The sequence below is a fragment of the Lawsonibacter sp. LCP25S3_E2 genome, from assembly GCF_052117285.1.
GTDB lineage: Bacteria > Bacillota > Clostridia > Oscillospirales > Oscillospiraceae > Lawsonibacter.
On sequence record NZ_JBQKJL010000008.1, the window covers coordinates 57,672 to 157,670 of the forward strand.

Below are 99,999 nucleotides of genomic sequence, written 5' to 3' on the forward strand. Positions count from 1 at the left end.
AGGGAGAGACTCTGGATGCCGGAGGCGGCCATATCATGCCGGGGTTTATCGATGCCCATTGCCATCTGGGCATGTTTGGAGATGCTCTGGGCTTTGAGGGAGACGATGGCAATGAGGCCACAGATCCCTGTACCCCCCATCTTCGGGCCATTGATGGAGTAAATCCCCTGGACCGCTGTTTTGAGGAGGCTCGGGCGGCGGGGGTGACCACCGTTCTCACCGGCCCTGGTTCCGCCAACCCCATCTCCGGCCAATTTGCGGCTATTAAGACCACGGGCAAATGGGTGGATGCCATGGTGGTGAAGGCTCCCATTGCCATGAAGCTGGCGCTTGGGGAGAATCCCAAAAGTGTCTACAATGAGCGCCACGAGACCCCGGTCACCCGTATGGCCACCGCTGCCATTATCCGGGAGAACCTGCGCAAAGCCCTGGAATACGGGGAGAAGCTGGAGCGGGCGGAGGCGGACGAAGAGGAAGAAAAGCCCGATTATGACGCTAAGCTGGAGGCTTTGCTGCCTGTGGTGCGGGGGGAGCTGCCCGTCCATATTCATGCCCACCGGGCTGACGACATTGCTACCGGGGTGCGCATTGCCAAAGAGTTTGGGCTGAAATGCGTCATTGTCCACGGTACTGAGGCCCATCGTATCCCGGAGCTTTTGGAACAGGAGGGGGTGCCGGTCATCACCGGTCCCTGCCTGGGAGACCGCTCCAAACCGGAGCTGGCCAATATGACCATCGAGAGCCCGGCGGTGCTTACCCTCCAGGGGGTGAAGGTAGCCATCTGTACGGACCACCCGGAGGTGCCTATTCAGCATCTGCCCCTGTGCGCGGCAATGGCGGTGAAGGGCGGCATGCTGCCCGAGGCGGCCCTGGCGGCCATTACCATCAACCCCGCCCAGATCGCCGGCATTGACCACCAGATGGGTTCCCTCACGCCGGGGAAGGACGCAGATATTGTCATTACCACCGGCCATCCTATCAACCTTCTGAGTCGGGTGCGGGCGGTCTTCATCGGCGGCATCCGGGTGAAGGGTTAAGCGCGTATATATTTAGAAAAAATTAACAAAAAGCTATGGCTTTTTTGTGCGTTTGTGGTATAATAAGATAACGGTGGGAGGGAACTCCCTCTCCGCTGGAGAGGGAGCGCCCTCCCACTTCTATACCTGCCCCTCTGGGGCGAAAGGAGCGGAAAGTATGAAATTCGTATTTACGGACAAAAAGGTGAACCTGCCTGATGCCATTCACAAGTATGCAGAGAAAAAGGTAGGAAAGCTGGACCGTTTTTTTAAGGAGGATGCCACCGCAGCCATCACATTCAGCATTGAAAAGGAGCGGAATAATAAGGTAGAAATTACCATCCGCTCCAACGGTACCATTTTCCGGGTATCTGAGAGCACCTCCGATATGCACGCCTCCATCGATGCCGCGGTGACCACACTGGAGCGGCAGATCCGTAAGAACAAGACCCGCCTGGAGAAGCGGCTGCGCCAGGGTGCCTTTGAGCGGGCCCTGGACGTGAGTGAGATCTCCACCTTTGCCCCCGATGAGCCCGAGGAAGGGGAGTACCGCATTGTCCGCAGCAAGACCTTCCCCATCAAGCCCATGACACGGGACGAGGCCATCTTGCAGATGAATCTGCTGGGCCACAGCTTCTTTGCCTTCCGGGACGAGGAGTCTGACGGCACCTTTGCCGTGGTGTACCGCCGCTACGACGGGGACTATGGCCTGATTGAAGACGGACAGTAAAAGATAAAAAATGCCCCCGGCGCCTTCGCGCGCCGGGGGCATTTTTGTAATTTACCAAATAGTTCAGTCCTCGCCCTCCAGAAAATAGGAGGCCTCCATGTCGGCAGTGGCCAGGGCAAAAGCCAGGGGATATTTTTGAAAGGCCTGGCCAACGGTACGGTTGTCCTCGGTGCCGGAAAAGCCCATGTGCCAACGGATGGCCATGGCCTCCTCCCGTGTGAGACGGATATAACCGTTGGCGATGTACACGCTCTTTTCTCCGTGGCCGTAGGGAAGGGGATCGTCAAAGGTGTAGGTGGGCACCTTTTCCCACTGGCCGGTGGCCTCATTTTTCACGTTGCGGGTACCCCGTTTGTAGCAGCCGATTTTGCAAAGGTCATGGAGCAGAGCGACAATGGCGATGGACTCGTCACTGTACTCCAGCCCGTAGAGTTCCTGTACCCGTTCCCGCTGGAGATAATCCACCAGACAGTGGTACACATTGAGACTGTGCTCACACAGCCCGCCTTCGTAGGCCCCGTGATACCGGGCAGAGGCGGGAGCGGTAAAGAAGTCGCTTTTGTTTTCCAGAAAATCCAGCAGCTTGTCTGCTCCGTCCCGGATGATGTGGGATTTGAAAATTTCAATAAATTCTTCCTTGCAGGACATGCCCTTCCTCCTAAAAATCCGCGCCAGGGCGGGAGATTTTGTGAGACGATTGTACCACAGGGGACGAGAAAAAGCCAGTCGGGATTTTCTTTCTCACATGGGGAGAAGGGTGCTGAGCAGGGAAAATAATTCACCGAAAGCCTTGACAAACGGCCCTGAACCTAGCTACAATTTTAATAGTATGGACCCTTGTGGGAAGTCTTGGAAATATGGAATGAGGAGTGTGTATCATGCGGATTTATGTGACCGAAGATTATAATGCCATGAGCCACCGGGTGGCCAGCATTTTGGCTGCTCAGGTCATGCTGAAGCCTGATTGTGTGCTGGGTCTGGCGACCGGTTCTACCCCTGTTGGTGCCTATAAGCAGCTGGTGGAGTGGTACAAGAAGGGGGACCTGGACTTCTCTCAGGTCCGTTCCATTAACTTGGATGAGTATGTGGGCTTGGCTCCCACCCATGACCAGAGCTACCGCTATTTTATGCAGTCCAACCTCTTTGACCATGTAAATATTGTACCCGACAATACCAATGTGCCTTACGGCTTGGCTGAGAATGCCGCGGAGGAGTGCCGCCGGTATAACGAGGTCATCCATACCCTGGGTCCCATTGATCTGCAGCTGCTGGGCATGGGCCACAACGGCCACATCGGCTTTAACGAGCCTGCCGACGCTTTTGAGCTGGAGACCCATGTGGTCGATCTGACCGATACCACCATCCAGGCCAACGCCCGCTTCTTTGCCTCCGCCGACGAGGTGCCCCGTCAGGCCATGACCATGGGCATCCAGACTATCATGCAGGCCAAGAAGGTCCTGGTGGCCGTCAGCGGTAAGGACAAGGCCGAGATCGTAAAGAAGGCCTTCACCGGCCCTGTCACGCCCCATGTGCCCGCTTCTATCCTTCAGATGCACCCGGATGTGATCCTGGTGGGCGACAAGGCCGCTCTCAGCCTGCTGTAAGCAGAGAGAAATTCCGAGGGCCGCGGTCAAGTGACCGCGGCCCTTTTTGGTGAGGAGGAGAAGCCATGGAGCTCTATTTTGCCCCGATGGAGGGGGTGACCGGCCCTCAATTCCGGCGGGCCCACTACAATTATTTTTCCGGAGTGGACCAATACTACCTCCCCTTTATCAGTCCCACCCAGGACCATGTGTTTACCCCCAGGGAACTGCGCAATGTGGGGCCCCAGGCCAATGAGGGGATTCCCGTGGTGCCCCAGCTTCTCACGAAACGCGCGGAGGACTTTATTTGGGCGGTCAAAGAGCTGGGGAAGATGGGCTATCGGGAGGTGAATTGGAACCTGGGCTGTCCCTCCGGCACCGTGGTGGCGAAGGGAAAGGGAGCCGGGATGTTGGCGGATCTTCGGGCTTTGGATGAATTTTTCGAGACGGTCTTTTCTGCCGACCTGGGCGGGGTGGCGATTTCCGTGAAAACCCGCCTGGGGCTGGAGTCTCCGGAGGAGTTTCCCGCTCTGGCGGAGGTTTTTGCCCGGTATCCGATTTCCTTGCTGATCCTCCATCCCCGGATACGGGAGGATTATTATAAGGTTCCGGTACGGGAGGAAGAGTTTGTAAAAGCGCTGCCCCTCATTGGCTGTCCCCTGTGCTATAATGGCGGACTGGTGAATGCGGAGGGCTGTGCCAGGGCGGCAGAGAAGTTTCCCAAGCTCCGGGGCCTGATGATGGGGCAGGGGCTGATTGCCGACCCGGCTCTGGCTCGAAAGGCGCGGGGAGGCCCTCCGGCGTCACGGGAAGAGCTGCAGGTGTTTCACGATGCCCTTTACCAGGGCTATCTGCGGGATTTTGCCAGTGAGAAAAACGCTGTTTTTCATATGAAGGAGTTGTGGAGCTACTTTTTCCGCCTTTTTGAGGGGGGAGAAAAGCTCTTTAAGCAGATTAAAAAAGCCCAGAACGGCTCCAGTTACGAAAGCGCTGTGAATCAGATTTTCCGTACGCTCCCCCTGCGGGAAGAGGCGGATTGGAGCCGGTAAGCGGTAAAGAAGGAATCTAAAAAGGGAAAGCCAAAAGGCTTTCCCTTTCTTTTGTGTCAATGAACGGTTTAAAGTCCCAGCAGCTTTCGGGCGTTGCCCCCCAGGATAGCCTCCAGCTCCCAGGGCTCCAGCGGCAGGGCGCGCAGCCGTTTGAGAGCCTGCGCCTGGTCATCCCAGGGGCTGTCAGTGCCGAACAGGACCCGTTCAGCGCCAAACTTGTGTACCATGCCTACGAACTGCTTTTCTTCCATCAGGGGCAGCTCCTCAGGGCGATAGTACCCATCGTCCAACGGGGCGATGGCGCCCAGGGCGTAGGAGGTATCGATAAAGACCTGGGTGTCCCAGAGAAGCTCCTCCACCTGATCCCACTGCCGCCACCCCCCCATATGGGCCAGAACCAGCTTGACCGGCCCTACCTGACGGATAGCCCGCAGAACCATGGCGGGGGAACAGTTGTCTTTTCCGGGGAAGCCCACATCCAGCCCTGCGTGGGAGAGGACCATCAGGCCTAACTCTCCGCACCGGTCTAAAATCCGCAGGTAGCGAATGTCGTCAAAATCAACCCCCTGGTACTCCGGGTGAAGCTTGATTCCTTTCAAACCCAGGGAGGCAATGCGGCTGAGCTCCTCCTTCCAGCCGTCAAAGTCGGGGTGAATACAGCCCAGAGAATAGATCCCAGTCTCTGGCCCCTGGTCGTTCATCCGGGCGGAGGAGTCGTTCACATGGGGAACCTGGCGGGGATTGGTGGCCACGGGGAGCACCAGGCAGGCATCCACTCCGGCACGGGCCATAGAGGCCATCAGTCCGGGGGCAGAACCGTCGGAAAAAGAGCGGGTGTGGGAGATCTGCTCCAGCTTTTCCACGGTAGAAGCGGCGATTTTTTCAGGAAATACATGGGTGTGAATATCAATGATCATGGATGGAATGCTCCTTTGTTTTGGAAGGGAAAACCTGTGGTATTTTGTTCAGGATACCACAGGTTTTCGATTTTGAAAAGTCTCTTAATTGGGGTCCCCCAAAGCCTGGCTCTGCCGGACCAGCACCTTCTGGTCAAAGCAGGAGAAGGTCTCCTCCACCATTTGGGCGTTTGGCTTGGGGGTGAAGAGGGATACCACCGGGACAAGAATGAGACCGGCCACCATACAGAAGGCACCTGCGTTAATGGGGGACCGGAGAACGGCGGGGAAGAGGGTGTTGAGGCCGATATTGGCCAGCATGACCACCGCGGAAAATAGGAAACTGGCCCAGCAGGCGGCCTTGGTGGCCTTTTTCCAGTAGAGACCGAAGAGAAAGGGGGCCAGGAAGGCACCGGCCAGCGCCCCCCAGCTGACGCCCATGAGTTGGGCAATGAAGGTGACGTTGGACTTGTACTGAACGATCGCCAGTACCACGGAAATGGCGATGAATACCACAATGAGACAGCGCATGACAAAGACCTGACGCTTCTGATCCATGTCCTTCACGATGTGGTCCTTTAAAAGGTCCAGAGTCAGCGTAGAGCTGGAGGTGAGCACCAGAGAGGACAGGGTGGACATAGAGGCGGACAGGACCAAAATGACCACCACGGCCAGCAGAATGTCGGGCAGGCCCGAAAGCATGGTGGGCACCACGGAGTCGTAGCCGTTGGCGGCAATGTCCACCTGGTCGCTGAACAGCCGCCCAAAGCCTCCCAGGAAGTAGCAGCCACCGGCGACCACCGCCGCGAAAAGGGTGGAAATGACTGTGCCGGTGTCAATGGCCTTCTCGCTTTTGATGGCGTAGAACTTCTGGGTCATTTGAGGCAGTCCCCAGGTGCCCAGGGAGGTAAGGATGACCACGCCCAGCAGATTCAGAGGGTCAGGACCGAAGAAAGAGGCAAAGACACCCGGCACATCGGAGACAGCCGGATCACGGACCTGAGCCAACCCCTCCAGGGCAGAGAGAAAGCCTCCCTGACTATTGAGTACGGCGGCAATGACGGCGATAATGCCCACGATCATGATGATGCCCTGAATAAAATCATTGATGGCGGTGGCCATGTAGCCCCCGGCGATGACGTAGATGCCGGTGAGCACCGCCATCACAATGACGCAGATGGAGTAGTCAATGTGAAAGGCCATACCGAACAGACGGCTAAGGCCATTGTAGAGGCTGGCAGTGTAGGGAATGAGAAAAATAAAGATGATCACGGAGGCGGCAATTTTCAGAGACGGACTGCCAAAGCGTTTCCCAAAAAATTCCGGCATGGTGGCGCTGTCCAGATGCTGGGTCATGATCCGGGTCCGGCGGCCCAGCACGACCCAGGCCAGCAGAGAACCCAGAAGAGCATTGCCGATCCCTGCCCAGGTGGCGGCAATGCCATATTTCCAACCAAACTGGCCGGCATAGCCCACAAAAACCACGGCGGAGAAGTAGGAGGTCCCGTAGGCGAAGGCGGTGAGCCATGGACCCACGGACCGTCCGCCCAGGACAAAGCCGTTCACATCGGTGGCGTTCTTGCGGCAATAGAGGCCAATCCCAACCATGACCGCGAAGAACACCAGAAGCATACCCAGTTTGATACCCATATCGTTCATTCCTCTCATGCAACTTGCTTCGTTGCTTTGTACCGTTGAAGTGTAACGCATAAAAGTAAAAAAGTCAAGAGCAAACTATACAAAAAAGGAGGGCCCGGAAAAAAGAAATCGTGTGACCACGCCAAAGGCGGGGCCACACGATGAATCAGCGAGGCATAGAAAAGGAAGGGATTACATGGCGTCCTCATCAATGATCTGTGCCTTGATGAGGTTGGTGGAACCGCTCTTACCCAGAGGCACACCGGCGGTGATGACCACGGTGTCCCCGCTTTTCACCAGCCCTTCTTTCAAAGCCACTTCCGCGGACAGGGAGAAGATCCGGTCGGTGGAGGTGACCTCTCCGGTGAGGAAGGGAATGACGCCCCAGGAGATGTTCAGCTGGCGGCGGACCTTCTCGTTCATGGTGAGGGCGGCAACCGGACAGGCGGGGCGGAAGCGGCAGATCATCCGGGCGGTACGGCCGGAGTTGGTGGCGGCCAGAATGGCCTTGGCGTCCAGGTCCATGGCGGTAAGGCAGCAGGTGTGGGTGATGGCGTCGTTGATGTTGCTGGCGGGGACCACACGCTGCTTCTGGAACTGACGCCAGTAGTGGATGGAGTGCTCTGCCTCCTGCACAATGCCGGCCATGGCGCTCAGAGCCTCTACGGGATACTTGCCTCCGGCGGTCTCACCGGAGAGCATGACGCAGCTGGTGCCGTCAAAGACGGCATTGGCCACGTCGGACACTTCGGCCCGAGTGGGACGGGGGTTTCGCATCATGGAGTCCAGCATCTGGGTGGCGGTGATGACAGGCTTGCCTGCCTGGAGGCCCTTGCGGATGATTTTCTTTTGAAGAATGGGGACACGGGCGGCGGGAATCTCTACGCCCAAGTCACCGCGGGCCACCATGATGGCGTCGGCAGCAGAGAGGATCTCGTCGATGTTGTCTACGCCCTCCTGGTTTTCGATTTTGGCGATGATTTTTACCTCGTCCCCGCCGCACTCATGGAGCACCTGACGGACCGCCTCCACATCGGCGGCCCGGCGGACAAAGGAGGCGGCGATGAAATCAAAGTCATTCTCCACGCCAAAGCGAATGTCAGCCACATCCTTTTCCGTAAGGGCGGGCAGATGGATATGAACGCCGGGAATATTGATGGACTTGTTGGCAGACAGGGTGCCGCCGTTTTCCACGGTGCAGCGGATGTCCTGCCCCTGAATTTCTTCCACGCGCAGAGCCACCAGGCCGTCGTCAATCAGGACCTCCTGGCCCTTCTGAAGTTCCTGGTGGAGGTTGGCGTAGGTAACGGAGACATGAGACTGGTCTCCCACTTCGTCACGGGTGGTGAGCGTAAAGGTGTCCCCCGCCTCCAGTGAGATGGATTTTTCCCCAAAAGTCTTGATGCGGATCTCGGGGCCCTTGGTGTCCAGAATGGTGGCCACCGGGCGGCCCATGGCGTCCCGGACGGATTTCAACAGATTCAGCCGCTGCAGGTGCTCCGGGTGGCTGCCGTGGGAAAAGTTAAAGCGGGCCGCGTCCATGCCGGTGCGGATGAGGGTGCGGATCATGTCCTCATTGTCCACGGCGGGGCCCAGCGTGCAGATGATTTTTGTTTTCCGTTTTGAAAACATAGAAATTCCTCCTGTGGAAATTCAATTTTCAATTCTTTCGATACCACTATTATCATACAGGAAAGAGAGAAACTTGCATAGGGGATAATTCCATAAAAATACGGCTAAAATCCATCTGACATGCAGCAAAAAGTTATGTTCTGAAGCATAAACGGGAGTTGTTTGTAAAAAATGTTTTAAAATCTTAACCAAACACTAACATAAAAAATCCCGGCGAAGCACATGGCTTCGCCGGGAAATGGGGCTTATATCCCGATCAGCACATCTTGGCGCCGGCGGGGATCTTGTCGTCGATCATAAGCAGGTTGAGCTTCTCCTCACCCTTCTCGGTGTGGATGGCGGAAATGAGCATACCGCAGCTCTCCTGGCCCATCATCTTCCGGGGAGGAAGATTGACAATGGCCACCAGAGTCTTGCCCACCAGCTCCTCGGGCTTATAGTACTGGGCAATGCCGGAGAGGATCTGCCGGTCGGTGCCGGTGCCGTCATCCAGGGTAAACTTCAGAAGCTTGTTGGACTTCTTCACATTTTCGCAGGCCTTTACCTTCACAGCCCGGAAGTCAGACTTGCAGAAGGTGTCAAAATCAACCTGTTCAGTGAGCTGGGGCTCCAGCTCCAGGTCGGGCAGAGCGGCTTTCTTGGCGGCCTGGGCAGCCTCCTCCAACTGAGCCAGGGCCTTTTCCATGTCCACACGGGGGAAGAGGTTCTCCCCGCGCTGCACAGTGGCGGTGGAGGACAGGGAGCCGTATACGCCCGCGCTCTCCCAGGTGCGGCAGCCTTCGCAGGCGCCGATCTGATCCAGCACCTTGCCGGCAGAATCGGGGATGAAGGGAGTGAGGAGAATGCCGCACACCCGCAGAACTTCCAGCAGGTTATACATTACACGGGCCAGGCGGGGACCATTGGCCTCCATGTCCTTGGCCAGCACCCAGGGGGCGTTTTCATCAATATATTTGTTTGCACGGGAGATGACCTTGAAGATCTCACTCAGGGCGTTCTGGAAGGCAAACTTCTCCATCTGCTCCTCATAACGGGTGCGCAGGGAGGAGATAAGCTCCACCAGCTCGGCGTCCTTCTCGGCGTCCTCGGCCTGGTTGGCAGGCAGAGTGCCGTCAAAGTACTTGCCCACCATAGACACGGTGCGGGAGAGCAGGTTGCCCAGGTCGTTGGCCAGGTCTACATTGATGGTGTTGATGAGGGCCTCGTTGGAGAAGTTGCCGTCGGAGCCGAAGGGGAAGGTGCGCAGCAGGAAGAAGCGCAGGGCGTCCACGCCGAACATCTCCGCCAGGATATAGGGGTCTACCACGTTGCCCTTGGACTTGGACATCTTGCCGCCGTCCAGCAGCAGCCACCCGTGGCCAAACACCTTCTTGGGCAGGGGCATACCCATGCTCATGAGCATGGCGGGCCAGATGATGGAGTGGAAACGGACGATCTCCTTGCCCACAAAGTGCACATCAGCGGGCCAGAACTTCTCGTAGTCATCGTACTTGTCATTGAGGAAGCCCAGAGCAGTGGTGTAGTTAAAGAGGGCATCCACCCACACATAGACCACATGGCCCGGATCAAAGTCCACGGGCACGCCCCAGGTGAAGCTGGTGCGGGAGACGCACAGGTCCTCCAGGCCGGGCTTGATGAAGTTGTTCACCATCTCATTGACACGGGAACGGGGCTCCAGGAAGTCCGTATCCTCCAGCAGGCGCTGCACCTTGTCGGCGTACTTGCTCAGACGGAAGAAGTAGGCTTCCTCCTCCGCGTCCTGGACCTCCCGTCCGCAGTCAGGGCACTTGCCGTCCACCAGCTGGCTCTCGGTCCAGAAGGACTCGCAGGGCTTGCAGTATTTGCCTACATACTTGCCCTTGTAGATGTCCCCATTCTCATACATTTTCTTAAAAATCTTCTGGATGGCGGAGACGTGGTAATCATCGGTGGTGCGGATGAAGCGGTCGTTGGAGATGTTCATCAGCTTCCACAGGTCCAGTACCCCCCGCTCGCCGGTGACGATCTTGTCCACAAACTCCTTGGGGGTGACGCCGGCCTCCTTGGCCTTGTCCTCGATCTTCTGGCCGTGCTCGTCGGTGCCGGTCAAAAACAGTACGTCATAGCCGCATAGGCGCTTATACCGGGCCATGGCATCGGTGGCTACGGTGCAGTAGGTGTGGCCGATGTGCAGCTTATCGCTGGGGTAGTAGATGGGAGTGGTAATATAAAAACGCTTTTTTTCCATGGTGAGGAAACCTCCAATTCTATCATGATTGAGCCGAATCTTCTCTGTCTTCACAATCCTCCGCCCCAGAGGGCATTCGCTCCTCCCAGCCGGGGCCGACGCCCACCAGCAAAGCTCGGGCAAAGCCCAGGGCGGAGAGAACAAAGGCCAGCGTGAGCACACAGGTCCCCAGACTGAGACCGTCGGCCAGGGAGGTGAGCCCCAGCACCACGCCGCTCAGAGCAAAAAACAGACTCCTGCGGGGACGGGGGCGGTCAAAGAGAAAGCCAGCCACATAGTAGTGTCCCAGCATAAGAAACGCGGCTGCGGCCAGAGCAAACCCATACTTCATCAGTACCGGCTGCGTGCCATGCTCCAGATGGGTGGAGAAGAGCCAGAGAAGGCCTGCAAAGGCGGGCATGGGGGCCAGATACCCTAAAAAGTCGGGCAGCTCCCAACGATAGGCGCTGCGGCCCATGAGCAATACCCCAGCTCCCGCGGGAAGGCACAGCAGGGCGCACAGCAGCCGGGCTGCCGTGAGGGTAAACTGGGTGGGGTCACGGTCAAGGGCGGGGGTAGCCTGCCACAGCTGCAGCATCTGTGCACCCTCCATCAGATTGACCAGACCCGCTGCAAAAAACAGCAGACCCGCTGCGGCCCAAACGGTCATCTGGCCCGCTTCGGGGCTTCCAAAGGCGGGCAGAAAATCCTGGGGGACTTGTTTGGTTGTCTGTATTGCAAGCAAAAACAATAAAATCAGTACCGCGGTGAGTCCCAGCAGGGCGTAGGTAGCGGGGGCACCGTGGGTAAACAGTCCGGTTTCCGGATGGAAGGCGGCGCTTAGCTGCCATTTGCGCAGGGCAAAGCCGGCTGCCCCGCCTGCCAGGGCCAAACCGGGCAGGATCATATCTTTCCTCATGTATGGCATATCCCCTTAATAAAAGGAATCAGTACCCCTCATCATAAACCAAACGGGATAAAAAAGCAACAAAATTATCCTGTTTACAGCTTAGGACCGGAGCGGCCGAATTTGTCCTTCTTGCCAAACTGGAACCAAAGGGCCGCAATCAGCAAAATCAGCCCAACGATGGTGGCAATGGTACTGACGGCTGCCGAGAGCATTTGGTTCATATCCAGCAAGGAAATCACAGCCAGAAAGACCAGATCCACCAACAGCAGCGTGCGGGCGGTGGGGTCCATACGCTTGCGGGCCCGGTCCTTTTCGTCAGCAATGCGCTCCTGTTCCGCCTGGCGCTTGGCGTTGACCGTGGCGCTGTGCTTGCGCTTTTTATATTTCTTTTGGCTCATGGTTCGGTTTCTCCTTTCAAAATAACGGCTCCCCCCACCACAGTGTCCCCGTCGTAAAGCACGACGGTCTGACCGGGGGTGATTGCCCGCTGAGGCTGGTCAAAGGTGAGATGAATGGTGCTGGCACTGGTTTGCTCTACCGTACAGGGCTGCTCGGCCATACGGTAGCGGATTTTGGCCCGGAGCCGGACGGGGCCGGACAGCTGGGCGCAGGGGATGAGGTTGAGGTCTCCGGCGGTGAGAGAACGGGCAAAGAGACTCTCGTTGCCGGAGAGGACCACCGCGTTGTCTTTGGGGCGAATCTCCTTCACATAGAGACGGCCGTGGTTGGAGGAGACTCCAAGCCCCCGGCGCTGGCCCACGGTGTAGTCAATGATGCCTGTGTGCTGCCCCAGTAAGCTGCCCTCCTCGTCCACAAAGGGGCCGGCGGGGTACTGCTTCCCGGTGTGGGAACGGATAAAGGCCCCGTAGTCTCCGTCGGGGATGAAGCAGATATCCTGGCTGTCACTCTTGTGAGCGGTGACCAGACCCCGGCTGTGGGCGATGTCCCGGATCTCCTCTTTGGAGAGGCCCCCCAGCGGGAGCAGCGTCCGGGAGAGCTGGGCCTGGGTGAGGGTGGAGAGCACATAGCTCTGGTCCTTTTCCGGGCGGCTGGCTTTTTTGAGCAGATAGCGCCCGGAACCGGCGTCATATTCTACCCTGGCGTAGTGGCCGGTGGCCAGCTTCTCACATCCAAGCTCCAGCGCCCGGTCCAGCAGGGCGCCGAATTTGATGTGCCGGTTACAGGTGACGCAGGGGTTTGGGGTGCAGCCGGCTTCATAGGCGGCGGCAAAGGTGTCCATGACCTGGGTGCAAAAGCAGGGGGAGAGATCCACCATGTGGTGGGGAAAGCCCAGCTGCCGGGCCACGGCCTGGGCGTCCTCTCCGTCATGCCAGATATCTCCCGGCCTGGAAAAGAGCTTCATCGTCAGTCCCACCAGCCCATATCCCTGCTCCAAAAGAAGGCAGGCGGCTGCGGAACTGTCCACACCGCCGCTCATGGCGATGGCGAGTGTTTCTGGCATAGATACCTCCTGTGGGCAATTTGCTGAAATTCAAAAGGAAGTATATCATATTTTTCCCGGAGGAGCAACCGAAAGCCCGAGAAACCTGCAGCAGGCCGGGGAAAAAACGGGAAAAACATCACACTATATATTTTGTATTTCAGACGAAAAGTGATTATGTTAAGCACAAGATATAGTATGTATGGCGGTAGACAAAGGAAGGGGGGTGTGCTATAATGCCACCTGGACTTGTCCGCCGGGGCACCTGCCCCAGCGAAGAATACCCCTGTGAACCGGGAGAGGAGAACGACATGAAAGTCATTAAGAGAGACGGAACTGTGGTGGATTACGACCGCAGCAAAATCGTCACTGCCATTGAAAAGGCCAATGCCGAGGTCCCTGAAAAGGAGCGGCTGAGCCTGGAAGATATCCATGCCATTATTGACGGCATCGAGGCCATGAAGCGCCAGCGTATGTTGGTGGAGGACATTCAGGACCTGGTGGAGCAAGGGCTGGTGGAGCGCAACAAATTCCATCTGGCCAAGACCTATATTATCTACCGCTATACCCGTGCCCTGGTGCGCAAGCAGAACACCACCGATGATTCTATCCTTTCCCTGCTGCGCAATGAGAACCAGGAGCTGGCCGAGGAGAATTCCAATAAAAACACCATGATCGCCGCCACCCAGCGGGATTATATTGCCGGAGAGGTGAGCCGGGACCTGACCCGCCGTATCCTTCTGCCCGAGCATATCTCCAAGGCCCACGATGAAGGGGCTATCCACTTCCACGATGCCGACTACTTCATCCAGCCCATTTTCAACTGCTGCCTCATCAACATTGGGGACATGCTGGACAACGGCACCGTAATGAATGGAAAGCTCATTGAGAGCCCCAAGAGCTTCCAGGTGGCCTGCACCGTGGCCACCCAGATCATCGCCTGCGTGGCCTCCAACCAGTACGGCGGCCAGAGCGTGGACCTGCGCCACTTAGGTAAGTATCTGCGCCGGAGCAAGGAAAAATTCCGTAAGCACATTGCCTACGAGTGCGCCGGCCAGGTGGACGATGCCACTATAGAGCGCCTGGTGGACGACCGGCTGCGGGACGAGCTCAAAAGCGGTGTGCAGACCATCCAGTATCAGATCAATACCCTCATGACCACCAACGGCCAGTCCCCCTTTGTCACCCTGTTCCTGAACCTCCAGGAGGGTGATCCCTATCTGGAAGAGAACGCCATGATCGTGGAGGAGGTGCTGCGCCAGCGCCTGGAGGGCATCAAGAATGAGAAGGGCGTCTACATCACCCCTGCCTTCCCCAAGCTGGTCTATGTGCTGGATGAGCACAACTGCTTGAAGGGCGGCAAGTACGACTACATCACCGAGCTTGCCGTCAAGTGCTCCGCCAAGCGGATGTACCCCGACTACATCTCCGCCAAGAAGATGCGGGAAAACTATGAGGGGAATGTGTTCTCCCCCATGGGCTGCCGCTCCTTCCTGGCCCCCTGGAAGGACGAGAACGGAAACTACAAGTTCGAGGGCCGCTTCAACCAGGGTGTGGTCTCTCTGAATCTGCCCCAGATCGGCATTTTGTCCGGTGGGGACGAGGCGAAATTCTGGGAGATCCTGGAGCAGCGCCTGCAGCTTTGCTTCGAGGCCATCATGTGCCGCCACAATGCCCTGAAAAAGGTAAAGTCCGATTCCTCCCCCATCCACTGGCAGTACGGAGCCATTGCCCGCCTGCCCAAGGGAGCTTCCATCGAGCCGCTGCTTTACGGAGGCTATTCCTCCATTTCGCTGGGCTACATCGGCCTTTATGAGGTGACCAAGCTGGTCAAGGGTGTCAGCCACACCCAGCCCGGAGGCACTGAGTTTGCCCTGAAGGTGATGAACCGCCTGCGCAAGGCTTGCGATGACTGGAAGAAGGAGACCAACATCGGCTTTGCCCTCTATGGTACTCCGGCCGAGAGCCTGTGCTACCGCTTTGCCCGCATCGACAAGGAGCGCTTCGGCACCATCCCCGATGTCACCGACAAGGGCTACTACACCAACAGCTACCATGTGGATGTGCGGGAGCACATCGATGCCTTTGACAAGTTCACCTTTGAGAGCCAGTTCCAGAAGATCTCCACCGGCGGGTGCATCTCCTATGTGGAGATCCCCAACATGCGCCACAATCTGGAGGCTTTGAAGGATGTAGTCCGCTTCATTTACGACAACATCCAGTATGCCGAGTTCAACACCAAGAGCGATTACTGCCAGGTGTGCGGCTTTGACGGAGAGATCCTCATCAACGAGGATAACCAGTGGGAGTGCCCCGCCTGTCACAACACAGACCGGACGAAGATGAACGTGACCCGGCGCACCTGCGGCTATCTGGGAGAAAATTTCTGGAACGTGGGTAAGACTAAGGAGATCAAGGCACGGGTGCTGCACCTGTAAAACATCAGGAGTAAGATCATGAACTACGCCGACATCAAAAAAGTGGATGTGGCCAACGGACCCGGTGTGCGGGTGAGCCTGTTTGTCTCCGGTTGTACCCATCACTGCAAGGAGTGCTTCAACCCCGAGACCTGGGATTTCTCCTTTGGCTCCCCCTTTGGTCAGAAGCAGATCGAGAAGATTCTGAAGCTTTTGGACCGCAGCTATATCCGGGGCCTATCCCTGCTGGGGGGCGAGCCCTTTGAGCCGGAGAATCAGGCCGCGGTGTTGGAATTGGTGCGCCAGGTGCGGGCACAGCTGCCCCAGAAGGATATCTGGTGTTATTCTGGCTACCTCTTTGAGGCGCTGGCCGCCGGGAAGGTGGGGGAGCACAGCCGGGAGCTGCTGGAACAGTTGGACATCCTGGTGGACGGGCCCTTTGTGCTGGAGCAGAAGGACTTGGGCCTTCGGTTCCGGGGTTCCGCCAACCAGCGTATCATCAATGTACCCGCTTCCTTAAAGGCGGGGAATGTGCAGCTGTGGCAGGAAATTCAATAAGGAACAAAGACGGGGCGGCCCAGTTGGGCCGCCCCGTCTTTCCTTGTGTGATCTTGCGGATTATCCTACGAACTCCTTCACAAACTGGTCGATCTGCTGCCGGGCCTGGGTAAGGATGCCCTCCACATCTGCTCCGCGGATATCCAGATTTTCCGCCGTCAGGCAGTGGGTATTTGAAATTCCCACCATATTGGCCCAGGCCTTTAAGTAGTCATAGCCGAGATTTAAATTGCCGATGGGGCCGCCGGCGGTGGTGATGAATACCAGGTGACGGGCCTTGCACAGCCCTACCTGCTGCCCCTCCTTCGTGTAGCCGAAGGTGACTCCGATGGCGCTTGCCCACTCCAGATATACTTTCAAAGCGGCGGGGAATGTCAGGTCCCAGTAAGGAGCACCCACCAGGATCAAGTCCGCCTGTGCGGCTTCCAAGGCGGGCTGCAGCATGGGGTGATCCTTCTCATGGGAGGTGAGTGCGTCACGCTCCTGTGCCATAGGGCCGGTCAGGACCGGGAGAGAGGCGGTGGTGAGGTCCCGGTGCAGAACCTGGCACTGAGGATGCAGGGCAGTATACTGATCTAAAAATTCCCGGCAGAGCATTTTGGTGCGGGAGAGTTCACCCCGCATGCAGGCATCGACAAATAAAATCTGTTCCATACGATCACTCCTCATCTTTCATGGCCTCCTGGGCCTCACGGGCGGTTTTGACCAGATATTCCATGGCCTGGCCGGGCCAGCGGCCCACGGCAGTTTCGCCGGTGAGCATCAGGGAGGCGGCTCCGTCCAAAACGCCGTTATAAATGTCACATACTTCCGCACGGGTTGGGACAGGCCGCTGCTCCATGGACCAGAGCAGCTGGGTCACCAGACAGAAGGGCCGCCCCTGCTCCCGGCAGCGGCGGGCAATGTCCTTTTGTACCCTGGGCAGTTTCCACAGGGGCATGGAGTTGCCTAAATCACCACGGGCAATACAGATTTCGTCCGCCATGGCGATGATGCTGTCCAAATGCTCCACACCCTGCTGGCTTTCGATTTTAGCCATGATTTTCAAATGCTCCAATCCCATGTCTTTGAGCGTCTGGCGTAATACTTCCAGGTCATGGCGGCCACGGACAAAGGGCTGGAGGATATGGGTGACGCCAAATTCTCTGGCCAGGGCCAAATTGTCCAGATCGGCCTGAGTGAGGGTGGGGGCATCCATCTGGGCCCCCGGCAGGGACATGCTCTTTCGGCTGCGCAGAGCTCCTCCCCGGAGCACCTTGCACAGCAGGTTGCTGGAGCTGGCCTTGCGCACTTGGAGCAGAAGAGCGCTGTCGTCGATGGAGATTTCCTGTCCGGGCTTTGCGTGTTCCAGTACCGCCTTTGGAACGGGGATGCCGCCGTCGCCCATCAGAATGATATCGCCGGGCTTGAGGGGAATGGGGTTTGTAAGCTCACCGATGCGCAGCTCCGGGCCCTGCATGTCCAAAATCAGGTGGGCCTTTGGAAGGCCCGCGCGCTTTGCGGCGGGCCAAAAGCCGTCTTTCAGCAACGAGGTACACCGGGAGAGTGTAGTGTGGGACAAGTTCAACCGGGCGCCGGTCATGCCCGCCCGAAACATGTGATCCAGGACAGCGGGTTTGGTGCATGCGCTGCCCAGCGTGGCATAAAATTCCATTTCCTACCGCTCCTTGTTTTGAATTACCGTCTACATTATTATGCAGGGTAATTTATCGGAAGTCAATGAGGGAAGGGGATTGTCTTTTTTCAAGATTTCTTGTATAGTAGGGGCAAGAACAGGAGGGATGTCATGCGCGTCATGGCTGTTGATTATGGAGATGCCCATACTGGGGTGGCTCTGTCCGACCCAACCGGGCTGTTGGCGGGTACGGTCACTACCATTCACAGCCGAAAGGCTGAGGTGGTGCTGGAGGAGCTGTCCAAGCTGGTGAAGGAGTACCAGGTGGAGGAGCTGGTCATGGGCTTTCCCCGGAATATGGATGGCACCGAGGGCCCCCGTGCCCAGCTTTACCGGGAGTTTGCCGGGCAGCTGGAGGCGTGCACGGGGATGGCGGTGGTGCTGTGGGATGAGCGGCGCACCACCGTAGATGCCCACCGAATTCTCTTTGAGTCGGGGAAAAACGCCAAAAAACGAAAGAAGACTGTGGACGCGGTGGCGGCCAGCCTGATTTTAGAGGGGTACTTAAACGCGAAACGCCTGCGGGGCGAGAAAAGGGAAGGTTAAGGAGGAATCCATATGGAGATCAAAACTGTCTGGGCCGTCTATTTCAGTGGCACCGGAACGACGGAAAAGGTGGCCACCCATTTGGCGAAAGCCATTGCCCAGGGCTTGGGTGCGGAGTATCAGGCGCACAACTATACCCAGCCGGCCGGCCGGGCCAACGAGCTGAATTTCGGTCCGGAGGACCTGGTGGTGCTGGGTACCCCGGTGTACGCCGGACGGGTGCCCAACCTGCTGCTGCCCTTTGTTCAGAACAGCATCCACGGCCAGGGGACCCTGGCGGTTCCCGTGGTGCTCTATGGCAACCGGAATTTTGACGACGGTCTTATGGAGCTGCGCAATGTGATGGCGGGCAATGGCTTCTGCCCTGTTTCCGCCGCCGCCATTGTAGGTGAGCATTCCTTCTCCAAGATCCTGGGCGCTGGCCGCCCGGATGAGGCGGATATGGCTTTGGTGGATGAGCTGGCCCAAAAGACCGTTCAGAAGGTGAAGGAGCTCTCTCAGCTGCCTGAGGTCCCCGTTTCGGTGGAGGGCTGCGATCCCATCCGTCCCTACTACACCCCCAGGGACCGCCATGGCGAGCCCATCAAGGATTTTCTGAAGGCAAAGCCCGTCACCGACCCGGACAAGTGCGTCAAGTGCGGCCTGTGTGCCCGCCTGTGCCCCATGGGTTCCATTGATCCCAATGACGTGTCCAATGTGGTAGGCAAGTGCATCAAGTGCTGTGCCTGTGTGAAAAAGTGCCCCATGGGCGCCAAGTATTTCGACCACGAGGGCTATCTGTACCACCAGCATGAGCTGGAGGACCAGTATGCCGCCCGCCGGGCCGAGAGCAAGGTTTTCCTATAAACTCCCAAACATTCGTGCCCGCCGACCGTTTGGCCGGCGGGCATTTTTTGCTGCCTGGGAAAAACGCGTTTTCTTTCCGGGGCAACTATGATACAATAAGAAAAAATGGGGGAGAAGATCCCAAAGAAAAGTATGGTGATTGCATGATCCGCATTGGAAACCTGCCCCTGCCTCCCGGAGGAGATCTGGAGCAGCTTCGTAAGCGGGCGGCCCGAGCCCTTGGGGTGCGCCCTGGAGAACTGGGGGAGCTGGAAATCGTCCGGCAGTCCATTGATGCCCGGAATAAAAACGAGACGCATTACGTCTATACCGTGGAGCTGTCCATGGCCCAGGAGGAGCGGCTGGTTCGGAACGCGCCGGGAAAGAATATTACTCTGGTGGAGCGGCGGACCTATGCGTTCCCCGGTGTGGGAAGAACCTCCCCGATGCCTCCCGTGGTGGTGGGTATGGGACCGGCGGGGCTGTTTGCCGCCCTGTTTCTGGCCCGCAATGGGATCCCGTCCATCGTGTTGGAGCGGGGGAAGGATGTGGACGCCCGGACGGTGGATGTGGAGAAATTCTGGGCCGGGGGCGAGCTGGATGAGAGCTCCAATGTCCAGTTTGGAGAGGGCGGTGCCGGTACTTTCTCCGACGGAAAGCTGACCACCGGTACCCATGACCCCCGGATCGGGGCGGTGTTGGATACCCTGGTGGAGGCGGGAGCCCCCAAGGACGTGAAGTACTCCCACAAGCCTCACGTGGGCACGGATGTGCTGCGCCGGGTGGTAAAGACCATGCGGGAAGAACTTGTCTCCCTGGGGTGTGATGTCCGTTTTGGGCACAGGCTGGAGGGCTTGGTGCTGGAGGGGGACCAGGTGAAGGAAATTCACGTTATGGGGCCGGCGGGGGAATACCGGCTGGCCTGTGATGCCCTGGTGCTGGCCCCCGGCCATTCTGCACGGGATACCTTCCGCATGCTCCGGGATGCAGGAGTGCCCATGGAGAAGAAAAATTTTGCCATCGGGGTGCGTATTGAGCATGACCAGACGGCCATCAGCCGTCAGCAGTATGGCCAAGCTTTTGAATTGCTGCCTCCCTCGGACTATAAACTGGCCTGCCATCTGCCGGGAGGGCGCTCTGCCTTCACCTTCTGCGTCTGCCCCGGCGGTCAAGTGGTGGCCGCCGCCTCAGAGCAGGGCGGTGTGGTCACCAATGGCATGAGTTTGCGGGCACGGGACGGAAAGAATATCAACGGCGGACTATTGGTGGGCGTGGGCCCTGAGGATTTCCCTGGGGAGGATGTGCTGGCCGGTGTGAGCTTCCAGGAACAGTGGGAGCGCTCAGCGTTTCGCCTGGGCGGGGAAGATTACCGGGCCCCGGCCCAGCGGGTGGAGGACTTTCTTGCCCGGCGGCCCTCTGAGGGACCGGGAACCATTCTGCCCACCTACCGGCCGGGTGTGCGCTGGACACAGATGGACGATTGCCTGCCTCAGGCAGTGAGCGATACCCTGCGCCAGGCCTTACCCCTGATGGACCGTAAGCTTCACGGGTTTGCCGCCTGCGACGGCGTGCTGACCGGGGTGGAGACCCGCTCCTCCTCTCCGGTGCGGATTTTGCGGGGGGAGGATTTTCAGTCCGCTGTCCGGGGCCTCTATCCCTGCGGCGAGGGCGCGGGGTATGCCGGTGGTATCGTCAGCGCGGCGGTAGATGGAATCCGGGTGGCGGAAGCGGTGGCAAAAGGATAAGCCCTCGCCGGGGCCCCATCCTGGATGGGGCGGCCGCTAGGCCGTAAATTCAAGCGCAGCGAAGAATTTCCGCAGGGCGAATTTAGTTCGCCCGAGGATTTCAATTCCAATGGGTTCCCACAGGGCCTTACCCTGTGGGAAGGGCGCGGGGTATGCCGGTGGTATCGTCAGCGCGGCAGTGGATGGAATCCGGGTGGCGGAAGCGGTGGCAAAAGGATAACTATGAACTGCAGTAAAAGGACCGCCATAAGGCGGTCCTTTTACTGCATTAAATTAAAAATTTGTTAACGATGCAAAGAAGCTGTAGTAATTGTTTGCAGGCTATGATATGATGTAACAAATAAGCCGAGATGCTCCATCGTCGGAAAGAGAGGAGGGGATGATATGAGCATGACGGTGTTCTGGCTGGTCGCTTTTGTTGTCTTCGCCGTAGGTGAAGGAGTGACAGTGGGACTGGTGTCCGTGTGGTTTGCCATTGGGTCCCTGGGAGGCATGGCCACGGCGGCCCTTGGCGGAGGACTTTGGCTCCAGATCGGGGTTTTCCTGGTGCTGTCTGCGGTTAGCCTGCTGCTATTTAAGCCTCTGAGCAAAAAAATGTTTCAGAACAAAGTGGCGCGAACCAATGCCGACCGGGTGCTGGGAGAAACTGCTCTGGTTACCGAAACAGTAGACAATGCACAGGCGCGGGGGCAGGTTCGGGTGGATGGACAGATTTGGTCGGCCCGCTCTGCCCACGATGTGGTGATTCCAGAGGGAACCGAGGTGCGTGTGCTGCGTATTGAGGGCGTCAAGGTCATTGTGGAAACCAAACCATAAATGTGAGCTTGCAAATGAAGAAGAGAAGGAGAGTACGTTATGGATTATATCATTACTACTGTTGTTGTGGTCGTAGTAGCACTGATCCTCTTTGCCGTTCTGGCCAGCATCGTGCGCATTGTACCCCAGTCCCGTGCTTATGTCATTGAGTGGCTGGGTGCCTTCCGCACCGTATGGGGTGTGGGTGTCCACTTTAAGGTGCCCATTGTGGAGCGGGTGGCCAAAAACGTGTCCCTGAAGGAGCAGGTGGTGGATTTTCCGCCCCAGCCTGTGATCACCAAGGATAACGTGACCATGCAGATTGACACGGTGATCTACTTCCAGATCACAGACCCCAAGCTCTACACCTACGGGGTAGAAAACCCCATGTCCGCCATTGAGAACCTCACCGCCACTACCCTGCGTAACATCATCGGCGATTTGGAGCTGGACCAGTCCCTCACCAGCCGTGACCATATTAACAGCCAGATGCGTGCCATTCTGGACGAGGCCACGGACAGCTGGGGCATCAAGGTCAACCGGGTGGAGCTGAAGAACATCATGCCTCCCCGTGACATTCAGGAGTCTATGGAGAAGCAGATGCGGGCTGAGCGTGAGCGCCGTGAGGCCATCCTCCAGGCCGAGGGCCAGAAGCAGTCTCAGATCCTGGTGGCTGAGGGCGAAAAGCAGTCCGCCATTCTTCGGGCCGACGCGGCAAAGCAGGCGGCCATTCTCCAGGCCGAGGGTGCCAAGCAGGCCAAGATTCTGGAGGCGGAAGCAGAAGCTGAGGCTATTATGAAGGTGCAGCAGGCTACCGCCGATGCCATTAAGCTCATCAATGAAGCTTCGCCTGGAGATGGCGTCATCAAGATCAAGGCTCTGGAGGCCTTCACTGCCGCTGCTAACGGCAAGGCCACTAAGATCATCATCCCCAGCGAAATTCAGGGCCTTGCGGGCCTGGCGGCGGGTGCCAAGACGATTTTCGATACCGAAGATCCCAAGGCTACCATCACCAAAACGGTGCCAAAGCAGTAAAGCTTTTCCAAAGGCCGCCGAAAGGCGGCCTTTTTTCAGAAAGCCTTCAGAAAAAACCAATTGACTTTCCCCTCCACCATGTTACAATGAAGCAAAATCTGTATGACAGAAGAAAGGAAGAACGCGAGTATGAAGAAACTGCTTGCACTGCTGCTGACCCTATGTATGGCGGGTGGAGCTATGCCGGTATTTGCGGCAGAGGAGACACCGCAGCCCGTTCCCAGCTGGGCCTACGGAGTGCTGGCCGATGGCTATGCCATGGGCCTGTTTGGGGATGAACTATACACCCAGCACAGCCAGACCATTACCAAAGAGCAGCTCTCCAACCTGACCCAGGTGGTGGGAGATAAGCTGGCGCTGCTGGAAATGGACCAGCGGGAAGCGGATGATACCGCCCTGGTCATTGACACCACACGGGGCGGCGTGATCAATGCCCTCTATCAGGAGGCAGCCGCCTATGCCTTCCCCGGCGTAGAGGAGGGGCCGGAGGCCTTTATGACCTCGGTGGGTGCCCTGGCCGGTGATGGGACCGGGCTGAATCTGGACCGTCCCTGTACGCTGATGGAGGCTGCTACCATGGCGAACAGCCTTGTGCTGAACCTCTATGACCAGCAGAATGCCGGTTCTCTTGGACTTTTGTGGAAGGCGGAGGGCAATGGCAATACCCTCTATCTTCTGGGGAGCATCCATACCGACCGAAACAATGTCTATCCGTTCCATAAGCAGCTGCGGGACATCATTCTCAATGCGGAGCAGGTGTCCTTTGAGCTGGATTTCAACGATGAAGCGGGATTGGCTGAGTTTGCTGCCATGCAGGTCTACTCTGACGGTACCACGCTGGCTGACCACATTTCTCCGGAGCTTTATCAGGTGGTAGTGAATACTGCCTCTATGATGGGAATGGACGAGGCTACCGTGTCTCAGTACAAGGCCTGGGCCCTGGCCAGCAGCTTCCAGTCCTTGGCTCTGCTGGATGACACCACCGGCAGCAACGCTATGGCCATTGACCTCTACGTCAATGCCAAGGCGGCCAATGCCGGCATTGATATCGGCGCGGTGGAGACCTATGCCTTCCAGGGTGGAATCTTTGATACCCTCTCGCCGGAATATCAGGAAGCCTATCTGGCCGGCGGACTTTTGATGCTGCTGGATGTCAACACCATGGATGAGAGCACCAAATCCGCCCTTACCGCCATACTGGGAGAGGATGCGCTTACCCAGGATGGACAGGAGGCCCTGCAGGAGGAAGCGGAGCAGATCGGCCTGTGGATGGACCAGTGGAAGGCACGGGATGTGGAGGGCTTTGCAAAGGCCTATCCCAAGGATGAAACCATTAACGGCGGAGATGAGCTGGAGAGTAAGCTCTTCACCGACCGTGATCCGGGGATGATCAACTATGCTGCCAGATATCTGGAGCAGGAGGGTTCCCACACCGGCCTTCTGGTGGTGGGGGCCGGACACATGATCGGCTCCGGCGGCATTGTCCAGGGCCTGAAGAATCTGGGCTATACCGTGGAAGTTGTACCCAATCCCTGATGGAAGAGAAAAGACGCCCGGCTATATGCCGGGCGTTTTTTAAAAGCCAAATTTTTCATCGCAACACTTTTCCTGCCCTGCGCATACTGACTATGAATGCGTTGGAAAGGCGGTGAGGCGGTGAATTGGCGGAGAGTGACAGCGGCGGTATGCGCCCTGGCCCTGCTCCCTGTTTTTTCCGGGGAGGAACGGCTGAGACAGGCGGTAGGACCGGCAGAGGTAGAGGTGGATTCGCCGCCCCTGGTGGCCCTGACCTTTGATGATGGCCCCCGCAATAAAACCACGGGACCTCTGTTAGATGGCTTGGCCCTGCGGGAGGTACCGGCTACCTTCTTCCTGGTGGGCAGCCGCATTGACGGCAGCGAAGCGCTGATTGAACGAATAGCGGCAGATGGACACCAGATCGGGATCCATACCTATGACCATGTGATCGTCACAGACCTGAGCCGGGGGGATTTCGACCTTCAAGTAGGAAAAACCAGAGCAAAGCTGACGAATATTTTGGGCGATGACAGCTTTTGGCTCCGCCCACCTTATGGGATTGTGGATTCGTCAGTGGAGCAGTGGTGCGACTGTCCCCTCGTTTTGTGGTCGGTGGATCCAGAGGATTGGAAAGACCAGGATGTGGACCGCATTGTGGCCTCGGTACTGGAGCATGTGAGAGATGGGGACATCATTTTGATGCATGACATCTTTGAAAGCTCTGTGGAAGCGGCCCTGCGGGTAGTGGATGCCCTGCTTGCCCAGGGGTATTGTTTTGTGACGGTGGAGCAGTTGATGGAGCAAAGAGGGGTACAGCCACAAAATGGAGTTCGATATCGGCGGCTTCCACCGGAAAATTCACATTAAATTTCACAAATTATGATTGTAATTTTTGCTGAAATCATGTAAACTTAGGACAACAGCAAAACAAAAGGAGGAACCCTCGATGAAAGTTGCCCGCTTAGTGCTGAAAATTGTGGCTTTGTCCCTGTCTGTCGCCGCTTTGACCTGCGCTGTGGTTGCCTATTGGAATGAACTGGTGGAGCTGGTTGATTACACGAAGAGCAAGCTCCAGCGCCGCACCTACGTCTCTGAGTACGACGACTACGAGGAATAACAAAAACCGCCGGTTATCCGGCGGTTTTTTCATGGGCAGGCCAATTCAGACAGGCGATATCCTTGTACCGGTGCAGAAGAGCGGCGGACAGAAGCATATCCGCCGCCAGGGCGGCCAAAGCGGCCCAGGTGACAGGACTTGGGATCTGGGTAAGAGGCGTGGAGAGAAAGGGATGAAGCCAGTAGACCAGAGGCAGGGACAGGAAGCCCCAGGCCAGAGAAAAGGGCAGGCACACCCGCCCGTGGAGATTTCCAGGCAGATCGCGGTAGTCCCAAAAGGATACCCCCAGAACAGTTTCGTAAAAGGTGCCGGTCAGGTATTCCACAGCGGTGGCGGTGAATGCCCCGAGAAAGAAAAGAGCGGGGGGATATTCTCTTACCAGGCCGGAAAAGAAAAGGATGAAGCATGCCCCGATGCCGTAGACGGGGCACAGAGGCAGGACCCGCAGGCATTTTCGATTTGGGCGTCCGCCGGTGGCATGGGCGTAGGCTACCTCCAGCAGAAAGCCCAGGAAACTATATAACATGAAATTCCAGAATACGACCAAAGATAGACCCCTCCATTTCTACCTGTTAGGGTGCGGAAAGAGAGGGGTTTCATGCGGGTAAAATGAAATTTACCGGATGTTCTTGTTTTGGAGAATTATTCCGCTGAATGGGGCAGAAGATCGGGGGCAAAGACCGGTCTGAGTTCTTTGGCCCAGCCGCCGGCGGTAGGAGCGGTCGGGGATACAGCGGAGACATTGGGCAATAAAGTCGTCTGTCCAGGCGTTCATTTTGCTATGCCTCCTAAAATCCGGGCCATGGCCCGCGTATAGAGATCCCACTGCCGTTCTTTGTCCTCCAGCGCCTTATGGCCAGATTGGGTGAGATGATAGAAACGCCGTTCCCGGCCGTTTTCCAGCTGCGGATAAGATTGAATATACCCCTTGTCCTCCAGTGTGTGGAGAAAGGGATAGAGGCTCCCCTGGCTCATGCAAAACACATCATCGGACAGCAGGGACATCTGTTGAATCAATTGGTAGCCATACATATCCTGGCGGCTGAGAAGTTTTAGGATAATGAGTTCATGGCTGCCCTTCGTCAGTTCTTTGTCAACCTTCATACTATAACACCTCTATTTTAGAGGTATTATATACCTCGCTATCCGATGTGTCAAGAAAAAGAGAAAATCGCTCCTGCCACCTTGCGGAAGAGGCTGGTTTGTGGTAGGATAGCGGGAGATAAAAAAAGAGGAGCGGAGCATATGCGGCATTTAATCGACTTTGGAGATCTGAGACGGCAGGAATGGGACGAGCTGTATGCACGGGCCAGCAGGATTATCGATGCTCCTGAAACCTTTATCGATGTATGCCGGGGTAAGGTGGCAGCCAACCTGTTTTATGAACCATCCACCCGTACCAATTTTTCCTTTCAGACTGCCATGCTCCGGCTGGGCGGCACGGTGTTTGGCTTTGCCGATCCCAACTCCTCCTCTGTGGCCAAGGGTGAGACGTTAAAGGATACCATTAAGATGGTTTCCAGCTATGCCGATGTAGTGGTTATGCGTACTCCCTGGGAAGGGGCGGCGAAAGCGGCCTCTCTCTATTCCCACGTGCCTGTGGTCAATGCCGGTGACGGGGGTCATATGCATCCCACGCAGACCATGGCCGACCTGACTACCATTACCCGGCTGCTGGGGAAGGTGGATGGGTTGTCCATCGGAATGTGCGGCGATTTGAAAAATGGCCGCACCGTTCACTCCCTCATTAAGGCTATGGCCAAATTTGAAAACATTCGCTTTTTCCTGATTTCTCCCCGAGAGCTGGCTGTTCCGGAGTATATGCGTGCCTTTATGCAGGAAAATCATATGCCCTTTACCGAGGTTACCGGTCTGGAGGCGGTGATTCCTCAGCTGGACGTGCTGTATATGACCCGGATTCAAAAGGAGCGGTTTGTCGATCCTCTGGAGTATGAGCGCAATAAGGGAATTTATATCCTCACCCGCCGGAAGCTGGAGCGAGCCAAGGAGCATATGCTGGTCATGCACCCCCTGCCTCGGGTCGATGAGATTACTGTAGATGTGGATGACGATCCCCGTGCGGTCTATTTTCAGCAGGCCCGCTTCGGCATGTTTGCACGGATGTCGCTGCTCTCCGATCTGGCCAATCAGCCCCGTCTGGAGCAGACCCCTGTGGTGGAAATCGGAACAAAGCCTGTTTGCACCAATCCCCGGTGCATCACCCAGACACAGCCCTATCTGCCCCCACTGGTCAAGAAAAATGGTGGTGTAGATTGCTGCGCCTTCTGCGATGGGGCACTCCGGTAAGCGGAGTGCCCAGGCTTTACTTCGCTGTTATAAAAAAGAAATAGAAATTTTCGTAAACCCATTGACAGGTTACGAGAAATATGGTAATATTTCAAAGCTGACGTGAGAGGAACGCGCCGTCCATGCGGGTGTAGTTCAATGGTAGAATCCCAGCCTTCCAAGCTGGTCGCGTGGGTTCGATTCCCATCACCCGCTCCAAATGCGCCTGTAGCTCAGGTGGATAGAGCAACTGCCTTCTAAGCAGTGGGTCGGGGGTTCGAGTCCCTTCAGGCGTACCAGGCGAACCAATCGTCAGCCAGATATGGTGGGTGTAGCTCAGTTGGTTAGAGCACCGGATTGTGGTTCCGGGTGTCGAGGGTTCGAGTCCCTTTACCCACCCCATACCATAAGGCGATTGGGCCGGAGCTTCGGCTCCGGCCCCTGCCTTGTCTTTTGTGAGATATAGGGGTGTAGCCAAGTGGTAAGGCAAGGGACTTTGACTCCCTCATTCGCTGGTTCGAGTCCAGCCATCCCTGCCATTTTCCCCTTTCTGACCAGATATATTTGACTCAGTAGCTCAGTCGGTAGAGCAACTGCCTTTTAAGCCGTGGGTCCGGGGTTCGAGTCCCCGCTGGGTCACCACGTCGGAGCAAAGTCCGCTTTGCTCCGACGCTTTTTTATGCTCACACATAAAAAAGCGTCATCCGTCCGCTCCCTTGCTCCTCCTTTCCAAATCACAACCGCTTTCGCTGGGTTGCGATTTGGTTTCGGGTGCAGACCTGGAGGCATGTCCTCGAAACTGTTCCCACTTTCCACGTCGGAGCAAGCGACATATCGCTTGCTCCGACTTTTTTTGTAAAAATTGGAGCGCGCTTATTTTGCTGCTCCTCCGTTCCAAACCGGACCCACTGCGCTGGGCTCCGGTTTGGGTTCGGGTGGTAGATTTTAGGTGTGCCCTCGAAACTGTTGTCAACTCCAAAAAGAAGGACAGCTAAAAGGCTGTCCTTCTTTTTGGGTTCCACCGCCCAGAGGGCGGCACAATCTGTTTCATTGAACGATGTGAATACCGCGATACTTCTTCTCAAAAGTGACTGCCAATGGGGCTGCCTGCCATCACAATGCTGTCAATGCCCAGGAGAATGAGGTAAATGCTGGCAAAACAGCGGATCGTAGTCAGTGTGAATAGAGGATTGAAGAACATCATACTTCCTAAAATTAGTCCGATGATGTTTGTCACGAGGGTAAAATAATACATCCCATTGCCTGCGGCCAGACGAATATGGTTGAGATGGGACAGGCGGGAGATACAGTGGGCGACAAACCAAATAGGGAATAATACCGTTAGGACCAAAATTCCTGCGCTCGGGTATACCACCAGCATAATACCGGACATGACGCTCACGATTCCGGAAATGAGGGCGAGGATGGGGCCAAAGCCTGTGTAACGTTCCACCTGTATGTATAAAATGAGGTCGGCAATTCCCATAACAACGGCGGCGATCCCATAGATCGTGACCATACTGGTCAGGGCAAATTCAGGTTCTGCGAAGGCCAGAATTCCTAGTAGGATCAGAACGATGCCGATGATGAGTTCCAGCCATCCAAATCTGGAACGCCTTCTCATGCCTGCTCACCTCCCATCAGAATTTCCATGAATTCTTCGCCGGTGATGGTCTCTTTTTCGTACAGGAACATGGCCAGCTCATCCAGCTTGCCCCGATGGTCCATCAGAATTTTTTTGGCTTTTTTATGTTGTTCTCGGACAACGTCTATGACTTTCTGATCGATTTCCCGCTGGGTATCGGGGGAGCAGGACAGGGAAGCATCTCCACCCAGGTACTGGTTTTGCACGGTCTCCATGGCTACCATGTCAAATTCCTCGGTCATGCCATAGCGGGCGACCATGGCGCGGGCCAGTTTGGTGGCCTGTTCAATGTCGTTGGAAGCACCTGTTGTGATCTGGCCAAAGACCACCTCCTCCGCTGCCCGGCCGCCGGTGTAGGTGGCAATTTTGTTTTCCAGCTCTTCCTTCGTCAACAGATACTTGTCCCCGGTGTCTACCTGCATGGTATATCCAAGCGCGCCGGAGGTGCGGGGAATAATGGTGATTTTCTGAACCGGAGCGGAGTTGGTCTGCTTTGCAGCTACCAGAGCGTGGCCGATTTCGTGATAGGCAACGACCTTCTTTTCCTGGTCGGAGAGGACGGCATTCTTTTTCTGATAACCGGCAATGACCACCTCGATGCTCTCTTCCAGGTCGGCTTCATTGACGATAATACGGCCATTGCGGACCGCTCTTAAAGCGGCCTCATTGATGATATTGGCCAGCTCCGCGCCGGAGGCACCGGCTGCCATACGGGCGATGGTGTGTAAATCCACATCTTCCGCTACTTTGATTTTTTTGGCATGAACGCTCAAGATGGCCTCACGACCCTTCAAATCAGGGAGCTCTACCGGGACCCGACGGTCAAAGCGGCCGGGGCGGGTGAGAGCCGGGTCCAAGGACTCGGGGCGGTTGGTGGCCGCAAGGATAATAACGCCGGTGTTTCCTTCAAAGCCATCCATTTCCGTGAGAAGCTGGTTCAAGGTCTGTTCCCGCTCGTCGTTGCCGCCGTAGGAGCCGGAATTTCGCTTCTGACCAATGGCGTCGATCTCGTCGATAAACACAATGCAGGGGGCCTTTTCCTTGGCCTGCTTGAAAAGGTCGCGCACCTTCGAGGCACCCATGCCTACAAACATCTCTACAAATTCAGACCCGGAGATGGAGAAGAAGGGGACGTTTGCTTCTCCGGCTACCGCTTTGGCCAACATCGTTTTGCCAGTGCCCGGAGGGCCTACCAACAAAATACCCTTGGGCATGGAAGCGCCAGCATCGGTATATTTTTTGGGATTGTGCAGGTAATCCACGATTTCAGTCAGGTTTTCTTTTGCTTCATCCTCTCCCGCTACGTCGTCAAAGCGGATGCCTTTGGTAGATTGCACGTAGATTTTGGCGTTGCTGCGGCCCATGCCAAATGCCATGGAACCTTTGCCGCCGCCCGCCTGTTCCATCAGCTTTTTCCGCATGTACTGCCCCAGAGCGATGAAAATCAAAATGGGCAATACAAAGGTGAGCAGAAAGCTCCACAGGGGTGAAATCGGTTCTTCCATCACACGGGTAAATTCCGCACCGGAGTCGTACAGACGCTGGGTGAGGGTGATATCCTCCATGGGGGTGGTCTTATAGACAACGGTCTTTTCCTTATCCGTAAATAAAATTTGGGTGTCTTCCACCTGCACCGCGCCAATGTTTTTTTCCTCGATCATATCCATGAAGGTGCCGTAATCCACCTCCACCACCTGATTGCGGGAGAGCATGGGAGTGATGAGCAGGTTGAACAGCAGGATCATCAGAAGGACAATACAATAGTAGTAAATAAGCGGCCTTTTTGGGGTTTTAACCTCTTTCATAGCGGTCTCCTTTCTTCCAGGGTGAGCTGGGCATCAAGCGCACGCAGCGAGAGCAGCAGTGCGCGGTTTGCTGCTTGCAGGGCAAAATCCAGGGAATACTCAGCCAGAAGGATTTTTTCCTCGGCTCGTGCAGCGCAGTTGCCCTGAGAGAGCCCGCGGTTCTGAAAAGCGCTGTCAGCCCGTTGGATGGCCTGTTCCACTTCCGTATAGACATTGGCCAGTGCCGGGGCAATTGGTGCACGGGAGCGCTGCAGATTTTTTTGCAGGTCGGAAGCAGCCTGAGCATATTCTTTTTCCAGAGTTGTAATTTCCTGCCGGATCTGGGTATGACTGCCCGCCTGGCTGGAGTCAATGCGGTTTTTGAGACGGGAAAATTGATCTTCCAATTCACACAGTTTTAAGGTGAGAATTTCCTGTGCCATGTCTGCACCCTCCTTTCACCCAACATTGTAGCGCCTGGCCGAACCGTGTACAATTAGCACAATATGCGGCAGTGTCTAGACAGAAAAAGCCGGAGTGTAAAGATTGTTTACACTCCGGCAAATTTGACAACCACTATTTCATTTTGGTTTGGCGAGAGGGGGAATCCCTTCCATAGTCAAACGGTAGACGGTATGGACGATTTGGTCCAATTGCTCGGTGTCCTCCTCGGTCCATTCCGCAAGCAGGCCCATAATGGCCTGGCTGTGGTAACGTACGATGATTTTGATCTCGGCATGGGTACACTCAGGATAGAAGTTCTGATGCTCTGAGGCCATGATGAAGAAACGGCGGATATAGTGGCGCAGCAGCCGTTCCAGCTCCGGACCATAGTTGCTGTCCATTCCGCGCTCTACATAGGGCTTGGCGTTGATAGCCATAACGAAAAAACATCGCAGTCCGTCCTCGCCGTTCCCTTTGGAGAGTACCTCCTGGAACATTTGTTCGGTGTATTGCTCAATCATCCACTGAAGCAGCTCGGGAATATCCTGAAAGTGATAATAAAATGCCTGCCGGGTAATATGGCATTGCGCAACAATGTCTTTCACGGTCAATTTTTTCACATGCTTCTGGACCAAAAGAGTGTTGGTCGCCTGAGCAATGAGTTCTTTCATGTCCGCGGCCACGACAGTCTCACTTCCTTTCCCACAAGATGCTCCGTGGAGGAACACGCCGCACCAGTTTCGGTTGTTCCGGGGAGAAGCCCTGATTACTTCGAGCGCTTGAGGACCTCCAGCAGGAACTTCCACACCCGCTGTACAGAGGAAATGCTCATCCGCTCTCTGGGGGTGTGGATCTCAAACAGATCGGGGCCCAGAGAGACACAGTCCAGTCCGGGCATTTTCCCGGCAAAGATGCCGCACTCCAGGCCGGCGTGAATGGCCTCAATTTTGGGGGCCTTGCCGTACTGCTCCTGGAACACCTCCACCATGAGATCGCGAAGAGGGGAGTGCTCCTGATACTGCCAGCCGGTGTATTCTCCGGAAAACTCCACCCGGCCACCAAGCTGCTCCATCAGGCAGCTAAGGCGCTCTTTGAGCATCTGCTTCTGGGAATCCACGCAGCTGCGTACGCTGTAGGAGGCGCGGACCTCGCTCTCGTCCGTAACCAAAATGCCCATATTAAGAGAAGTCTGGACCAGACCGTGGATGCTGGCGCTCATAGCTTCGATCCCGTTGGGCAGGCACTGGAGCATGCAGATCACCTTTCCGGTGGAGGCACAATCCAGAGGAAGCTGGGCGCTCTGAGCGGCCTGTGCGGTTACAAACAGGGTGGGGTCGGTGGTGCCGTACTCGTTTTTCAAAATCTGCTCCAGCTCACCAGCCAGCCGCTGGGCTGCCTGGGGGTCCGATACCACCACCGTGGCACGGGTCTCCACGGGGATGGCGTTGTCCTTCAGACCGCCGTCTACCCGCTCAATGCGCAGATCCATCTTCTGGGCCAGCGTCCGAAGCACCCGGCCCATGAGCATATTGGAGTTGGCGCGGCCCTTGTGGATCTCAGCGCCGGAGTGTCCGCCGGTAAGACCGCCTACGGTGATGGTGAGGCAGTCCCCTTCAAAGGGAGCGCGAACCACAGGGAGAATGCAGGCGGTGGTGTTGCCGCCGGCACAGCTGACAGTGAAGATCCCCTCGGCCTCAGAGTCCAGGTTGATCATCTTTTTCCCCTTCAGAGGAGAGACATCCAAGGCGGTAGCGCCCAGCAAGCCGATCTCCTCGTCCGTGGTGAATACGGCCTCAATGCGGGGGGCAGGGAGGTCCTTGTCATCCAGCATCGCCATAGCCATGGCCACGGCGATGCCGTCGTCACCACCCAATGTGGTGCCCTTGGCGTAGACAAAGTCCCCGTCGATGGCCAGGTCCAGCCCCTCTCGGTCCATGTCCTTGGTGCAGCCTGCGGCCTTCTCGCATACCATGTCCAGGTGGCCCTGGAGAACCACAGGCTGGGCATCCTCATAGCCGGGGGCGGCGGGCTTGATGATAATCACGTTGTTGGCCTCATCCTGATAGTGCTCCAGCCCACGCTCTTTGGCAAAGGCTACGCACCAGTCGCTGATGGCCTTGGTGTTCCGGGAGCCGTGGGGAATGGCACACATGGCCTCAAAAAATGAAAATACCTTCTTAGGTTCCAGATGTTCCAAAACCTGCATTTTTATTTCCTTCCTTTCGTAAAATCTGTTTATCTTCGAGCAAAGCGGCCGTTGGGCAGCTTTTGAATCAGCAGCTGCTCCGTCATATATTGGGCCAGCTTGGGGGCGAAGGCCTTTGGATTTTGCACCGCGGCTTTCTGCCGGGACCAGAATTGTCCTGCCTTCACACCCTGGCACAGTTTGGCGATCTCCTCCAGGGAGATGCTCTGGTGCTTCTTCAGATAGCTTACCACTCTTTGGGCACTTTTGTTCAGCAAAATCCGCTCCAGATCTCCCTGCTGGGTCATGTTTTTATGCAGACCCCAGGCGTACAGCACGGCGGTGACCAGGGCAAAGGCCAAAATGCCCAGAATGATCTGCGGCGTACTCACGGCTTCACCCGATCCTTTCCCTGAAACAGGATAAACTGGTTGTTGCGTAAAATCTGCATATAGTGCACCAGCCGGTCATAGAGAGGCTCGGCTCCGTCGCCAAATTGCTCCTTCATCCGCTGGGCCAGTTGTCCCACGGTGCGCTTGCCGTCAATTTCCTTCCACAGGAAGCTGCCGTACTCGTCCAGCTTGATGTGGCTGACGCGGGGCGTGTGGAAGAATTTCTGGGCAATAGCGGCGTAGAAGCCCCGGTGGACCATGTGGATGGTGACCACACCCTGCTCATCCTGGCTCCAATCGTTTTTGGGGTTCATAATGGGGATGAAATCCAAATAGTTGTTGTTCTTTTTGTTGGCCATATCGGTTTCTCCTCATGGATAATAGCCCAAGCCGGGCTGCATACCAAAGTATACAGCCCGGCTTGAAAAAAGGCAATGTTTTATTTCTTCTTGCTGTCCTTGGTGGCAAAGAAGTAGATGGTGAGCAGGATCAGGGCGAAGCAGACCAGGCCGCCGATGCTGCCGATGGAGAAGATGTCCTTGATGTTGATCTTGTCGCTGAGGTACAGGGTCTTGCCCTCGGCGTTGAGACCCATGGGGATGACGGCCAGGACAGCCAGCAGGATACCCACGATACCCTCGCCGGCGATGAGGCCGGAGGAGTAGAGCACACCGGACTGAACGGTGGTATCCTTCTCCTTCTCAGAGGCATACTTGCGCTTCTCCAGGTAGCGGCGCAGCAGGCCGCCCAGCATCATGGGCACGGACAGGTAGATGGGCAGGTACAGGCCGATGGCGAAGGGCAGCACGGGGATGCCCAGCACTTCCACCACCAGAGCGATGAACACGCCCACAAACACCAGGTTCCAGGGCAGGTTGCCGCCCATAACGCCTTCCACGATCATCTTCATCAGCACAGCCTGAGGAGCGGGCAGGTCCTCGGAGCCATAGCCGCCCCAAGCCATGCTCAGCAGGTACAGGATGGCGCCGATGGCCACGGCGGACACGGCCACGCCGATCAGCTCGCCGATCTGCTGCTTCTTGGGGGTGGCACCCACCAGGAAGCCGGTCTTCAGGTCCTGAGAGGTATCGCCGGCGATGGCAGCGATGACGCAGATGACGCCGCCGATGACGATGGCGGCGATCATGCCGCCTACGCCGTCGTTACCGGTGGCCTTCAGCAGCAGGGTGGAGATGAGCAGGGTAGCGATGGCCATACCGGACACGGGGTTGTTGGAGGAGCCAATGAGGCCCACCATCCGGGAGGACACAGTGGCAAAGAAGAAGCCAAAGACAATGACGATGAGAGCAGTGAACAGGTTCAGGGGGATGGCGGGAACCAGCCACATGACCACGGCCACCACCAGGATACCCAGCAGAACCACCTTCATGGAGATGTCCTGCTCGGTGCGCAGGGTGCTGTTGACCCGGCCCTTGCCGTAGTCGCTCATGGCGTCTTTGAAGGTGCGGATAATGAGGGGCAGGGACTTGATCAGGCTGAGCACGCCGCCGCAGGCCACGGCGCCGGCGCCGATATAGCGCAGGAAGCTGCCCCACAGGTTGGATACGCCGCCGGGAGCAGCGATCAGCTCGTTGATGGTCTTGTCCGCGGGGAACAGGACCAGGTCGCCGCCGAACAGAGCCATCAGGGGCATGATCACAAACCAGCCCAGAACACCGCCGGCGAACAGGTAAGAGGATACCTTCACGCCGCAGATGTAGCCCACGCCGGCCAGGGCGGGCAGCACGTCAATGCCGATGCCGGAGCCCTTGTAGGGGGCAATGTCATAGGTGATTTCGCTGGGGAAAACCTTCAGGCCGTCAGCAATGAACTTGTAGACGGCAGCAATGCCCAGGCCGGAGAACACGGTGGACGCCTTGGCGCCGCCCTCCTCACCAGCGATGAGCACCTCGGCACAGGCCTGTCCCTCAGGATAAGCCAGCACGCCGTGCTCCTTCACGATCAGGGCGCTGCGCAGGGGGATCATCATCAGCACGCCCAGCACACCGCCGCACAGGGCGATCAGGCCGATTTCCACCAGGGAGGGCACATCACAAAGGCCTTCCTTTGCCCACATGAACAGGGCAGGCAGGGTGAAGATGGCACCAGCGGCCACCGATTCACCGGCGGAGCCGATGGTCTGCACCATGTTGTTCTCCAAAATGGAGTCCCGGCGCAGAATCTTGCGGATAACGCCCATGGAGATGACTGCCGCGGGGATGGAGGCCGACACCGTCATACCCACACGCAGGCCCAGATAGGCGTTTGCGCCGCCAAACACAATGGCCAGAATGGCGCCCAATACGATGGAGACCACCGTAAACTCAGGCATGACCTTGTCTGCCGGCACGTAAGGTTGGAATTTCTTCTCTTCCACGATACTCGTTCCCTTCTGTCTTTTTACTGTGCTATGGGTGAACCTCTCTCTTTGAAATATTCCATAGCACATAACTTCCCTATTTTATTAAAAATACGGTCATTAGTCAAGGCTTATTCTTCGTTTTGGATACAATTGTAGGAGAGGCGCGGACATCCTTCCCTGTCCGCGCCCCTTTTGAAGAGAAAATTCGATTTTATGATTGCAGCTGCAGTCGCTGGAATCAACTATATGCTGCGGGGTTCAAGGTGGTTCAATCGGGAGTTTACAACTGGGAACCATGACAACCGCTGCAGTGGGAACAGTGCCCGGAGCAGCCGGAGGAGCCGCAGGAGCCCCCTTCCGGACAGCCAATACACTTTTTGCCGCTTTTTTTGGCCTTGTAAATGTACCCCGCGGCGGAAAGGAGAATAACGGCCAAAACAGTCAAAACAATAATATCCGAGAATGTCATGATCATTTCACTCCGCTCAATGCGTATTCACGCTTCAAATCTTTTTCGGATCGCATGCACAGATGAACCAGAATCGCCGCAAAGATAAGCACTGCAGCCAGACCGGGAACAAAGCCTGCCCCCAGAGAACCGGTGGTGACCAGAGTGCCGATCTGGTAAACCAGATAGCCCACGGTGTAGCCGGTGCCCAGCTGCAAACCGATGCCGGCCCAGAGCCATTTGGCGCTTTTCATCTCAGAATTCATAGCGCCGATTGCAGCAAAACAGGGAGGGGTGTAAAGATTGAACATGAGGTAGGCCAGGGCAGCCACCTTAGTGATGGCAATGATTCCTGCCACTTCTGTGCCGGAACCCTCAATCATAGCCAATTCGTCCGTGTCGATAAAGTTTTCCAGTCCCACAAAGCACACAGCAAGGGTGCCGACCACGTTCTCCTTGGCAATAAAGCCGGTGATAGCGGCGGCGGCCAGCTGCCAGCTGAGTACGCCCACGATGGGCACCAGCAGATAAGCGAAGGGCCCGGCAATGGAGGCCAGGATGGAGCTGTCGGCAGTCTCGGCCACCTGGAAGCGCCAGTTGAAGGTCTGCATGATCTGCACGGCGGTGTTGCACAGCAGGATAATGGTGGCAGCCTTCACGATGTAGGCCCAGCCTCTGGCACACATGGCCTTCAGGGCGAAGAACAGAGAGGGAACCTTATATTCGGGCAGCTCGATGATGAAGAAGGACTTGCGGTTTTTATAACCGGCGATCTTGTTGACCAATAGGGCCCCCAGGAAAATGAGGACGATGCCGGTGAAGTACATCACAAAGCTTACCCAGCCCCCATTGTCAAAGAATGCGCCCGCAAACAGGGCGATGACAGGAATTTTGGCGCCGCAGGGCATAAAGGGGGTGAGCATGGCGGTGGCCCGGCGCTCCCGCTCATTGCGGATGGTACGGCTGGCCATAACGCCGGGGATGGCGCAGCCGGTGCCGATCACAAAGGGGATGACCGATTTGCCGGACAGACCCACCTTTTTAAAAATAGGGTCCAGCACCACGGCGACACGGGACATGTAGCCGCAGTCCTCCAGCAGGGCGATGAGGAAGTACATGACCATGACCAGGGGCAGGAAGCCCACCACAGCGCCCACACCTCCGATGATGCCGTCCACCAGCAGGGCGGACAGCAGAGGGTTGGCATCCCCCAGCATTTCGCCTACCTGCCCCTGGAACCCCTCAATCCAGGCCACCAGGGTGTCAGCGATCAGAGGGCCGACCCATACCTGAGAGATCTGGAAAACCAGGTACATGACAGCTGCGAAAATGGGGATACCCAAAAGCTTGTTGGTGAGGACGGCGTCAAGGGCGTCGTCAGAGTTCCTCTCTCGGGTGAGTACTTTTCGGTGTTCCACCTGGGAGACCAGCTTGTTGACAAAATCAAAGCGCTGGCGGTCGGCAGTTTCCACAGCTTTCTTGTCGGTGAGGTCAATTTCCCTCTGGATATAAGGGGCCCGCTGTCCCCTGCCTCGCAGGGAGACAGCCGCCTCCACCACAGGCTTGAGTCCCTCGGCGGTGGTGGAAACCGTCTCGATCACCGGACAGCCCAGCTTTTCGGACAGAGCGGAAACGTCGATGGTAGTCTCTTTTTTTGCGTTGATATCGCTTTTGTTCAGCGCCACCACCACAGGAATGCCCAGTTCCAGCAGCTGAGTGGTGAAAAAGAGGCTGCGGCTGAGGTTGGTGGCATCTACAATGCTAATGATAACATCGGGGTGTTCATGCCTTACATAAGAACTGGTGATGCTCTCCTCAGAGGTGAAGGGGGACATGGAGTAAGCTCCGGGCAGATCGACTGCCACCAGATCTTCACTGCCATTGTAATAGTTCTTTTTGATCAGGTGCTCTTTCTTTTCCACCGTAACACCGGCCCAGTTTCCCACCTTTTCATTGCGCCCGGTGAGGGCGTTATACATGGTTGTTTTGCCGGAGTTGGGGTTGCCGGTCAGGGCAATTCGCATAAAAAGTTCCTCCTTTTCAGCAGCACGCTCACAATGTAATATTACAACACACTTTGGTTATTCTAGACTAACCGAGGCGCGCAGTAAAACAAAATAACAACAAAAGAAGCTCAGATTCGGATCGCTTCTGCAAGCTGACGGTCGATGTTGTACCGGCCATCTTTGATGGAGACGACGCAGCCGCCTTTTAAGTGGGAAATAACGGTAATGGGTTCGCCGGTGTAGCAGCCCAGAGAGAACAAAAAGGCGTTGAGTTCCTCGTCGTCTGTATCGATTTGTTGTACCGTATATTCCGTTCCTTCCAAAGCATTCAGCAAAGTCATATCATTCACCTGTCCGTAATTCAAGGTTGAAAGTCAGCCCCGGCGCTCGAGGTTAGCAAAGACTAACTTAAAAGAAAAAAGAAAACGGGGTGTCCCGTGGAAGTTAGATAGAACTAACTCTATGTGTGCTCAGTTTAGCACCCAGGACAGAAGATGTCAAGGCCTGCAATGGATTTTCTTGATTTTTTCCTTTGTTTGTGATAATCTTGTACAAATCACACGGATAAAGGGGCAGTGTTGATGAATATTCACGAGTCCGCCGAAGATTATTTGGAGGCAATTTTAGTTCTGAAAGAGCGCCAGGGAATGGTTCGTTCCATTGATGTGGTGCATCATCTGGACTATTCAAAGCCCAGTGTCAGCGTAGCCATGAAACGGCTGCGGGAAAACGGATATATTGAAATGGACGCAGAGGGATATATTACGCTGCTTCCCCCCGGAGAAGAAATTGCCCGGCGGATCTATACCCGTCACAAGCTGCTGACCCAGTTTTTGATCCAGCTTGGCGTGAGCGAGGAGGTAGCTGCGGCGGATGCCTGTAAGATCGAACATGATCTCAGCGATGAGTCTTTTGAAAAGATCACTGCCCACGCCCTTGGAAAAAAAGAGCCATAAGAAGAGAAATCCCTGGGGATTCCCCAGGGATTTCTTTATGCCGGGACGGCCAGAGCTTCGATGGGGGTTCCCTGCTCATACAGCTGCACATAGGTGTCGATACAAGTACGGTAACAGGCAAAGCACCGTTTCATGGCATCTGGATTTCCGTAGGATTTCCAAAGACCGCAGCAGGTAAAATTTTGGCCGCGATGTTCCATAAAACCGATGACGTCCCGGAGAGGATAGCCCAAAAAGATACCGATCTCGTGGGGAAATTCTTCCTGAGAACGCAGGCGCTGGGCCAACTGTTCCAGAAGACGATCCGCGTGCCCCCATTGGTAGCCGATGTGTTCTAAAAAGTGCTTCGTTTCGTTCTGAGAGAGAAGTTCGCTCAGCTGGGCGGGGCGGCAGACGTAAACCAATGCGGAATTGGAATGCTCACGCTCCAACATTACCTGCACGCAGAGCCCCAGAGGACGAAGCCGCGTGTCCCATTGAGCAGCCTGCTTCCGAATATAGGAAAGGTCTGCGTGGGAAATACAGAACAGGCTTCCAGGCTTCATTCCGGCAAGGGTGAGGGCACATTGCCTGACCAAAGTGGCTTCGAAGGATTGTACCATGAGGGAACTCCTTTCCTGTGCGAACAGCGTGTAATAGGGGTCCCCCCACACGGCAGCCGTGTGGGGGGAGGGGAAGTAGGGAAGTAGGGAAGTTGGAACAAAAGGGAGGAGGATGTTGGGGATTTACCAAGAGGCCAGCGCCCGGCCAAGTGCCCGGCAGGCCTCCTGCGCGTCGCTGTCAGGGGCTTCGTGGACCATCAGTCCCTGCCCGTCATAGACAGCCGCGTTGGCATCCATGCATCGGGCACACCAATCACGCATCCATTGACCATCCCCCCAGCCATAAGAGCCGAACAGGGCGATTTTCTTACCGCTGAGAGAGTGCTCAAGTCCTGCAAACATGGGTTCGAATTCCATTTCCTCCAGGACCTCAGCTCCCATGGCGGGACAGCCAAAGGCGATGACATTGAATTCGGACAACCGGGCTGCCGAAAAGTCCGATGGGCCCATCTGCTGTACCTGGGCGCCTGCCTCTACAGCACCCTGGGCGATGCAGTTGGCCATAGCTTCCGTGTTGCCGGTGCCGCTCCAATAGACAATTGCCAGTTGATTCATGGTTCGTATGTGCTCCTTTCAAGCAAGTGATGCCAGCTCAACAAGTGAGCGGATTATAGTTAGCATAGACTAACTAGTGGGGAGAAACAAGCGGGCTGCCCGCCCGTTCCCGCAGTTAGCTATAACTAACCTTGAACCAAATATAACATGCATGGATTGTAATGTCAACCCCCATTTTGAAAATTTGGGTGGATCGTTGCGATGGATATGAGACCTGACAAAAATAGGAAAGAAACACCGCGTATATCTTGTACAGCTGGGGCAAAGATAGTGGTGGATGTTCCATCCGACTTCAAACAAAGTAATCAAAAAAGGAGAGACACATTATGTCCAGCAATAAGAAGACTATGGTTCCCAATGCTCGTGAGGCTATGAACAAGTTCAAGATGGAGGCTGCCAACGAGGTGGGCGTCAACCTGAAGCAGGGCTACAACGGCGACCTGACCAGCAAGCAGGCCGGTTCTGTGGGCGGCCAGATGGTCAAGAAGATGATCGAGTCCTACGAGAACGGCATGAAGTAAGGTTGTCCCAAAGGACGATCATTAGCCATCTGTTCTAATTGGCAAAAAAGGGCCGGACACCCAGTCCGCTCAGGGAATATTGTCAGTGGGAAGCCGGGGATTCCGGCATCTGTGACAATTTTCTCTGGCGGGGCGGCGTCCGGCCCGCTTTTTATAAGCCGTTGACAATAAAATTGGGGCGCTGACCCTCTAAAATCAGGCGTACGGAGTTCCACATATTCTGGTGGGCCCGTGCAAAGGAACCGCCGGTGTTGCCGCCCAAATGGGGACTGTAGACGGCGCGGTCAGCTATCTCAGCAGGGAGCGCTACCAGCGGATGGTCTGCCGGGGTGGGTTCGGGATAAAAGGTATCCATGGCAATGCTCCCTAACCGGCCATCCAACAGGGCCTGGCGTACCGCCTGGTTGTCAATCAGTTCTCCTCGGGCAGTATTGACCAGAATGGCGCCGGGACGAATTTTTTCCAAAAGAGCGGCATTGATCATGTGGCGGGTCTGGTCATTTACCGCACAGTGGAGGGAAAGAATGGAGCAACGTGCGGCCAGCTCCTCCAGGGGCAGGTAGGTTACACCAAACTCTGCCTCTACCTCCTGGGGACGGCGGTGTGCGGTGTAATAGAAGAGCTGGCAGCCGAAGGGGCGCAGCAGCCGGGCGGTGGCCTGGCCAATGTCGCCAAAGCCAATAAGGCCAATCGTCTGTTCGCCCAGCTCCGGGGCCTTGGAGACCATCACGGCCTCCTTCATTTCAATTTGCCTGCCCTGGAGCACAGCCTGATGGCCGGTGATCCCATGGCGCAGGGCCATAAGCATGAGCATCACTGTGTGCTCAGCTACAGAGGCAGCATTGCAGCCCTTGTTGTGGCATACAAAGATGCCCCGCTGCCGGGCAGCCTCCAGGTCAATGCAGTGGAAGGCCACGCCCTCGGAATGGATCATCTTCAGCTGGGGCAGCAGGTCCATCAGATCTGGACCCACTGGAGTAATGGCATCTGCCAAGAGACATTGGGTGTCGGGATTATGTTTGGCAGCCTCCAGTGCGTTGGCATACTGCTCCAAAAAAGCCAATTCCAAAGGAAGCTTGGAAAGAAAATCAGGGGCATAGGCATCGTATCGGGACTTAGGGCCCAGGATCAGAACCTTCAATTCAATCATCTCCCACAAAATTAAGGTGTTACAGTCAGGTAACTGCCAGATACATATCCGGTGACGGCCTGGCCCTGGCTATCCGCAAATACTACCCGGTACCAGCCGTTTTCTTCTCCGAGTACCACTACGGTATTGCCGTCTTTCAGACTGGCGATAATGGAGTTGGAGGTGGAAGGACCGGAACGGACGTTGAGCCCAAGCTCGGCATCCGTGACCACACCCAGACGCTGGGCGGGGGTGCAGACCACAAAGCAGTTAGCGCTCAGCCCCTGCCAGCTGGCGGTGATGGTGACCACCTGGTCGGAGGAGCCGGTGTGTACGTTGGTGACCACTCCGGAAGAGGAGACAACAGCCACTGTGGGATCGCTGCTGGTCCAGGTGATGACCGCGTTTTCATAGGCGGGGGTGAGGGATGCGGTAAGGGTTGTGCTGTCCCCAGCGGCAAGGATCATCTGGCTTACATCCAGACTCAGGGTGTACTGATTGGGGTCCACCGAGGGGTCTACGGGGGTGAAGGTGATGGCCTTGTACAAAATGGCGGCCATCTCCGCACGGGTCAGGTTCCCCTGAGGATCAATGCCGTCGCCCTTGCCGCTGACCAATCCCTGGGAGACCAGCGTGGCGGTGTGCACCTTGGCATAGTCGGCGATTTGATCCCGGTCGCTGAACTGGTCCAGCACAGACAAATCTCCATCGGGACAGTTCTTGCCCATCAGCGGCAGGGCCTGACGCAGGATGGTAAAGGCCTGTTCCCGTGTGACGGGGGCGGTGGGGGAATATGCTCCGTCACCGGTACCGGTGGCAAGGCCGGCCTCCTGGGCCCAGGAGAGGGCGGTATAGTAGTAGTCGCTCTCGGAAACGTCAGTAAAGTTGGCCTTGTGGGTGGTGGCGGGCTTGCCAAGAGCATTGTAGAGCATGAGCATAAAGTCGCCCCGGCGGATCTGGTTGTCCCGGCCGAACTCCGTGGGACTGATACCCGTGACAATGTTATGGGCGTAACAGTATTCCACGGCGGTGTAAGCCCAGTGGTCGGGGGTCACATCGTTGTGCACATAGGCAGGGGAGACGGTGATGGTCTGGCTTTTGCCTCCGGCAGAAATGGTAATAGAACCGCTGGTGGGGGCGGAGGAGGCGGTGAACAGGCCGTGCTCATCTACACTGCCGATGTCACCGCTTACCGTGCAGGTGACGGCTTCCCAGCTCCGCAGGGCGGTGCGGCCCCAGTAGCTGCCCGTGACCGAGAGTTGAATTTGCTCTCCAGGGTCCACGGTCAGGCTGGTAAGGGCCTGGGAAGAGCCTTTTTGGGATACGGTAAAGGAGGTGAGGGAATCCACCACATGAATTTGAGCCGTGCCCTCTAACTCCCGGTCGTGGGTACGAATCCGGATGGTGTCGGTACCCGCCCGGTTTCCGGCGGTGTAGACGCCATCTTCAATGGTGCCCAGGTCCTCCAGACTGGTGAAGGTCAGCTCATCCAGGTCGGCATCCACCAGGTTTAGGCCGTTGTCCAGGGCTACCACAGCGGGCAGGGTGAGAGAAGTACCCGTGAGTACGGTTGCCCCTTCCGAGGTAAGGGCCAGCCGGTCTGCCTCTTCATCTCCCGTTTCATCGGTGACCAGGAGCAGATAGGTGGCGCAGCCACGGGGGCTGCCGCCTGAAGGAACGCTCTGCAGGCTGGAGCCGCTCTGGCCCGGCAGCCACACGGACATGGCAGTGGAACCACCGCCGTCTACATTGACCGCCCAGACGCAGCCCTGTTTCAGCAGCTCATCGGCCAGGTCTGCTTCGCTCAGACCGATGGAATAGCCCGACTGCCGGCCATCCACAGCGTAGACCAGCAGGGTGCCGTCCTCCTTCATGCCGATGGCGGAGCGAGGCTGTCGCCCGTCGTTTTTATAGGTCCAGCTGGAGCTGTCGGTGATGGCGCCGTCCTTAATCAGAATGTCGCCTACGCCGCCGGCCCACTGAGCCTGAGACAAGGTTTCGTCCTCGCATACGGTTTCCAGAGTAATGCGGTCTCCCACCTGGAAGGAGGAGTAGACAAAGCTGTAGCCGGATGCATCGGCGGCGGTAAGGACATATTCGTCCTCTCCTACGTCCAGTGCCCCTTCTCCTTGAACCAGTTCGGTGACCACCAGCTCCAGCTTAGAGTTGACGGTGAGCTCCTGGGAGTGGGAACGATCTTCGTCCTCATCGGGGTTGAGCCAGGGGAAGGGAGGCGTTGTTTCCTCAGACACCAGCTTCATGCGCACAAACCAGCCGTTGCCGGAGCTGCGGGTGGTGGCGGAGAAGTCGCGGTTGATGAGATACATTCCACCGGTGGAGGAACGCAGCTTATTAAAATAATGTGGGGTCACGGTATTTCCGGTGGTCTGGTTGGTGAGGGTCAGAGATACCTGGGGGTGGCCCATAATAGAGACCTCACCATCGGTGATCACCATGGCATTTTCCTCTTTGCCGCTGGACTTATACACGCCGTCCTCAATGACGATCCCCATGGGAACGCCGGAGGACATAGAGAAAAAGTCGGTGTTCATGGCGCCCACTACATGGTAGCCGGCCGCCTGGGCGTTGGAAACTGCCTTGTTGATAGAGGCTGTGCCGTACACAGTGCCGGAACCCTGAAGCAAAATGGGGTAGACATCGCTGTCCTCCTCCAGCTCCAGGGAAAAGCTCTCCACCCGGCTGTCCTTGTTGACAGTGACGGTATTTCGATAGGTGAGACCATCCAAAATATCAATGGAGGTCTGAAGCTTTTGCTCCCCGGCGGCAGCAAAGGCCGTGGGGACGGCCAGCAGAACAGCCAGAGTAAAGGCTGCCAGCCGGCGGGGAATGGTATGTAGCGTAGTTTTCATGGGAACTCCTTTGCAATATGTAAACCAATGACATCCTTCACATTGTATCAGAATCCGGATAGGGTTGCAATGGCAAAACGAAGAAAACAGGGCGGAAAGAAGTTTATAAAACCTTAAAGATTGAACAGTTGAAAAAGAAGAGCCCATGGTGTACAATGAGACGATATTATGGGATTCTATGGATAAAGGGGGGAGTTACCCTGGAAAAGCAGCAGGGCAGCGCAGCCAAGACCATCAGTCTTGTGATGGTGATGACCCTGGTGGGCAAGGTGCTGGGGCTGTACCGGGACCGGCTTTTGGCGGTTCATTACAGCGTAGGTCCCCAGGCCAGTGCCTTTTTTACCGCCAGCCGGATTCCACGGGTTTTCTTTGACGCGGTGTTTGCCTCGGCCATTGCCGCGTGTTTTATCCCCGTATTCAGTGAGTATTTGGAGAAAAAAGGTAAGGAGGAGGCCTACCGCTTTGCCGGGCAGTTTATTACCGTGATGGCCCTGCTCACAGGCGGCGTGACCGTGCTGGGAATGCTGTTTCCACAGCCGATGGTGACCCTCTTTGCCGACTATGCCGACCCGGATACGGTGTCCCTGGCCGTCTCCCTGACGCGGGTGATGTTTCCCACGGTGGTGTTCTCCGGCATTGCTTTTTCCCTGGTGGGAGTGCTGCAGGCGCTGGATCATTTTACCGCCCCGGCGCTCATGTCGGCGGTATCCAATCTGGTGATCATCCTTTACTTCTTCGGAATGAACGAGAAGTTTGGGATCTATGGCTTGGCTGTGGCCTATTTGTTGGGGTGGTTCCTTCAGGGAGCCATTCAAGTGCCGCCTTTGGGGCGGCTGGGCTACCGGTATCGGCCGGGAATTTCCTTCCGGTCCGAGGGAATGAAAAAGGTGTTCGCCCTCATGGGTCCTGTGATGGTGTCCACCTGGATCCAGCCCATTACCCAGGCCATCAGCTCCCGCTTTGGCTCTCAGCTCTATGAGGGGGGCGGGGTGGCGGCTTTGGAGTATGCCTCCAACCTCTATCTGGTGATTGCAGGCACCTTTATTTTGTCGGTGACCAATGTGATTTTCCCAAAGCTCTCCCGGCTTACAGCGGGAGGAAAAGAGGGGGAGTTTCAGGACACCATACGCCAGACCACACACACCAGTCTTTTCTTTGTCCTGCCCATGTCGGTGGGGCTCATGGTAGTGACCCGGCCCCTGGTCTCCCTGATTTATGGAGGCGGCGAGTTTGACGCCTTCTCCGTGGACATCACTGCCACGGGCCTTACCTGGATGTCCCTTGGTATGGCGGGCTATGCCCTGCAAAATGTACTCAGCCGGGCCTACTTTGCCCGGCAGAATGGAAAAGGACCTCTGGTAGCCGGTGTGATCTCCATTGTGGTGAACATCCTGCTGTGCCTGGTGCTCACCGACCACTTCCAGGTGGCGGGATTGGGCGCGGCGACCGCGGTGACCTCTACGGTCTATGCTCTGCTGCTGCTTGTCCCCATGGAACGCCAGGGCAAGGGAGTACTCAGCCGGGAGATGGTCCGGGACCTTATGAAAATGGTCCTGTGTGCCGCAGCCATGGGCCTGTGTGCCTTGGGGGTGCTCCGTGGAACCCAGGCGGTGCTGCCTGCCAATAAAATCGGAGAGACGGTGTCTCTGGGCCTGTGTGCCCTGTCTGGAGCGGGGGTTTATTTCCTGTCGGCCCTGGCTCTGGGACTGGGAGAGGCAAAGCTGTCTGTCTCCTTGATCAAACAAATGCTGAAGCGAGGTTAAGCCATGCAACAAGTGAAGCAAGTGTTGGACGCCAGCGTCCTTTGGCGTGCCCTCATGGCCCTGTGTGCCTGGGTCGGGGTACAGTGGGAGCGCAGCGGCATCATCCAGTGGTTCCTCCACCCAAAGGGCTGGTCCCCGCGGGCGTCAGAGAACAGCATCTTTTTTAAGATTTGGTCCCTCATCCGAGGTGCCCTGTGCCGGCTTTATGAGATTTTGCACCTGGATGTGCTGTTTCAAGGAAGCGTGTTTACCAAAACCTGGCTGTGGTGTGCCCTGCCGGTGGTGTTGGCCCCGGCGATGGCCGTGTCCAGCCCCTCCATTGCGGTGCTGCTGCTGTGCGCCGTGGGATACGCCTCTCTATTGTTAAACCTGGTGCGGGACCGGAAACGGAAGCTGGCCTGGTCCCCCATTAACCGGTATATCATCCTGTATGCCGCTGTGTACATGGCGGGGACCTTGTTCTCCGTCAACCTCCAGGGGAGCCTGAAGCCCGGCCTTTTGTCTGTGGCCTTCATCCTCTTCGCGGTAGTACTCTATAACGCCGTGGAGAGCCGCCGCCAGCTGGATACCCTCATTGCTCTGATGGTATTGGCGGGGGCTTTGGTGTCCTTCTACGGGATCCTGCAATATATTTTCCGCTGGGGCTATCAGTCCGCTGCCTGGGTGGACAGCGATATGTTCTCCGGCATTGAGTTCCGGGTGCCTTCCACCCTGGAGAACCCCAACATGCTGGGACAGTACTTGATTTTGGCCATCCCCATGGGAGGAGCGAAGCTCCTCTCCGCCAAAGACTGGCTGCGGCGGGCCTTCTACTTCGTCTGCTGCGGGCTCATGTGCATCTGTATGCTGCTTACCTTCTCACGGGGAGCTTGGCTGGGGCTGCTGTTTGCGGGGATGATCTTTGTACTGATGATCAATCCCAAGCTCATTCTCCTGGCTCCGGTGGCTCTGGTGGCCCTTTACTTTGTGCTGCCTGACACCGTCATTAACCGCTTTACCAGCATCGGCAATCTCAGCGACAACTCCACCTCCTACCGGGTCTATATCTGGATCGGGGTGCTGTCTATGCTGAAGGACTACTGGATGTGCGGCATCGGACCTGGAGATGCGGCCTTCAACATGGTCTATCCGGCCTACAGCTATAACCAGATCGTGGCCCCCCATTCCCACAACCTGTTTTTGCAGATCGTGTGCGATGCGGGCATTGTGGCCCTTATCGTGTTCCTGATTTTGCTGTTTGTCTATTTCCGCATGATGTGCTCGGCCATTGGCAAGGAAAAAGACTGGACAAACCGGATTTTGCAGATTGCCTTTACCTCCGGCGTGTGCGGCTTTATGGTCCAGGCCATGACCGATTATTCCTTCTATAATTACCGGGTGATGTTCTTCTTCTGGGCTTATCTGGCCTTGGGAGCCCTGTGTGCCCGGCGGGGTAAGCTGCCGGAAAAGGGGGCGCGGGCATGAAGCGGATCTTGAACATCATCAGCGACACCAACATTGGCGGAGCCGGCCGGGTCATTTTGAACTACCTCAATTACACCGACCGCAGCCAGTTTGAAACCCTGGTGGCCGTCCCCCGAGGGAGCCTTTTGAAGGAGCCTCTGGAGAAGGCGGGGGCCAAGGTCTATGAGGTGGACGGCATGGCCGACCGCTCCTATCACAAGGACGATGTGAAGCTTCTCAAGACGCTCATCCGGGAACTGAAGCCCGACCTGGTCCACACCCATGGGGCGTTGTCCGGGCGAATTGCGGCCAAGCGGTGCCATGTGCCGGTGGTGTACAGCCGCCACTCCGCCTTCCCCGTGCCCGCCAAGCTGCGGTATCCGCCGGGCCGGTGGGTGAACAAGCTGGTCAATGAGCACTACGCCGACCGGATCATCGCCGTCAGCCCCGCTACACGGGACAACCTCACCGATGGGGGCATCTCACCGAAAAAGATCACTGTGGTGATGAACGGTGTGGCTCCGGTGGAGCGCACCGCTCCGGAAGACCGGGCAGCCCTGAGAAAAGAGCTGGGGATTGCCGAAGATGTGGTAGTCTTTGGAATCCTGGCCCGCATCGAGGACTACAAGGGACATCTCTATCTGGTAGAGGCGGCCCGGCTGCTGAAAGAGCGGGGGGTGACCGGTTTCCGGGTGCTCATCGCCGGGACCGGCGCCTTTGAGAGAGAAGTTGCCCAGGCCGTTGAGAAGGCCCAGGTGGGCGATGTGGTCCAAATGCTGGGCTTTCGCTCCGATGTGGCCCGGCTGCTGGGGGCGCTGGATGTGCAGCTCAACGCCTCCTATGGGACCGAGGCCACCTCTCTGGCCCTGCTGGAGGGCATGAGCTTGGGCCTGCCCACGGTAGCCAGCGATTACGGCGGAAACCCATGGGTCATCCGGGATGGGGAAGAGGGACTTCTGTTCCCCAGCCGGAACGCCGCTGCCTTAGCCGATGCCATGGAGCGCCTCATTCAGGATGAGGCGCTGCGCGCGGACATGGGCCGCCGGGCATTTGCACGGTTTGAACATGAGTTTACCGGAGAAGTCTTTGCCCGAAACACGGAGAAGATCTACCTGGATATTCTGAAAGGAGCAAATCATGGAACATAACACACCGAAATTCCGCCTGCGGCTGAATCTGTTTGACGGCATCGTCCTGGTTCTGGCCCTGGCAGTGGGAGGCCTGCTGCTGTGGATGTCCCTCAAACCCGCTGCCAGCGAACCGGGGACTGCCGCCACCGCATCCACGGTCCGCTATACTGTCCGCTTCCAGCGCTGGCCCGAGGGGACCAGCTCTATCATTGAGGCAGGAGACAAGATCGTAGATAACATTAAAAATTATGAGATGGGCACTGTGGTCTCCTATGAGACGGTTCCGGCCGTCAACCAGGTGCTGGACAGTGTGAATCATAAGTATGTCCAGGCGGAGATCGAAGGGTTTGAGGACATTCTGGTGACCATTGAGTCCCCCTGCACCGAGTCCAACCAGGGCTTCATTCTGGGCGGCGGTTACGAACTGCGGGTGGGAGTCACCACCTATATTAAGGGCGAGGGCTATATGGCCAGCGGCCCTGTGGTCAGTGTGGAACGGGAGGGTCAGGCATGAAAGTGATCGATCATAACGGCCGTCTGTTCGGCAAAATCAGCGTCATAGATGTGCTGGTGATCCTGGTGGTCATTGCCCTGGCCGGGGCTTTGTACGTTAAAAGCAGCCGTCCCCACACGGGGAGCAGCGTCACCACCCAGACCATTACCTATCAGGTGCTGGTAGAGGGTGCGCAGAGCTATCTGAAGGAAAACATCCACGTGGGAGATGAGGTGTACGACCTCAATTACTCCAGCGGCAGCAGCGCCCTGGGTGAAATCACTGCCATTGAGGAGCAGCCTGGCAGCAAGATGGCTACCTTCACCGACGGCACCATGGGACTGGCGGAGGTAGAGGATGGAGTCAACCTGCTGCTGACCATCAAGGGTGAGGGCCTGGTGAACGACAAGGGATACTCCATCAACCGGGTCTATGACCTGGGTGTCAATTCCGCCCGGACCTATTACACCAAATATGCGGAGTTTGATATCACCGTTACGAGCATTTTCTAAAGGGAGATTGAGGGGAGAACAGCGGGCATGAAAATTTTGATGGCCACTATGGGACTGGATATCGGCGGGGCGGAGACCCACATTGTGGAGCTGGCCAAGGAGCTTAAGCACCAGGGCCACGATGTGGCGATCATCTCCAACGGAGGTGTCTATGTGCCGGAAATCACCGCCGCCGGCATCCGCCACTACCAGGCCCCTCTGCATCTGCGCAGCTTTGGCCCTATGCGCCGGGCCAGGAAGATTCTTCGGGAGGTCATCCGCAAGGAGCACCCCGATGTGGTGCATGCCCACGCCCGAATCCCCGCCTTTTTGTGCGGGACCCTTCAGCGGCAGATGAAGTTCCCCTTCGTCACCACCGCCCACTGGGTCTTTGACACCAGCGGGGCTTTGCGCTACCTCACCGACTGGGGGCAGCGTACCGTGGCGGTTTCGGAGGATATCAAGGCCTACCTTATCCGGGAATATGGTCTTCCCGCCGAGCATATTACCGTCACCATCAACGGCATCGACACAGAGAAGTTCTCTCCCGCTGTGTCTGGCCAGCGGGTGATGGAGGAATTTGGCCTGAAGCCGGACCAACCCATCCTCTCCTATGTGAGCCGGATGGACGAGGACCGGGCTCTGGTGGCCCGGCAGCTCATTGAGATCGCCCCGGAGCTTGAAAAGGCGGTGCCCGGCATTCAACTGCTCATCGCCGGAGGCGGCAATGTGTTTGAGGAGCTGAAACAGAAGGCGGACCAGGTCAATCAGAAGATGGGGCGCCCCTGTATCACCATGGCCGGCCCCCGCACCGACATCAACGAGATTGTGGCTGCGGGAGACATCTTTGTGGGAGTGTCCCGTGCGGCTCTGGAGGCCATGGCCGCGGGCAAGCCGGTGATTGTGGCGGGCAACGAGGGCTATCAGGGCCTCTTCGGTCCGGATAAGCTCTCTGAGGCACAGGCGGGCAACTTCTGCTGCCGCGGCCTGCCCTTGTCCCAGCCCCAGCGCCTGCTGGAGGATGTGGCGGCTGCCTTTGCCCTCACCCCGGAGCAGCGGGAGCAGGCAGGGGCCTATGGCCGTCAGGTGATTTTTGATTACTATTCTGTGCGCCGGATGGCTCAGGACTGCCTGTCCGTCTACGATCAGGTGCGCCGGCGGAAATACCGGGTGGTCATGAGCGGCTACTATGGCTTTGAGAACGCCGGGGACGATGCCATTCTGGATTCCATCCAGCAGGCGGTGCGGGAGGCCAGTGACGACGTGGCCGTCACGGTACTTTCCAAAGATCCGGACCTGACGCAAAAGCAGTACGGACTGGAGGCAATTCCCCGCTTCCGGGTATTCAAAGTCTTTTCTGCCCTGCGGCGCAGCGACGCGCTGCTGTCCGGCGGCGGGAGCCTTCTGCAGGACACGACCTCTACCCGGTCGCTGCTCTATTACCTGTCTGTCATACGGTGTGCTCAGCTTTTGGGCAAACCGGTCATGCTCTATGCCAACGGCATTGGACCCGTGCGCAAGCGGGTGAACCGCCGTCGGGTGAAGCGGGTGGTAGAGCAGGCCGCTTTGGTGACCCTCCGGGACCACAAATCTCTGGAGGAGCTGCGGGAGATGGGGGTGGAGCGCTCTGATGTTGTGGTCACCGCTGACCCAGTGTTCCACCTGGCCGCCGCGGAGCCCGAGCGGTGCCGGGAGCTGCTGGCCTCCACGGGGGTGGATTTGGAGAAACCCTTTGTGGCCGTTTCGGTTCGGGACTGGCCCAACGCCGGGAGTTTTTATGAGGACCTGGCCCAGCTGTGTGACCATCTGCACCAGACCTATGGTCTGGAGGTGCTGTTCCTGCTCATGCAGCCCAGCCGGGACCGGGAGGCCACTGCACGGGTGCGGAGCCTGATGAAAGTACCCTCCCACCAGTTGGACGCCCCCTGCACGCCCAGGGAACTGATGGGGGTACTGGGCCTTGCCAAGCTGTGCCTGGCCATGCGCCTGCATACCCTGATTTTTGCTGCCAGAATGGCGGTTCCCTCTCTGGGACTGGTGTATGACCCGAAGGTGGAAAGCTACCTTCGGGAGCTGGACCTGCCCGCAGCGGGCCATGTGGAGCACTTTGACCTGGAGCAGGCCCGGAGCCGGGCAGATGAGATGATGGCCCACTACGACCAGGTGCTGGAGCGTCTGCGGGAGAAGTCCCGGCAGCTGGCCCAGGCTGCGCGGGAAAATGAGCGGCTTCTGCTGGAGATGCTGGACCAAAAATCATAAAAGTTTGCGCCCTGTCCCCTTGGACAGGGCGCTTTTCTTTACAAACTGGCAAAACTGCGCTATACTGTTTTCGCCTCAAATACAATTTTTAAAGGAGAACTATGAAAACGATACGTTCCATTTTCCTGGCTGCGCTTTTGCTGATCAGCGCAGGCTGTTCCGCCCCTCAGAGTGGGGAGGAAGAAAGCCGTTTGAACGTGGTAGCATCCACCTACCCGGTCTATCTCTTTGCCAACGCTCTGTGCGGCGGAGTAGAAGGGGTGACGGTGGAGCGACTTAACACCGGTGAGACCAGCTGCCTCCACGACTATACCCTCTCGGTGGACGACATGCGTATGTTGGAAAAAGCCGATGTGGTTGTCCTCAACGGCGCGGGGCTGGAGGATTTCCTCACTGACGCCCTGGCCACCAGTTCTGCCCAGGTCATCGACTGTTCGGAGGGTGTGGACCTGCTGGAAAACCTGGCCCACGACCATGAGGAGGGGGACGAGGAGGACCATGACCACGGCCACTATGACCCCCACTACTGGATGGACCCAAGAAATACGGCGCTGATGGTGTCGGGGATTTTAAATGGCCTGTGCGAGGCTGACCCCGATTATGCCGAAGCGTATCAAGCTAACGCGGAGCAGGCCACGGTCCTGCTGAACACCTGGCATCCGGAGCTTCAGAGTATGCTGCGGGACTCTGGAGTGGAGATCTCTGGCCTTATCACCTTCCACGACGGCTTCCAGTACTTTGCCAGGGCCTTTGATTTTCCCCTTCTGGCCGCCATTGAGGAGGAGGCGGGCAGCGAGGCCAGCGCCAAGGAGATTACCGAGATCACCGAGCTGGTGAAGGAGTATGAGCTCCCTATAATCTTTACCGAAGTGAATGGCTCGGATGCCACTGCCCAGGCCATCAGCCGGGAAACCGGCTGCGCCGTGGCCCAGCTCACTATGCTCATGGATGGCCCGGACGCTGAGCTGAGCAACTATTATGACGGGCTCAAAAATAACATCATGGCTGTTGTCAATGGCTTTGCCGGGAGAGAAGTGATCCAATGAGAAAAATGAAACACGGGAAGCTGGCTTCCGGCTGTGCCGATGCCTGCTGCCTGAAATTAGACGGCCTGTCCGTCAACCTGGAGGGGGACCAAATTTTAGAGGATGTGTCCTTTCACCTCCACTGTGGAGAGATCGCGGCTCTCATCGGCCCCAACGGGGCGGGCAAGTCCACCCTCTTCCGCAGCATTCTGGGGCAGACCTCCTATAAGGGGAACATTACCTTTTCTCCTGCCGGAGGTCCAGCCATCCGCCTGGCCGATGGCGCGGTGGTGGGGGGGAGCCGCCCCCTGGTGGGGTATGTGCCCCAGTCCCCCAGCTTTGACCGGGGGGACCCGGTGAGTGTACTGGACTTCTTTACCGCCGCCACCGCCAAGTGGCCGGTGTGGCTGCCGGTGCCCCAGAAGTACCGGGACCGGGCGGCGGACAGTCTGCGGCGGGTCCACGGGGAGGACCTGCTGGACCGGGCGATGGGCGCTTTGTCCGGGGGGCAGCTTCAGCGGGTGCTGCTGGCCCTGGCCCTGGAGCCGGTGCCCCATATCCTCATTTTGGACGAGCCATTGTCTGGAGTAGACATTGAGGGAGAGCATCAGCTGCTGGAGATGCTCGATGAGTTGCGCACCCAGTACGACCTGTCTATCTTCCTGTCCACCCACGACTTTGCCACTCTGGAATCTTTTGCCGACAAGGTGATCCTGCTCAACCGCAGAGTGCTCAAAGCCGGGCCCCCGGATGAGGTGCTGTCCTCCCCGGAGTTTTATGAGACCTTTCATCTGCGGATGGGGAGAGGAGGGGAGAAGTGATGGAGCTTTGGTACAGCCTTCTGTCCATCCTGCCCTTTGACTGGGCCCAGCCGGGGCAGATGTACTTTATGAAGCACGCCCTTCTGGCGGTGCTGGTGATCACGCCCTTATTCGGCATCCTCTCCACCATGGTGGTCCACAGCCGGATGTCCTTCTTTTCCGACGCTCTGGGGCACTCCGCCTTTACCGGCATGGCCATCGGGGCCCTGTGCGGCTTTAACCAGCCCACCTGGGCGGCGGTGATGTTTGCCATCGTCTTTGCCCTGCTCTTCAATCTGGTGCGCCGGCGCACTGCTTTGGCCAGCGACACGGTGATCGGGGTGTTCTCCTCCACCGCTGTGGCTCTGGGTATTTTCCTGTCCACCCTCAATGGGCGATCCTTTACCAAATTCAACAGCCTGCTCATCGGCGATGTGCTGTCGGTAGATCCCGCTATGATTGGCCTGCTGGCCCTTATTTTGCTTGTTGTGGTGATCCTGTGGGCGGTATCCTTCAACCAGCTTATGCTCTCCGCCGTTCACCCCGCCCTGGCGGACAGCCGTGGAATCAAGGTTTTTTGGCAGGAGACGGCCTTTTCCGTGGCCATTGCTGTGGTGGTGACCCTGTCCATGACATGGGTCGGTCTGTTGGTCATCAATTCCCTTCTAGTGCTCCCCGCTGCCGCGGCCCGGAACATTGCCCGGAATATGTGGCAGTACCACCTCTTTTCTCTGGTGGGGGCGGTGGCTGCCGGAATTGCTGGTTTGATGACCTCCTACTATATGGGGCCCTCTGCCGGTGCATCGATTACCTTGTATTTGGCAGTGTGGTTTGCGCTGACCTTTTTGCTTCGCAAGAAATAAGGGAAGAGGGGAGAATTTTATGGTCACGCCCAGAGAGTTTTGGAATATGCGCTCAGCCACCTACGACCAGGGGTCGGGGGAGGAGTACGCGGCTGCCTACGACAAGACGGTGGCCAACACCCTGAAGTATCTGAATGGGGAGTCTCGTGTGCTGGAGTTTGCCTGCGGCACGGGCATCACCACGGTGGCCATTGCCCCCCATGTGGCCTTCGTCCGGGCCATTGACATCTCTGACGAGATGGTGGGCAAGGCGCGGGAAAAAATCCAGACTCTGGGCCTTTCCAATGTGGAGCTGTCCCAGACCGACCTGTTTGACCCTTGCCTGGAAGAGGGGAGCTTTGACGCGGTGACCGCCTTCAATGTGCTGCTCTACGTAGAAAACCGGGAGGAGGTACTCGCCCGCATCCGGTCCCTGCTCAAGCCGGGTGGAATGTTCCTCTCTGCCACCGATTGCCTGGGGGAAGGAATCACGCGAGTGGGAATCCGGAAATTCTGGAAGAGCCACACTGGTTCCATGCCCTACGTGGCCTTTGACAGCCGGAAGAAGCTGGAGAAGGAGATTGCCCAGGCGGGCTTTACCGTACTGGAGCGGGAGAATCTGTTTCCGGCGCCCCCAAACCTTTTCGTGGCGGCAAAGAGACTCTGAGTTACATAGGAACAGAAAACGCCCCTCCGGCCGATAGCCGGAGGGGCGTTTTGATGGAACAGGAACATTTTAGGTGTCGATATCCACCAGGATGTTATCGGTGCCGTGCTGTTCAAACTCGGCAATATAGGCGTCGATGCGGCTGGTGAGTTCGGCGTAGTTGCTCTCGTCAATGGGGGCGTCGTCCATGTCACGGCGAGCCAGATCCTCAGCCAAAATGTCAAAGAAGACGTTGTTTTCATATTCGGCGATGGCTTCGTGAATACCGCCCTCCACAAAAGCGCGAGAGGGAACGATCTCTCCCTGATAGAGTTCAGCCAAACCGGGCATTCCCTCCAGGGCGGCCCGGCCGAAGATGAGGCTTTCCACCTCGTCATAATCAGAAAAACGCTGATCGCCACGGGTAGAGTTTAAAATCCAGTTTCCAATATATACTAAGTCCATCAGACGACGAAACTGCTTTTTGCTCAATTCCAGGTTCATGAAAAGCCCTCCTTCCCCGGAACAAAATCTTATGGTATTACATATTATAATCGGCCCAGGAAATTTGTCAAATGGAGAAAGCCGGCAATTCCCCTTGTTTTTTGCACAAAAATGGCATACAATGGACAAAAACTCCCATCCCTCTTTACAGACGGGGCGAAACTGTGTATAATACCTGCGTTCGCCCGCCATACGGGCAGTTTGACGGAAGTTTGGAGGCCCTTATGGAAAAAGATGTGGTGATCTCCATTAAGGGGATGCAGAAATACGACAACACAGACCCGGATGTGATCGAGCTGGTCACCCAGGGCCGCTTAACACGGGAGGGCGGGAGCTATACCCTGTCCTACCAGGAGAGCGAGCTTACCGGGCTGGAAGGCACCTTAACCACCATTCAGGTGGATGGGGAACAGGTTACCCTTATGCGAGTGGGGGAGTTTACCAGCCAGATGGTGTTCCAGGAGGGACGCCGGCATCTGTCCATGTATAATACACCTTATGGCGCCATGGCCATTGGGGTGAATACCCGTCACCTGCTGGCCGAACTCAACGACCAGGGGGGCGACATTGAAATTGATTATTCCATCGAAATTGACCACGCCCTGGCAGGAAGAAGCGTCTTTCAGATCAATATCAAGGAAGCGGAGCTGGGGCTGGGAAGCCTGAAGCAGTAGGCGGGGGCAATTTCGTCTCCGCAGGCCGGGCTTTGCCTGGCCGAGGACAAAAGAAAGGGTCCCCACGGCGGCAAGCCGCTGTGGGAGAATTGACCACGCCCTGGCAGGAAGAAGCGTCTTTCCGGTCAATATCAAGGAAGCGGAGCTGGGGCTGGGAAGCCTGAAGCAGTAGGCGGGGGCAATTTCGTCTCCGCAGGCCGGGCTTTGCCTGGCCGAGGACAAAAGAAAGGGACCCCACGGCGGCAAGCCGCTGTGGGAGAATTGACCACGCCCTGGCAGGAAGAAGCGTCTTTCCGGTCAATATCAAGGAAGCGGAGCTGGGGCTGGGAAGCCTGAAGCAATAACAGAGAAGAGAGGAAGAACTATGAGTAATATGATCCAGGCCGCCCGGCAGCAGGTGTCTGCGCTGACCCAGGCCGCCTATGAAAAGGCTGCTGGAGCGGGACTGTTGCCCGCCGGAGTAGAGGTCAAGGCCACTGTGGAGATCCCAAAGGATACCGCCCACGGAGACTATGCCTCCTCCTTTGCCATGGCTGGGGCGAAGGCCCTGCATATGGCCCCCCGCCAGATTGCCCAGATCATTGTGGACAACCTGGAGCTGGAGGGCAGCTTTTTCCAGAAGGTGGAGATCGCCGGCCCCGGCTTTTTGAACTTTACTCTGGGTCCCCGGTGGTACGGGGAGGTACTCTCCGCTGTGGAAACAGAGGGGGCAGCCTACGGCTCCGGCGATGAGGGCCACGGCAAGCGGGTCATGGTGGAGTTTGTTTCTGCCAACCCCACCGGCCCCATGCACATGGGCAACGCACGGGGCGGCGTGCTGGGCGATACCCTGGCTAACGTCCTGAAGCGGGATGGCTGGGATACCTGGAAGGAATTTTATGTCAACGACGCCGGCAACCAGATCCACAAGTTTGCCGTGTCCATCAATGCCCGGTATATGCAGCTCATTGTGGGGGAGGAGAACTTTCCCTTCCCCGAAGAGGGCTATCACGGCGACGATATCAAGGAGCTGGCCCAGGCCATCTACCAGATGCATGGGGATAGCTGGAAGGACCTTCCGGAAGAGGAGCGCCTGGAGCGGCTGGCGGAGTATGGCCTGTCTGTGAACATTCCCAAGATGAAGGAGGACCTTCTCAAATACGGCATTGTGTACGATCAGTGGTTCTTTGAGTCTACCCTCCATGACAGCGGCTATGTGGCTGAGACGGTTCAGATGCTGACGGACAAGGGCTGGACCTATGAGAAGGACGGGGCCCTGTGGCTCAATACCACAAAGCTCTTAAAGGAGAAATATCTCCGGGAGGGCAGAAGTCAGGAGCAGGTGGACAAGCTGGACCTGAAGGACGATGTGCTCCGCCGGGCCAACGGTTTCTATACCTATTTTGCTGCCGACATTGCCTACCACCGCAACAAGCTGGAGGTGCGCGGCTTTGATGTGGCCATCAACATCTGGGGTGCTGACCACCACGGCCATGTGGCCCGGCTTCAGGCCGCTCTGGATGGCCTGGGCCTGGACGGTTCTCACCGTCTGGTGGTGGTGCTCATGCAGCTGGTGAACCTGATGCAGGATGGCAAGCCTGTGCGTATGTCTAAGCGCTCGGGCAAGGCCATTGCCCTGCACGATCTGCTGGATGAGATCAGTGTGGATGCGGCCCGGTACTTCTTTAACTCCCGGACTTCCACCAGCCCTCTGGACTTTGACCTGGACCTGGCGGTGCGTCAGGACAGTGAGAACCCGGTGTACTATGTGCAGTACGCCCACGCCCGGATTTGCTCCCTCGTTGCCCGTCTGGAAGAGGAGGGGGAGAAGATCCCCGCGGCTGCAGAAGTGGACGCTGGTGTGATGACTGCTCCGGAGGAGCTGGCCCTCATCAAGACCCTGGCTCAGTTCCCTGAGGAGCTCCACCTGGCCGCACGGGACTATGACCCCAGCCGAATCAACCGCTATCTGGTGACTCTGGCGGGAGATTTCCACCGGTTCTATAACGCCTGCCGCATTAAGGGGGAGGAGCACGGTCTGCTCTCCGCCCGGCTGAAGCTGGCTGATACTGTCCGCGCCGTTCTGGCCAATGGCCTGGGGCTGCTGGGTGTGTCTGCACCGGAGAAGATGTAATATCCTTTTAAAAAAGTGGCACCGCCACGTTTCAACAAGCAGGGACACGCCTTAAGGCGTGTCCCTTTGCAAAAGGAGGGATTTCTGTGGCAAAGCAGGAGTGGCTGCCGAAGCAGCGGGATTGGGCCCAGCAGCACCGGAATGTGCTGGCCTATTTCCTGGGCGTGGTGGGAATTCTGGGCAGCCTTGTGGGGTTGTCCATGCTGCCGGAGATGGTCAGCGTCAACCCGGAGGCCGCCAACGCGGTGGCCCGGCCCCGAGCGCTGATGGTGGGCCTTCATTTTGGAATCATTGCCGTGTTTACCGCCCTGTTTTGGAGACGTCCCAGGGAGATCCTGTATCTGGCCGGAGCGGTGTTTGGTGTAGTTATGCTGTTTTTCATGCTCTACACCAATCTGGGGGTGTAGCGGTGGAGTTTGAAGTGATCCGGAAGAAATTCTCCTCCCGCACCCCTGGACTGATGGACTGCCGAAGATTTTTTGCGGTTCTGGTTCCTGTGGTGCAGAGAGCGGACGGAATCTACCTTCTCTATGAGGTACGTGCCCGGACTATGCATACCCAGCCCGGAGAGGTGTGCTTTCCGGGAGGGAAAATGGAGCCAGGGGAAACTCCAGAGCAGTGTGCCCTGCGGGAGACCTGGGAGGAGCTGGGTATTCCAGAAGAAAAGATTCAGATTCTGGGAAGGCTGGACTTCATTGCCCACCAGGCCAACTTTCTCATGCAGCCGGTTTTGGCTGCAGTGAAGGAGGAGGCGCTGGATTCCATGCGCTTAAGTCCCAATGAGGTAGATGAGACCTTTCTGGTGCCGCTGTCCTATTTGATGGAGACAGAGCCGAGGGAGTATGAGTATCCCCTGGTCCCCAGTCCCGGAGAGGATTTCCCTTATGAATTGGTGGGGATTTCACGGGATTATTCCTGGCGGATCGGACGGGAGAATTTCCCGGTCTATCTCTGGGAGGGACACCCGATTTGGGGCCTTACCGCCCGGATCACCCGGCACCTGGTGCGTGTGCTCAAAGCGTAAAAAAGCTGTCGTCCGAACAGGACGACAGCTTTTTCTTATTTTTCTGCCTCTGCCTTTTCTTTCAGAACCTTGATGGCATAATCCACGGCGGGAATGGCTTTGGCGGTGCAGTATTGCTTTAAAAGCTCCAGCTCCCGGATGGCCTCTTTGGCTGTCATATGTCCCACACTCCTTTCCAACATATCCGTATTTTAGCACAGAGATTGGAAAAAGTAAACGGGCAATCACCGCTGCCCCCGCAGGGCGAAGAGGCCGGCCAACACCAGCAGGGCCAGAATCAGAATCCGTTCCGCCGCTGTGGCGACCCAGACAAAGTGGACCAGGGACAGGGTGATGGATAACGCGCAGCCGCACCACAGCAGAAGGACGGCCCGCATGTCAGAACTCCTTTTGTTCCATGATCCGGCAGGAAATGAGATAGGATGCCCACATTCCCAACAGGGGGATGATGGGGAGGAAAAAGCTGAGCTTTACTACCATGGGGTCTGGGACAGAAGACAAGAAGGATAAACTGCCCGCTCCAAAGACACCCAGCTGATAGGCACCGAAAAGCAGCACGATGGGGGCGAAGATCACCAAATAAAAATAGGGGCGGGCACGCTCCGGACCCAGTTTATAGCAAAGGGGCAGGAGGATGTCGGCGTAGAGAAGGCCCAAACTGAGGCAGACCATCACGGTCATCATATTTTCCAGAATCATGTCCTGATTGTCAAAGATAGAGACCAGCACACAGGAGACAAGGCCGCACAGGCCTGCGCAGACGGTCATAATCAGGGCAAAGAGGTAGCGCCCGGTGACCAGTGCCCGGCGGCCCAGAGGAAAGGTAAGGGCATACCGGTCCCATTTGGCCATCTCGTCAAAGGAAAAGGCGCTCATGGGCAGAAGCATGACGATGAGCTGCAAAATTGCGGTGGTAAAGGAGATGGTGAACAGCTTCAGAAGTGTCATTACCAGGTAAAAAGCCAGAAACATGGCATAGGTCCGAATCGTCTTGCGCATGACCAGCATGTCTTTTAAAACCAGTCCGATCATACCGCTTCTTCCCCCTTTCCCATAAAAAGCATAATATCCTCCAATGTGGTTTTTTCCACCAAAAGGTCCCGGTATTTTCGCTGGAAGGCACTCCGGTCCCGGACCAGACCCTCACAGCCAAAGGCACCCTTTCGCACCTTCACCAAGTCCGCCGGGTCCACGGCCTCAAGCTGTTTGGCGGTGCAGGCCAGGCGGCCGTAGCTGTCCAGAATTACATCCTTGGCCTCAGAGAGTACTACCCTGCCCTGGTGGAGATAGGTGATGTAGTCGGCCGCCTTTTCCAGGTCACTGGTAATGTGGCTGGAGATTAGAATGGCATGATCCTCATCCCGGATAAAAGCCAGAAATTCGTCCAGAATTTCGTCCCGCACCACGGGGTCCAAACCGGCGGTAGCCTCGTCCAGAATGAGCAGCTTCGGCTGGTGGGCCAGAGCGGCGGCCAGGGAGAGCTTCATCTTCATTCCCCGGGAAAATTCCTTGATAAATTTCCGCTCGGGCAGTTGAAATTTGTCCAGGTATGTGTCGAACAGGGCACTGTCCCAGCTTGGAAACACGCGGGAGAGGATGCGGTCGATGTCCCTGGGACGGAGCGTGTCGTGAAAGTAGCACTCGTCCAGCACTACGCCGATGTCTGCCTTTGCCAGTCTTTCCCCAGCGATGTTGTCCTGTCCCAAAAGGGTAATTTGGCCGGCGTCCCGGTGAATTAAGTTCAAAATACATTTAATGGTGGTGGTTTTACCTGCCCCATTTTCCCCGATGAGCCCCATAATGGAGCCTCCGGGCAGGGTCAGGTTAATATTTTGCAAAGCGAAGTCCCCGTAGGACTTGCATAGGCCCCGAATTTCAATGGCGTTTGTCATAGTTCCTCACCTTTATATAAAATGTCCAACAGCTCGTGGAGCTCCTCCAGAGGAAAGGCCCCTTTGCGGGCCTCTTCCACCGCCTGAGAGAGGTGCTCCTCAACCTTGCGCAGCTGGGCCTCCCGGAGCAGCTCCCGATTCTGGGGGGCCACAAAGCAGCCCTTACCGGGTACATTCTCCAAAAAGCCTGCCCGCTCCAATTCTTCATAAGCCCGTTTTGTGGTGATGACCGAGATCCGCAAGTCTTTTGCCAGCAGACGCATGGAAGGCAGGGCGTCCCCCGCTGCCAGCTCCCCGGACATGATCTGTTCCTTGATCTGGTCGGTAATCTGTTCGTATATGGGTTTTCCGCTGGAATTACTTAAAATGATATCCATTTCGCGCCCCCTCTAACAGAGAAACGTAGAGCTGTCCGCCTTGCGCGTGGGTCGGGTGCTCTCTGTTTTACTGTTATATTGGAAATATTGTATATATACTATATGTACAGTATAACGCGCGAACTAAAAATGTCAAGGGGGGAAACAAAAAATTTTTAAGTGGAAAGGCCTTCCCTATATCAACGGAAAAAGTCCCCTGGCAATTTGGCTACTTTTTAACGAAAATGAGGAAAAATGCCATGGTTTTGCCCAATTTACAAGGGAAAAACCCGGTGTTATAATGACCAGCGCAAAATGGATGGAAGGAATGAGCGGCATGGAACAGCGCAGAAATATGCGTCTGGAAAATGACTTGGGGAAGGATCCCATTGGAAAATTGGTGTTTCGGATTGCCATTCCCAGTATGTTGGCCCAGCTGGTCAGCGTGCTGTATGGCATTGTAGACCGGGTCTATATCGGCAACATTCCGGAGGTGGGCAGTTTGGCTCTGGCGGGCGCCGGAGTGTGCGGCCCCATTCTGACGCTGGTGGCGGCCTTTGCCTTCTGGATCGGGATCGGCGGTTCCCCACTGATGAGCATCCGCATGGGAGAGGGGAAGCTGGAGGATGCCCGGAAGATCATGAGCAATTGTTTTATGCTGCTCACGGTCTGCGCTGTGGCCCTTACCACCCTGGCTCTTTTGGTACGCCGGCCGCTGCTGCTTTTCGGGGCCAGTGAGAGCACCCTCACGTATGCCCTGGATTATTACACCATCTATGTGTGCGGCACACTCTTTGCTCTGCTCTCCACGGGAATGAATCAGTTTATCATCTGCCAGGGCTTTGCCAAAAAGGGCATGATATCGGTCATGCTGGGGGCGGTGCTGAATATCCTGCTGGACCCTTTGTTTATTTTCGTGTTCAACCTGGGCGTACGGGGTGCGGCCATTGCAACGGTGATCAGCCAGTTGGCCAGCTGCGTGTATGTGCTGAGCTTTTTGGCCGGCCCGGTCCCTCCAGTGCGCATCGCTCTGGGCGGCTACCAGTGGAAGATCATTCGCCGTGTGTTGGTAATGGGCTTGGCCCCCTTCCTGATGTACGCCATTGACAGCCTGATGGTGATTGCACTCAATACGGTCCTCCAGCGCTACGGCGGACAGGCACAGGGGGACCAGCTGGTAGCCGCAGCTACCATTTCCCAGTCCTTCCTGCTGCTGGTAACGCTGCCTCTGGGGGGGATTACCGGCGGCACCGGCTCCATTCTGGGCTTTAATTTTGGCGCGGGCCGCCCGGACCGGATTTGGGAGGCGGAGAAGTATATTCTGGCGTTGGGGCTGATTTTCACCAGCACGCTGATGCTGCTGGCTCAGGGCGGTGCAGTAATGTTTGCGCACCTCTTTACTCCGGACCCGCAGGTAGCTGCTCTGGCTGCACGGGCGGTACGGCTGACCACTCTGGGGATCATTCCCTTGGCCCTGCAATATGTGGTGGTGGACGGGTTTACCGGTATGGGCATGATGCAGCTGGCCCTGCCCCTGTCTCTGCTGCGCAAGGTGTTCTATTTTACTGCTCTGTTCCTTTTGCCCCTGGCGGGTGGAGCTATGGCGGCCTTTTTTGCCCAGGCGGCCTCGGATATTGTGCCTCCCATGATCAGCGCCCTGGTCTATTGGAATCGCCGGAGCTGGGTCACGCGGCAGGCGGACCGGCGCTCCCATGCTCAGGAAATACAGCCTGCGGTACAAAACGGATAACAAAAAGCACAGGGGATCGAAACTCGATCCCCTGTGCTTTTTTGACTGCTATATTGCCGTGGTGGTTCAGTGCCCTTGTTTTTCCAAAGCCTGAATAGCGGCCTGGGCGGCCATCTGTTCGGCCTCTTTTTTGCTGCGTCCAGTGCCCGAACCGATGGGATTGCCGTTGAGGGTAACCTCCATAAAAAAGCGCTTATCGTGGTCGGGGCCCTCTTCTCCGGTGAGACGGTATTGGAGGACCTGGCCGCTCTCACGCTGTACCAGCTCCTGAAGAGCGGTCTTATAATCGTGGGGCTTGGTAAGACCAGCGACCTCCCGGCTTAGGATATACTTCTGGACGATCTTTCGGGCAGAGCCGATGCCGCCGTCCAGATAGACTGCGGCCAGTACGGCCTCCACCGCATCGGCCCGGATGGAGGGCCGGTTTCGGCCTCCGCCGGCCTCTTCGCCCTTGCCCAGGCGCAGGTATTCCCCCAGGTTCAGCTCCTGGGCGACCTCCACAAGGCTCTCCTCACACACCAGGGCGGCCCTGGTACGGGTGAGCTCCCCCTCGGGGAGGTCGGGGTGGTTGCGGTACAGGTGGTCGGCCACCACCATACCCAAAATGGAGTCTCCCAGAAATTCCAGCCGCTCATTACTGGACAGCGTCCCCCGGCTCTCGTTGGCACGGGAGCTGTGAGTCAGGGCGTTCTCCAGCAAGGAGGGGTCACGAAAGGTATAGCCAAGCTTTTCTTCCAAACTTTTCATGCAAAACCTCCTGAAACAAGGCAGAACTCCGCCTGTGGCGGAGTTCTGCGTGCTTGTCAGCCTGTCCCGGCAGTTCCGGGCAGCCGCGGATGATGGAATCAGTCGATCTTAGCCTGCAGGAAACGGACCAGGTCGCCCACGGTGGAGATGGAAGAAGCTTCTTCCTCGCCCAGCTCCTCAATGCCGAATTCCTCTTCCAGGGCCATGGACAGGTCTACGATGTCCACAGAATCGGCGTTGAGATCGTCGGCAAAAGAAGTTTCCATTGTGATGGTGTCGGCGTCCACATTGAACTGCTCGGCAATCAGTGCGGCCAGCTTGTCAAAGATCATAATCAGTTGCTCCTTTGTCTGTGCACAGGCACAATTTCTGTCCTTATGATAGGCACAATTTTCCTGCCTGTCAATAGGAATTTGTGTTTTTGTGCGCTTTGACAGGGAAAAAGAGCCGGAAGGAAATTTTGGGAAAACAGATGCGTAAGCAGCGGAGGCCGTTAAGGTTTTTTTCGTTCTCTAAGCCGCCTCCATAGCCCGCCCAGCCCCTCTCTGGGCCGCTGGGATGGTTCCGGGCGGGGAGAGGAAGGCCAGGGGGACTGGAAAGAAGTCTGAGCGTTAAAAGGTGCGGCGGCAGGTGTCTGCCTGCGGGAGACATAGGAACCATCGGAACAGAGCTGGCGCGCCTTTTGGTTATCTGCACACAGGCGGGAAATGATCTCCAAAATCCGTTCCCGCGTCCAGGGGTCCAGGACTGGGCAGGCAATTTCTACCCGCCTCTGGGTGTTCCGGGTCATAAAGTCCGCGGAGGAGATGAAAAGTCTGGAATCCTTTCCCCGTCCAAACTGATAGATGCGGCTATGCTCCAGATACCGGCCCACGATAGAAAAGACGGTGATGTGGTCGGTAAGGCCGGGCAGCCCCGGCACCAGACAGCAGATGCCCCGGATATTTAACACCACTTCTACCCCGGCCTGAGAGGCCTGGGCCAGCTTGTCAATGAGCCGCCGGTCGGTGAGGGAGTTGAGCTTAAAAAAGAGGTATCCGTTGGTGCCCTTGGCGATTTCCTGGTCAATGAGTGCCTCCACCCGTTCCCGCAGGACAAAGGGAGAGGCCAGAAGCCGCTGGTATTCCCCACGAAAGTTGCTCAAGGCCATGTTTTGAAAAAATTGGGCCGCATCGGCGCCGATGACGGGGTCAGCAGTCATCAGGCACAGGTCGGTATATAGTTTGGCGGTCTTTTCGTTGTAGTTTCCGGTGCCGACCTGGGTGATGTACTGTACTTTGCCTCGGTCCAGACGGGTAATGAGGCAGATTTTGGAGTGGACCTTCAGTCCCTCGGAGCCGTAGATGACTGTGCAGCCCGCTTCCTCCATCCGCTCGGCCCAGCGGATGTTGTTCTGTTCATCAAACCGGGCCCGCAGCTCCATGAGGACGGTGACATCTTTGCCGTTTTCTGCCGCCGCTGCCAGGTACTCCGCCAGTTTGGCACGGTCGGCCAGGCGGTAAATGGTGATCTTGATCGAGACTACATGGGGATCAAAGGCAGCTTCCCGAATGAGACGCAGAAAGGGTTCCATCTGTTCAAAGGGGTAGAAGAGCAGGGCATCCCGGCGGAGAATCTGGGGAAGCACCGGAGCATTGGGTTCCAGACAGTCGGGGAACCGGGGCGTATAGGGGGGATAGCACAGGGCTGCGGTACTCTCAGATGAGAGAAGAGATTCCAGAGCGAAAACGTACTTTAAAGAGAGGGGAGCCTTGGAGACAAAAACCTGATTTCGGTCCAGAGAGAGCTTGTCCAGCAGGAAGGAAATGAGCGTTTCCTCTTTCTCCCCTTGGATCTCCAGACGGACCGGAGAGAGGCGGGAGCGCTTTTTAATGATCTTGCGCATGTGCTGCCGGAAGTCCTCGTCTACCTCATAGGCCTCATCTTCCGGGCTGATATCGGCGTTGCGGGTGACGGACACTACCCACCGGTCCGTGACGGTAAAGGAGTCAAAAATTTCCCCGGCATACCAGGATAAAATATCCTCCAGCAGCAGATAGCGCACTCCCTGCTCTTCCAGACGGAAGAAGGGGGGCAGGCTGCCGGGCAAGGGCAGCAGCCCATAGGCCTCACTTCCGTTTTTCTTCAGGCTCAGCATCAAATAAAGCGCCTTGTTGGCCAGGTGAGGGAAGGGGTGGTGGAGGTCCAGTACAAGGGGGGAGAGGATGGGACGTACCTGGTCATGGAACCAGCGGTCTACCTGCTTTTTCGCCTTGGCGTCCAGCTCGTCCATGCTAAGGCGGCAGATGTTGCAGGAGCGCAGCCGGCCCTCCAGCTGTGCCACCACCTTGTCCCGCTGTTTGTAAAGGGCGGGGACGGCCCGGAAGATGGCCTGGAGCTGCTGCTGGGGAGTTTTGCCGCTTTTGCTGTCCAGGTGTTCGTCCTTTACCATGGCCATGTCGGTGAGGGAGCCAACTCTCACCATGAAAAACTCGTCCAGGTTGCTGGTGAAGATAGCGGCAAATTTCAGCCGCTCCATCAGAGGGACTGATTCATCCCGCGCCTCCTCCAGTACCCGCTGGTTAAATTTCAGCCAGGACAGTTCCCGGTCCTGGGTGTAGCGCGTGTCGGGAAGGCGGCTCATTGTGCGCCACCTCCCAGTACCCGGTCCTGAAGATAGCCCTCCCGGACGCCGCAGCGGCTGATGGTGATGTCCTCCAGACCATAGGTCCGGGCCACGGTGTTCAGGATGATGAGACCGGGAACCAGTGTATGGATCCGGTCCGGGGCGGCCTTGAGCATGAGTCCCAGCATCTCACGGTCCGGGTCGCGCAGCAGCTTCAGGAGTTTATGAAGCTCTTTTGCGGTGAGAATGCGGCAATCCTGGCTTCGGCCAAAGGCCAGGTTGGCCACCTTGCAGGCGGCGCGAGCGGTGCCGCCCACTCCGCAGGCGTGGGCAATGGGAGCGGGAGCGGGGTCGTGGCGCTCCAGCTGTTCGCTTACCAGAGCGCGGATGGCCTTTCGCTCCGACTTGGTGGGGTGGAGGTAAGTGACAAAGCGGCTATAGAGGGAAAGCGAGCCCAGGGACAGGGAACAGGAGGAGAGAATATCATGCCCCTGATATTTGACCAGCTCCATAGAGCCGCCGCCCAGGTCGATGAGCAGCCCTTCCTCCGGCCCCTGGCCCTGAACTGCCCCCAAAAAGGACAGCCGGGCCTCTTCTGTGCCGGAAATCACATCCACGGCCAGTCCGGTGGAGGCCTGGATTTGAGAAACGGCCTCATCGGTATTGGAGACATTGCGCAGGGATGCGGTGGCAAAAACTCTGAGGTTTGTAAACCCTAGGTTGGACATAAGGGCCTTATATTCCTCCAAAGTCTGACAGGCCACCTGAATGCCCTCCTGGGACAGCTCTCCATCTACCACGTAGCCCGCTAGTCCGGCCATTACCTTTCGGTTGGTGAGCAGTCTGCCCCGGCCATGTTCACATTGATAGATGGATAACCGTATGGTGTTGGAGCCTAAATCAATAATACCGCAGATCATAGTTTGGGATTCCTCCTCGTGGATGGTGGGCGCAGCGGCCCTTACTATCACAGTTTGCCCAGTGGGGCGAAAAATATGGGGAAAGGCTGAGTGCCTGGGAAGTCCCAATTATCATACAGAGGAAATGTAAAGAATTCTCCCGAATTCTCGTTAAATGTGGGTAAAATTTTGAAACTGCCGTAATAACTGCAGCGCTTCCGGGGCCAGCAGGAGCAGAGCGGTCAGGTTGGGGAGGGCCATAAGGGCGCTGCACAGGTCGACCAGCTGCCATACGGCGCCCGGTTCCCACACGGCCCCCAGGATGATGCACAGGAGAAATACGGCCCGATAGAGCCCCAGTCCCTTCCCGCCAGTAAGGTAGTTCAGACATTGCTGGCCATAGTAGCTCCAGCCCAGAATAGAGGTGAAGGCGAACAGCAGAAGGGACAGTGCCACAATTCCGCTTCCCATGGGACCCAGGGCGGAGGAAAAGGCGGCAGCTGTGAGGGGAGCACCGGTGAGGGAGCTGGGGGTTTCCGGGTGAAAGACTCCGCTGACTAAAACGGCCAGTGCGGTGAGGGTGCATACCACCAAAGTGGAAAGAAATACCTCAAAAATCCCCCACATGCCCTGCCGGGCCGGATGGTCCACGCGGGCCGCTCCGTGGGCCATAGCGGAGGTGCCCAGCCCTGCCTCGTTGGTAAATACGCCACGGGCGATTCCGTAGCGCATAGCCTGGGCTATGGTCCAGCCGCACCCGCCGCCCAAAGCGGCGGAAGGGGAGAAGGCGCAGGAGATAATCAGGTGAAAGGCCTCTGGAAGGGCGGAAAAGTTATGAATCAGCACTGCCAGTGCGCCGCCCATATACAAAAGGGCCATGGCAGGCACCAGCGCGGTGGACGAGCGGGCAATGCGTCCTACTCCTCCAATCATGACAAGCCCTGCCGCCAGGGCAGTACAAAGCCCCACAGAGAGCCGGGGCAGGCCGAAGGCGGCCTCCAGGGACAGGGCGATAGAGGAGGACTGAACCAGGTTTCCTCCGGCCAGGGTGGCGGGCAATCCTGCCAAGGCAAAAAATGCGCCCAGGATGGGAGCGTGGAGCCCATCTTTGAGATAGAACATGGGCCCGCCCTGGAGGGTGCCGTCTGGCCCGGAACGCTGGTAGCGTACCGACAGCAGTTTTTCTCCACAGCTGGTCATCATGCCCAGAAAGGCGGATACCCACATCCAGAATACCGCCCCCGGCCCGCCGAGCGTGAGGGCAGCGGCTACTCCGGCAATGGAGCCGGTCCCCATGGTGGAGGCCAGAGCGGTGGCCAGAGCCTGGAGAGAGGAGAGGCCGGGCCCCTGAGGCCGCTGGGGTTGGAGTAGGGAGCCAAGAGTACTTTTCCACCACAGCTTCCATTCAAAGACCTGGAAAAAGCCTGAGCCCAGAGAGTATACCAGCCCGGTCAGAAGAAACAATCCCAGCAGCCAGGGGTTCCACAGCCCATCTGCTGCCTTGGTCAGAAGGTCCAAAATCATCACCTCACTGACTGATATGTGCCGCCGGGCCGGCGTAGTCCCTATTTTGGGCAAAAAAAGAGCCGCCCTGTTTCCAGAGCGGCAAAATCGTTACAGAACTTTGGAGAGGAAGAGCTTGGTACGCTCATTTTGGGGATTGGCGAAGAAGGCATGGGGCTCGTTCTCCTCCAGAATGTGCCCGCCGTCCATAAAGATGACCCGGCTGCCCACCTCACGGGCGAAGCCCATCTCGTGGGTGACCACTACCATGGTCATGCCCTCCTGGGCCAGCTCCTTCATGACGTCCAGCACCTCGCCGACCATCTCAGGGTCCAGAGCGGAAGTGGGCTCGTCAAAGAGCATGACCTTGGGCTTCATGGCCAGGGCCCGGACGATGGCGATACGCTGCTTCTGACCGCCGGAGAGCTGGGCAGGATAGGCGTCTGCCTTGTCCAGCAGATCCACCCGCTTCAAAAGGGTGGTGGCGGTCTCATCCGCCTCCTCCTGCTTCATAAGGCCGGTGCGCACGGGGGCCAGGGTGATGTTCTTTCGGATGGTCATGTTGGGGAAGAGATTAAAGTGCTGGAACACCATGCCCATCTGCTGACGGATCTTATCAATGTTGGCTTTAGGGTCGGTGACCTCCTGGCCATCAAAGACAATGGTACCTGCGGTGGGAGTTTCCAGCAGGTTAAGGCAGCGCAGGAAGGTGGACTTGCCGGAACCGGAGGGGCCCAGGACAACGACCTTTTCTCCGGGATAGATGTGCTGATCGATTTGATCCAGCACCAGGTGGTCGCCAAAGGATTTGCTGAGCTTTTTAACGTCGATCACTTTGACGCAGCCTCCTTTCCAACTTACCCAACAGCCAGGTGAAAATAACAACCAGAACCAGATAGATCGAAGCGATGCCCAGAAGAGGGAACATAGCCTCATAGGTACGGCCCATAATGCCCTGAGCGGCGTGGAGAAGCTCCTTACCGCCGATCACGGTGATGAGAGAGGTGTCCTTCAGCAGGACGATAAATTCATTGCCCAGAGCCGGCAGGATGGCCTTAATGGCCTGGGGAATGACAATAAAGCGCATGGTATCGATGTAATTAAGACCCAATGAGCGACCGGCTTCCATTTGTCCGCCGTCTACAGCCATCAATCCGCCGCGGATGATCTCGGATACGTAGGCACCGGAGTTGATACCCAGGCCAAAAATGCCGATCATGGTGTAGCTGCGGCTGCTGATGAATACCACTGAGCTCCAAATGAGCAGCTGCACCATCATAGGGGTACCGCGGATGACGGTGACATAGATCTTACAGATCAGGTTAAAGAAGCCTAGTACGACATTTTTTCTCCGATCGGGCCGCTGCTGGTCGTGGGCGGTACGGACCATCGCTACCAGCACGCCCAGCACCACACCCAAAATCAGGGCCAGAGCGGTAGCTGTCAGAGTGGTGCCCACGCCGTTTAAATACTGCTTCCAGCGGTCAGCCTCCAAAAAAGCCTGATAGAACTTGACATAGAATTCCTGCCACCAAGTGACAGCCTCAGCAACCAGGGGATCCTTTGACAGCATCATGCCGCGCCACAGCTCGTAATAGTAGGCTAGGTCCATTCCTCTACTCCTCTCTCTTTCTGTGTCAGAGAAAGGGCGGCCTGAGGCCGCCCTTTCTCAAATTGTATCAGTTTGCGGGATTTGGTAATCAGCCCTCAGTGGGGATGTACTTCTCAATGATGGACTGCAGAGTGCCCTCGGAAGTCAGCTCAGCCAGAGCGCCGTTGACGGCGTCCAGCATGGCGGTGTTGCCCTTGGCCACGCCGATGGAATACTCTTCCTCGACCCAGGGGGTGTCCAGAATCACCAGACCGGGGTTGGCGGCCACGAACTCCTGAGCAGGAGCCTGGTCGATGACCACGCAGTCAACCTTGCCGTTCATCAGGTCCTGCACGGCCACGATGCCGTCATCATAGGAGACCACATGCTCCTCACCGTACTCGTCGGTGCAGTAGATGTTGCCGGTGGTGGCGCGCTGGGTGCCGATCATCTTCTCACCCAGGTTGTCCAGGGTAACATCGGAGCCTTCCGTGGTGATGACAACCTGCACGCCGGTGGCGTAGCTGTCGGAGAAGTCCATGACCAGCAGACGATCCTCGGTGATGGACAGGCCAGCCATGCAGATGTCGCTCTTGCCCTGCTGAACAGCCAGCTGAGCGGCATCAAAATCCATGTCGTCGATGACCAGCTCCAGGCCCAGCTTCTCAGCAATGGCGCCGGCGATCTCAGCATCGATACCAACCACAGCGCCGGTATCATCGGTCATCTCATAGGGAGGGAAGGCAGCATTGGTGCTCATGATGAGTTTGCCCTCTTCCACGGTGGTGAGCTCGCCGGCAGTGGCGGAGCTGGCCTGGGAGGAAGCAGCACCCTGGGAAGAGGCAGCACCCTGAGAAGAGGCGGAGCCAGCGGAGCTGGTGGCCCCGTTGCCGCCGCAGGCGACCAGGGACAGAGACATGGCCAGAGCCATAGTCATAGCAAGAATCTTTTTCATTTTTATGATCTCCTTTTCAATAGCCGCCCGAATTTCGGGCGTTGGGTTGAGTATACCCCAAGAGATATACATAGTCAATAGATAAATATGCAAAAAATACAGCCGTTAATGGAATTTTTTGTGAAGAAAAGCCCATACATGACCAATTAATAATATAATTAGGAATATAGCCGGCTGCTTGCAAAACAGGCAGGTGAATATTGGACTGAATATACATGAAAATAATGAATATTTTTGCGCAGGGAACCAAGCCGTTTTTTTTCCGTCTATAAAGATAAATATTTTATGAAGATTGCCCCCGAGCCCTTGCAAATTTTTGGGAAAGGGGTATTCTTAATGGGTGCGGCTCTGGCCGCTGACATATGGAGGATTGAAATGAAAGCGCTGCTCTATGGAGATACCTTCCCACGGCTTGTGCGGGATATGAAAACATTTCCCGGAAAGTGGGCCTCCCGGCTGGTGTTCCTGCTGGGGCCCTGGGCCTGCCTGTGGATGGTGGAAATTTTAAACGAGAATGATGTGTTTGAGGACTTGGCCGCCTGGCAGGTGCTCATGAACTTGGTGTGGTACTATAGCCTCTTTGTGGCCTTGCGTCTGCTGCTGGGCCGGAACCGGCGCTCCGCTGCCCTGGGTACCGTGTTGGCCTTCCTCTTTGGACTGGTCAATCACTATGTGCTCCGCTTCCGGGGGCGGATTTTGTTCCCGGCGGACATTACCGGCTGGCGTACTGCTGCCAATGTGGCCGAGGGCTTTGACTACTCTTTGGATGAACACATGATCCAGGCCGGTGTCCTGCTGGTGGCCTATCTCTTCCTGGTTTTTGTCTGTGTGCCCCAGAAGAAGCGTGCCAAGATCAAGCTTCCTGCCGCCCTGGTTCTTTGGGCGGTGATTTTGGGATATGGTTACGCCTTTTTCTGTACGGGGATGCTTCCGGCTTTGGGGATTTTTACCCAGCAATGGGTCACCCAGCGAAATGGCTTTCTTCTGAACTTTACCATTGCCCTGCGCTACTCCTCTGTGGACGAGCCGGAGGATTACTCGGAAGAAGCAGTGCTGGAGCTGATGAAGGAATATCCCGGCCTGGAAGGGGATCCATCCAAACAGCCTACCAATCTGATCGTCATCATGAACGAGTCCTTTGGAGATTTCTCCATCTTTGACAGCTTTGAAGCCTCCAAAGACCCCACTCCTTTCCTCCATTCCCTGGAGGAGAACACCGTCAAGGGGTGGATGTATTCTTCGGTCACCGGAGGGGGCACGGCTACCATTGAGTTTGAGTACCTGACAGGCTTCACCAGTCTCTTCCAGCCTCCTCACACCGTGGCTTACCAGCTCTATGTGGAGGAGGGCATGCCCTCCCTGGCTGCTTTGGCGGGGAATGTGGGGTACGATACCACCGCCTTCCACCCCTATAAGGCCTCCGGGTGGAACCGGGTGCTGGCCTATGAGTATCTGGACTTTGACAAGCAGATGTACGAGGAGGATGTAGTAGACCCCTATTTTATCCGCCACTATATTTCTGACAAGTCTGATTATGAGATGATCTACCGCTCCACCGAAGGGGAGGATACGACCTTCTTCTTCAACGTGACTATGCAGAATCACAGCGGCTATGCCCAGGGTTGGAACAATCTGGAGCGGACCATTGAGCTTTCTGACGATCTGAACAATGCCGACCGCAGTGCCCAGCAGTTCTTCTGCCTGATGGAGGAGAGCGACAAGGCTCTGGAGGAGCTCATTACTTATTACAGCCAGTGCGACGAGCCCACCATGATCGTCTTTTTTGGAGATCATCAGCCCCCGCTTACCAACGCCTTTTATGAGCAGCTTTATGGGAAGAAGTTCTCCCAGCGCACCACGCAGGAGGTCATGCAGCAATATGCGGTCCCCTTCTTTATTTGGGCCAACTACGACATTGAGGAGCAGCAGGATGTGATCATCAGCCCCAATTATCTGGGAGTACTGACCGCCCAGGTGGCCGGGCTGCCCATGACCGGATTTATGAATTTCCTCTCTCAGATGTACGAGGACCTGCCCGCCATTACTCCTGTGGGATTTGTCACAGCGGATGGGGAATTCCTGGCAGAGGAGGAGCTGGATGAGGAGGCGCAGGAGTGGCTTCGCCAGTATGAGATTTTGAACTATTGCGGTATGGTGGACCTCTTTGACGAGGCCCGGCCCATGTTCTGTACCCAGGAGAGCGAATAACCGCCGCCGCCCCAAAACGGGGCGGCGCTTATTTTTTCTCAAAAACGGGATCATTCAGCCGATGCAACCGGCTGTTGTCAAATTGTATACTGGTTTTGGTTGCGGTGGAGGGGAAAGTTTGCTATGCTGTGAGGCGTCCTGGGACAGACCAGCACAGGAGGAATGAAACATGAATTTTGAGACGCGGCTCTATGAGCTTCGGAAAAAGGCGGGGCTCAGCCAGGAGGAACTGGCCAACCTGGTGGGGGTAAGCCGCCAGGCGGTGCAGAAGTGGGAGGCGGGGACCAGCCGTCCGGATCTGGACAATTTGACTGCCCTGGCCCGATATTTTAATGTGACATTGGACTGGCTCATCACCGGACGGGAGGCGGAGATGCCTCAGACGGGGCCGGTGGTGGTGGAGAACCACTACCACTACGAAGGGTGGCGTTATGAATATAAGAGCAAACGGACGCTCTGTGGTCTGCCTCTGGTACACATCAACCTGTCCCAGAGAGGTTTGACCTGGGCCAGGGGAATCATTGCCATCGGGAATGTGGCCACCGGGGTGGTGGCCATTGGCTGCTTTGCCGCTGGATTGTTTTCTTTGGGAGCCATCTGCCTGGGCCTTTTGGCACTGGCCGGTATGGCCATGGGAGTTTTTGCCTTGGGCGGCATCAGCCTGGGATTCATCGCCGTGGGAGGATGTGCCCTGGGCTATCTGGCCATAGGGGGCTCGGCCGTGGGAACATACGCAGCAGGAGGTGCGGCGGTGGCTTCCCAGGTGGCGGTAGGGGCTTCGGCGTCGGGAGAGCTGCTTGCGGTGGGCCGGGAGGCAGCCGGGGCAGTGACGATGGGGCTGGAGGCCTCCAGAGAGGCGGTAGCACAGGCCATGATCCAGGCAGGAGTCCCGGAGTGGGTGCGGGGAATTTTGCTCTTCTGTTTTGGTAAATCATAAGAAAACGCGTGTGGAAAGAACTTCCACACGCGTTTTTGTTATTCCTCTGGGGGAGTTTCCTCGGGTATCTCCGGGGTGGGAGAGATGGGCTGGGGCGTGTTTCGCCGGATGACATCGGAGCGCAGCATCTGATAGAGGGTAGCGGTGAGGGGGACAGCCAGGAGCATGCCGCCGATGCCCAGCACGCCGCCGCCCACGGTGACAGCAGCCAACACCCAAATTCCAGGCAGACCGATGGAGGAGCCCACTACCTTGGGGTAGATGAGGTTGCCCTCCAGCTGCTGGAGTATTCCGATAAAAATCAGAAACAGCAGGGCCTGGAGCGGAGAGGAGGTGAAGATCATAAAAGCGCCCACACCTGCGCCGATATAGGCCCCGGCCACGGGAATGAGGGCGGTAAAGCCTACCAGGGTCCCCACCATGGAGGCATAGGGGAAGCGGAAGAGCATCATGCCGCCCATGCACAGCAGTCCCAGAATGACCGCCTCGGTGCACTGTCCCACCACGAAGTTGTGGAAGCAGGTGTTTAAGGTATCTAGAAAATAGATGAGGCGGCTGTACCAGGTGGGCTTCAGATAGGTTTTCAGCACCCGTGCACAGTTGCTCTGAAGTTTTTCCTTCCCGAAAAGCAGATAGATGGAAAAAATGGTGCTCACGATAGCAGTAAAGGCGGCGGATACGGTGGTCGAGGCCAGGGACATGACCGAGCCCATCACACCCCCCAGACCGGAAATGAGCCAGTTGACTGCAGTGGTCAGAATCTCTCTCCAATCGATGGAGCCATCGGCCAGGACAAGGCCGGAGAAGGCGGCCAGCTGATTCATATCCAGATTTTCGTTGATTTTCAGGCTCAGATCCTCCAACAGGGGGATTGCCTCCCGGATCAGCAGACTGACTGAGTTGGCCAGCTCGGGGAGGATCATGCGCACGATAAGCACGACGATGGCAATCAAACTGGCATAGGCCAGTACCAGACATACCGGCCGACGGCTTTTTACGATGGCCTGGTTTTGGCTTGCGGGGAAGTACCACCGCTCATACATGCTCATGAGGATGTTGACCGCATAGGCCACCACTGCTCCCAGCACCAGCGGGAAGGCGGCCCCCAGGGCAAGCAGCAGCAGGGAGGAGAGCTTTCCCCAGTAATGGACCGCCAAATACAGGAGAAAGAGAACGACGCCAAAGCGCACAGGACCCTTCCACTCGTACTTCATCACAGACCCTCCATCATGTTGACCCGGATGTAGCCCTGCTCAATGTTGGTCTCCGCGATAAATTGGGGAACGGCGGGGATCATCAGCTCCCGCTCGCCTCCCTTGACCACATAGACGTTGTTGGCGGGGAGGGTGAGCACATCCGCAATCTTGCCCAGCACCGCTCCGTTCTGGGCATCCCGGACCTCCAGTCCATAGATGTCGGCCAGGAAAAAGCTTCCCTCGGGGAGGTTGGCATCGGCACGGTCAATGTACAAAATGGCGTTTCGCATGGCCAGGGCGCTGGGGACGTCGGTGACGCCCCGGAATTTGAGGATGACCATGTTCTTGTGGACGCGGGCGCGCTCCACCTCGATGGGCCAGTGGGTCTTGTCCACATAGAGGGTTTTAAACTTGCAAAGAAACTCCGGGCTGTCAGCCCAGGGCTGGACCCGGACCTCTCCCATGAGACCGTGGACGTTGGTAACCTTGCCCACCTCTAAATATTGCTGAAGCATGATATAGACCTCCCTTTGATAGAGCAAAGGCGCAGGGAAACCCCTGCGCCTTTGTTGTTAATCGACGATTTCTACGCTGACATGTTTTCCGGAGCGCTGGGCAGCGGAACGCATGAGAATACGGATCTCCTTGGCGATGCGGCCCTGGCGGCCAATCACCTTGCCCATATCCTCCGGGGCAACCCGGAGTTCCAGCACAGTCTCGCCGTCGCCCTCGACCTCAGCGACAGACACCTGCTCGGGGTGTTCCACCAGGTTCTGGGCAACATAGGTCAGAAGCTCTTTCATTGTGTGCAAAACCTCCAGCCTTACAGGGCACCGGCCTTTTTCAGCAGGTCACGGACGGTCTCAGTGGGCTGAGCGCCGGTCTTGATCCAAGCCTGGGCGCGGTCCACGTCCACCTTCAGCTCAGCGGGGTTCTCCACGGGGTTGTAATAGCCGATCTCCTCGATGAAGCGGCCGTCACGGGGATAGCGGGAGTCAGCCACCACGATGCGGTAGAAGGGAGCCTTCTTGGCGCCCATGCGGCGCAGTCTGATTTTAACCATTTATATTCACCTCCAAAGAATTGTTTCTGTATATGGAAAGCGTGTGCCACGCTTTGCCAACGAAAGAGTTAGAAGGGCAGGCCGGGCATTCCGCCGCCTATGCCGGGGAAGCCGCCTTTTTTGCCCATCATCTTGCGCATGTTCCGGGGGAGCTTGCCGCCGGAGAACTGCTTTGTCATGGCCTGCAGCATGTCAAACTGCTTAAGCAGGCGGTTGACATCCACCACCTGGGTGCCCGAGCCGGCGGCAATGCGCTTTTTCCGGCTGGAATTGAGCACGCTGGGGTTTTCCCGCTCGTAGGGGGTCATGGAGGTGATGATGGCCTCCATGCGCTGGAGCAGCTTTTCGTCCATGGTGGCCCCCTCCAAATCGGAGGCCTTGACTCCGGGGAGCATCCCGGCAATATCGCTGAGCGAACCCATGTTTTTCAACTGGGTCATCTGCTCGTAAAAATCAGTGAGGGTAAATTTGTTTTTCCGCAGCTTTTCCTGAAGCTCCAAAGCCTTTTTCTGGTCAAAGGACTGCTCGGCCTTTTCGATGAGGGAGAGCACATCGCCCATACCCAGAATCCGGCTGGCCATGCGGTCGGGGTGGAAGACCTCGATCTGGTCCAGCTTCTCGCCCATGCCCACAAATTTGATGGGCTTGCCGGTAACGGCCCGGATGGAGAGGGCTGCGCCGCCGCGGGCGTCGCCGTCCAGCTTAGTGAGTACGACACCGTCGATGTCCAGGGCATCGTCAAAGGCCTTGGCGGCGTTCACCGCGTCCTGACCGATCATGGCGTCCACTACCAGCAGTATTTCGGTGGGTTCCACAGCGGATTTAATATTGCGAAGCTCGTCCATGAGCTGCTCATCCACATGAAGCCGGCCGGCGGTGTCCAAAAACACCATATCATTGCCGTGCTTGGTGGCGTGCTCAATGGCGGCTTTGGCGATGTCCACGGGGTTTGTCTGTCCCATCTGGAACACGGGGATCCCCAGCTGCTCGCCCACCACCTCCAACTGCTTGATGGCGGCGGGACGGTAGATGTCACAGGCGACCAGGAGGGGGCGCTTGTTGTCCTTGCGCTTCATAAGCCCGGCCAGCTTGGCGGCGTTGGTGGTTTTACCAGCACCCTGGAGACCTACCATCATCACCACCGTGGGTGGCTTGGAGGCGATGGTCAGCTTGGTGCTGGCTCCGCCCATCAGCTCGGTGAGCTCCTGGTTGACGATCTTGACGATCTGCTGGGCGGGGGACAGGGCCTCCAGTACGTCGGAGCCCACCGCCTTTTCGGTGACCTGAGCGACAAACTGTTTGACCACCTTGTAGCTGACGTCGGCCTCCAGCAGGGCCAGGCGGATTTCCCGCATGGCCTCCTTTACATCGGCCTCAGACAGGCGGCCCTTGCCCCGGAGCTTTTTAAAAGCGGCGGAGAGCTTTTCGGAAAGTCCTTCAAATGCCATGGATTATTCCTCCAAAAGCTTCTGGGCGGTGTCCTGAATCTGGAGAGCCAGTCCCTCCAGCTCACTGTGGTCCATCTGGGCGGCCAGCTCACGGATGCGCTGAGCGTCCTGGGCAATCTGCTCCAGTTGGCCGTGCATGGTGTGAAAGCGCTTAATGAGCCCCGTCTTGTCCTCCAGCTCTGTGAGGACAGCCTCTGCCCGGACGATGACGTCCCGGACGCCCTGACGGGTGATGCCGTAGTTTTCGGCGATCTCCCCCAGGGAGAGGTCCTCGTTGTAGTAGAGGTCATAGAACTCCTTCTGGCGCTCGGTGAGCACATCGCCGTAAAAATCATACAGCATGGCCATGCGGTAAGCCTGACTTTTCATCCCAGCGGACCTCCTTAAAGCAAAATAAAAGCCTCAAAAAAGTGGTTTGCCCACATTTTTGAGCAGTAAATGTAAAGCTTATAAACTTTACATTTGGAAGTCTACCACATTTTGCTCTGTTTGTCAAGTAAAATTACTTGCGGGCGCTTACTGTCTTTTTTGGTATATTCCCCCAGGGGCGGGGAAAACTGGAGGGAAAGGCTGCAATTTTAAGAGGAGGGATCTCTATGTCTCCAGCCCGCGTCCCCATGGACGATGCCCATCTGGTTCAATATGCGGTCAATACCGCAAAAGCGGTACGCCCTGCGGGGATACGTTCTGCCCGTGTGCTGGCAAGGGAGGTAAAAGAGAATCTGGCCCGCTGTGCACGCGTTCAGGAGAAGCTCAGTGCCCGAAATGGCGAAGAGGAGCTGTCCGGTGGGGCACGGTGGCTTTTGGATAACTATTATCTGGCGGCACGGGAGGGAGAACAGGCCCGGCGCTGTTTCCAGCAGGGTGGAACGCTGCGAGGCACTCAGTCGGGAAACAGCGTTCTGCAAGTGTGCGCTCGGGGGGCGCTGTGGGCAGTGCCCGATTTGGAAGCGCAGCGGCTCAGGTGTTATTTGGAGGGATTTCAGTCAGTGTGCCCCCTGATGGAGCGGGAACTGTCCCTGTTGGTGTCCGTACTGGCGGGGACACTGCTGGAGCGGCTGGGAGGACTGTGTGCAAGCCTGGAGCAGTTGGACGAGCGGGCTGGAGAGGAGGAAATGGCCCAGATCTTCCAAGCCCTGCGGGCACTGTCAGAGATTGACTGGGGTACCCTGCTGGAGGAAACCAGCCAGGTGGAGCGTCTGCTTTCCCAGGACCCTTCCGGCTGCTACCCGCGGATGGATGAGGAGAGCCGCAGAAGATGCCGGCAGCGGTTGTGCCAGTTGGCCAAACAATATGGCTTGGAAGAGAAAGCGGCAGCCCAAAGGGTATTGGAGCTGGCCCAAAAGGGCCGGGGGGTGCAAGGCCATGTGAGCTGGTACCTTTACCGCCAGCCTCTGGGGAAACCGCATCGTCTGCCGTCCGGGGTATGGTATGCCGGGGGGATTATCCTGCTGACCCTGGTGGGCGCGGCAGGGCTGGGATGGCTGTGGGGTGCTCCGCTGGCGGCCCTGCTGCTGGTGCTGCCTTTGTCGGATATTGTAAAAAATGTGGGGGATTTTCTCCTGTCCCATTTTGTTCCGCCCCGGCCTGTGCTGCGCCTTGAACTGGAGGAGGGGATCCCGCCGGAGGGGTGCACCTTGTGCGTGGTATCCGCCCTGCTTACCGGACCGGACAGCGGGGCGGAGCTGGCCGGCCGGCTGGAACTGGGTTATCTGTGTAACCGGGACAGCGGACAAGAACTGGCTTTTGGGATTCTGGCCGACCTGCCCGACTGTGCTTCCCCCATGGATGAGGAGAGAAGCGCCTGGGTGGACCGTGCCAGAAAGGCGGTGGAGGAGCTGAACCGGAAATATGAGGGCGGATTTTACCTCTTGTTCCGGGAACCCACGTTCAGTGCCCAGGATGAGCGGTATATGGGCTGGGAGCGCAAACGGGGGGCGCTGGTGGAACTGGTGCGCCTCATTCGGGGACGTTCTTCCGGCCTTCGTGTAGAGGTGGGGGAGAAAGCGTGGCTTTCGGGGGTAAAGCTGATCCTCACGCTGGATTCAGATACCTGCCTCACAGTGGGCTCTGCCCGCGCATTGGCGGGAGCTATGCTTCATCCACTGAACCGGCCGGTGGTGGATGAGAAACGGAAAATCGTGGTTTCAGGCTATGGGTTGTTCCAGCCCAGAGTGGGAGTGGAGCTGGAGGCGGCCAACCGCTCGCTGTTTTCCCGTGTGTTTGGAGGCCTTGGAGGCGTGGACCCCTATGGCTGGGCGGCCAGTGACGTATACCACGATCTTTTTGACCAGGGCAGCTATACCGGCAAGGGTATTTTTGATGTGGAGGCATTTGATACCTGCCTGGAGGGCCGCTTTCCACAGGGGCAGATTCTCTCCCACGATCTGCTGGAGGGCAGTTACTTGAGGGCGGGGCTGCTGGGAGAAGTGGAGCTTACAGACGGCTGTCCCTATCAGGTGCGCAGCTACTTTGCCCGCCTCCACCGGTGGATTCGGGGGGACTGGCAGCTTCTGCCCTGGCTGGGGCGGCGGGTGCCGGTGGAGAATGGAGTATGGGAAGAAAATCCCCTGCCCATCCTGGCCCGGTGGAAAATTGCGGACAATCTGCGCCGCTCCCTCTCTCCGATTGTGACCTTCCTGGCCTTAATGCTGGGATTGTGTGTATCAGGACGGGTGTTTGCCCTGGCAGGGACGGTGGCGGTGCTGTCTGCCGCTTCCAACCTGCTGCTGTCCGGGGCAGAGGCCGCTGCCCGGCCCTGGGGACGGCGCAGGCGCTATCATTCCACCGTCATCTCCGGGGTGGCGGGGGTGATCCTACAGACGGCGATTCAACTTCTGTTTCTGCCTTACCAGGCCTGGATCTCTGCCTGGGCCATCTGCTGTGCCCTGTGGCGGATGAAGGTTTCCCACAAAAATCTCCTGGCCTGGGTGACGGCGGCTCAGGCGGAGCAGCGGGGGAACTATCTGGGGCACTATATCCGCTCCTTTTGGTTTTCGCTTGCCATGGGGGCGGCGGTGCTGGTGCTGGCCCCTCTGCGTGTCGGGAAGCTGGTGGGTCTTGTGTGGCTGCTGGCCCCGCTGCTGGCCTATATGATCAGTCGGCCCGCCAAAAAGAACCGGCCCTTGTCTCCGTCCGACCGGGCGTTCCTCCTGCACCAGGCAGCCCTCATCTGGCGGTATTTTGCCCATTTCCTCCGTGCGCAGGATCACTACCTGCCCCCGGATAACTATCAGGAACAGCCCGGACCTGTGCTGGCCCGGCGCACCTCCCCCACCAACATCGGTTTGGGTATGCTGTCGGTGATGGGGGCGGCGGACCTGGGATTTATCCCGCGGCAGAGGAGCGCGGAACTGCTGGGCCACATGCTGGATACGGTGGAAAGGCTGGAAAAATGGCAGGGACACCTCTATAACTGGTACAACACCCAGACCCTCGCGCCCCTCAATCCCCGGTATGTGTCCACTGTGGACAGCGGAAATCTGCGGGGCTGCCTCATTGCCTTGAGAGAGGGCCTTAGGTCCTGGGGGGAGGAGGCGCTGGCTCACCGGGCGGAAGTGTTGGAGAAGGCGATGGATTGTTCCCCCCTCTACGACCGGCGGCGCAGACTGTTTTCCATCGGTTACGAGGTGGAGCAGGGCAAAATGACGGCGGGACACTATGACCTGATGGCCAGCGAGGCCAGACAGACCAGCTTTATCGCTCTGGCCCGGGGAGAAGTTCCCCTGCGGCATTGGCGCTGCCTGGGGCGGATGCTTCTGGGGGACAATGACTATAGCGGTATGGCTTCCTGGACGGGGACCATGTTTGAATATTTCATGCCTCAGCTGCTTTTGCCCTGCGAGCCCAATTCCTTTCTCTATGAGACCCTCTCCTTTTGCGTATATGCCCAGAAGCGGCGGGGAAGCCGAACGAAAACGCCCTGGGGCATCTCTGAGTCTGGCTTTTACGCCTTTGATCCAGGGATGAATTACCAATATAAAGCCCATGGAGTTCAGGCCCTGGGCCTTAAGTGGGGCCTTGATTCCGAATTAGTGATCTCCCCCTATTCCTCCTTCCTGGCCCTTCTTCTGGCCCCGCACAGTGCGCTGAGGAATTTAAGACGGCTGCGGGATATGGGGTTGGAGGGTCGATTTGGCCTTTATGAAGCGGTGGACTACACCCCCTCCCGCCTGTCTGGAGATGGGAACTATGAGGTGGTGCGTTCCTATATGTCCCACCACCTGGGTATGAGCCTTTTGGCCATTGTCAATGCGCTGGAGGGGAACCTTATGCAGCGGCGTTTTCTGGCCGACCGGGACATGGCTGCTTACCGTACGCTGCTTCAGGAACGGGTCCCGGTGGGGGCGCCCATCCTCCGCCAGCGGGAGCGGCAGCTCCCGGAAGAGCCGAGACTGGGGGAACGCTTTGGATTGGAGCGAAAGGGAACCTGTTATGCCCTGCGCTCGCCCGCCTGCCACCTGGTGAGCAACGGCAGCTATCATGTGTTCTGCCAGGACAACGGGCTCACATCGTCCCGGCTGGGGGAGCGGCAGGTCCTGCTGGCCCGGCCGGGGGAATATTATGCCCCTGTGGGGGTGGCTGCCTTTTTCCGAAGGGAGGAAGGCCTGCTGTCCCTGACTCCGGCTCCGCTCTATCAAAAGGGAGATTACGGCTGGTATTTCCATGCTGCCGGTGCAAGCTGGGAGAGGGAAGAGGACGGGCTTTTGGCCCGGATGAAGCTTTCGGTTCCGCGGCGGGAAAACGGGGAACTGCGGCGGTTGGAGCTGAGCTGGAGGGGCAGCGGACGGCTGGAAGGAGAACTGCTGGTCTACCTGGAGCCGGTGCTGTGCCCCATGGGAGATTTTCTGGCCCACCCCGCCTTTTCCCGGCTGTTTTTGGAGAGTGAACTGACGCAGCATGGGGCCGTCTTCCGCCGCCGTCCCAGAGGCACGGAGGGCGAGGTGTGGCTGGCCGCCCTATGGGAAGGAAACGGTGGAACAGCCTGCCTGGACCGGGCACTCTGCCTGGGGCGGGGAGGGCTGCGGGCTCTGCCCGGACAATCCGGTCCCATTCCCCAGGGAGGAACGGGCACCGACCCCTGCCTTATGGTCCGCTTTCCCGTTTCTTTGGAGCCTGGAGAGAAGGGGGGAGCGTGTCTGGCATTGGGCGTGGGAGACAGCCGGGAGAGTGCTGTGGATACCGCAAGGCGAGTGCTGCAAAGCAGAAACGGTGAGCGGGGGTCTCTGGCTGCGCTGGCGCTCCGTCTGCACCTCAATGAGGGGCAGACCATGGAGTCTTTCCGCCTTCTGGAGCGGCTGGCGGCGGAACAGAAGAAAAAACGCCCTCCCAGGGAGCAGGTTCTGTGGCCCTATGGAATTTCAGGAGATTTTCCCGTTGCCGCGGGGATTTTGGCCGGGGAAGAGGATGTGGAGCGGGCGGGGCTTTGGTGCCGCTGGCACCAGCTGCTCAGCCGTTCCGGTTTCCCCTTTGACCTGGTGCTGCTGACGGAGGAGGGAGGCGACTACCGCCGCCCCCGCCGCGCTGCTGTGGCCCGCATTCTAAAGGAACTGGGGGCAGAGAGCGCCCTGGGAGCCAGGGGCGGGATCCATCTGGTGGACCGTTTGGCCCAGGAGGGCGTGCTGGCCTGGGCGGGGGCGGTGCTGCCCCTGGAGCGAGAGGAAAAACGCGGGGAGCACATGGTGCCGCCCCCGCCTGTATGCTTGAAATCCAGCCCCGCTCCCTGGAGCATGGAGGAGGATGGGAGCTTGGTCATCCGCACGGGCCAGCGCCTGCCTCCCGTGGGCTGGAGCCAAATTTTGTGCAATCCAAACTTTGGCTGGCTGACGGACGAGACGGGGGAGGGATTGCTCTGGGCGGGGGGCAACTCCCGTGAGGGAAAACTCACCCCCTGGGACAATGATCCCCTGACGGTGGGAGGCCGGGAACGGATCACCCTGACGGTGGACGGGGCGGAATATTCCGTCTTTGCCGATGGAGACCGCTGCCCATGTACGGTCATATACCGTCCGGGCCTTGCCCGGTGGGAGAAGAACGTGAATGGGGCAGAGCTGGTCACGGAGGGCTTTGTGCCCCCGGAAGAGAATTGCCGTTATTTGACCTTCACCCTTACCCGCGGACGGGGGATTCTCTCCTGCCGCCTGGGAGAGCGGACCCCTCTCATTCACACCATAGGAGAGGGAGAGAAGATCACCCTTCTCACCCGGCCGGGGGAAGGGGAGCCGGTGTATAAGTTTGTACGGGAGGATTTTGACCAGACGAAGGAGAAAACCATGGACTGGTGGGCGAAGAAGGTGTCGAGCATTACCTTCTCTACCCCGGATAAGGCCCTTGACCGCTATCTGGGCGGCTGGTGTCTCTATCAGGTGATTGCCTGCCGCCTTATGGGGCGGACTTCCCGGTATCAAAACGGCGGGGCGTTCGGTTTCCGGGACCAGCTTCAGGATGTGCTTTCTCTGCTGTACACCTGGCCGGAGCGGACGCGGGAACAGCTTCTGCTGGCCGCTTCCCGGCAGTTTGAGGAGGGGGACGTGCAGCACTGGTGGCACCCGCCCCAGGGAGCGGGGGTACGCACCCGGATCTCCGATGATTTGCTGTGGCTTCCCTATGTACTGTCCCGGTACTGTACCGTCACCGGAGACTGGGATGTGCTGGGGGAGACGGTCCCCTACCTTACCTCCCCGGTGCTGGCTCCTGGGGAACTGGAGCGGTATGAGCTCCCGCAGGTGAGCGAAAAAACGGACTGTCTCTACCGCCACGCCCTCTCGGCCATCCGCTGTGCCCTGGAACGGGGGGTGGGAGACCACGGACTTGCCAAAATGGGCACCGGGGACTGGAACGACGGAATGAACCGGGTAGGAGAGCGGGGAGATGGAGAATCGGTGTGGCTGAGCTGGTTTTTGGCCCTGGTGCTCCAGTCCTTTGTTCCCCTGTGCCGCCGCATGGGAGAGGACGAGGAGGGAGAAGCGCTGCTGGCCTGGGCGGACCGGCTGGTGGAGGCTGCCCAGAATGCCTGGGATGGGGGCTGGTACCGCCGGGGCTACTTTGACGATGGTACGCCCCTGGGCTCGGCCGGGAGTGACCAGTGCCAAATCGACTCCATTGCCCAGTCCTTTGCCGCCTTTCCCCAGGGAAGCGACCGGGAGCAAGCACACCAGGCCATCTCTGCCGCCCTGGAGCGGCTCTTTGACCGGGAACGGGGAGTGGTACGGCTCTTTGCCCCTGCGTTTGACATGGGAGGCAGTCAGGACCCAGGGTATATCAAGAGCTACCCCGCCGGTGTGCGGGAAAACGGAGGGCAGTATACCCATGGAGCCCTTTGGCTGGCCATTGCCTGCCTGCGGCTGGGACGGCCGGAGGAGGGCTGGGCGATATGGAAGGCTCTTCTGCCCCAGCACCACCCCACCCAGATCTACCGGGGAGAGCCCAATGTTCTCTCTGCCGATGTGTCCTACGCCCCTGGCCTGGAGGGCAGGGCGGGGTGGACCTGGTACACCGGGGCCGCCGGATGGTACTGGCAGGGTACTGTGGAGGAATTGCTGGGCCTGCGGGTGAAAGAGGGGCGGCTCACGCTGCGGCCAAACCTGCCCGAGAGCTGGCCGGGCTTTACAGCGGTTTGGCGCCTGCCAAAGGGAGAGCTCACCATCACAGTCAAGCGCACCGGCACCGCCTCCTCCCGCCTGGACGGACGGGAGGAGCGCTGGGTGGAACTGGAAGCTTTGGAGGGAAACCATGAACTTTCCGTAACCGTTTAGGCAAAATATTGCTTTCCCAGGCCAATCGTGATATGATAGCCCCAACCGTTTGGAGGAAGGATTTTCCCTTTCTCCCGAGCAAAGAAAGGAACAAGATTATGTCACAAGTGACAAGACGGGAGCTCTTTCCCGGCGTGTGGCTGCGGGCGGTCCACACGGATAAATTCAAAAGCGCCTACCTGTCCCTGACCCTGCTGTGCCCTCTGGACCGGGACACCGCCGGTCCGAATGCACTGATTCCGGCCCTTCTCCGCCGGGGCAGCGCCGTTCATCCGGACATGGAGTCTCTGTCCGCCGCCCTGGATGAGCTTTACGGCGGAGCCATTGAGCCTGTGGTGCGCAAAAAGGGCGAGACCCAGTGTGTGGGCTTTGTGGCCAGCTTCCTGGACGATGCCTACACCCTGAAAGGGGAGAAAATCCTGGAGAGCGCCGCTGCCCTTCTGGGGGAGATTTTGCTCAACCCCTATACCCAGGACGGCTGCTTCTGCCCCGACTACACCGCCGGAGAGAAGCAGAACCTCATTGACCGCATCCGTTCCCAGATCAACGACAAGCGCACCTATGCCACCCAGCGCCTGGTTCAGGAGATGTGCCGGTATGAGGCCTTCGGTGTGGACAAGCTGGGCAGTGAGGAGAGCGTGGCCGCCGCCACCCCCCAGAGCCTGTGGCAGCGGTATCAGCAGCTCTTAAAGAAGTCGGCGGTAGAGGTTTATTACTCCGGAAGCGCTGACCCCGACCGGGTGGAGGCCGCCCTGCACTCTGCTCTGGCCCCTCTGGCCCAGGGCGGGGCACGGACGGCTCCCGACTGTGACGTGCGGCTGACGGCCGGACCTGAGCCCCGCATGGTCACCCAGGAGATGGATGTGACCCAGGGCAAGCTGGCCCTGGGATTCCGCACCGGGGGACAGACCTGCTGGGAGGAGAGCTACCCCGCCCTCACCATGTTCAATGCCATCTTCGGCGGTACCACCCTGTCCAAGCTCTTTTTGAACGTGCGGGAGAAGCTGTCTCTCTGCTACTATGCCAGCTCCATGTTGGAAAAGCAGAAGGGGCTTGTCCTGGTGTCCTCGGGCATTGAGTTTGATAAAATTGAGACGGCCAAAGCTGAGATTTTAGCCCAGTTGGAGGCCATCCGCCGGGGAGAGATCGAAGATTGGGAGCTGGAGGGGGCGCGGCGCACCCTGATCAGCGGTCACCTGTCTACCCTGGATGACCAGGGCCGGCAGGAGGAGTTCTGGCTGGGCCAGGCGGCCGCGGGGCTGGACACCACCATTGAGGAGCTGTGCGCCCAGTTTGAGACGGTAACCGCCCAGCAGGTGGCCGAGGCGGCCCAGAAGCTGGAGCTGGACACCATTTATTTCCTGAAAGGCAAGGAGGGCTGAGGGATGGAAAAACTGGAATTTTCCCAAGTAGGGGAGCAGATGTATCGGGAGAAGCTTCCCAACGGCCTTCATGTTTTTGTATTTCCCAAGCCGGAGTTTCAAAAGGGCTACGCCTTCTTTGCCACCAATTACGGCGGGATGGATATGCGTTTCTGCCTGGATGGGGAGTGGCATGACACCCCGGCCGGAGTAGCGCACTTTCTGGAGCACAAGATGTTTGACACCAAGGACGGAAACGCTCTCCAGGACCTGGCCGCCAACGGGGCCAGCCCCAACGCCTTTACCTCCAGTGCCATCACGGGCTATTATTTCGAGTCCACGGAGAAGTTTGAGGAAAATCTGCGCATCCTCCTCTCCTTTGTCTCGGTACCCTGGTTTACCCAGGAGAGTGTAGACAAGGAGCAGGGGATCATCGGCCAGGAGATCGGCATGATCGAGGATGACCCGGAGTGGAAGGTATTTATGAACCTGATGGCCGCCCTCTACCAGAACCACCCCATCCGGGTGAGCGTAGCGGGGAGCGTGGAGTCCATTTCCCACATCACATCCGACACCCTCTACGCCTGCCATAAGGCCTTTTATGACCCGGCCAACATGGTGCTGTGCGTGGCGGGGCCGGTGGACCCGCAGCATATCTGCCAGGTGGCAAAGGAGATTCTGCCCCAAGAGGCCGGCCCCATCGCTGCCAAGGACTATGGTCCCCAGGAGCCTGCCCGCGTGGCCAAGGCCCTCATGGAGGAGCGCATGGAGGTATCTACTCCTATCTTCCAACTGGGCTATAAGGGGGATGCTCTGCCTCAGGGAGAGGAGCGTCTGCGCCGTCAAATGGTGGGAGAACTTGCCTTAGAGGTGCTGCTGGGTTCCTCCAGCCCCTTGTATGCCAAGCTCTACCGTCAGGGACTCATCAACCGCAATTTCTCCTATGGCTGCGAGAGCTATCCCGGCTGCTTCTTCCTGTGTGCCGGAGGCGAGTCCAAGGACCCGGAGGCGGTGCGGGAGGCCGTGGCCCAGGAGGCCGGGCGCATTGGCCGGGACGGTGTGGACGGCAAGCTCTGGGAGCGGGTGAAGAAGGGCGTGTACGGCAACAAGGTCCGGGGGCTCAATTCTTTTGAGAGCCTGTGTGTAGGACAGGCCCAGGCCTTCTTTGCCGGCTATGACTACCTGGACTTTGCCGGCCTGTTTGCTTCCATCACCAAGGCAGAGGCCGAAGAACTCATTTCGGAATGGGTCACCGGGGAGCGTACCGCTTTGTCGGTGGTGCGGCCCAAGGAGGGATAAGACCCATGGGATTTTTGCAAAACCTCATTGCCCTGCCAGGGGCGGAGACGGTACAGTCCGTCTCCTTCCCCGGCCTGGGGCTGGAATTTGAACTGAACCGGGTAGCCATCATCATTCTGGGGCGGCCCATCTATTGGTACGGCATCATCATCGTCAGCGGCCTCATTTTGGCGGTGATCCTCTGCTCCCGGTGGGGCAAGCGGTACGGCATTTCAGAGGACAACATCCTGGACATGATGCTCTTCGCCGTTCCCGCTGCTCTGGTGGCCATTCGGGCCTATTATGTGATTTTTAATCTGAGTATTTTCCAAAATGCCGACGGCTCCCTCAACTGGGGAAAAATACTCAATTATGGAGACGGAGGCCTGGCTATTTACGGGGCCATCATCTCCTCGGTCATTGTGCTTCTGATTTTCTGTAAGGTAAAGAAGCTCAGCTTCCTGGCCTTTGCCGATCTTGGAGTCCAGGGACTGTTTATCGGGCAGCTCATTGGCCGGTGGGGCAACTTTATGAACGTGGAGGCCTTTGGTTCTGCCACAGCCCTGCCCTGGAGAATGTGCGGACCCACCATTGCGGACTACATGGCACGAAACGGTTATGTGGATGAAGCAGGATACGAGGCCATTCTCAGCGGAACTTTGGGTGTTCACCCCACGTTCTTTTATGAGTCGGCGTGGAACCTGGCGGGCCTTGTAATGACCTATTTTATGGGGAAAAAGCGCCGGTTTGATGGCCAGTGTTTCCTCTTTTATGTATTTTGGTACGGTCTGGGGCGGGCCTGGATCGAGGGGCTGCGTACCGACAGCCTCTACCTCTATGTAGGCAGCACCATCCGGGTGTCCCAGCTGCTGGCCGGCCTGTCTGCCCTGGCGGCAGGCGTGGTGCTGCTGTGGGCAATGAGAAAGACCCGGAACGCGCCGATGGAGCTGTTTGTGGACCGGCTGGCCGCCCAAAGTGCCCAGGCGCAGACCGCTGAGTGTACGCAGGCAGAAGGTTCGGCTCCGTCTGAAGCGGAACAAGAAGCCCCTGCTTCTGCTGTGCCCGCTGATGAGGAAAAACAGGAGGATCCCGGAGAGACCGAGAAAAGGGAGGAATGACCATGTCCGCGGTTTTGATGGACGGCAAGGGACTGTCCGCCCGGATCAAGGAGCAGGTCCGTGCCCAAGTGGAAAAAATGTCCCGTCGCCCCGGCCTTGCCATGGTGCTGGTGGGAGAGGACCCTGCCGCCCAGGTTTATGAGGCGGGCAAGCGTAAGGACTGTAAGCAATGCGGCATCTATTACGAGACCTACCGCCTTCCTGGGGATGTGAACCAGGAGGAGCTGGTGGAGGTGGTGCAGCTGCTCAACCAGCGGGAGGATATCGACGGTATCCTGATCCAGTTCCCTCTGCCCGAGCATTTGGATGACCGGGCGGTACAGCTGGCCATCCGGCCGGATAAGGACGTGGACTGTGTCAATCCTTCCAACGTGGGGGACCTCATTCTGGGGGTGGATTCCTTCCGGCCCTGTACCCCGGCAGGGGTCATGCGCCTGCTGAAGGAATATGATATCGATCCGACCGGCAAGCGGTGTACGGTGGTGGGCCGGTCCAACATTGTGGGCAAGCCCCAGGCCATGCTCATGCTTCTCAGCGATGCCACGGTCACCGTCTGCCACACCAAAACGGCCAATTTAAAGGAGGAGTGCCTGCGGGCAGACATCCTCATTACTGCTGCGGGAAAAACCGGCCTTATCACCGGAGACATGGTGAAGGAAGGGGCTGTGGTGGTGGATATCGCCATCAACCGGGATGACCAGGGGAAGCTGTGCGGGGACGCGGTCTTTGACCAGGTGGCTCCAAAGGCCTCTTACCTTACCCCGGTTCCCGGAGGTGTAGGTCCTGTTACACGGGCCATTCTGATGGAAAATACCCTCTGTGCTGCCCGGCGGCATGGAAAAGGCTGAGAAATTTTTTACGAGAAAAATGCGGCAGATCAAGACGCCGAAGGGAGGGCGCCATGCGCGCAAAAATGCGGGAGAGGACCCTGAAAGTTGCCCAGGCCATGGAGATCGTCATGGCTGTGATCATTTTGGCGGCTATTGTCATCCGGGCTGTGCTGCTGGTCGTTGGGCTGGCCCAGGAATTGGGAGAGGCTCCCATGTCCTTCTCCATTGATGATTTTCTGGAGAAAGTACTGCTTATTATTATGGGCATCGAGTTTGTCAAGATGCTCATGCTCCATACATACGGGGCGGTCATTGATGTGCTCCTGTTCGCCATGGCCCGGCAGATGATCGTTACCCACAACGGTCCGGAGGGAACACTGCTGAGTGTGCTGTCCGTGGCGCTCATCTTTGCCATCAAAAAGTATCTCTATACTGGGGAGAGCTGGGGACAAAAAAAGACAGACCCACCCGCCTCTAAATAAGTATAAGAACGGAGCCTGGAACTCAATCCAGGCTCCGCTTTTTTTCGTTTAATTGTGTCAGGAGCACTGTCCTATCGTTGGGCAGCTCTCCCTGGGCCACCTGGTCCAGCAGAAACCGGAGGGCTTTGCCGATTTCCGGCCCCTGCAGTCCCGCCTTTTGCGCGTCGTGACCGTTGACGGCCAGGTCCTTCATGGTAAAACAGGCTTGTTCTGCAATCATGGTTTGGGCCAGCTGCTCTGCCTGGTCACGGATCTGTTCCCGCTCTCCTCCGGGCAGGGCACAAGCCAGACCGTCCGCCCGCTTCAAGGCCATCAGGTCAAAGAAAACCGTCTCCCCCAGCCGGCTGAGCCACCGGCCCACCCACCGCCGGGTGGGCTCTACGGGCAGATCGTGGCGGGCGATGAGGGTGAGGGTGCGCTCCAGCGTGGCCTTGTCCAGACGCAGCCGGCCCAGAGCCTTCTCGGAGAGCATGGCGCTGATTTTGGGATGGCCATAGAAGTGGCCGATTCCCTCCTCGTCCAGAGTAAACGCGGGGGGCTTGCCTACATCGTGGAGGAGTGCGGCCAGACGCAGAGCGGGGTCAGGGGGGACGTTGGCCAGGGTTTTGACGCTGTGGGTGTATACGTCGTAGCAATGGTGGGGGTTTCGCTGGTCAAAGCCCACCGTGGGTCCCAGCTCCGGCAGGATCTGAACGGCTGCCTCGGGGAATTCCAGCAGTACCCTTGGGGCAGCTGGAGAGCATAACAGGCGAAGAAATTCCCCAGTGATCCGTTCCCAGGCCACATAGCGAAGCTCGGGGACGTGCCGGCGGAGGGCAACGGCGGTTTGCTCCTCCAGAGAGAAGTCCAGCTGAGCAGCCAGACGAAGTCCTCGGAGGGGCCGCAGGGCATCTTCCGAAAAGCGCCGGTCCGGCTCGCCTACGCAGCGGATCAGCCGCTTTTCCAGGTCGGTCCGGCCTTCAAACAGGTCAATGGGGCCCTCTTGTCCCCAGGCCATGGCGTTGATGGTAAAGTCCCGCCGGGCCAGGTCCAGGGACAGGTCGTCGGTGAAGGTCACCTTGTCCGGGCGGCGGTGGTCTGTGTAATCCCCTTCTTTTCGAAAGGTGGTCACCTCCAGGGGCAGGCCGTCGGAGAGAACGGTGACGGTGCCGTGCTTGAGCCCGGTTTCCACACAGCGCAGGTCGGCGCAGACTGCCAGCACCTGCTGGGGCAGAGCGGCGGTTGCAATATCGTAGTCGTGGAGGGGGATGGACAACAGGCTGTCCCGCACACAGCCTCCCACCAGCACCGTGCGGAATCCGGCTTCGTTCAGACGCTCTACCACAGCCAGTGCTCTGGGGTCAAACTCCGGCATATCCTCACCTCCTTTTTCCCTTTTATCCTACCAGACCGGGGAAATGAATGCAAGGAAAAGGGGCAAAATGTCCGCCCTTTTTCCCTGCGGCCCTTGCAATCGGGACAGGATTCTTGTATAATATTCCGGAATCGTTTTATCTTAAACCCTTTGGGGCCAACTATACAGGAAAGTGTGATTCAAATTGAAGTACGATTTCACCGCCATTGAGAAAAAGTGGCAGACCCGCTGGAAGGACGAAAAGACCTTCGCCTGCCAGACCGGTGACACCTCCAAGCCCAAGTTTTACGGCCTGGTGGAGTTCCCCTATCCTTCGGGCAACGGCCTGCACGTGGGCCACGCCCGGCCTTATACCGCCATGGATGTGGTGGCCCGGAAGAAGCGTATGGACGGCTATAACGTCCTGTTCCCCATCGGCTTTGACGCCTTCGGCCTGCCTACGGAGAACTACGCCATTAAAAACCATATTCACCCTGCCAAGGTGACGAAGGACAACATTGCCAACTTCACCAAGCAGCTGCATATGCTGGGTTACTCCTTCGATTGGGACCGTGTAGTGGACACTACCGACCCCAGCTACTATAAGTGGACCCAGTGGATTTTCCTCCAGCTCTACAAGCACGGCCTGGCCTACAAGACCACCATGCCCGTGAACTGGTGTACCTCCTGCAAGTGCGTACTGGCCAACGAGGAGGTTGTGGAGGGTGTGTGTGAGCGCTGCGGCGCCCCCGTCATCCGCAAGGAGAAGAGCCAGTGGATGCTGAAGATCACCGCCTATGCCCAGCGGCTCATTGACGATCTGGACGGCCTGGACTTCATCGAGCGGGTGAAGATCCAGCAGCGCAACTGGATCGGCCGTTCCACCGGCGCCGAGGTCACCTTCAAGGCCACCACCGGCGAGGACATCGTGGTCTTCACCACCCGTCCCGACACCTTGTTCGGCGCCACCTATATGGTGCTGTCTCCTGAGCATGAGCTGGTGAAGAACTGGCTGGAGAGCGGCAAGCTGAAAAATGCCGACGAGGTCGTGGCTTACCAGAAGGAGGCAGCCTCCAAGTCCGACCTGGAGCGTACCGAGCTCAACAAGGAAAAGACCGGCGTGTGCCTGGACGGCGTGAAGGGTGTGAACCCGGTCAACGGCAAGGAGATCCCCATCTTTATTTCCGACTACGTCCTGGCCACCTACGGCACCGGCGCCATCATGGCTGTGCCCGCCCACGATGACCGCGACTGGGAATTTGCCAAGAAGTTCGGCTGTGAGATCATCGAGGTGGTCTCCGGCGGCGAGGACGTGCAGAAGGCCGCCTTTACCGCCAAGGACGAGACCGGTATTATGGTCAATTCCGACTTCCTCAACGGCCTGACCGTGAAGGACGCCATCCCTGTCATTACCAAGTGGCTGGAGGAGAAGAGCATTGGCGAGGCCAAGGTCAACTACAAGCTGCGCGACTGGGTGTTCTCCCGCCAGCGCTACTGGGGCGAGCCCATCCCCATGATTTGGTGTGACAAGTGCGGCTGGCAGCCTGTGCCCGAGGATCAGCTGCCTCTGCTGCTGCCCGAGGTGGAGAGCTATGAGCCCACCGACGACGGCGAGAGCCCCATCTCCAAGATGACCGACTGGGTGAACACCACCTGCCCCTGCTGTGGCGGTCCCGCCAAGCGGGAGACCGACACCATGCCCCAGTGGGCCGGCTCCAGCTGGTATTTCCTGCGGTATATGGACCCCCACAACGACAAGGCCCTGGCCTCCAAGGAGGCCCTGGAGTACTGGAGCCCCGTGGATTGGTACAACGGCGGCATGGAGCACACCACCCTGCACCTGCTGTATAGCCGCTTCTGGCACAAGTTCCTCTATGACATCGGTGTGGTGCCCACCAAGGAGCCCTATCAAAAGCGCACCTCCCACGGCATGATCCTGGGCGAGGGCGGCGAGAAGATGTCCAAGAGCCGCGGCAATGTGGTCAACCCCAACGACATCATCGACCAGTACGGTGCAGATACCATGCGCACCTATATCATGTTCATTGGTGACTTTGAGAAAGCCGCCGCCTGGTCCGCCAACGCCGTGAAGGGCTGTAAGCGCTTCCTGGACCGCGTGTGGAACCTGGCCACCGAGCAGGAGCACGTGGGGGAGGAGTATTCTCCCGCCAACGAGCTGGCCGTCCACAAGGCCATCAAGAAGGTGTCTGAGGACATCGAGGCCATGAAGTTCAATACCGCCATTGCTGCCCTGATGGCTCTGGTGAATGATTTCTACGCCAACGGCGCCAGCCGTGGGGACATGAAGGCCCTGCTGCTCATGCTCTCTCCCTTTGCCCCCCATATGTGCGAGGAGCTGTGGGAGATGGCTGGCTACGGCGGGCAGGTGTGCCTGCAGTCCTGGCCTGAGTATGACGAGAGCAAGACGGTCACCGCTACCGTTCAGATGGCTGTTCAGGTAGGCGGCAAGGTAAAGGCCAACATCGTGGTTCCCGCCGAAGCCTCTGATGAGGAGATCGTGGCTGCCGCTCTGGCTGAGCCGAAGGTAGAGAAGTTGGCCCAGGGCATGACTTTGGTCAAGTCCATTGTGGTCAAGGGGAAATTGGTCAGCCTGATTTTCAAGCCCCAGGCCTAATTTACACCACGTTCATAAATCTCCCCTTGACACCGGGGCGGAAAACGAATATAATACCACTGTTAAAGCCATAAAAATGGCCCTTACGCGAGCCGGGATCATCCCGCCGCGCCGGAGGGAGGGAAATATAATGTCGGAAGTCCGTGTAAGAGAAAACGAATCTCTGGAGAGCGCCCTGAAGCGCTTCAAGCGCAGCTGCGCCAAGTCCGGAGTGCTGGCCGAGGTCCGCAAGCGTGAGCACTACGAGAGTCCCAGTGTGAAGCGCCGCAAGAAGTCCGAGGCTGCCCGCAAGAACCGTAAGAAGTTCTACTAAGAAGCAAAACCGCCGCGGCGTAACCCCGCCGCGGCGGTTTCATCTATCAAAAGAAAATTTGCCGTTTCCCTTGACAAATGCGCTTTGTGGTGGTAAGATGACAAGCGTCTCTGATTTGGAGAAGAGTCGGAGAGATGTCCGAGTGGTTTAAGGAGCTGGTCTTGAAAACCAGTGACTCGCAAGAGCCGTGGGTTCGAATCCCACTCTCTCCGCCACTTTTTCTCTCAACAACTGAATCGTCCATCCGTAGACTTACAGCCATGCAGAAGTACCCAAGTGGCTATAAGGGGCTCCCCTGCTAAGGGAGTAGGCGGGTAACACCGTGCGGGGGTTCGAATCCCCCCTTCTGCGCCATAAAGAGTTACCGGTATAGATGCGTCTGGCGCAAAGCCAGGCGCATCAACCGTTTCCGGGCTTTTTTGAGCCCGGATTTCTTCTTTTGAACCATAGATTTTTATAGCGCTTTCGGAGCGACTGACGTGATTCGAACTGGGGCATATCCGAATCGCGGCGGCTTTTCGCCCCCGGCGCCCTTTTTGAATGGGCACCTTTCTCGAAAAAAACATCAATCTCGCGAAAAAAAGATCACAAATATTTTGGCATCGTTTTGTTGGCTTTGACCAGCCAAAAAAGCGGCGCCCTTTTTCATTTCCCGATGTCAAAAAGGGCGTCTCTGCCCAATCCATCACCCGGCCGGAGCATTTCAGGATGCTCCGGCTTATTTTTTTGCTTACGAGGAGAACTTCACAATGAACGATCAGAACGAACCCGCACAGCTCCGTTTCCTTGAAGAAACCGCCAATCGCTTGCGGCAGAACGGTTTCACGGTGGAGCCAATCGAGGATCACCATCTGCCCGTCTGCTGGGAAAAAGGGCGTCTCTGCCGCGTTTCCGGCAAGGGCAGCGTCTTGTACCGGCAGGAGCGTGTCGATGCCATCGGCGCGCAGGACGCTTTGCAGGCGGTGATCGACACCGTCAAAATGACTTCGGAATACATGGCGATTCTGGAAAACGCGCCGCGGCTCAAGGTCAGCGGACTGCACGGCGACTACCGCGTCCTCGCTGACTTCGGTGACGCAATGCTGGCGGGCCACCCCACCGAGCGGGGCGTCCAATTCGTGACTTGGGATTGGGACTTCGACCGAGAGGGCGTCCATCACGGACATTATTTCCAAGAGGATTACGACGCTGCCAAGCGGGACTTCACTGTGCGCGGCGGGCTTATTCAAAAAGACGGCCTTTTTGAACCGGAGCAGCTTGAGGAGATCTACCGCGCGCTGGCGTTCGTCCGTGAACAGGACGAAACCCTTTCGTTTGGACGGGATCGGGAGCTGGCGGAACTGATGGAACAGGTCGGCAGATCACTGCCGGAAGCCGCTCTGCGGCAGCGGGACACTCTGGAGCGGGGCACCATGACAATGAAATAAGTAACCACGCAGGCCGAGCAATTCTGCTCGGCTTTTTTATTTAACGAGGAGGAAAAGACGATGGAAATTTACGGCACGATTCAATTCAAGTTCATTCTTCCGCACTTCCCCGGCTTTCAGCAGGAGCCGCTGTCAGCGCCTGTTTGCAGCCGTTCGCCGGAATGTGACGGCTGCCCCTACCCCCGCCACGGCTTTCTCTGCTGGGGCGCGGACGGCACCTGCCTGCGGACACGGATGAACAAAATCAACGGATCGGAGGAAAAAAATAATGTTTCAAGCAATTTTGAGTAATCCCAGCCACCCGGAATACGGCGTGGCGACCATCCCGTTCCCCATCTCTCACCATCAGTACGCGCACTGCATGGAGTTGCTGGAGGCGTTGGAGATCGGCGACGCGCTCAAGGCGGACAGTCAGATGCAGGAAATCAACAGCTTTTACTCTGTGCTCAAGCGCACGGAAATGCTCACGGTCAATATGGAGGAACTGAACTACCTCGCCAAACGGCTGGAAAGCTTCGATACCGGTGAGGCCGCGCAGTTTCAGGCGATGGCCCACAAGCTGGAGCTGTTCGAGCTGAAGGATCTCATCAACCTGACCTTTTGCTGCCAGCAGGCCACGGTCATCACCGACTTTTCCGACCTCGCCGCTGTTGGCCGTGACCACTACATGAACCTGCACGGCGGCAGCGCAAGCGTGGATGAGCTGAACGCACTGGACGGCAAGGAAATCGCACGGCAGCTCATCGAAAACGGCGGTGGCACGATCACCCCCTACGGCGTGGTCTACGACAACGGCATGAAGCTGGAGCAGTTTTACCAAGGCAGAGAATTCCCGTGCTATTATTACGAGCCGAATCCGCTCACCATTGCGCTGACATCCAAAACCGAGCCGGAGGACACCAAGCATATCACATGGCTGCACCTCCCCATGATTCAGGAAGAGATCGACCGCGCCCTCCTTCGCGGGGGCATCACAGATCCCGCCGATGTCCACCTGCGGTTGGAGGACAGCCAGCTCCCCAACGAGGTGGATGTCCTGTTGGATATGAAGTACGAAACCCTCTCCGACCTCAATGAACTGGCAGAGGCGACGGATGGATTGTCAAGAGCGGATATGGAAAAGCTGGGCGCGGTGGTCATGCTGGCAGAGCCAAAGTCCGCGGCACAGATCAAAAACCTTGCGGAACACCTCGACCTCTTTGACTTCGCCCCCGGTGCGCATACACCGGAGGAGTACGGCAAATACATGATCCGGCAGTCCGGCCACTTCGAGTATGACGAAAATCTCGACGCTTTTTATGACTATGAAAAATACGGCACGGAGCGCATGAACGAGGAGGACGGGATGTTCACCGACCGGGGCTATGTTGCATACAAGGGCTTTTTTCGCATGGAAGAAGTGATGAACGGCAGCCAGAGCAGCCACATGGAGATGGGAGGGCTTTCGCGATGATCATTCGAGCAGAACTGAAGTGTAAACAGGCCGGGTGTGAGGCAGAACCCTGTGCCGTGGCTACATGGACTTTGAGAAATACGGTCAGGACTGCATGGAAAACGACTGTGTGACGCAAACGGAGTTCGCCCTGCTGCGGCG

93 protein-coding genes and 7 tRNA genes (1 of these 100 cut by a window edge) are annotated in these 99,999 nt (G+C 57.5%); 52 read left to right on the plus strand and 48 right to left on the minus strand.

The window, feature by feature from the left end:
• On the plus strand, positions 1 to 1,037 hold the 3' portion of the coding sequence (locus tag ACTQ3R_RS08840) for an amidohydrolase (RefSeq protein WP_441778767.1). The gene continues 124 nt to the left of window position 1, outside the view; the window shows 1,037 of its 1,161 coding nt (coding positions 125–1,161); the start codon falls outside the window, past its left edge; it ends in the stop codon at positions 1,035 to 1,037.
• Positions 1,038 to 1,194: 157 nt separating this feature from the next.
• Positions 1,195 to 1,746 (plus strand): ribosome hibernation-promoting factor, HPF/YfiA family, encoded by a 552-nt coding sequence (gene hpf / locus ACTQ3R_RS08845; RefSeq protein ID WP_441778768.1) that lies wholly within the window; start codon positions 1,195 to 1,197, stop codon positions 1,744 to 1,746.
• A 63-nt stretch (positions 1,747 to 1,809) separates the two neighbouring features.
• On the opposite strand, the gene ACTQ3R_RS08850 is transcribed toward hpf, so the two are convergent.
• Positions 1,810 to 2,394, minus strand: a complete 585-nt coding sequence (locus ACTQ3R_RS08850) for a hydrolase (RefSeq protein WP_441778769.1) — start codon at positions 2,392 to 2,394, stop codon at positions 1,810 to 1,812.
• 230 nt (positions 2,395 to 2,624) lie between these two features.
• Between ACTQ3R_RS08850 and nagB the strand changes: the two genes are divergently transcribed.
• Both nagB and ACTQ3R_RS08860 read left to right on the plus strand, forming a co-directional pair.
• On the plus strand, positions 2,625 to 3,350 hold the full coding sequence (gene nagB, locus ACTQ3R_RS08855; protein WP_441778770.1) for a glucosamine-6-phosphate deaminase: 726 nt from the start codon (positions 2,625 to 2,627) through the stop codon (positions 3,348 to 3,350).
• A gap of 65 nt (positions 3,351 to 3,415) precedes the next feature.
• Positions 3,416 to 4,378: a tRNA dihydrouridine synthase gene (locus tag ACTQ3R_RS08860; RefSeq protein WP_441778771.1), complete on the plus strand. Its 963-nt coding sequence runs from the start codon at positions 3,416 to 3,418 to the stop codon at positions 4,376 to 4,378.
• A 68-nt stretch (positions 4,379 to 4,446) separates the two neighbouring features.
• Here ACTQ3R_RS08860 and ACTQ3R_RS08865 read toward each other — a convergent pair whose 3' ends face one another.
• From ACTQ3R_RS08865 to mnmA, 7 genes are all read right to left on the minus strand, one after another.
• The gene (locus ACTQ3R_RS08865; protein ID WP_441778772.1) at positions 4,447 to 5,295 is read right to left on the minus strand and encodes an amidohydrolase family protein; all 849 of its coding nucleotides are present in this window, start codon (positions 5,293 to 5,295) and stop codon (positions 4,447 to 4,449) included.
• Positions 5,296 to 5,379: 84 nt separating this feature from the next.
• Positions 5,380 to 6,924 carry a sodium:solute symporter family protein gene (locus tag ACTQ3R_RS08870; protein ID WP_441778773.1) on the minus strand — a complete coding sequence of 515 codons (1,545 nt, stop codon included), beginning with the start codon at positions 6,922 to 6,924 and terminating at the stop codon, positions 5,380 to 5,382.
• Positions 6,925 to 7,104: 180 nt separating this feature from the next.
• Positions 7,105 to 8,544, minus strand: coding sequence for a pyruvate kinase (gene pyk / locus ACTQ3R_RS08875; protein ID WP_441778774.1), 1,440 nt, complete (start codon positions 8,542 to 8,544; stop codon positions 7,105 to 7,107).
• A gap of 256 nt (positions 8,545 to 8,800) precedes the next feature.
• Positions 8,801 to 10,771, minus strand: a complete 1,971-nt coding sequence (gene metG / locus ACTQ3R_RS08880) for a methionine--tRNA ligase (protein WP_441778775.1) — start codon at positions 10,769 to 10,771, stop codon at positions 8,801 to 8,803.
• Between the two features lie 22 nt (positions 10,772 to 10,793).
• A complete protein-coding gene (locus ACTQ3R_RS08885) occupies positions 10,794 to 11,669 on the minus strand; it encodes a hypothetical protein (RefSeq protein WP_441778776.1) in 876 nt (291 codons plus the stop codon).
• An 83-nt stretch (positions 11,670 to 11,752) separates the two neighbouring features.
• A complete protein-coding gene (locus tag ACTQ3R_RS08890) occupies positions 11,753 to 12,058 on the minus strand; it encodes a hypothetical protein (protein ID WP_441778777.1) in 306 nt (101 codons plus the stop codon).
• Entirely contained in the window at positions 12,055 to 13,122 is a 1,068-nt protein-coding gene (gene mnmA, locus ACTQ3R_RS08895) for a tRNA 2-thiouridine(34) synthase MnmA (RefSeq protein WP_441778778.1), read from the minus strand. Before mnmA ends, ACTQ3R_RS08890 begins: the two co-directional genes overlap by 4 nt.
• Positions 13,123 to 13,412: 290 nt before the next feature.
• Between mnmA and nrdD the strand changes: the two genes are divergently transcribed.
• Positions 13,413 to 15,539, plus strand: coding sequence for an anaerobic ribonucleoside-triphosphate reductase (nrdD, locus tag ACTQ3R_RS08900; protein ID WP_441778858.1), 2,127 nt, complete (start codon positions 13,413 to 13,415; stop codon positions 15,537 to 15,539).
• A gap of 18 nt (positions 15,540 to 15,557) precedes the next feature.
• Complete coding sequence (gene nrdG / locus ACTQ3R_RS08905; RefSeq protein ID WP_441778779.1) at positions 15,558 to 16,076, plus strand: anaerobic ribonucleoside-triphosphate reductase activating protein; 519 nt, start codon at positions 15,558 to 15,560, stop codon at positions 16,074 to 16,076.
• Between the two features lie 60 nt (positions 16,077 to 16,136).
• Here nrdG and ACTQ3R_RS08910 read toward each other — a convergent pair whose 3' ends face one another.
• On the minus strand, positions 16,137 to 16,730 hold the full coding sequence (locus tag ACTQ3R_RS08910; protein ID WP_441778780.1) for an NAD(P)H-dependent oxidoreductase: 594 nt from the start codon (positions 16,728 to 16,730) through the stop codon (positions 16,137 to 16,139).
• 4 nt (positions 16,731 to 16,734) lie between these two features.
• Complete coding sequence (locus tag ACTQ3R_RS08915; RefSeq protein ID WP_441778781.1) at positions 16,735 to 17,730, minus strand: pyruvate kinase; 996 nt, start codon at positions 17,728 to 17,730, stop codon at positions 16,735 to 16,737.
• 132 nt (positions 17,731 to 17,862) lie between these two features.
• On the opposite strand from ACTQ3R_RS08915, the gene ruvX reads away from it, so the two are divergent.
• From ruvX to ACTQ3R_RS08955, 8 genes are all read left to right on the plus strand, one after another.
• A complete protein-coding gene (gene ruvX, locus ACTQ3R_RS08920; protein WP_441778782.1) occupies positions 17,863 to 18,297 on the plus strand; it encodes a Holliday junction resolvase RuvX in 435 nt (144 codons plus the stop codon).
• Between the two features lie 12 nt (positions 18,298 to 18,309).
• Entirely contained in the window at positions 18,310 to 19,143 is an 834-nt protein-coding gene (locus ACTQ3R_RS08925) for an EFR1 family ferrodoxin (RefSeq protein ID WP_441778783.1), read from the plus strand.
• Between the two features lie 143 nt (positions 19,144 to 19,286).
• The gene (locus tag ACTQ3R_RS08930) at positions 19,287 to 20,867 is read left to right on the plus strand and encodes an NAD(P)/FAD-dependent oxidoreductase (RefSeq protein WP_441778784.1); all 1,581 of its coding nucleotides are present in this window, start codon (positions 19,287 to 19,289) and stop codon (positions 20,865 to 20,867) included.
• A gap of 384 nt (positions 20,868 to 21,251) precedes the next feature.
• Positions 21,252 to 21,683, plus strand: coding sequence for an NfeD family protein (locus ACTQ3R_RS08935; protein ID WP_441778785.1), 432 nt, complete (start codon positions 21,252 to 21,254; stop codon positions 21,681 to 21,683).
• Between the two features lie 39 nt (positions 21,684 to 21,722).
• On the plus strand, positions 21,723 to 22,697 hold the full coding sequence (locus tag ACTQ3R_RS08940) for an SPFH domain-containing protein (protein WP_441778786.1): 975 nt from the start codon (positions 21,723 to 21,725) through the stop codon (positions 22,695 to 22,697).
• 129 nt (positions 22,698 to 22,826) lie between these two features.
• The gene (locus tag ACTQ3R_RS08945) at positions 22,827 to 24,233 is read left to right on the plus strand and encodes a TraB/GumN family protein (protein ID WP_441778787.1); all 1,407 of its coding nucleotides are present in this window, start codon (positions 22,827 to 22,829) and stop codon (positions 24,231 to 24,233) included.
• 120 nt (positions 24,234 to 24,353) lie between these two features.
• Positions 24,354 to 25,082 carry a polysaccharide deacetylase family protein gene (locus ACTQ3R_RS08950; RefSeq protein WP_441778788.1) on the plus strand — a complete coding sequence of 243 codons (729 nt, stop codon included), beginning with the start codon at positions 24,354 to 24,356 and terminating at the stop codon, positions 25,080 to 25,082.
• Positions 25,083 to 25,161: 79 nt separating this feature from the next.
• A complete protein-coding gene (locus ACTQ3R_RS08955; protein ID WP_441778789.1) occupies positions 25,162 to 25,332 on the plus strand; it encodes a hypothetical protein in 171 nt (56 codons plus the stop codon).
• Between the two features lie 13 nt (positions 25,333 to 25,345).
• Here ACTQ3R_RS08955 and ACTQ3R_RS08960 read toward each other — a convergent pair whose 3' ends face one another.
• The 3 genes from ACTQ3R_RS08960 to ACTQ3R_RS08970 all read right to left on the minus strand — a co-directional run bounded on the left by ACTQ3R_RS08960 (position 25,346) and on the right by ACTQ3R_RS08970 (position 26,436).
• The gene (locus ACTQ3R_RS08960) at positions 25,346 to 25,879 is read right to left on the minus strand and encodes a putative ABC transporter permease (protein ID WP_441778790.1); all 534 of its coding nucleotides are present in this window, start codon (positions 25,877 to 25,879) and stop codon (positions 25,346 to 25,348) included.
• A gap of 69 nt (positions 25,880 to 25,948) precedes the next feature.
• A complete protein-coding gene (locus ACTQ3R_RS08965) occupies positions 25,949 to 26,107 on the minus strand; it encodes a hypothetical protein (protein WP_441778791.1) in 159 nt (52 codons plus the stop codon).
• Positions 26,104 to 26,436, minus strand: a complete 333-nt coding sequence (locus ACTQ3R_RS08970; RefSeq protein ID WP_441778792.1) for a PadR family transcriptional regulator — start codon at positions 26,434 to 26,436, stop codon at positions 26,104 to 26,106. The genes ACTQ3R_RS08965 and ACTQ3R_RS08970 overlap by 4 nt, the downstream gene beginning before the upstream one ends.
• A gap of 141 nt (positions 26,437 to 26,577) precedes the next feature.
• Between ACTQ3R_RS08970 and pyrB the strand changes: the two genes are divergently transcribed.
• The 6 genes from pyrB (at position 26,578) to ACTQ3R_RS09000 (ending at position 28,260) form a co-directional block, all read left to right on the plus strand.
• Entirely contained in the window at positions 26,578 to 27,639 is a 1,062-nt protein-coding gene (pyrB, locus tag ACTQ3R_RS08975) for an aspartate carbamoyltransferase (RefSeq protein ID WP_441778793.1), read from the plus strand.
• A 124-nt stretch (positions 27,640 to 27,763) separates the two neighbouring features.
• Positions 27,764 to 27,837 (plus strand) — tRNA-Gly (locus ACTQ3R_RS08980).
• A gap of 3 nt (positions 27,838 to 27,840) precedes the next feature.
• Positions 27,841 to 27,917 (plus strand) — tRNA-Arg (locus ACTQ3R_RS08985).
• 26 nt (positions 27,918 to 27,943) lie between these two features.
• A tRNA-His gene (locus ACTQ3R_RS08990) sits at positions 27,944 to 28,020 on the plus strand.
• 62 nt (positions 28,021 to 28,082) lie between these two features.
• Positions 28,083 to 28,157 (plus strand) — tRNA-Gln (locus ACTQ3R_RS08995).
• A 27-nt stretch (positions 28,158 to 28,184) separates the two neighbouring features.
• Positions 28,185 to 28,260: transfer RNA gene (locus ACTQ3R_RS09000), tRNA-Lys, on the plus strand.
• A 439-nt stretch (positions 28,261 to 28,699) separates the two neighbouring features.
• On the opposite strand, the gene ACTQ3R_RS09005 is transcribed toward ACTQ3R_RS09000, so the two are convergent.
• The 10 genes from ACTQ3R_RS09005 to ACTQ3R_RS09050 all read right to left on the minus strand — a co-directional run bounded on the left by ACTQ3R_RS09005 (position 28,700) and on the right by ACTQ3R_RS09050 (position 39,225).
• Positions 28,700 to 29,242: an HdeD family acid-resistance protein gene (locus tag ACTQ3R_RS09005; RefSeq protein WP_441778794.1), complete on the minus strand. Its 543-nt coding sequence runs from the start codon at positions 29,240 to 29,242 to the stop codon at positions 28,700 to 28,702.
• Positions 29,239 to 31,068 (minus strand): ATP-dependent zinc metalloprotease FtsH, encoded by a 1,830-nt coding sequence (ftsH, locus tag ACTQ3R_RS09010; RefSeq protein WP_441778795.1) that lies wholly within the window; start codon positions 31,066 to 31,068, stop codon positions 29,239 to 29,241. The genes ACTQ3R_RS09005 and ftsH overlap by 4 nt, the downstream gene beginning before the upstream one ends.
• Positions 31,065 to 31,490 carry a hypothetical protein gene (locus ACTQ3R_RS09015; protein WP_441778796.1) on the minus strand — a complete coding sequence of 142 codons (426 nt, stop codon included), beginning with the start codon at positions 31,488 to 31,490 and terminating at the stop codon, positions 31,065 to 31,067. Before ACTQ3R_RS09015 ends, ftsH begins: the two co-directional genes overlap by 4 nt.
• Before the next feature lie 138 nt (positions 31,491 to 31,628).
• Positions 31,629 to 32,162, minus strand: coding sequence for a TetR/AcrR family transcriptional regulator (locus tag ACTQ3R_RS09020; protein ID WP_441778797.1), 534 nt, complete (start codon positions 32,160 to 32,162; stop codon positions 31,629 to 31,631).
• A gap of 95 nt (positions 32,163 to 32,257) precedes the next feature.
• Positions 32,258 to 33,697, minus strand: coding sequence for an aminoacyl-histidine dipeptidase (locus ACTQ3R_RS09025; protein WP_441778798.1), 1,440 nt, complete (start codon positions 33,695 to 33,697; stop codon positions 32,258 to 32,260).
• A gap of 29 nt (positions 33,698 to 33,726) precedes the next feature.
• Positions 33,727 to 34,068 carry a hypothetical protein gene (locus ACTQ3R_RS09030; protein WP_441778799.1) on the minus strand — a complete coding sequence of 114 codons (342 nt, stop codon included), beginning with the start codon at positions 34,066 to 34,068 and terminating at the stop codon, positions 33,727 to 33,729.
• On the minus strand, positions 34,065 to 34,427 hold the full coding sequence (locus tag ACTQ3R_RS09035) for a PqqD family protein (RefSeq protein WP_441778800.1): 363 nt from the start codon (positions 34,425 to 34,427) through the stop codon (positions 34,065 to 34,067). The genes ACTQ3R_RS09030 and ACTQ3R_RS09035 overlap by 4 nt, the downstream gene beginning before the upstream one ends.
• Before the next feature lie 80 nt (positions 34,428 to 34,507).
• Positions 34,508 to 36,445 (minus strand): OPT family oligopeptide transporter, encoded by a 1,938-nt coding sequence (locus ACTQ3R_RS09040; protein WP_441778801.1) that lies wholly within the window; start codon positions 36,443 to 36,445, stop codon positions 34,508 to 34,510.
• A gap of 456 nt (positions 36,446 to 36,901) precedes the next feature.
• A complete protein-coding gene (gene feoB, locus ACTQ3R_RS09045) occupies positions 36,902 to 38,902 on the minus strand; it encodes a ferrous iron transporter B (protein ID WP_441778802.1) in 2,001 nt (666 codons plus the stop codon).
• Positions 38,903 to 39,012: 110 nt separating this feature from the next.
• A complete protein-coding gene (locus tag ACTQ3R_RS09050) occupies positions 39,013 to 39,225 on the minus strand; it encodes a FeoA family protein (RefSeq protein ID WP_441778803.1) in 213 nt (70 codons plus the stop codon).
• A 240-nt stretch (positions 39,226 to 39,465) separates the two neighbouring features.
• Here ACTQ3R_RS09050 and ACTQ3R_RS09055 point away from each other — a divergent pair, with 240 nt between their 5' ends.
• Entirely contained in the window at positions 39,466 to 39,840 is a 375-nt protein-coding gene (locus tag ACTQ3R_RS09055; RefSeq protein WP_441778804.1) for a metal-dependent transcriptional regulator, read from the plus strand.
• Between the two features lie 35 nt (positions 39,841 to 39,875).
• Here ACTQ3R_RS09055 and ACTQ3R_RS09060 read toward each other — a convergent pair whose 3' ends face one another.
• Together ACTQ3R_RS09060 and ACTQ3R_RS09065 are read right to left on the minus strand one after the other, a co-directional pair.
• A complete protein-coding gene (locus tag ACTQ3R_RS09060) occupies positions 39,876 to 40,442 on the minus strand; it encodes a DUF3793 family protein (protein ID WP_441778805.1) in 567 nt (188 codons plus the stop codon).
• A gap of 123 nt (positions 40,443 to 40,565) precedes the next feature.
• A complete protein-coding gene (locus ACTQ3R_RS09065; RefSeq protein ID WP_441778806.1) occupies positions 40,566 to 40,997 on the minus strand; it encodes a flavodoxin in 432 nt (143 codons plus the stop codon).
• A gap of 326 nt (positions 40,998 to 41,323) precedes the next feature.
• Between ACTQ3R_RS09065 and ACTQ3R_RS09070 the strand changes: the two genes are divergently transcribed.
• Positions 41,324 to 41,518, plus strand: a complete 195-nt coding sequence (locus tag ACTQ3R_RS09070) for an alpha/beta-type small acid-soluble spore protein (protein ID WP_441778807.1) — start codon at positions 41,324 to 41,326, stop codon at positions 41,516 to 41,518.
• A gap of 151 nt (positions 41,519 to 41,669) precedes the next feature.
• On the opposite strand, the gene ACTQ3R_RS09075 is transcribed toward ACTQ3R_RS09070, so the two are convergent.
• Complete coding sequence (locus ACTQ3R_RS09075; RefSeq protein WP_441778808.1) at positions 41,670 to 42,659, minus strand: NAD(P)-dependent oxidoreductase; 990 nt, start codon at positions 42,657 to 42,659, stop codon at positions 41,670 to 41,672.
• 20 nt (positions 42,660 to 42,679) lie between these two features.
• Positions 42,680 to 45,517 (minus strand): phosphodiester glycosidase family protein, encoded by a 2,838-nt coding sequence (locus ACTQ3R_RS09080; RefSeq protein ID WP_441778809.1) that lies wholly within the window; start codon positions 45,515 to 45,517, stop codon positions 42,680 to 42,682.
• 155 nt (positions 45,518 to 45,672) lie between these two features.
• On the opposite strand from ACTQ3R_RS09080, the gene murJ reads away from it, so the two are divergent.
• The 10 genes from murJ to ACTQ3R_RS09130 all read left to right on the plus strand — a co-directional run bounded on the left by murJ (position 45,673) and on the right by ACTQ3R_RS09130 (position 56,430).
• Positions 45,673 to 47,280, plus strand: a complete 1,608-nt coding sequence (murJ, locus tag ACTQ3R_RS09085) for a murein biosynthesis integral membrane protein MurJ (protein WP_441778810.1) — start codon at positions 45,673 to 45,675, stop codon at positions 47,278 to 47,280.
• Positions 47,281 to 47,283: 3 nt separating this feature from the next.
• Positions 47,284 to 48,744, plus strand: a complete 1,461-nt coding sequence (locus tag ACTQ3R_RS09090) for an O-antigen ligase family protein (protein WP_441778811.1) — start codon at positions 47,284 to 47,286, stop codon at positions 48,742 to 48,744.
• Positions 48,741 to 49,871 carry a glycosyltransferase family 4 protein gene (locus ACTQ3R_RS09095; protein WP_441778812.1) on the plus strand — a complete coding sequence of 377 codons (1,131 nt, stop codon included), beginning with the start codon at positions 48,741 to 48,743 and terminating at the stop codon, positions 49,869 to 49,871. The genes ACTQ3R_RS09090 and ACTQ3R_RS09095 overlap by 4 nt, the downstream gene beginning before the upstream one ends.
• Positions 49,861 to 50,367: a DUF4330 family protein gene (locus ACTQ3R_RS09100; protein ID WP_441778813.1), complete on the plus strand. Its 507-nt coding sequence runs from the start codon at positions 49,861 to 49,863 to the stop codon at positions 50,365 to 50,367. Before ACTQ3R_RS09095 ends, ACTQ3R_RS09100 begins: the two co-directional genes overlap by 11 nt.
• Positions 50,364 to 50,858, plus strand: coding sequence for a DUF4330 domain-containing protein (locus ACTQ3R_RS09105; RefSeq protein ID WP_441778814.1), 495 nt, complete (start codon positions 50,364 to 50,366; stop codon positions 50,856 to 50,858). The genes ACTQ3R_RS09100 and ACTQ3R_RS09105 overlap by 4 nt, the downstream gene beginning before the upstream one ends.
• Positions 50,859 to 50,885: 27 nt before the next feature.
• Positions 50,886 to 53,096, plus strand: coding sequence for a polysaccharide pyruvyl transferase CsaB (gene csaB, locus ACTQ3R_RS09110; RefSeq protein ID WP_441778815.1), 2,211 nt, complete (start codon positions 50,886 to 50,888; stop codon positions 53,094 to 53,096).
• 101 nt (positions 53,097 to 53,197) lie between these two features.
• Positions 53,198 to 54,142 carry a metal ABC transporter substrate-binding protein gene (locus ACTQ3R_RS09115; protein ID WP_441778816.1) on the plus strand — a complete coding sequence of 315 codons (945 nt, stop codon included), beginning with the start codon at positions 53,198 to 53,200 and terminating at the stop codon, positions 54,140 to 54,142.
• On the plus strand, positions 54,139 to 54,942 hold the full coding sequence (locus ACTQ3R_RS09120; protein ID WP_441778817.1) for a metal ABC transporter ATP-binding protein: 804 nt from the start codon (positions 54,139 to 54,141) through the stop codon (positions 54,940 to 54,942). The genes ACTQ3R_RS09115 and ACTQ3R_RS09120 overlap by 4 nt, the downstream gene beginning before the upstream one ends.
• On the plus strand, positions 54,942 to 55,784 hold the full coding sequence (locus tag ACTQ3R_RS09125; protein ID WP_441778818.1) for a metal ABC transporter permease: 843 nt from the start codon (positions 54,942 to 54,944) through the stop codon (positions 55,782 to 55,784). Before ACTQ3R_RS09120 ends, ACTQ3R_RS09125 begins: the two co-directional genes overlap by 1 nt.
• A 19-nt stretch (positions 55,785 to 55,803) precedes the next feature.
• Entirely contained in the window at positions 55,804 to 56,430 is a 627-nt protein-coding gene (locus ACTQ3R_RS09130; protein ID WP_441778819.1) for a class I SAM-dependent methyltransferase, read from the plus strand.
• Between the two features lie 69 nt (positions 56,431 to 56,499).
• On the opposite strand, the gene ACTQ3R_RS09135 is transcribed toward ACTQ3R_RS09130, so the two are convergent.
• Positions 56,500 to 56,913, minus strand: coding sequence for a hypothetical protein (locus ACTQ3R_RS09135; RefSeq protein ID WP_441778820.1), 414 nt, complete (start codon positions 56,911 to 56,913; stop codon positions 56,500 to 56,502).
• Positions 56,914 to 57,137: 224 nt separating this feature from the next.
• On the opposite strand from ACTQ3R_RS09135, the gene ACTQ3R_RS09140 reads away from it, so the two are divergent.
• The 4 genes from ACTQ3R_RS09140 (at position 57,138) to ACTQ3R_RS09155 (ending at position 60,724) form a co-directional block, all read left to right on the plus strand.
• Complete coding sequence (locus ACTQ3R_RS09140; protein WP_441778821.1) at positions 57,138 to 57,587, plus strand: DUF1934 domain-containing protein; 450 nt, start codon at positions 57,138 to 57,140, stop codon at positions 57,585 to 57,587.
• Between the two features lie 364 nt (positions 57,588 to 57,951).
• The gene (argS, locus tag ACTQ3R_RS09145) at positions 57,952 to 59,700 is read left to right on the plus strand and encodes an arginine--tRNA ligase (RefSeq protein WP_441778822.1); all 1,749 of its coding nucleotides are present in this window, start codon (positions 57,952 to 57,954) and stop codon (positions 59,698 to 59,700) included.
• Positions 59,701 to 59,786: 86 nt separating this feature from the next.
• Positions 59,787 to 60,107 carry a hypothetical protein gene (locus tag ACTQ3R_RS09150; protein ID WP_441778823.1) on the plus strand — a complete coding sequence of 107 codons (321 nt, stop codon included), beginning with the start codon at positions 59,787 to 59,789 and terminating at the stop codon, positions 60,105 to 60,107.
• Between the two features lie 2 nt (positions 60,108 to 60,109).
• Complete coding sequence (locus tag ACTQ3R_RS09155) at positions 60,110 to 60,724, plus strand: NUDIX hydrolase (RefSeq protein ID WP_441778824.1); 615 nt, start codon at positions 60,110 to 60,112, stop codon at positions 60,722 to 60,724.
• Positions 60,725 to 60,759: 35 nt separating this feature from the next.
• On the opposite strand, the gene ACTQ3R_RS09160 is transcribed toward ACTQ3R_RS09155, so the two are convergent.
• The 5 genes from ACTQ3R_RS09160 to ACTQ3R_RS09180 form a co-directional block, all read right to left on the minus strand.
• Positions 60,760 to 60,882 carry a hypothetical protein gene (locus ACTQ3R_RS09160; protein WP_441778825.1) on the minus strand — a complete coding sequence of 41 codons (123 nt, stop codon included), beginning with the start codon at positions 60,880 to 60,882 and terminating at the stop codon, positions 60,760 to 60,762.
• A gap of 66 nt (positions 60,883 to 60,948) precedes the next feature.
• Positions 60,949 to 61,101, minus strand: a complete 153-nt coding sequence (locus tag ACTQ3R_RS09165) for a hypothetical protein (RefSeq protein ID WP_441778826.1) — start codon at positions 61,099 to 61,101, stop codon at positions 60,949 to 60,951.
• Position 61,102: 1 nt separating this feature from the next.
• On the minus strand, positions 61,103 to 61,756 hold the full coding sequence (locus ACTQ3R_RS09170; protein ID WP_441778827.1) for an ABC-2 transporter permease: 654 nt from the start codon (positions 61,754 to 61,756) through the stop codon (positions 61,103 to 61,105).
• Positions 61,753 to 62,616 carry an ABC transporter ATP-binding protein gene (locus tag ACTQ3R_RS09175; RefSeq protein WP_441778828.1) on the minus strand — a complete coding sequence of 288 codons (864 nt, stop codon included), beginning with the start codon at positions 62,614 to 62,616 and terminating at the stop codon, positions 61,753 to 61,755. Before ACTQ3R_RS09175 ends, ACTQ3R_RS09170 begins: the two co-directional genes overlap by 4 nt.
• Entirely contained in the window at positions 62,613 to 62,993 is a 381-nt protein-coding gene (locus ACTQ3R_RS09180; protein ID WP_441778829.1) for a GntR family transcriptional regulator, read from the minus strand. Before ACTQ3R_RS09180 ends, ACTQ3R_RS09175 begins: the two co-directional genes overlap by 4 nt.
• Before the next feature lie 316 nt (positions 62,994 to 63,309).
• Here ACTQ3R_RS09180 and ACTQ3R_RS09185 point away from each other — a divergent pair, with 316 nt between their 5' ends.
• Entirely contained in the window at positions 63,310 to 64,722 is a 1,413-nt protein-coding gene (locus ACTQ3R_RS09185; RefSeq protein ID WP_441778830.1) for an MATE family efflux transporter, read from the plus strand.
• 66 nt (positions 64,723 to 64,788) lie between these two features.
• Here ACTQ3R_RS09185 and rnc read toward each other — a convergent pair whose 3' ends face one another.
• The 8 genes from rnc to ACTQ3R_RS09225 form a co-directional block, all read right to left on the minus strand.
• Complete coding sequence (gene rnc / locus ACTQ3R_RS09190) at positions 64,789 to 65,469, minus strand: ribonuclease III (RefSeq protein ID WP_441778831.1); 681 nt, start codon at positions 65,467 to 65,469, stop codon at positions 64,789 to 64,791.
• A gap of 98 nt (positions 65,470 to 65,567) precedes the next feature.
• Entirely contained in the window at positions 65,568 to 65,801 is a 234-nt protein-coding gene (acpP, locus tag ACTQ3R_RS09195) for an acyl carrier protein (protein ID WP_441778832.1), read from the minus strand.
• Between the two features lie 161 nt (positions 65,802 to 65,962).
• Positions 65,963 to 68,092: a polyphosphate kinase 1 gene (ppk1, locus tag ACTQ3R_RS09200; protein ID WP_441778833.1), complete on the minus strand. Its 2,130-nt coding sequence runs from the start codon at positions 68,090 to 68,092 to the stop codon at positions 65,963 to 65,965.
• Positions 68,089 to 68,994, minus strand: coding sequence for a Ppx/GppA phosphatase family protein (locus ACTQ3R_RS09205; RefSeq protein WP_441778834.1), 906 nt, complete (start codon positions 68,992 to 68,994; stop codon positions 68,089 to 68,091). Before ACTQ3R_RS09205 ends, ppk1 begins: the two co-directional genes overlap by 4 nt.
• Positions 68,995 to 69,144: 150 nt before the next feature.
• Complete coding sequence (locus ACTQ3R_RS09210; RefSeq protein ID WP_441778835.1) at positions 69,145 to 70,551, minus strand: alanine/glycine:cation symporter family protein; 1,407 nt, start codon at positions 70,549 to 70,551, stop codon at positions 69,145 to 69,147.
• Positions 70,552 to 70,587: 36 nt separating this feature from the next.
• Positions 70,588 to 71,310 (minus strand): amino acid ABC transporter ATP-binding protein, encoded by a 723-nt coding sequence (locus ACTQ3R_RS09215; protein ID WP_441778836.1) that lies wholly within the window; start codon positions 71,308 to 71,310, stop codon positions 70,588 to 70,590.
• Positions 71,297 to 72,088: an amino acid ABC transporter permease gene (locus tag ACTQ3R_RS09220; RefSeq protein WP_441778837.1), complete on the minus strand. Its 792-nt coding sequence runs from the start codon at positions 72,086 to 72,088 to the stop codon at positions 71,297 to 71,299. The genes ACTQ3R_RS09215 and ACTQ3R_RS09220 overlap by 14 nt, the downstream gene beginning before the upstream one ends.
• An 88-nt stretch (positions 72,089 to 72,176) precedes the next feature.
• Positions 72,177 to 73,022 carry an ABC transporter substrate-binding protein gene (locus tag ACTQ3R_RS09225; RefSeq protein WP_441778838.1) on the minus strand — a complete coding sequence of 282 codons (846 nt, stop codon included), beginning with the start codon at positions 73,020 to 73,022 and terminating at the stop codon, positions 72,177 to 72,179.
• 375 nt (positions 73,023 to 73,397) lie between these two features.
• Between ACTQ3R_RS09225 and ACTQ3R_RS09230 the strand changes: the two genes are divergently transcribed.
• Both ACTQ3R_RS09230 and ACTQ3R_RS09235 read left to right on the plus strand, forming a co-directional pair.
• Positions 73,398 to 75,230: an LTA synthase family protein gene (locus tag ACTQ3R_RS09230; protein WP_441778839.1), complete on the plus strand. Its 1,833-nt coding sequence runs from the start codon at positions 73,398 to 73,400 to the stop codon at positions 75,228 to 75,230.
• 169 nt (positions 75,231 to 75,399) lie between these two features.
• Positions 75,400 to 76,167, plus strand: a complete 768-nt coding sequence (locus ACTQ3R_RS09235; protein ID WP_441778840.1) for a helix-turn-helix domain-containing protein — start codon at positions 75,400 to 75,402, stop codon at positions 76,165 to 76,167.
• A 38-nt stretch (positions 76,168 to 76,205) separates the two neighbouring features.
• On the opposite strand, the gene ACTQ3R_RS09240 is transcribed toward ACTQ3R_RS09235, so the two are convergent.
• The 6 genes from ACTQ3R_RS09240 to ylxM form a co-directional block, all read right to left on the minus strand.
• Positions 76,206 to 77,381 (minus strand): AI-2E family transporter, encoded by a 1,176-nt coding sequence (locus ACTQ3R_RS09240; RefSeq protein WP_441778841.1) that lies wholly within the window; start codon positions 77,379 to 77,381, stop codon positions 76,206 to 76,208.
• Positions 77,381 to 77,878 carry a ribosome maturation factor RimM gene (gene rimM / locus ACTQ3R_RS09245; RefSeq protein ID WP_441778842.1) on the minus strand — a complete coding sequence of 166 codons (498 nt, stop codon included), beginning with the start codon at positions 77,876 to 77,878 and terminating at the stop codon, positions 77,381 to 77,383. Before rimM ends, ACTQ3R_RS09240 begins: the two co-directional genes overlap by 1 nt.
• A gap of 57 nt (positions 77,879 to 77,935) precedes the next feature.
• Positions 77,936 to 78,166 (minus strand): KH domain-containing protein, encoded by a 231-nt coding sequence (locus ACTQ3R_RS09250; RefSeq protein ID WP_441778843.1) that lies wholly within the window; start codon positions 78,164 to 78,166, stop codon positions 77,936 to 77,938.
• A gap of 20 nt (positions 78,167 to 78,186) precedes the next feature.
• Positions 78,187 to 78,426, minus strand: coding sequence for a 30S ribosomal protein S16 (gene rpsP, locus ACTQ3R_RS09255; RefSeq protein ID WP_441778844.1), 240 nt, complete (start codon positions 78,424 to 78,426; stop codon positions 78,187 to 78,189).
• Between the two features lie 68 nt (positions 78,427 to 78,494).
• On the minus strand, positions 78,495 to 79,874 hold the full coding sequence (ffh, locus tag ACTQ3R_RS09260) for a signal recognition particle protein (RefSeq protein ID WP_441778845.1): 1,380 nt from the start codon (positions 79,872 to 79,874) through the stop codon (positions 78,495 to 78,497).
• A 3-nt stretch (positions 79,875 to 79,877) separates the two neighbouring features.
• Positions 79,878 to 80,243: a YlxM family DNA-binding protein gene (gene ylxM, locus ACTQ3R_RS09265; protein WP_441778846.1), complete on the minus strand. Its 366-nt coding sequence runs from the start codon at positions 80,241 to 80,243 to the stop codon at positions 79,878 to 79,880.
• Positions 80,244 to 80,470: 227 nt separating this feature from the next.
• Here ylxM and ACTQ3R_RS09270 point away from each other — a divergent pair, with 227 nt between their 5' ends.
• The 6 genes from ACTQ3R_RS09270 (at position 80,471) to ACTQ3R_RS09295 (ending at position 92,697) form a co-directional block, all read left to right on the plus strand.
• Positions 80,471 to 87,628 carry a GH36-type glycosyl hydrolase domain-containing protein gene (locus tag ACTQ3R_RS09270; RefSeq protein ID WP_441778847.1) on the plus strand — a complete coding sequence of 2,386 codons (7,158 nt, stop codon included), beginning with the start codon at positions 80,471 to 80,473 and terminating at the stop codon, positions 87,626 to 87,628.
• Positions 87,629 to 87,726: 98 nt separating this feature from the next.
• Entirely contained in the window at positions 87,727 to 89,010 is a 1,284-nt protein-coding gene (gene yfmF / locus ACTQ3R_RS09275) for an EF-P 5-aminopentanol modification-associated protein YfmF (RefSeq protein WP_441778848.1), read from the plus strand.
• Between the two features lie 3 nt (positions 89,011 to 89,013).
• Positions 89,014 to 90,288, plus strand: coding sequence for an EF-P 5-aminopentanol modification-associated protein YfmH (yfmH, locus tag ACTQ3R_RS09280; RefSeq protein WP_441778849.1), 1,275 nt, complete (start codon positions 89,014 to 89,016; stop codon positions 90,286 to 90,288).
• 5 nt (positions 90,289 to 90,293) lie between these two features.
• Positions 90,294 to 91,385 (plus strand): prolipoprotein diacylglyceryl transferase, encoded by a 1,092-nt coding sequence (gene lgt, locus ACTQ3R_RS09285; protein ID WP_441778850.1) that lies wholly within the window; start codon positions 90,294 to 90,296, stop codon positions 91,383 to 91,385.
• Positions 91,386 to 91,387: 2 nt separating this feature from the next.
• Positions 91,388 to 92,233 (plus strand): bifunctional 5,10-methylenetetrahydrofolate dehydrogenase/5,10-methenyltetrahydrofolate cyclohydrolase, encoded by an 846-nt coding sequence (locus ACTQ3R_RS09290; protein ID WP_441778851.1) that lies wholly within the window; start codon positions 91,388 to 91,390, stop codon positions 92,231 to 92,233.
• A gap of 53 nt (positions 92,234 to 92,286) precedes the next feature.
• Positions 92,287 to 92,697, plus strand: coding sequence for a hypothetical protein (locus tag ACTQ3R_RS09295; RefSeq protein WP_441778852.1), 411 nt, complete (start codon positions 92,287 to 92,289; stop codon positions 92,695 to 92,697).
• Between the two features lie 22 nt (positions 92,698 to 92,719).
• Here the strand turns inward: ACTQ3R_RS09295 and ACTQ3R_RS09300 are convergent, their stop codons facing one another.
• Positions 92,720 to 94,051, minus strand: a complete 1,332-nt coding sequence (locus ACTQ3R_RS09300; RefSeq protein ID WP_441778853.1) for a CCA tRNA nucleotidyltransferase — start codon at positions 94,049 to 94,051, stop codon at positions 92,720 to 92,722.
• A gap of 184 nt (positions 94,052 to 94,235) precedes the next feature.
• Between ACTQ3R_RS09300 and leuS the strand changes: the two genes are divergently transcribed.
• The 7 genes from leuS to ACTQ3R_RS09335 all read left to right on the plus strand — a co-directional run bounded on the left by leuS (position 94,236) and on the right by ACTQ3R_RS09335 (position 99,858).
• Positions 94,236 to 96,665 carry a leucine--tRNA ligase gene (gene leuS, locus ACTQ3R_RS09305; protein ID WP_441778854.1) on the plus strand — a complete coding sequence of 810 codons (2,430 nt, stop codon included), beginning with the start codon at positions 94,236 to 94,238 and terminating at the stop codon, positions 96,663 to 96,665.
• Positions 96,666 to 96,795: 130 nt separating this feature from the next.
• The gene (rpsU, locus tag ACTQ3R_RS09310) at positions 96,796 to 96,978 is read left to right on the plus strand and encodes a 30S ribosomal protein S21 (RefSeq protein WP_023348912.1); all 183 of its coding nucleotides are present in this window, start codon (positions 96,796 to 96,798) and stop codon (positions 96,976 to 96,978) included.
• Between the two features lie 128 nt (positions 96,979 to 97,106).
• Positions 97,107 to 97,193: transfer RNA gene (locus ACTQ3R_RS09315), tRNA-Ser, on the plus strand.
• A 47-nt stretch (positions 97,194 to 97,240) separates the two neighbouring features.
• Positions 97,241 to 97,332: transfer RNA gene (locus ACTQ3R_RS09320), tRNA-Ser, on the plus strand.
• 395 nt (positions 97,333 to 97,727) lie between these two features.
• The gene (locus ACTQ3R_RS09325) at positions 97,728 to 98,405 is read left to right on the plus strand and encodes a hypothetical protein (protein WP_441778855.1); all 678 of its coding nucleotides are present in this window, start codon (positions 97,728 to 97,730) and stop codon (positions 98,403 to 98,405) included.
• 60 nt (positions 98,406 to 98,465) lie between these two features.
• Positions 98,466 to 98,696, plus strand: a complete 231-nt coding sequence (locus ACTQ3R_RS09330; RefSeq protein ID WP_325285027.1) for a hypothetical protein — start codon at positions 98,466 to 98,468, stop codon at positions 98,694 to 98,696.
• Positions 98,674 to 99,858, plus strand: a complete 1,185-nt coding sequence (locus ACTQ3R_RS09335; RefSeq protein ID WP_441778856.1) for an antirestriction protein ArdA — start codon at positions 98,674 to 98,676, stop codon at positions 99,856 to 99,858. Before ACTQ3R_RS09330 ends, ACTQ3R_RS09335 begins: the two co-directional genes overlap by 23 nt.
• Positions 99,859 to 99,999: the final 141 nt, after the last annotated feature.

Bases quoted from the DNA above. Each gene is read 5' to 3' on its own strand.
- hpf (WP_441778768.1), top strand. From the start codon at position 1,195: ATGAAATTCGTATTTACGGACAAAAAGGTGAACCTGCCTGATGCCATT.
- ACTQ3R_RS08850 (WP_441778769.1), bottom strand. From the start codon at position 2,394: ATGTCCTGCAAGGAAGAATTTATTGAAATTTTCAAATCCCACATCATC.
- nagB (WP_441778770.1), top strand. From the start codon at position 2,625: ATGCGGATTTATGTGACCGAAGATTATAATGCCATGAGCCACCGGGTG.
- ACTQ3R_RS08860 (WP_441778771.1), top strand. From the start codon at position 3,416: ATGGAGCTCTATTTTGCCCCGATGGAGGGGGTGACCGGCCCTCAATTC.
- ACTQ3R_RS08865 (WP_441778772.1), bottom strand. From the start codon at position 5,295: ATGATCATTGATATTCACACCCATGTATTTCCTGAAAAAATCGCCGCT.
- ACTQ3R_RS08870 (WP_441778773.1), bottom strand. From the start codon at position 6,924: ATGGGTATCAAACTGGGTATGCTTCTGGTGTTCTTCGCGGTCATGGTT.
- pyk (WP_441778774.1), bottom strand. From the start codon at position 8,544: ATGTTTTCAAAACGGAAAACAAAAATCATCTGCACGCTGGGCCCCGCC.
- metG (WP_441778775.1), bottom strand. From the start codon at position 10,771: ATGGAAAAAAAGCGTTTTTATATTACCACTCCCATCTACTACCCCAGC.
- ACTQ3R_RS08885 (WP_441778776.1), bottom strand. From the start codon at position 11,669: ATGAGGAAAGATATGATCCTGCCCGGTTTGGCCCTGGCAGGCGGGGCA.
- ACTQ3R_RS08890 (WP_441778777.1), bottom strand. From the start codon at position 12,058: ATGAGCCAAAAGAAATATAAAAAGCGCAAGCACAGCGCCACGGTCAAC.
- mnmA (WP_441778778.1), bottom strand. From the start codon at position 13,122: ATGCCAGAAACACTCGCCATCGCCATGAGCGGCGGTGTGGACAGTTCC.
- nrdD (WP_441778858.1), top strand. From the start codon at position 13,413: ATGAAAGTCATTAAGAGAGACGGAACTGTGGTGGATTACGACCGCAGC.
- nrdG (WP_441778779.1), top strand. From the start codon at position 15,558: ATGAACTACGCCGACATCAAAAAAGTGGATGTGGCCAACGGACCCGGT.
- ACTQ3R_RS08910 (WP_441778780.1), bottom strand. From the start codon at position 16,730: ATGGAACAGATTTTATTTGTCGATGCCTGCATGCGGGGTGAACTCTCC.
- ACTQ3R_RS08915 (WP_441778781.1), bottom strand. From the start codon at position 17,730: ATGGAATTTTATGCCACGCTGGGCAGCGCATGCACCAAACCCGCTGTC.
- ruvX (WP_441778782.1), top strand. From the start codon at position 17,863: ATGCGCGTCATGGCTGTTGATTATGGAGATGCCCATACTGGGGTGGCT.
- ACTQ3R_RS08925 (WP_441778783.1), top strand. From the start codon at position 18,310: ATGGAGATCAAAACTGTCTGGGCCGTCTATTTCAGTGGCACCGGAACG.
- ACTQ3R_RS08930 (WP_441778784.1), top strand. From the start codon at position 19,287: ATGATCCGCATTGGAAACCTGCCCCTGCCTCCCGGAGGAGATCTGGAG.
- ACTQ3R_RS08935 (WP_441778785.1), top strand. From the start codon at position 21,252: ATGAGCATGACGGTGTTCTGGCTGGTCGCTTTTGTTGTCTTCGCCGTA.
- ACTQ3R_RS08940 (WP_441778786.1), top strand. From the start codon at position 21,723: ATGGATTATATCATTACTACTGTTGTTGTGGTCGTAGTAGCACTGATC.
- ACTQ3R_RS08945 (WP_441778787.1), top strand. From the start codon at position 22,827: ATGAAGAAACTGCTTGCACTGCTGCTGACCCTATGTATGGCGGGTGGA.
- ACTQ3R_RS08955 (WP_441778789.1), top strand. From the start codon at position 25,162: ATGAAAGTTGCCCGCTTAGTGCTGAAAATTGTGGCTTTGTCCCTGTCT.
- ACTQ3R_RS08965 (WP_441778791.1), bottom strand. From the start codon at position 26,107: ATGAACGCCTGGACAGACGACTTTATTGCCCAATGTCTCCGCTGTATC.
- ACTQ3R_RS08970 (WP_441778792.1), bottom strand. From the start codon at position 26,436: ATGAAGGTTGACAAAGAACTGACGAAGGGCAGCCATGAACTCATTATC.
- pyrB (WP_441778793.1), top strand. From the start codon at position 26,578: ATGCGGCATTTAATCGACTTTGGAGATCTGAGACGGCAGGAATGGGAC.
- ACTQ3R_RS09005 (WP_441778794.1), bottom strand. From the start codon at position 29,242: ATGAGAAGGCGTTCCAGATTTGGATGGCTGGAACTCATCATCGGCATC.
- ftsH (WP_441778795.1), bottom strand. From the start codon at position 31,068: ATGAAAGAGGTTAAAACCCCAAAAAGGCCGCTTATTTACTACTATTGT.
- ACTQ3R_RS09015 (WP_441778796.1), bottom strand. From the start codon at position 31,490: ATGGCACAGGAAATTCTCACCTTAAAACTGTGTGAATTGGAAGATCAA.
- ACTQ3R_RS09020 (WP_441778797.1), bottom strand. From the start codon at position 32,162: ATGAAAGAACTCATTGCTCAGGCGACCAACACTCTTTTGGTCCAGAAG.
- ACTQ3R_RS09025 (WP_441778798.1), bottom strand. From the start codon at position 33,697: ATGCAGGTTTTGGAACATCTGGAACCTAAGAAGGTATTTTCATTTTTT.
- ACTQ3R_RS09035 (WP_441778800.1), bottom strand. From the start codon at position 34,427: ATGGCCAACAAAAAGAACAACAACTATTTGGATTTCATCCCCATTATG.
- feoB (WP_441778802.1), bottom strand. From the start codon at position 38,902: ATGCGAATTGCCCTGACCGGCAACCCCAACTCCGGCAAAACAACCATG.
- ACTQ3R_RS09050 (WP_441778803.1), bottom strand. From the start codon at position 39,225: ATGACTTTGCTGAATGCTTTGGAAGGAACGGAATATACGGTACAACAA.
- ACTQ3R_RS09055 (WP_441778804.1), top strand. From the start codon at position 39,466: ATGAATATTCACGAGTCCGCCGAAGATTATTTGGAGGCAATTTTAGTT.
- ACTQ3R_RS09060 (WP_441778805.1), bottom strand. From the start codon at position 40,442: ATGGTACAATCCTTCGAAGCCACTTTGGTCAGGCAATGTGCCCTCACC.
- ACTQ3R_RS09065 (WP_441778806.1), bottom strand. From the start codon at position 40,997: ATGAATCAACTGGCAATTGTCTATTGGAGCGGCACCGGCAACACGGAA.
- ACTQ3R_RS09070 (WP_441778807.1), top strand. From the start codon at position 41,324: ATGTCCAGCAATAAGAAGACTATGGTTCCCAATGCTCGTGAGGCTATG.
- ACTQ3R_RS09080 (WP_441778809.1), bottom strand. From the start codon at position 45,517: ATGAAAACTACGCTACATACCATTCCCCGCCGGCTGGCAGCCTTTACT.
- murJ (WP_441778810.1), top strand. From the start codon at position 45,673: ATGAGACGATATTATGGGATTCTATGGATAAAGGGGGGAGTTACCCTG.
- ACTQ3R_RS09090 (WP_441778811.1), top strand. From the start codon at position 47,284: ATGCAACAAGTGAAGCAAGTGTTGGACGCCAGCGTCCTTTGGCGTGCC.
- ACTQ3R_RS09095 (WP_441778812.1), top strand. From the start codon at position 48,741: ATGAAGCGGATCTTGAACATCATCAGCGACACCAACATTGGCGGAGCC.
- ACTQ3R_RS09100 (WP_441778813.1), top strand. From the start codon at position 49,861: ATGGAACATAACACACCGAAATTCCGCCTGCGGCTGAATCTGTTTGAC.
- ACTQ3R_RS09105 (WP_441778814.1), top strand. From the start codon at position 50,364: ATGAAAGTGATCGATCATAACGGCCGTCTGTTCGGCAAAATCAGCGTC.
- csaB (WP_441778815.1), top strand. From the start codon at position 50,886: ATGAAAATTTTGATGGCCACTATGGGACTGGATATCGGCGGGGCGGAG.
- ACTQ3R_RS09115 (WP_441778816.1), top strand. From the start codon at position 53,198: ATGAAAACGATACGTTCCATTTTCCTGGCTGCGCTTTTGCTGATCAGC.
- ACTQ3R_RS09120 (WP_441778817.1), top strand. From the start codon at position 54,139: ATGAGAAAAATGAAACACGGGAAGCTGGCTTCCGGCTGTGCCGATGCC.
- ACTQ3R_RS09125 (WP_441778818.1), top strand. From the start codon at position 54,942: ATGGAGCTTTGGTACAGCCTTCTGTCCATCCTGCCCTTTGACTGGGCC.
- ACTQ3R_RS09130 (WP_441778819.1), top strand. From the start codon at position 55,804: ATGGTCACGCCCAGAGAGTTTTGGAATATGCGCTCAGCCACCTACGAC.
- ACTQ3R_RS09135 (WP_441778820.1), bottom strand. From the start codon at position 56,913: ATGAACCTGGAATTGAGCAAAAAGCAGTTTCGTCGTCTGATGGACTTA.
- ACTQ3R_RS09140 (WP_441778821.1), top strand. From the start codon at position 57,138: ATGGAAAAAGATGTGGTGATCTCCATTAAGGGGATGCAGAAATACGAC.
- argS (WP_441778822.1), top strand. From the start codon at position 57,952: ATGAGTAATATGATCCAGGCCGCCCGGCAGCAGGTGTCTGCGCTGACC.
- ACTQ3R_RS09160 (WP_441778825.1), bottom strand. From the start codon at position 60,882: ATGACAGCCAAAGAGGCCATCCGGGAGCTGGAGCTTTTAAAGCAATAC.
- ACTQ3R_RS09165 (WP_441778826.1), bottom strand. From the start codon at position 61,101: ATGCGGGCCGTCCTTCTGCTGTGGTGCGGCTGCGCGTTATCCATCACC.
- ACTQ3R_RS09170 (WP_441778827.1), bottom strand. From the start codon at position 61,756: ATGATCGGACTGGTTTTAAAAGACATGCTGGTCATGCGCAAGACGATT.
- ACTQ3R_RS09175 (WP_441778828.1), bottom strand. From the start codon at position 62,616: ATGACAAACGCCATTGAAATTCGGGGCCTATGCAAGTCCTACGGGGAC.
- ACTQ3R_RS09180 (WP_441778829.1), bottom strand. From the start codon at position 62,993: ATGGATATCATTTTAAGTAATTCCAGCGGAAAACCCATATACGAACAG.
- ACTQ3R_RS09185 (WP_441778830.1), top strand. From the start codon at position 63,310: ATGGAACAGCGCAGAAATATGCGTCTGGAAAATGACTTGGGGAAGGAT.
- rnc (WP_441778831.1), bottom strand. From the start codon at position 65,469: ATGAAAAGTTTGGAAGAAAAGCTTGGCTATACCTTTCGTGACCCCTCC.
- acpP (WP_441778832.1), bottom strand. From the start codon at position 65,801: ATGATCTTTGACAAGCTGGCCGCACTGATTGCCGAGCAGTTCAATGTG.
- ppk1 (WP_441778833.1), bottom strand. From the start codon at position 68,092: ATGAGCCGCCTTCCCGACACGCGCTACACCCAGGACCGGGAACTGTCC.
- ACTQ3R_RS09205 (WP_441778834.1), bottom strand. From the start codon at position 68,994: ATGATCTGCGGTATTATTGATTTAGGCTCCAACACCATACGGTTATCC.
- ACTQ3R_RS09220 (WP_441778837.1), bottom strand. From the start codon at position 72,088: ATGGACCTAGCCTACTATTACGAGCTGTGGCGCGGCATGATGCTGTCA.
- ACTQ3R_RS09225 (WP_441778838.1), bottom strand. From the start codon at position 73,022: ATGAAAAAGATTCTTGCTATGACTATGGCTCTGGCCATGTCTCTGTCC.
- ACTQ3R_RS09230 (WP_441778839.1), top strand. From the start codon at position 73,398: ATGAAAGCGCTGCTCTATGGAGATACCTTCCCACGGCTTGTGCGGGAT.
- ACTQ3R_RS09235 (WP_441778840.1), top strand. From the start codon at position 75,400: ATGAATTTTGAGACGCGGCTCTATGAGCTTCGGAAAAAGGCGGGGCTC.
- ACTQ3R_RS09240 (WP_441778841.1), bottom strand. From the start codon at position 77,381: ATGAAGTACGAGTGGAAGGGTCCTGTGCGCTTTGGCGTCGTTCTCTTT.
- rimM (WP_441778842.1), bottom strand. From the start codon at position 77,878: ATGCTTCAGCAATATTTAGAGGTGGGCAAGGTTACCAACGTCCACGGT.
- ACTQ3R_RS09250 (WP_441778843.1), bottom strand. From the start codon at position 78,166: ATGAAAGAGCTTCTGACCTATGTTGCCCAGAACCTGGTGGAACACCCC.
- rpsP (WP_441778844.1), bottom strand. From the start codon at position 78,426: ATGGTTAAAATCAGACTGCGCCGCATGGGCGCCAAGAAGGCTCCCTTC.
- ffh (WP_441778845.1), bottom strand. From the start codon at position 79,874: ATGGCATTTGAAGGACTTTCCGAAAAGCTCTCCGCCGCTTTTAAAAAG.
- ylxM (WP_441778846.1), bottom strand. From the start codon at position 80,243: ATGAAAAGTCAGGCTTACCGCATGGCCATGCTGTATGATTTTTACGGC.
- ACTQ3R_RS09270 (WP_441778847.1), top strand. From the start codon at position 80,471: ATGTCTCCAGCCCGCGTCCCCATGGACGATGCCCATCTGGTTCAATAT.
- yfmF (WP_441778848.1), top strand. From the start codon at position 87,727: ATGTCACAAGTGACAAGACGGGAGCTCTTTCCCGGCGTGTGGCTGCGG.
- yfmH (WP_441778849.1), top strand. From the start codon at position 89,014: ATGGAAAAACTGGAATTTTCCCAAGTAGGGGAGCAGATGTATCGGGAG.
- lgt (WP_441778850.1), top strand. From the start codon at position 90,294: ATGGGATTTTTGCAAAACCTCATTGCCCTGCCAGGGGCGGAGACGGTA.
- ACTQ3R_RS09290 (WP_441778851.1), top strand. From the start codon at position 91,388: ATGTCCGCGGTTTTGATGGACGGCAAGGGACTGTCCGCCCGGATCAAG.
- ACTQ3R_RS09295 (WP_441778852.1), top strand. From the start codon at position 92,287: ATGCGCGCAAAAATGCGGGAGAGGACCCTGAAAGTTGCCCAGGCCATG.
- ACTQ3R_RS09300 (WP_441778853.1), bottom strand. From the start codon at position 94,051: ATGCCGGAGTTTGACCCCAGAGCACTGGCTGTGGTAGAGCGTCTGAAC.
- rpsU (WP_023348912.1), top strand. From the start codon at position 96,796: ATGTCGGAAGTCCGTGTAAGAGAAAACGAATCTCTGGAGAGCGCCCTG.
- ACTQ3R_RS09325 (WP_441778855.1), top strand. From the start codon at position 97,728: ATGAACGATCAGAACGAACCCGCACAGCTCCGTTTCCTTGAAGAAACC.
- ACTQ3R_RS09330 (WP_325285027.1), top strand. From the start codon at position 98,466: ATGGAAATTTACGGCACGATTCAATTCAAGTTCATTCTTCCGCACTTC.
- ACTQ3R_RS09335 (WP_441778856.1), top strand. From the start codon at position 98,674: ATGTTTCAAGCAATTTTGAGTAATCCCAGCCACCCGGAATACGGCGTG.